The sequence below is a fragment of the uncultured Merdimmobilis sp. genome (assembly GCF_902471145.1).
Classification (GTDB): Bacteria; Bacillota; Clostridia; order Oscillospirales; family Ruminococcaceae; genus Merdimmobilis; species Merdimmobilis hominis.
Window position 1 is genome coordinate 1 of record NZ_CABRJC010000006.1, and the last position, 87,223, is coordinate 87,223.

Annotated in this window: 77 protein-coding genes, 3 tRNA genes, 1 other RNA gene and 1 other annotated feature; of the genes, 24 read left to right on the plus strand and 57 right to left on the minus strand. The window is 55.7% G+C overall.

Going from position 1 to position 87,223, the window contains the following annotated elements; all coding sequences use genetic code 11:
* The 6 genes from RDQ42_RS04555 to RDQ42_RS04580 form a co-directional block, all read right to left on the minus strand.
* Positions 1-762: hypothetical protein (locus tag RDQ42_RS04555; protein ID WP_374044677.1), on the minus strand; the 762-nt coding region annotated here is incomplete at its 3' end.
* A 618-nt stretch (positions 763-1,380) separates the two neighbouring features.
* Positions 1,381-1,618, minus strand: a binding site (T-box leader).
* Positions 1,593-1,883, minus strand: coding sequence for a hypothetical protein (locus tag RDQ42_RS04560; protein ID WP_308588380.1), 291 nt, complete (start codon positions 1,881-1,883; stop codon positions 1,593-1,595). It overlaps the preceding feature by 26 nt.
* The gene (locus RDQ42_RS04565; RefSeq protein ID WP_231358514.1) at positions 1,846-3,210 is read right to left on the minus strand and encodes an amidohydrolase; all 1,365 of its coding nucleotides are present in this window, start codon (positions 3,208-3,210) and stop codon (positions 1,846-1,848) included. The genes RDQ42_RS04560 and RDQ42_RS04565 overlap by 38 nt, the downstream gene beginning before the upstream one ends.
* Positions 3,211-3,477: 267 nt before the next feature.
* Positions 3,478-4,857: an amidohydrolase gene (locus RDQ42_RS04570; RefSeq protein WP_054330966.1), complete on the minus strand. Its 1,380-nt coding sequence runs from the start codon at positions 4,855-4,857 to the stop codon at positions 3,478-3,480.
* A 219-nt stretch (positions 4,858-5,076) separates the two neighbouring features.
* Entirely contained in the window at positions 5,077-6,456 is a 1,380-nt protein-coding gene (locus tag RDQ42_RS04575) for an amidohydrolase (protein WP_071427213.1), read from the minus strand.
* Between the two features lie 1,273 nt (positions 6,457-7,729).
* A tRNA-Val gene (locus RDQ42_RS04580) sits at positions 7,730-7,806 on the minus strand.
* Positions 7,807-7,951: 145 nt separating this feature from the next.
* On the opposite strand from RDQ42_RS04580, the gene RDQ42_RS04585 reads away from it, so the two are divergent.
* The 6 genes from RDQ42_RS04585 to RDQ42_RS04610 all read left to right on the plus strand — a co-directional run bounded on the left by RDQ42_RS04585 (position 7,952) and on the right by RDQ42_RS04610 (position 11,716).
* On the plus strand, positions 7,952-8,623 hold the full coding sequence (locus tag RDQ42_RS04585; RefSeq protein WP_231358516.1) for a stage II sporulation protein M: 672 nt from the start codon (positions 7,952-7,954) through the stop codon (positions 8,621-8,623).
* 183 nt (positions 8,624-8,806) lie between these two features.
* Positions 8,807-9,439, plus strand: a complete 633-nt coding sequence (locus tag RDQ42_RS04590; RefSeq protein ID WP_054330963.1) for a TetR/AcrR family transcriptional regulator — start codon at positions 8,807-8,809, stop codon at positions 9,437-9,439.
* An 80-nt stretch (positions 9,440-9,519) separates the two neighbouring features.
* Positions 9,520-10,005 carry a hypothetical protein gene (locus RDQ42_RS04595; RefSeq protein WP_054330962.1) on the plus strand — a complete coding sequence of 162 codons (486 nt, stop codon included), beginning with the start codon at positions 9,520-9,522 and terminating at the stop codon, positions 10,003-10,005.
* Positions 10,006-10,011: 6 nt separating this feature from the next.
* Positions 10,012-10,197, plus strand: coding sequence for a hypothetical protein (locus RDQ42_RS04600; RefSeq protein WP_071427215.1), 186 nt, complete (start codon positions 10,012-10,014; stop codon positions 10,195-10,197).
* Complete coding sequence (locus tag RDQ42_RS04605) at positions 10,190-11,371, plus strand: DUF1266 domain-containing protein (RefSeq protein WP_231358517.1); 1,182 nt, start codon at positions 10,190-10,192, stop codon at positions 11,369-11,371. Before RDQ42_RS04600 ends, RDQ42_RS04605 begins: the two co-directional genes overlap by 8 nt.
* Before the next feature lie 192 nt (positions 11,372-11,563).
* A complete protein-coding gene (locus tag RDQ42_RS04610) occupies positions 11,564-11,716 on the plus strand; it encodes a hypothetical protein (protein ID WP_153801613.1) in 153 nt (50 codons plus the stop codon).
* A gap of 148 nt (positions 11,717-11,864) precedes the next feature.
* Here the strand turns inward: RDQ42_RS04610 and RDQ42_RS04615 are convergent, their stop codons facing one another.
* The 4 genes from RDQ42_RS04615 to RDQ42_RS04630 form a co-directional block, all read right to left on the minus strand.
* Positions 11,865-13,859 (minus strand): hypothetical protein, encoded by a 1,995-nt coding sequence (locus tag RDQ42_RS04615; protein WP_231358518.1) that lies wholly within the window; start codon positions 13,857-13,859, stop codon positions 11,865-11,867.
* A gap of 363 nt (positions 13,860-14,222) precedes the next feature.
* A complete protein-coding gene (locus tag RDQ42_RS04620; RefSeq protein ID WP_231358519.1) occupies positions 14,223-15,815 on the minus strand; it encodes a glycine betaine ABC transporter substrate-binding protein in 1,593 nt (530 codons plus the stop codon).
* Positions 15,799-16,944: an ABC transporter ATP-binding protein gene (locus tag RDQ42_RS04625; protein ID WP_071427218.1), complete on the minus strand. Its 1,146-nt coding sequence runs from the start codon at positions 16,942-16,944 to the stop codon at positions 15,799-15,801. The genes RDQ42_RS04620 and RDQ42_RS04625 overlap by 17 nt, the downstream gene beginning before the upstream one ends.
* A gap of 462 nt (positions 16,945-17,406) precedes the next feature.
* On the minus strand, positions 17,407-18,156 hold the full coding sequence (locus RDQ42_RS04630) for an EFR1 family ferrodoxin (RefSeq protein WP_231358520.1): 750 nt from the start codon (positions 18,154-18,156) through the stop codon (positions 17,407-17,409).
* A 110-nt stretch (positions 18,157-18,266) separates the two neighbouring features.
* On the opposite strand from RDQ42_RS04630, the gene RDQ42_RS04635 reads away from it, so the two are divergent.
* Positions 18,267-18,794: a TetR/AcrR family transcriptional regulator gene (locus tag RDQ42_RS04635; RefSeq protein WP_054330957.1), complete on the plus strand. Its 528-nt coding sequence runs from the start codon at positions 18,267-18,269 to the stop codon at positions 18,792-18,794.
* Positions 18,795-18,928: 134 nt separating this feature from the next.
* Here the strand turns inward: RDQ42_RS04635 and RDQ42_RS04640 are convergent.
* Positions 18,929-19,004: transfer RNA gene (locus tag RDQ42_RS04640), tRNA-Lys, on the minus strand.
* 302 nt (positions 19,005-19,306) lie between these two features.
* Here RDQ42_RS04640 and recG point away from each other — a divergent pair.
* Entirely contained in the window at positions 19,307-21,352 is a 2,046-nt protein-coding gene (gene recG / locus RDQ42_RS04645) for an ATP-dependent DNA helicase RecG (RefSeq protein WP_231358521.1), read from the plus strand.
* Between the two features lie 77 nt (positions 21,353-21,429).
* Here recG and pyrE read toward each other — a convergent pair whose 3' ends face one another.
* The 8 genes from pyrE to gdhA form a co-directional block, all read right to left on the minus strand.
* Positions 21,430-22,098 (minus strand): orotate phosphoribosyltransferase, encoded by a 669-nt coding sequence (gene pyrE / locus RDQ42_RS04650; protein WP_071428387.1) that lies wholly within the window; start codon positions 22,096-22,098, stop codon positions 21,430-21,432.
* Between the two features lie 261 nt (positions 22,099-22,359).
* Complete coding sequence (locus RDQ42_RS04655) at positions 22,360-24,042, minus strand: DAK2 domain-containing protein (RefSeq protein ID WP_308588408.1); 1,683 nt, start codon at positions 24,040-24,042, stop codon at positions 22,360-22,362.
* A 63-nt stretch (positions 24,043-24,105) separates the two neighbouring features.
* Positions 24,106-24,459 (minus strand): Asp23/Gls24 family envelope stress response protein, encoded by a 354-nt coding sequence (locus RDQ42_RS04660; protein ID WP_054330954.1) that lies wholly within the window; start codon positions 24,457-24,459, stop codon positions 24,106-24,108.
* A gap of 302 nt (positions 24,460-24,761) precedes the next feature.
* Positions 24,762-26,315 (minus strand): ABC transporter substrate-binding protein, encoded by a 1,554-nt coding sequence (locus RDQ42_RS04665; RefSeq protein ID WP_308588382.1) that lies wholly within the window; start codon positions 26,313-26,315, stop codon positions 24,762-24,764.
* Positions 26,316-26,398: 83 nt separating this feature from the next.
* The gene (locus RDQ42_RS04670) at positions 26,399-26,659 is read right to left on the minus strand and encodes a stage V sporulation protein S (protein WP_054330952.1); all 261 of its coding nucleotides are present in this window, start codon (positions 26,657-26,659) and stop codon (positions 26,399-26,401) included.
* A 101-nt stretch (positions 26,660-26,760) separates the two neighbouring features.
* Positions 26,761-27,531 carry a TIGR00282 family metallophosphoesterase gene (locus RDQ42_RS04675; protein WP_207733435.1) on the minus strand — a complete coding sequence of 257 codons (771 nt, stop codon included), beginning with the start codon at positions 27,529-27,531 and terminating at the stop codon, positions 26,761-26,763.
* Between the two features lie 101 nt (positions 27,532-27,632).
* Positions 27,633-28,535, minus strand: a complete 903-nt coding sequence (locus RDQ42_RS04680) for an RluA family pseudouridine synthase (protein ID WP_071427220.1) — start codon at positions 28,533-28,535, stop codon at positions 27,633-27,635.
* A 235-nt stretch (positions 28,536-28,770) separates the two neighbouring features.
* Positions 28,771-30,123 carry an NADP-specific glutamate dehydrogenase gene (gdhA, locus tag RDQ42_RS04685; RefSeq protein WP_308588384.1) on the minus strand — a complete coding sequence of 451 codons (1,353 nt, stop codon included), beginning with the start codon at positions 30,121-30,123 and terminating at the stop codon, positions 28,771-28,773.
* Between the two features lie 595 nt (positions 30,124-30,718).
* Between gdhA and RDQ42_RS04690 the strand changes: the two genes are divergently transcribed.
* On the plus strand, positions 30,719-31,147 hold the full coding sequence (locus RDQ42_RS04690) for a TM2 domain-containing protein (RefSeq protein WP_074026296.1): 429 nt from the start codon (positions 30,719-30,721) through the stop codon (positions 31,145-31,147).
* A 39-nt stretch (positions 31,148-31,186) separates the two neighbouring features.
* An RNA gene (gene rnpB, locus RDQ42_RS04695) (RNase P RNA component class A) lies at positions 31,187-31,534 on the plus strand.
* A gap of 114 nt (positions 31,535-31,648) precedes the next feature.
* On the opposite strand, the gene selD is transcribed toward rnpB, so the two are convergent.
* A complete protein-coding gene (gene selD / locus RDQ42_RS04700) occupies positions 31,649-32,662 on the minus strand; it encodes a selenide, water dikinase SelD (RefSeq protein ID WP_369949014.1) in 1,014 nt (337 codons plus the stop codon).
* 320 nt (positions 32,663-32,982) lie between these two features.
* On the opposite strand from selD, the gene RDQ42_RS04705 reads away from it, so the two are divergent.
* Positions 32,983-33,894: a selenium metabolism-associated LysR family transcriptional regulator gene (locus RDQ42_RS04705; RefSeq protein WP_231358523.1), complete on the plus strand. Its 912-nt coding sequence runs from the start codon at positions 32,983-32,985 to the stop codon at positions 33,892-33,894.
* Between the two features lie 204 nt (positions 33,895-34,098).
* On the opposite strand, the gene RDQ42_RS04710 is transcribed toward RDQ42_RS04705, so the two are convergent.
* The 9 genes from RDQ42_RS04710 to RDQ42_RS04750 are packed head-to-tail and all read right to left on the minus strand — an operon-like array spanning position 34,099 to position 43,784.
* The gene (locus RDQ42_RS04710; RefSeq protein WP_071427222.1) at positions 34,099-34,878 is read right to left on the minus strand and encodes a type III pantothenate kinase; all 780 of its coding nucleotides are present in this window, start codon (positions 34,876-34,878) and stop codon (positions 34,099-34,101) included.
* Positions 34,862-36,016 (minus strand): DegT/DnrJ/EryC1/StrS family aminotransferase, encoded by a 1,155-nt coding sequence (locus RDQ42_RS04715; protein WP_308588386.1) that lies wholly within the window; start codon positions 36,014-36,016, stop codon positions 34,862-34,864. The genes RDQ42_RS04710 and RDQ42_RS04715 overlap by 17 nt, the downstream gene beginning before the upstream one ends.
* Positions 36,016-36,702, minus strand: coding sequence for a sugar transferase (locus tag RDQ42_RS04720; protein ID WP_071427224.1), 687 nt, complete (start codon positions 36,700-36,702; stop codon positions 36,016-36,018). The genes RDQ42_RS04715 and RDQ42_RS04720 overlap by 1 nt, the downstream gene beginning before the upstream one ends.
* A complete protein-coding gene (locus RDQ42_RS04725) occupies positions 36,656-37,822 on the minus strand; it encodes a DegT/DnrJ/EryC1/StrS aminotransferase family protein (protein WP_231358525.1) in 1,167 nt (388 codons plus the stop codon). The genes RDQ42_RS04720 and RDQ42_RS04725 overlap by 47 nt, the downstream gene beginning before the upstream one ends.
* A gap of 43 nt (positions 37,823-37,865) precedes the next feature.
* Positions 37,866-39,089, minus strand: a complete 1,224-nt coding sequence (locus tag RDQ42_RS04730) for a glycosyltransferase family 4 protein (protein ID WP_231358526.1) — start codon at positions 39,087-39,089, stop codon at positions 37,866-37,868.
* Complete coding sequence (locus RDQ42_RS04735) at positions 39,086-40,186, minus strand: glycosyltransferase family 4 protein (RefSeq protein ID WP_054330939.1); 1,101 nt, start codon at positions 40,184-40,186, stop codon at positions 39,086-39,088. Before RDQ42_RS04735 ends, RDQ42_RS04730 begins: the two co-directional genes overlap by 4 nt.
* Complete coding sequence (locus tag RDQ42_RS04740; protein ID WP_195254354.1) at positions 40,183-41,490, minus strand: hypothetical protein; 1,308 nt, start codon at positions 41,488-41,490, stop codon at positions 40,183-40,185. Before RDQ42_RS04740 ends, RDQ42_RS04735 begins: the two co-directional genes overlap by 4 nt.
* A 3-nt stretch (positions 41,491-41,493) precedes the next feature.
* A complete protein-coding gene (locus RDQ42_RS04745; protein ID WP_308588387.1) occupies positions 41,494-42,720 on the minus strand; it encodes an oligosaccharide flippase family protein in 1,227 nt (408 codons plus the stop codon).
* Positions 42,717-43,784, minus strand: a complete 1,068-nt coding sequence (locus tag RDQ42_RS04750; RefSeq protein ID WP_231358530.1) for a Gfo/Idh/MocA family protein — start codon at positions 43,782-43,784, stop codon at positions 42,717-42,719. Before RDQ42_RS04750 ends, RDQ42_RS04745 begins: the two co-directional genes overlap by 4 nt.
* Positions 43,785-44,069: 285 nt before the next feature.
* Between RDQ42_RS04750 and RDQ42_RS04755 the strand changes: the two genes are divergently transcribed.
* Positions 44,070-44,145 (plus strand) — tRNA-Thr (locus RDQ42_RS04755).
* Positions 44,146-44,473: 328 nt separating this feature from the next.
* On the opposite strand, the gene RDQ42_RS04760 is transcribed toward RDQ42_RS04755, so the two are convergent.
* The gene (locus RDQ42_RS04760; protein WP_231358531.1) at positions 44,474-45,364 is read right to left on the minus strand and encodes an AraC family transcriptional regulator; all 891 of its coding nucleotides are present in this window, start codon (positions 45,362-45,364) and stop codon (positions 44,474-44,476) included.
* Between the two features lie 342 nt (positions 45,365-45,706).
* Here RDQ42_RS04760 and RDQ42_RS04765 point away from each other — a divergent pair, with 342 nt between their 5' ends.
* Both RDQ42_RS04765 and RDQ42_RS04770 read left to right on the plus strand, forming a co-directional pair.
* Entirely contained in the window at positions 45,707-45,925 is a 219-nt protein-coding gene (locus RDQ42_RS04765) for a cation transporter (RefSeq protein WP_071427228.1), read from the plus strand.
* Positions 45,926-45,962: 37 nt separating this feature from the next.
* Positions 45,963-47,819, plus strand: coding sequence for a heavy metal translocating P-type ATPase (locus RDQ42_RS04770; RefSeq protein WP_231358532.1), 1,857 nt, complete (start codon positions 45,963-45,965; stop codon positions 47,817-47,819).
* Positions 47,820-47,870: 51 nt separating this feature from the next.
* Here RDQ42_RS04770 and RDQ42_RS04775 read toward each other — a convergent pair whose 3' ends face one another.
* The 3 genes from RDQ42_RS04775 to RDQ42_RS04785 form a co-directional block, all read right to left on the minus strand.
* Positions 47,871-48,227 (minus strand): metalloregulator ArsR/SmtB family transcription factor, encoded by a 357-nt coding sequence (locus RDQ42_RS04775; RefSeq protein ID WP_353532524.1) that lies wholly within the window; start codon positions 48,225-48,227, stop codon positions 47,871-47,873.
* Positions 48,228-48,541: 314 nt separating this feature from the next.
* A complete protein-coding gene (locus RDQ42_RS04780) occupies positions 48,542-50,899 on the minus strand; it encodes a beta-propeller domain-containing protein (RefSeq protein ID WP_231358533.1) in 2,358 nt (785 codons plus the stop codon).
* A gap of 19 nt (positions 50,900-50,918) precedes the next feature.
* Entirely contained in the window at positions 50,919-51,443 is a 525-nt protein-coding gene (locus RDQ42_RS04785; RefSeq protein WP_054330933.1) for an RNA polymerase sigma factor, read from the minus strand.
* Between the two features lie 277 nt (positions 51,444-51,720).
* Between RDQ42_RS04785 and RDQ42_RS04790 the strand changes: the two genes are divergently transcribed.
* Entirely contained in the window at positions 51,721-52,611 is an 891-nt protein-coding gene (locus RDQ42_RS04790) for a LysR family transcriptional regulator (RefSeq protein ID WP_308588390.1), read from the plus strand.
* A 440-nt stretch (positions 52,612-53,051) separates the two neighbouring features.
* Here RDQ42_RS04790 and RDQ42_RS04795 read toward each other — a convergent pair whose 3' ends face one another.
* The 3 genes from RDQ42_RS04795 to RDQ42_RS04805 form a co-directional block, all read right to left on the minus strand.
* Positions 53,052-54,371, minus strand: coding sequence for a cation:proton antiporter (locus RDQ42_RS04795; protein ID WP_054330931.1), 1,320 nt, complete (start codon positions 54,369-54,371; stop codon positions 53,052-53,054).
* A 332-nt stretch (positions 54,372-54,703) separates the two neighbouring features.
* Entirely contained in the window at positions 54,704-55,774 is a 1,071-nt protein-coding gene (locus RDQ42_RS04800) for an AbrB family transcriptional regulator (protein WP_071427233.1), read from the minus strand.
* Positions 55,775-56,094: 320 nt separating this feature from the next.
* Positions 56,095-56,598 (minus strand): hypothetical protein, encoded by a 504-nt coding sequence (locus RDQ42_RS04805; RefSeq protein WP_054330929.1) that lies wholly within the window; start codon positions 56,596-56,598, stop codon positions 56,095-56,097.
* Positions 56,599-56,877: 279 nt separating this feature from the next.
* On the opposite strand from RDQ42_RS04805, the gene RDQ42_RS04810 reads away from it, so the two are divergent.
* On the plus strand, positions 56,878-57,642 hold the full coding sequence (locus RDQ42_RS04810) for a PDZ domain-containing protein (RefSeq protein WP_231358534.1): 765 nt from the start codon (positions 56,878-56,880) through the stop codon (positions 57,640-57,642).
* Between the two features lie 61 nt (positions 57,643-57,703).
* Here RDQ42_RS04810 and RDQ42_RS04815 read toward each other — a convergent pair whose 3' ends face one another.
* The 14 genes from RDQ42_RS04815 to RDQ42_RS04880 all read right to left on the minus strand — a co-directional run bounded on the left by RDQ42_RS04815 (position 57,704) and on the right by RDQ42_RS04880 (position 71,038).
* Complete coding sequence (locus RDQ42_RS04815) at positions 57,704-58,366, minus strand: DUF6320 domain-containing protein (protein ID WP_071427235.1); 663 nt, start codon at positions 58,364-58,366, stop codon at positions 57,704-57,706.
* Positions 58,363-59,646, minus strand: coding sequence for a hypothetical protein (locus tag RDQ42_RS04820; RefSeq protein ID WP_054330926.1), 1,284 nt, complete (start codon positions 59,644-59,646; stop codon positions 58,363-58,365). The genes RDQ42_RS04815 and RDQ42_RS04820 overlap by 4 nt, the downstream gene beginning before the upstream one ends.
* A gap of 222 nt (positions 59,647-59,868) precedes the next feature.
* Positions 59,869-59,994, minus strand: coding sequence for a hypothetical protein (locus tag RDQ42_RS04825; protein WP_267888271.1), 126 nt, complete (start codon positions 59,992-59,994; stop codon positions 59,869-59,871).
* 186 nt (positions 59,995-60,180) lie between these two features.
* Positions 60,181-61,416 (minus strand): MFS transporter, encoded by a 1,236-nt coding sequence (locus tag RDQ42_RS04830; protein WP_071427236.1) that lies wholly within the window; start codon positions 61,414-61,416, stop codon positions 60,181-60,183.
* Between the two features lie 395 nt (positions 61,417-61,811).
* The gene (locus RDQ42_RS04835) at positions 61,812-62,252 is read right to left on the minus strand and encodes an MATE family efflux transporter (protein ID WP_374044680.1); all 441 of its coding nucleotides are present in this window, start codon (positions 62,250-62,252) and stop codon (positions 61,812-61,814) included.
* A 2-nt stretch (positions 62,253-62,254) separates the two neighbouring features.
* Entirely contained in the window at positions 62,255-62,734 is a 480-nt protein-coding gene (locus RDQ42_RS04840; protein ID WP_082398485.1) for an MATE family efflux transporter, read from the minus strand.
* A gap of 179 nt (positions 62,735-62,913) precedes the next feature.
* A complete protein-coding gene (locus RDQ42_RS04845; RefSeq protein ID WP_231358535.1) occupies positions 62,914-65,310 on the minus strand; it encodes an endonuclease MutS2 in 2,397 nt (798 codons plus the stop codon).
* A 42-nt stretch (positions 65,311-65,352) separates the two neighbouring features.
* Complete coding sequence (recO, locus tag RDQ42_RS04850; protein ID WP_071427237.1) at positions 65,353-66,105, minus strand: DNA repair protein RecO; 753 nt, start codon at positions 66,103-66,105, stop codon at positions 65,353-65,355.
* A 255-nt stretch (positions 66,106-66,360) separates the two neighbouring features.
* Entirely contained in the window at positions 66,361-67,257 is an 897-nt protein-coding gene (era, locus tag RDQ42_RS04855) for a GTPase Era (protein ID WP_054330921.1), read from the minus strand.
* Between the two features lie 140 nt (positions 67,258-67,397).
* Positions 67,398-67,862: a diacylglycerol kinase family protein gene (locus tag RDQ42_RS04860; RefSeq protein ID WP_071427238.1), complete on the minus strand. Its 465-nt coding sequence runs from the start codon at positions 67,860-67,862 to the stop codon at positions 67,398-67,400.
* Positions 67,859-68,359, minus strand: a complete 501-nt coding sequence (gene ybeY, locus RDQ42_RS04865) for an rRNA maturation RNase YbeY (RefSeq protein ID WP_054330920.1) — start codon at positions 68,357-68,359, stop codon at positions 67,859-67,861. The genes RDQ42_RS04860 and ybeY overlap by 4 nt, the downstream gene beginning before the upstream one ends.
* Before the next feature lie 30 nt (positions 68,360-68,389).
* Positions 68,390-69,328 (minus strand): PhoH family protein, encoded by a 939-nt coding sequence (locus RDQ42_RS04870; protein ID WP_054330919.1) that lies wholly within the window; start codon positions 69,326-69,328, stop codon positions 68,390-68,392.
* A gap of 207 nt (positions 69,329-69,535) precedes the next feature.
* On the minus strand, positions 69,536-70,720 hold the full coding sequence (locus RDQ42_RS04875) for a sporulation protein YqfD (RefSeq protein WP_231358537.1): 1,185 nt from the start codon (positions 70,718-70,720) through the stop codon (positions 69,536-69,538).
* A gap of 12 nt (positions 70,721-70,732) precedes the next feature.
* Positions 70,733-71,038 (minus strand): YabP/YqfC family sporulation protein, encoded by a 306-nt coding sequence (locus RDQ42_RS04880; RefSeq protein WP_054330917.1) that lies wholly within the window; start codon positions 71,036-71,038, stop codon positions 70,733-70,735.
* A gap of 125 nt (positions 71,039-71,163) precedes the next feature.
* On the opposite strand from RDQ42_RS04880, the gene RDQ42_RS04885 reads away from it, so the two are divergent.
* From RDQ42_RS04885 to trmB, 6 genes are all read left to right on the plus strand, one after another.
* Positions 71,164-72,303, plus strand: coding sequence for a nucleoside recognition domain-containing protein (locus RDQ42_RS04885; protein ID WP_162273100.1), 1,140 nt, complete (start codon positions 71,164-71,166; stop codon positions 72,301-72,303).
* A 186-nt stretch (positions 72,304-72,489) separates the two neighbouring features.
* Positions 72,490-72,708, plus strand: coding sequence for a hypothetical protein (locus RDQ42_RS04890; RefSeq protein ID WP_054330915.1), 219 nt, complete (start codon positions 72,490-72,492; stop codon positions 72,706-72,708).
* Positions 72,709-72,732: 24 nt separating this feature from the next.
* Positions 72,733-75,456: an N-acetylmuramoyl-L-alanine amidase gene (locus RDQ42_RS04895; protein ID WP_308588394.1), complete on the plus strand. Its 2,724-nt coding sequence runs from the start codon at positions 72,733-72,735 to the stop codon at positions 75,454-75,456.
* A 28-nt stretch (positions 75,457-75,484) separates the two neighbouring features.
* On the plus strand, positions 75,485-75,937 hold the full coding sequence (locus tag RDQ42_RS04900) for a PH domain-containing protein (RefSeq protein WP_231358540.1): 453 nt from the start codon (positions 75,485-75,487) through the stop codon (positions 75,935-75,937).
* Between the two features lie 32 nt (positions 75,938-75,969).
* Positions 75,970-76,824 (plus strand): hypothetical protein, encoded by an 855-nt coding sequence (locus RDQ42_RS04905; protein WP_231358541.1) that lies wholly within the window; start codon positions 75,970-75,972, stop codon positions 76,822-76,824.
* Between the two features lie 83 nt (positions 76,825-76,907).
* Positions 76,908-77,585, plus strand: a complete 678-nt coding sequence (gene trmB, locus RDQ42_RS04910) for a tRNA (guanosine(46)-N7)-methyltransferase TrmB (protein WP_074026298.1) — start codon at positions 76,908-76,910, stop codon at positions 77,583-77,585.
* 48 nt (positions 77,586-77,633) lie between these two features.
* Here the strand turns inward: trmB and RDQ42_RS04915 are convergent, their stop codons facing one another.
* Both RDQ42_RS04915 and RDQ42_RS04920 read right to left on the minus strand, forming a co-directional pair.
* Complete coding sequence (locus RDQ42_RS04915; RefSeq protein ID WP_054330910.1) at positions 77,634-79,052, minus strand: amidohydrolase; 1,419 nt, start codon at positions 79,050-79,052, stop codon at positions 77,634-77,636.
* Positions 79,053-79,264: 212 nt separating this feature from the next.
* Entirely contained in the window at positions 79,265-80,689 is a 1,425-nt protein-coding gene (locus tag RDQ42_RS04920) for an amidohydrolase (protein WP_071427241.1), read from the minus strand.
* 315 nt (positions 80,690-81,004) lie between these two features.
* Here RDQ42_RS04920 and RDQ42_RS04925 point away from each other — a divergent pair, with 315 nt between their 5' ends.
* On the plus strand, positions 81,005-81,760 hold the full coding sequence (locus RDQ42_RS04925; protein WP_308588396.1) for a ZIP family metal transporter: 756 nt from the start codon (positions 81,005-81,007) through the stop codon (positions 81,758-81,760).
* A gap of 48 nt (positions 81,761-81,808) precedes the next feature.
* Here the strand turns inward: RDQ42_RS04925 and RDQ42_RS04930 are convergent, their stop codons facing one another.
* The 5 genes from RDQ42_RS04930 to RDQ42_RS04950 form a co-directional block, all read right to left on the minus strand.
* Positions 81,809-83,488, minus strand: coding sequence for a recombinase family protein (locus RDQ42_RS04930; RefSeq protein ID WP_308588399.1), 1,680 nt, complete (start codon positions 83,486-83,488; stop codon positions 81,809-81,811).
* Between the two features lie 116 nt (positions 83,489-83,604).
* Positions 83,605-83,871 carry a DUF6870 family protein gene (locus RDQ42_RS04935; protein WP_271718771.1) on the minus strand — a complete coding sequence of 89 codons (267 nt, stop codon included), beginning with the start codon at positions 83,869-83,871 and terminating at the stop codon, positions 83,605-83,607.
* Between the two features lie 433 nt (positions 83,872-84,304).
* The gene (locus RDQ42_RS04940) at positions 84,305-84,715 is read right to left on the minus strand and encodes a sigma-70 family RNA polymerase sigma factor (RefSeq protein ID WP_308588402.1); all 411 of its coding nucleotides are present in this window, start codon (positions 84,713-84,715) and stop codon (positions 84,305-84,307) included.
* Between the two features lie 492 nt (positions 84,716-85,207).
* Positions 85,208-85,969, minus strand: coding sequence for an EFR1 family ferrodoxin (locus RDQ42_RS04945; protein ID WP_308588405.1), 762 nt, complete (start codon positions 85,967-85,969; stop codon positions 85,208-85,210).
* A gap of 1 nt (position 85,970) precedes the next feature.
* The gene (locus tag RDQ42_RS04950) at positions 85,971-86,579 is read right to left on the minus strand and encodes a TetR/AcrR family transcriptional regulator (RefSeq protein WP_148336279.1); all 609 of its coding nucleotides are present in this window, start codon (positions 86,577-86,579) and stop codon (positions 85,971-85,973) included.
* A 178-nt stretch (positions 86,580-86,757) separates the two neighbouring features.
* Between RDQ42_RS04950 and RDQ42_RS04955 the strand changes: the two genes are divergently transcribed.
* Positions 86,758-87,117, plus strand: coding sequence for a helix-turn-helix transcriptional regulator (locus RDQ42_RS04955; protein ID WP_148336280.1), 360 nt, complete (start codon positions 86,758-86,760; stop codon positions 87,115-87,117).
* Positions 87,118-87,223: the final 106 nt, after the last annotated feature.

An 87,223-nucleotide genomic window follows, 5' to 3' on the forward strand; every position in this document is an offset into this window, starting at 1 on the left:
GATGTTGGGGTTCAGCCAGTAGTTTGCGGGGCCATCGCCGGGAATGCGGGTTGCAAGGCCAACCAAGTTAGCCAAAGCGGCTACAAAAGCTAATTTGAAGAGGTAGGAGTTATCGGATTTGAAGTAGGCAGGAGTCTCGCCGAAGATGCGCATAGAGGGGAGTTTCAAACCACTGGACACGCTGATGTCTCGGTCGAAATCGCCCGCTGCCAGTTTGCGGCTGGCCTCTTTTTTCATACCCAAGGTTGCGATGGGCATACCGAAGAATTTCTGGAAAGAAAGCACCAGTACGGCGAAGGCCCCCAGTTCCGGCCGGCCAGCGTCCGCAGCAGCAGCCTGAACCATGACGCCGGCGATGGTACCGCCGGAGATGGGCGGAGCAGCGGTCAGCGCGTATTCCTGACCAAACATCCAAGTGCCTACGGTGAAGGCCACTAAGGCAATACCGCCCAGGCCGAGAACAGCGATGGCAACGGTCTTCCACTCAGCGAGCAGCTCTTCCAAGCTGATCTTGGCACCCAGGTTGGTGATGAGCAACGCCACTACAAAGTTGCTTGCTAAGGCGGGCAGTCCGGTTTTGGTGGTGACGTCTGGCGGAAGAACGGTCCAGAAACCAATCAGGAAAAAGAAGCTTGCAAACATCAAAGAGGAGATGTTGCCCTTGCTCAAGCGGGAAAGCTGTTCACCGGCTACATAGATCAGGACACAGACCATGAAGCAGGTAACTGGGTTCCAGAAATTTGCTGTTAACTGTTGTAACAATTGAATCACCCTAACTTAAAAATTTCGGTTTAATATCCAAACACCACGGGATGGCTGGGCACCCAAAACCAACGGGTTGCTGCAAGAAAATGCGTAACGTTCGACGGTTTATAAGCGTGCTCTTTGGCTCTTAGGAGATGATCTAGGGTCTTTCGAAAGTGGGTATAGTCGCCTACATCCGATAGATCAGCCTCTCCGCCACGAATGTCTCCGGTAATGAATGCCCTCACCCCCTTCTCCTTAGACTGCATCTGTTTGCAGCAGCCATTTGGAAAGATTCAAAACCAGTGCCCATTCCCAGGTGTGATTGGTGCCAATAAGAATTTAACGTTTTAAACTGTAGCGCTTTTATGTGATAAATTATCATCTATTATGTTGCAAAAAACAGGATTTGTCAATGCTTATACACACTTTTGTCATATTGTCCATAATCTTTTCACACTGCATAGGGCTTTGCCCTAATCTGCACAACATCACCAAGAAGATTGCAAATACTTTAACATGTTATCACTTAGACGCTGTAACAACCAAAAGCAATCCGGTAGCAGTTTAGCCACAGCCCGCAAGCCCACCCCAAGTGAGAGAGATATAAAAAAGGCTTTCGTCTTTCTTGTAATCCAAGAAGACGAAAGCCTAATATACTTCCGCGGTACCACTTCTATTGCATGAACCATGCCGCTTTGCCGTGTCAAAAAACACGTTCCCCTGTAACGATGGGAATTCGTCCCTACCTACTACTAGTTCAGCGGGCCACTCGAAGGTGAGTTCACACAATGCCTGCCAACCGCATTCCAGCTACCTGCGGCTCTCTGTATGGACATTGACACTGGCTACTTATCCTTGTCACTGCGTTTTGCTTTTGTTATGTTGTTTTTCATAATACCAATCTCAAATTGGTTTGTCAATAGTTTTTTCATAATTTCTTCAAAAATTTTGAATTTCCCTGTCCCCATCCCCTCCAGCTCTCTTATCTTTCCGTCTGCCCTGCTGCCAAATCTCATCGAAAAAACAGGCCGCCGACGGCAATCGGCAGCCTGCATCTTCAGTTCATTTGTTACAAGAAAATGCCCTTTTCCCGGGAAATTAAGGTAGCGGGACTTCATCTGGGATGGGGCAGACATATTCTTTGCCGCCCATGGAAGCTTTGAACTCCGCCATGGCCACCTCAGCGATTTTCGGGTTCTCCAGAATCCGAGCGCCGGCCACTGCCATCACCTTGGCCGCGTAGATCATGCCCTTCTCACCGATGGAGCTGCCGGAGCAGGAGGTAAACTGCCAGCTGTGGCCGGGGGAACCGATGGCAAAGCAGGCCGTAGTAAAGCTGACAGTAGGCACAATGTGCCCCACATCACCCACGTCGCTGGAGGCAAAGGTATTCTCATACTGGATGGGCAGCACCCCAGTGTGGAGCTGGGTATCCTCCGGAAGGTTGTGCTTCTGGAGGAACTTTTTCCACTGGGAAGCGCTGCTTTCATTGAGCTTTTTGGCAAAATCCAGTTCTTCCTGGGTCCAGGGCTCCTGGGGGAGCTCCCGCATAATGCCGTCCACCATCTCGGTGAGGACCTTGTTGTTGAGCCGGTTGTAACAGCCTCCCAAAAACTCGATCTCCACCTCAGTCTCGGTCATCATGGCCGCGCCTTTGGCGATCTTCACCAACCGGTCGTAGCAATCCACCACCGCATCCCGGGAGAGGGCGCGGACATAATACCACACGCTGGCTTTATCCGGGACGATGTTGGGGGCAGTGCCGCCCTCCAAGATGGTGTAATGGATCCGGACGTCACTGGTCACATGCTCCCGCAGGTAGTTGGCGCCCACGTCCATCAATTCAACGGCATCCAAAGCGGAACGGCCGTTGTGAGGATCGCCGCCGGCGTGGGCAGTTCTTCCCTTAAAATGGAATTTCGCCGAATTGAGAGCAGTGGAAACCCCCATAGTCGCCGAGTTGTTGGTGTTGGGGTGGAAGGCCATGGCCAAGTCCAGGTCGCGGAACGCACCGCCCCGGGCCATAAAGGGCTTGCCAGTCAGGAGTTCCTCACCGGGGCATCCATAATAGACCACAGTGCCGGGCAGGTGGTTCTTCTCTATCTCCTCTTTGATGCCGATGGCAGCGCCCACATGGGCGACCCCCAACAGGTTATGGCCGCAGCCATGGCCGTAACCCTGGCCCTCCACTGGCTTTTTTTCAGTTCCGCAGCACTCCTGGCTCAAACCCGGTAGAGCGTCATACTCGCCCAGAAGGCCAATCACCGGATGGCCGGAACCAAAAGATGCGCGGATGGCAGTGGGCACCCCGCCCGCGCCGATCTCCACCTCAAAGCCGGCGTCCCGCAGGACTTTAGCCGTTGCGTCACAGGCATAGGTCTCCCGGTACCCGGCCTCGGGATGGGCCCAAATCCCCTTGGAAAGTTGGTCCAGGGTGGAGCGGTATTGGTCGATTGCTTGCATGGCGGTATTTCCTAACACAACATCAACTTCCTTTCCATAATCTGTAAAATAGCGGGGATTTCTCCTGCTCTTTGCTGCTCTTCTCCCGGGAGAAAGAAGGGATGCATCACAGTTTTTCCCTCCCCTTCCCCTCCTGGGAAATCTAGGTTCAGTATAGCATTTTCCCCATCATTTTGCAATAAAGAAACGGGATCTCCCCGACTCAATTTTGTGCAACATAGAAGAAGGGATGGCCAAATGGCCATCCCTTCTGTAAACCTGTTTGGATTACGGAACCAACAGTTCGGGAGTGATGGGGCATTTGTATTTTTTGCCTGCCATCGCCTTGTCAAATTCAGCTTTGGCTTTCTCATAAATCTTAGGATCGGTGAGGACTTTCAAGCCGAACAGAGCCATGACGCGGGAAGCGAGCAGCATACCCTTGATACCGATGCTGGAACCGGCGCTGGCTGTGATCTGCCAGCAGTGGCCAGGGGCGCCAATGTTATAAGTAGCGGTGTTGAACATGATGGCGGGGCAGATGTGCTGGACATCGCCGACGTCGGTGGAACCAAAGCTGTTGACCGCCTTAGGCTCCTCAACACCCTCAAAGAGGATGGTGCCCTCGGGGGCGCCGGATGCTGCCACGTTTTTGGCATAAACTTCCGGCATTGTCTTGTTCAGGGCATCCGCAAACTTCAGCTCTTCCTCGGTCCAGGGCTCAACAGGGACTTCCTTCAGGCAGTCATAAACCACTTTACCCAGAACCTTGTTGGGCAGGGTGTTGTAGCAGCCACCCAGATACTCGATCTCCAGCTCGGTCTCGGTCATCATGGCAGCGCCTTGGGCGATCTTGCAAAGTCTCTCATAGGTGTCTTCCACCACTTCACGGGACTGGGCGCGGATGAAGTAGAAGTTGGAAGCTTTATCGGGGACGATGTTGGGGGCAGTGCCGCCTTCAGTGATGATGTAATGGATGCGGACGTCGCTGGTGACATGTTCCCGCAGGTAGTTGGCACCCACATTCATCAGCTCAACAGCATCCAGAGCGGAACGGCCGTTGTGAGGATCGCCGCCGGCATGGGCAGTTCTGCCCTTAAAGTGGAATTTTGCCGAGTTCAGGGCATTGGAGGTGCCCAGGGACACGGTGTTGGTCTTGCCGGGATGGAAATGGATAGCCAAATCCAGGCAGTCAAAAGCACCGCCGCGGGCCATAAAGGATTTACCAGTCAACTGCTCCTCAGCGGGGCAACCGTAATAAACGATGGTGCCGGGCAGGTTCTTCTCAATCATTTCCTCTTTCAGGCCGATGACAGCGCCCAGATGAGCGACACCCAACAGGTTGTGGCCGCAGCCCTGGCCATAGGTCTGGCCTTCGATGGGTTTCTTTTCGGTGCAAAGTTCCTGGGAAAGGCCGGGCAGAGCATCCAACTCACCCAGGAAGCCGATGACGGGATGACCGGAACCATATGTAGCTTTGATGGCAGTGGGGACGCCGCCTGCGCCGATTTCCACATCAAAGCCAGCTTTTTTCAGGGCTTCTGAAATCCACTCACAGGCTTTAAACTCCCGATATGGGCCCTCGGGATTTGCCCACATGTCTAAGGCGATTTTCTTGAGCATGTCATGGTTGGCTTCGATGGTTTTGTAAGCGGTTTGACCAAGCATGTTAATTTCCTCCTAACAGATGGTTTTTTATCGTTCACCTACATCCACTGCAGGCAAGGCACTTTTCTTACACCCCCATTATATCGCAGTTTTTAAAAATATACAACAAAAATTATCAACTATCTATAATTTTTTTATTGTATATAACAATTGCTCTCAATAGTACAAAAAAGAGGCCGGAATGAATATTCCGGCCTCTTTTGGCAATTTTATTCTCGATTACGGAACGGGAACTTCTGCGGGGATGGGGCAAACGTATTTCTTGTCGCCCATCACCTGTTTGAACTCCTCCTGGGCAGCCGCCAGGATAGAGGGGTCCTCGATGACTTTCAGGCAGAAATGCGCCATGACTTTAGAGGCGTAGATCATGCCCTTCTCGCCGATGGAGGAGCCCACGCAAGCAGTGGTCTGCCAGCTGTGGTTGACAGAACCCAAAGCATTGCAGGTGGTATTGAACATGATGCCGGGCACGATGTACTGGACATCGCCGACGTCATAGGAGCCATAGCTGTTGAAGGGGACGTTAGGCAGCAGGCCCTCATGCAGCTCGGTGCCTTCGGGCAGGTTCCAAGCTTTGCGCTGGGTCTCATACTGCTTGGGGGTAGCGGAGTTGATCTCGTGGGCAAAAGCCTTCTCCTCTTCGGTGAACGCCTCTTTGGGGGTGTTGCCCATGACATCGTACAGAACTTTTGCAAACACCTGGTTGTTCAGGGTGGGGTAGCAGCCGCCCAGGTACTCGATCTCCAGTTCGGTCTCAGTCATCATAGCAGCGCCTTTGGCGACCTTGAGCAGCCTCTCATACACATCGACGACAGCCTCTCTGGTCAGGGCGCGAACCATGTACCAGGTGGAAGCCTTATCGGGGACGATATTGGGGGCGGTGCCGCCTTCCAGGATAATGTAATGGATGCGGACGTCGCTGGTGACATGCTCACGCAGGTACTGAGCACCTACGTTGCACAGCTCAACAGCATCCAGGGCGGAACGGCCGTTGTGGGGATCGCCGCCAGCATGGGCAGTTCTGCCCTTAAAGTGGAATTTCACCGAGTTGATACCCACTGCGCTGCCGCAGAGGACTTGGTTGGCTTTGCCGGGGTGGAAAGCGATGCACATATCAAGGCAATCGAAAGCGCCGCCGCGGGCCATAAAGGGCTTGCCGGTCAGAACTTCCTCTGCGGGGCAGCCGTAGAACACCACAGTGCCGGGCAGATTCTTGGCTTCCATCTCCGCTTTCAGGCCGATGGCTCCGCCCAGGTGGGCAACACCCAGCAGGTTGTGGCCACAGCCCTGGCCATAAGCCTGGCCCTCGATGGGCTCTTTGTGGGTGCTGTGGGTCTGGCTCATGCCGGGCAGAGCGTCGTATTCGCCCAGAAGGCCGATCACCGGGTGGCCAGAGCCCCAGGTGGCTTTGATAGCGGTGGGAATGCCGGCAACACCGATTTCCACATCGAATCCAGCGTCTTTCAGGACGTCGGCAGTCCACTGGCAAGCTTTAAACTCGCGATAGGGGCCCTCGGGATTTTCCCAAATATTTTTTTCAACCTCAACCAATTTGGCACGGTTGTCTTCGATTGCTTTATAAGCAATTTCACCGATCATATTTTTTCCCTCCATATGGTATTTGTTTGTAGGAGCAAGGCCCGGATGCCAAGGCGTGGCCATACTGTGATTCAGAGATGAATCGTTGGGCGTTATTCCCCTACAGGGACAGCCCCGTATTTATGGCGCATCCGCCCTTCGGCAAGGGGACTTGAATACCCGTCCATTATAGCCGATCCTATACAAGATTACAAGGAACAAGGGGTGAAAATTTGTGCCCTTTTTCTATTTTTGTGAAAAGCAGACATTTTCAAACAATATTTTTCGGCTGCCAAAATGGGGAAAATTTTACTGTTTTCTCTTGAAATACACATTTAAAATGCCCCTGCCAAAGCAGGGGCAAAATATTTTTACATTTTGCCTATACAACTATACCCTCAGCTAACATTGAGATTTATTCCTATTTGCTTTATTCTCCCTACATCTGTCCTCCCTCAGGAGACTTGGTGGCTCATCCCCGCCGGGCAAAGTCCAAAGGGTATGGCATCCGGTCCCACGCCTGGGGGCAGATATGTACAGCTTCGTCATTTCGGCGAACAGCTCCCCCATGTATAAAAAACCAAATGGATTTTCCTTCTATCGGCGCCGGGACTTTGGGGTAATCCAGGTTGCAATAGGTCAGCATAGCCTGGGGACACCGGTAGGTCAACCACTGGAAGAGGTGGCGTATTGTCCTCGGGGAATTGATCCCCGCCCCCAGCTCCAAAACACTGCGCGGCAAGTTCTTGTCCTCTTCCACAAATGCTTCGAAGGGCTTTTGCAACCACACAGCTGGCATCCGGACAAATAGGAGGATGTGCCGCGTATGGATCATCCTCCAGGGGGAGGCGAAGCAGTGTCCGGGCATTCCTATAGAGGATAGCGCGTTCAGTTTTGTCCGTTTTCTTGCCATACTGCCACCGTTTGCTTATACTATAAATTGACACTTACCAATATGTAGGGAAAGCCCCGACCAGGTGATAAAGCCGGCCGGGGTTTTCCTTTCCCCTTGGTGGGGGCTTCTTTTCCACATCTAAATACAGCTTGTCCCCGACCTGACTATCCAGGCCGGGGACGTTTTTTCTTCTGCTCACAAAGGACTCCATCCGCGCAGTATGCCCCTAGAGAGCTATGCCCTTTGGATGTAGCGTTCCTCCTATCCCTCAGGATTTGTTCGTGCCCGCCCCTGTCCTCCCCTGATTTTTGCTGATTTTATGGCTTCCCGTCCCGGCCTTCCGCACAACAAAAAAATCCCGCAAGCCCTGTATAAATCAGGATTTGCGGGATCATTCCTTGGTGGAGACGCACGGGCTCGAACCGTGGACCTCCTGCGTGTGAAGCAGGCACTCTGACCAGCTGAGCTACGCCTCCTTAATGGAACGTTTAAAAGTATATCACTTTTTGAATGGATTGTCCATCCCTTTTTTGAAAAATTTTCAAACAAAATTTGCTCGTCAATCCATTCCCCATCCGTTATAATAGAGGGAAAGAACTCCGTTTGAAAGGCGGCATGTGTATGAACGATTCGGATCAGCGGCCCTTTGATAGCTCCCCTTCCACCTGGCGGCAATGGCTATTTTTGCAGTGGAGAGGGGCCGGCGCCTTTTTTTGTGCCCGAGTCAAAAAGATCTTCCTCTTTACCATTTTGGGCATGGTCCTGATCACCGCCCTGACCATGGTGCTGTTGAACAACAACCAGCAGGTTTTAGCCGAGTTATGGCAGCAGGTCTCGGCCATGTTTGCGGAAAAAGAGATTGTCGAGGGCGGGGATATCTCCCTCTTGGCCCTTTTCCTCAACAATGTAAATGCGGGCGCTTTTTCCATTGGGCTGGGCATTATCCCCTTTTTGTTTCTCCCTATCTATTCCCTGTTTGTCAATGGGGTTGTGGTCGGGGTGATGGGGGCGGTGATGTTGGTTTCCGGGTTGGGGCTCCTCCCCTTTTTGGCGGGCATCCTCCCCCATGGGATCTTTGAAATCCCCGCGCTGGCACTTGGCATCTCTTTGGGAATCCGGCTGTGCCTCACCGTCATCCGGCTGATTTTTCGCAAAACCTATCCGGGGGAGTTTTTCGTCACCCTCAAAAGTATCGTCCGCCTCTTCTTTTTCTGGATGGTCCCCTTGTTTGCCGTCGCCGCCGTGATCGAAACCTACATCACTCCGGTGATTCTGCTTGCCTCGATGCCATAATCCTGGGACTTCTTCCCGCAAAATATCTGCTCCCTGCCGCCCAGGCATTGGCCAAAGGGCGCAGGGAGCGTCTTTCCTTAAGGATATAAAATTCCACCCTTGCCAAGTTGCCTTTGGCATGGTAAAATAAATACATAAAAATTATTTTGTATTTATTTGTACAAGAAAAGGAGGTGATCCAACATGCCGAAAGTCGCTTACTCTGAGCAGGAGCGGGAAAAAATCAAAGAGGAACTGATCACTACAGCGCACAACTTATTTGTAGAGCAGGGGATCCAGCATACCACTGTCGAACAGATCTACCGCCAAGTGGGAATCTCCCGAACCTTTTTCTATTCCTTTTTCCCGGCAAAGGAGGATTTGATGATCCAGGTATTCAACCGGCAGCAACCTCTAATCCTCCAACATGCAAAAAGTTTGATGGAAGATCCTCATTTGAGCTGGAGGGATGGGGTCAAGCAGTTCCTGTACGACTGCTGTTATACCAATAAGGGCCGCTTTACCATTATGACGGTGGAGGAACAGCAGACCACATTTAAACGTCTTTCCCCGGAAAAGCATCGGGCGCTGCAAGAAAAACTGCCTAGGTTCTTTTCTGACATTTTGAGGACCTTCGGCATCCATTCAGATGAAGCAACCACAAAGCTTTTGGCAAACTTGGTACTGTCGATGGTGATAGTCCACAAGGCGATCCCGGACAGCCTGCCATTCCTCTTCCCGGAGGCCGCTGACCCGATGGCCGAGTTCCAAATCGACGGGTTGGTCAATTTTATGGAATCGCTGCGGGAGCAGCAAAACGGCGCCCTTGACACATAGTCTTGATTTTCTTTGGATATTTCGCAATCTATTCTTATTACTCTCAAAAACAAATGAATCGACATAGGGGGAAATCTATTATGGGACTGTTCAGCAAACTGTTCAAAGAACCGGAAGTAGATCTGGAAAAAAGTGAGGCCAACCGCCAAAAAATGCGGGCTTTGTTCAACCACGTGGTGGAGAATGGGGATGACTACAATTTGGTGTATGGCTATACCGAGGATGTAAGCCGGTTCAATTACGGTTTTGTCCATGGAAGCAAAACCAAAATCGGCAACCTGATTGTGGGCTGGAACGAGCAGAGTGAAACCATTGTGGTGGTGCCCACCGTCCCCGATCTTTCCGGCTGCGGCGACCCCGCCTATTACCGCCGGTCGGAAATCCACAAAGCCTACCGCAACAAATACCCCACCGACGCCTTTATCATCTACCCGGACCGGAAAGGCTACATCGGCATCAATATCTACGACTGGCTGGATGACGAAAAACTGTATGTCTATGTCTCCCAAGAGGAGGCGGTAAAGGCATTTACCGACTTCTTCCTCAACCGCTTCCAAACAAAGTAAGGCGTCATGCCGTGGGGAGAAATCGGCGCTGTGCTGGCTGTTCTGGTGCTGCTGTCCACCCTCGGCCACATGTGGTTTTCCATTGTAGAGGGGGTGCTGGGCAGCCTAAAACGGCTTCTTGGCAGGCAAAGGCCAATTGTATGGCACACCCTTCCGCCGGAGCAGGAAAAGAAGGAGAATAAGGATGTTTGATATAAACGAGATCAGGAAGCGGGCCCAAGCGGCCAGCGATGCGGCATCCCGGCAGCTCAACGAATCCATGGAAAAGAGCCGGAAGATCACCGAACAGATGCAAGAAGACATGGAAGCGGCCCAAGCGGCTCGGGAGGCCGGCCAACAGCAGGACGCGGAACAGGCAGCTGCCCAGCAGCGCCAGGTGGAAATTCTCGGGCAGATGTTCAGCCCAGACGTCATGGCGCAGATGGCTGCCACCGAGGAGATGATCCAAAAGGCGGTGGATGAAAAGGTCGCGGAAGCGGCAGCCCTGGGAGTGGAGGGCATGATGAACCAGTTCTTCGGCGATGACACAGCCCTGGTGGCAGCCGCCCTGGAGACATTGGCAATGGAAGAGGAGGATGAGGAGGATCCGGAGCTGGACCAAGCCTTAGAGGAGGAACTCTACCGCATCCTAGAGGAAAAACTGGCCCAAATCGACAGGCTGCCGGAACCGGAGCCCATTGTGTATCCAAAGGGCGACCCCCGTTGGGAGCAGTTTGGCATCCTGCTCTCCGGCATCATCTCCCACCTCAACGACCACCGGTTGGACGGTATGGATGTGGAAGAACACATCCCGGTGATGGAACAGCAGATCGCCTCCTTGGTGCGCCGCTCTTGGGGCATCAGCGGAAGAGGAGAACTATTGGACACCATCCGGTATTTGGCGGAGGAGGGGTATGTCCTGCGCTGCCGCCTGTATGGCGAGGCGTCCTCCCCAGAAGCGCTGATGGAGGAGTCCGACGATGAAGAAGAGTGTGCCTCCGTCTGCCGGGGGTGGCGGTTCGCCCAGTGGTACAAACTGCGGTTTGGCCCGGAATTCCTGGTGGGCTGGGATGTGGGCCGGGCGGCCATGCTGGCACGCTGGGGCTGCTTCCTGGGCTGGATCACCGAAGGCGAGGCCCTGGGAATCTTGTGGGAACTCTCCCAAAAAGCGGCAGAAGAACTGCACAGCTGGCGCGAATTCGCAGAATCCTATCTCTTGGGGGGAATGATGTGGAAACTGCTCTGCGGCGACAGTTCCGCAGAGAGCTACCTTGGCTTTTTGGCCGACGCTGCAACCGACCTCCTGACTGGCAAAGGGGATGGCGGCCAGTGGCGGGACTGTCCGTGGCCCGCCCCGCGGAAGATCGGCTTCCAGCCCCGCGGGTGAAATTGGTCCCGGCAACAAACCGCAGGGTACTGGGGCTTCATTCCAGTATTTGTCAAAGGGTCTCTTTTCCCTTGGATGGGCTTGGAAATTTAAAAAACAAACAGCAACATGTACATTTTCTCAAAAACTCCTTGCCTTTAAAACAGAATAATCTCGTCCTGCTGATCCATACTAAGGACGAGGTGATGGAACATGCAGAACATGAATAACCAAAACTCCCAGATGGAGCAATATTTTTGTTCACTGCCGAAATTTGTCCAGGAGTCGATGAAGCAAAGCGGCGTGGAGTTCTGCGACGTGGCGCAGATGAAAGCCTTTGTTGACAATCTCAGCAAAAAGAACTAACCGCAAAAGCGGGGCCAGTTTGGCCCCGCTTTTATCATTTGGTTTTATCTTGTTTTGGAGGGATTCCTTCCCCCGCACGCTGCCAAACCCACCGGGTTGACCTGGCAGCAGCGCCGCACCCTTGGGAAAGGGAAAATCCGTTTTGGGTTTAATGGAAGCTGATGTTCCCCTGGTCGTCTGCGGTGAGGGTCGTGGGGAGCCGTTCCTCCCTCTGGAAGGGCTGGCCCTCCATGCCTTTGATCTTCTCTTTTACCTCCGGCAGGTCGCTGTAAACCACATACCAGCCGGTCTCTTCCCCATTTTTCAGCAGCTGCTCCCCCAGTTCATAGACAGTCCCGTCCTGGAGGGTGATGCAATAAGAGAGGAAAAAACGCCGCGGCCAGTAGTGGTCGCTTTCCGACCACTCCCGCGCCAAAATGATGTGGTCCATCCAGGATAGATCCTCTTTTAACCCAGAAGTCAGGTCAAAAACAGTGAATTCCCGGGGTTTTTCCTCGGTGACCTCCACCGATTCCAGTTCCCCCTTCTCGATGGGGAACGCACCGGAAAAAGAGGACACTTCTTTGGTGAGAAACCCCCGCAGGCCATAGTCCAAAAGGCCGTCTCCGACTTGGTATGCGTTTTCCGCCGTCAAGGGGAGGTAGAGCTGGGCGATGTTTTCCGGGTGGCGGACCGTGCAAGGCTCCCCGTCCATGGATACCCCTTGGGAAGAGAACTCAAACGCCACCTTTTCCCCCTGGTGGGAGAATTCCATGGAGAACGGTTGGGATACTTCCAGCGGCTGAGGCTCCCCCTTCTCCAGCCCCAGGGAGAGGATGAAGTTGACATACTGGCGGTTTTGGCCGCCGGGGATTTGTAACCCGGTATCCTTCCGGGTGAAGAGGACGTCCCCCTCGCCGTTGCCGTACTCAATATCCCAGAAAAAGGCGGGGAAGCCGGTGACCCGGTAAGAAAAATAGTATTCCGCCGAGCCTTTGGGGAACTGAGCCTGCACCCGGACATAGTATTTCCCTTCAGCGTTGGGCAGGGCCAGCCTGCCGTCTGAATACTCCGCTTCCGGAAGGGCTGTCAACGTGCCAAAGTCATCCTCCGTCCGCCACAGGGCGACTGCGACGGTATCCGGGATGAGGGGCTCCCCCTCCGTGCTGGCAAAGGCCAGCGTGCAGACGGCGTCCCCTCCCGGCGGGACTACCGGCTCCCCACCGCCGTAAAAAAGCCACTGGAAACTGTCGGGGAAGGTGGTGGCGCGAAAACTGCCCTCATAGTCCAAGGCGGTTTGGTGGACGGGCAGTTGGATTCCTGCCTGGGAAACGGTCAGTACCGGGCCGCCCTGCACATCGCCGAACAAGGTGCTAAGCTCCCCGTAGCCGGAGGCTTCCCCATAGAGTGTCACATTTCCCTGGGTGTCCACCGACTGGGGAATCGCTGTCTGATACTGCCAATCGGCGCCGTCCTTGAGGTGGAAGGTACAGGTGATAGCAGCGCCGGTCTTGGGATTGGGCGGCGCATCCGGGGAGAGGCGCCAGACCACCATTCCCCCCAAGCTGTCCAGGGCCGTTTGAATGGACGCCTGGTCGGAGAGACGGGTCTGCTCCTCCCCAGATGCAGACTCATAGAGGAATTCCACCGATTCCACATCGGCGGCAGAAAAACCCATGTCCTGCCGGAGATAATAGAGCTCCTCGGTCAAAATGCCCTCATACCCTGCGTCCTCGTAAAGCTCCGTCAGCGCCGCTGGATTCTCTGGATAACAGTCGGCCCCGTTGGCGACGATCTTCTCCTGGGAGAAGGAATAGCGGTACTCCTTCCCCTCAAAGGTGAACGACAAGGTAAAGGGATGGGAGATGTCCAGCGCATCCTCCCCTTCTTGGCAAGGGCGCAGTTCCGCGCCGATCAGCACCCGCAGAATCTCCTGGAATTTATAGGGGGCAATGTCTACCGTCACCCCCAGGTCGTCCCGAGTGACTTTTTTCTCCAGCGATACCAGCAGATCGATGTCTGCCTCCCGGTCGGCCAGAGCCTCCACCTCTTGCGGAACGGGGACCGCTTTTGTTTCAGCGCCGCCAGTGCCGCAGGCCCCCAGCACCCCGACTACAATCAGGGCGAACAGGAGTGCCGCTCCCCGAAGAAACCTTTTTTTCATAGATGTTATCCTCCTCTCCTACTCACAGCAAACCAATTACAGCACTGAGCGGTCCCGGCATCTTATCCGCTAGCGGGTACAGCCCCTGTGGAGGGCAGCCCCGCTGAACCGGCGCCAATCCCCTCTGTTATCCCAATTGTATCATCAACTGCACAGAACAGGAAGGGTTTTAAAAACATTTCTGCGCAACACCAGGGCGGCCCAGCGCGTGCCTCCTATTCTCATTGTGCAAAAAATCTCCCCTATTGTGGCACAGAAATCTGGTCCGGCTGTAATTTTTCTGCGGCGAGCTGCAAAAATCCCCCCGGCCAACCGTTGGCCAGGGGGATTTTCTCAATGGAGTGCTGTATTTTTCGGGAGGAGTTACGCCACCAATCCTTTTTCCACCAGGAACTGATGGGCCACATCTTTGGCATCCATGCCCTCAATATCCACCTTGGCGTTGAGGGCGCGCATGGTCTCCTCATCCAAGAGGCCGTCCATCTTGGCGAGGACCGGCTCCAGTTCCGGGTATTTGTCCAAAGTCTCCTGCCGCACCAGGTTGACCGCATCATAGGGCGGGAAGAATCCCACATCGTCCTCAATCAGGGTCAGACCCTGTTTTTCCAACAGGGCGTCGGTGGCAAAGGCATCGATCACATCGATCTCCCCCGCCGCAATGGCTTGGTAGCGGATGCTGCTGTCCAATCCCTTTTCCGATTGGAAGGAGGTGCCGAACCGCTCCTCTAACAAGGGTAGGCAGTCACCGCGCTGGATAAACTCCACCGTGCAACCCAGCCGAAGCTGGGGCGCCGCCTGCATCAGCTGAGACAATGTCCGAATCTGGTATCTCTGCGCTGTGTCGGGCCGGACGCTCATCACATAGGTGTTGTTGAATCCCAAAGGCTCCGACAAGAGGATGTTGTAGTCCCGTTTGAGGAGCTCCGCCGCTTTCTCATACACCGCCTGGGGGTCGTTGGTGTCGATGGTCTCGTGGAGGTAGTTGGGCAGGATGCTACCGGTGTACTCCACAAACATGTCGATGTCCCCATTTTGGATGGCATTGAAGCAGACTACGCCGCCATTGAGGTTGAACCGCTCCTCCACCTCGATGTCGGTGTTGGATTCGATGAGGTCACTGTACATATAACCGAGGATCATCACCTCAGTGAAGTTGCTGGACCCAACCACAATTTTGTCTTTGCCCTGGCTGTCCACCGCCTCGGCCACCGAGAAACCCACTGGCAGCAGCACCAGAAGGGCGCAGAGGCCAAAGGCCACCACCTGCTCCCGGCGGCGCTTTTCCTTAGAGATGTTCTGGATCAATTCCGGCGGACGCAGACCTTCGGGGGTGATGGCGTGTTCCAGACGGCCCAACAGGAAATCAAGGCCCAAAGCCATCAGCGAGGCGGGGATAGCCCCCAGCAACACCAGGTCGATGTTTTGGGAGTTGAGCCCCAGGTTGATAAACCAACCCAGGCCCCCCGCACCGGCAAAGGCCGCAATGGTCATGGTGCCCACTGCCGCCACAGCGGAGATGCGGATGCCCGACATGATAAAAGGCAGCGCGATGGGGATTTCAATGCGCAGCAGCCGCTTCCACTTGGTCATGCCAATCCCCTTTGCCACCTCGATGGTTTTGGGGTCGATGCTCATGATGCCGGTGTATGTATTTTTGATGATAGGCAAAAGGGCATACACAATGACCATTAGGATCGCGGGTTTGGTGCCGATGCCCACAAAGGGCACCGAAAAAGCCAGCAGCGCAATACAGGGGATGGATTGCATGACGTTGGCAGCGCCGATGACCACCTGGGCCACTGGCTTGCTGCGGGTGATGAGGATGCCCACCGGGACACCGATAGCCAGGGAGATAAAAACCGCCAGCGTGGTCATATTCATGTGCTCGATGAACAGTTCCAACAGCTCAATTTTACGATCTAGGAACAGCTGTACAAACTCAGCCAATGATACCACTCCTCTCTTCTGCCGATCCCTCTGGTGTGAACTGCCTGCTCAGGATGGAGAGCATCCGCCCTTTGGTCAAGAACCCTTTCAAGTTGTTTTCCCGGTCGATAACCGGGATGATTCCGGAGCTGTTGTAGTCAATGGTGGATAAAATCTTCTTGAGGGAGGTGTCGGTAAACACCGAGATGTAGTCGTCGGAAACATAGCCGCTGATCCGGTCGTTCCCATTTTGTATTTTTTTCAGGTCGGTGATCCAGACAATGCCCTTCAGCTTCCCATCCTCTGTCACCAGTAGGCTGTCCACATTGTAATGGCCCATAATGTGAATCGCCTGCACCACCGTCCGGTCAGCAGATGCCTGCACTGGCCGTTTCAGCATGATGTCTTCTGCCTTGACAAATTCCGGGTTGCTCCACAACTTATCTTTGCCGATAAACTCCTCCACATAGTTGTTGACAGGGTGCTTCAAAATCTCCTCCGGCCGGTCGCACTGGACGATATGCCCGCTTTGGATGATGCAGATGCGGTCCGCCAGTTTGATGGCTTCATCCATGTCGTGGGTGACAAACACCACCGTTTTGTTCATCCGCTTCTGCAGTTTAAACACTTCGTCCTGCAATTCTCCCCGGGTGACCGGGTCCAAGGCGGAAAAGGGTTCATCCATCAGGATAATGGGCGGATCGGGGGCAAAAGCCCGGGCCACACCGACCCTCTGCCGCTGTCCGCCAGAGAGCTGGGATGGGTACAAATCCCGGTAGGTGCCTGGGTCCAGGGAGACCATCTCCAGCATTTCATTGACCCGGGGCAAAATCCGCTCCTTGGGAATCCCCGCCAGCTGCATGGTGAGGGCGATGTTGTCCCCAATGGTCATATGGGGGAAAAGCCCTCCTTCCTGGACCACATATCCGATCCGCCGGGGCAGGTCCACCTCTGGTATTCTTTCCACAGAGATGCCGTCGATGAGGACTTCCCCCTGGTCAATGCTATTGAGTTTGTTGATCATCTTCAACAGGGTGGTTTTGCCGCACCCGCTGGACCCAATTAAAACAAAGAATTCATCGTCCTGGATCGTGAGGCTGATGTTGGACAGCACCGGTTTGTTTTTGTATGCTTTATAGACATTTTTGAACTCGATCATTCCCATGCGCCTCCTCGCTTCGTTTTCAAAAGTATATCACACCTGATATTAAAACGATGTAAAAATATTAAAAGATTGAATTAAGTTGCTGCAATAATGTGAAAGACTCCATCAAATAAAGCAGGCCTCACTTCTCAATTGTGATCAAAGCGTCAACAAAGTCTAAATACAATTTTTTAGTATTGGCTGTTGGCAAAACAAAAAACCGCCCCAATTCTTGGAGCGGTTTTCCCTATGCCTTCTTCTTTTGCGGTTATCATACCCTGGCATCGCCATCGGGATACGTGGAATATCCTCCAGGTCTCTGCCATCCAATTTGGGGTGGAAAGTCTTCAACTGAACCCTCCCCCCGAACTTTGGAGCAACGCTTTTGGGGGAGGCCGAACCCGGTGCAGCTGGTCCACTTGTAATGATGTGTTCCTCCATAGATTCTCCCTCGCCCTTCACTGCGGTCTCCCGGCATTAGTCCTCCATAATGTAGTGGCGGTGCTGCCCCTTGGATTTGGATTTGTACTCAATCGCCTGGGTGGGGCATCCTGCAATGCAGGCCATACAGTGGGTACAATTCCCTTTCCAAACTGGTTTTCCGCTTGCTATGCCAATGTTGCCAAGGGGGCATCGCTGTGCGCATTTCCCGCAGGAGATACAGCTGTCCGACACAGTAAACCCCTTATCCGTCACCGCAAATTGATAGAACAAGGTGTTGACTGGCCCGCTTAATAGCTTATCCTTTGCCGAACCTGGAACAGCGGGGAAATTTTCCCCCCGCTGGATTCTCTGGGCGAGAATCTGAATCTCCGGCACGGCCTTTTCCAGAATGGCCTGGCACTCCCCCTCGCTGGGGGTTGCAAACATGGCGAGATAATTCTCCGGCATGACCACCGGGGCGAGCCCGCAAAAACGCAGCCCTTTTTCGGTACAGAGCTTTTGGGCATAGGCCGCTGCATTGCCGCAGCCCACGCCGCAGGTCAGTACGAAATACGCATTGGGATTGCCCTCAAAGTGGGCCTCGCGAATCCATTGCTCCACCGCCCTTGGCATGCGCCAGGCATAGGTCGGGGTGACAAACACCAGCGGCCCATCCGATTGAAAAGAGCCCTTTGCCCCCTCTTTTAGCAGTTGGTTGATGGAAACTACCGGTTCCCCTGTGACTGCGCCAATCTCCTTGGCCGCCAATTGGCTATTGCCGGTGCCGCTGAAATAAAAAATCATAGTATTCCTCCTGTTGACATTTGCAGCCCTTTTTAATATGATACATATTGTATCATATCATTTTCCGCTGTCAACCACCTAACCTGATACAAAAAGGGGCGATTTGTTTCATGGACAAACGAAAACTGGCCAATCAACAGGTAAAAGACCGGCTGTTTACCGCACTAATGGAATTTGCTGGGCAAAAGGATCTCTCCAAGGTGACAATCACTGAGCTGATTGAAAAATCCGGGGTAGCCCGAGCCTCCTTCTATCGGAACTTTAAGTCGGCGGAGGAGATCGTCCACTATGGGATCCAGCAGCTTTCCCAGCAATACCATGATGGGAAGCCGCCTATCCCGGAAGACTTCCACAGCCGGGAGTTGATGCTTTACAAATTCCGGTTTTATCAGCAACATGCCGGCCTAATTTTAGCATTCCACCACGCAAAGGTGACCGCCTCTCTCCTGGAAATCATCACTGACTGTGAAATCGATGCCTGCGGGGATATGCCGGCCAATTCCATCAGCCGGTATGAGCTGTACTACTACGCCGGGGCGTTTTACAATATGATGCTTCATTGGCTGGAGGGTGGAACCAAGGAGAGTCCCGAAGCCATGGCCGATGAATTTTTACGCATTGCGGACGGCCTTCGTTGACTAGAAGTTCCCGCCTTTTCGGGCCTAGGGGGAAAATCCCCGGCGTCCGGCCCGCTAACCCTGGCTGCAATTTACTCCAGGACAGCAAAAAACCTCTGAACCCGCATACATACACGGTTTTCAGAGGTTTTTGTTGGTGAACCATCGGAGGCTCGAACTCCGGACCCTTTGATTAAAAGTCAAATGCTCTGCCAACTGAGCTAATGGTTCATTTATTAGCGCTTGATTATTCTATCACAATTTCACAAGCTTGTCAACAACTTTTTTTCATATTAAAAAACTTGTAAACTGCTGTCAAATTGTGTGGTTGCTTGCTGCAACGTTGATTATTATAGCAGTTCTTGCCTTGTCTGTCAACAGGTTTTGCAAATTATTTTTTCATAATTTTCCGTGACAAACTCTCGCAACCAGGGTACAATAAGGAGAGGCTTGCCTTCGCATCCCAACAGATGGGCTTCTGCTGGGCGGGCCTAGGCAATTGGCGGACGTTCATCGCCCAAGGAGGGAGTCCCATGGCCTTAACCCCCGATACCAGCGTCCAATACCTCAAGGGCGTTGGGGAGCGCCGGGCCGCGCTCTATCAAAAACTGAATATCCGCACGGTGGAAGATCTTTTGTATCACTTCCCCCGGAGCTATCTGGATTTAACCACCCCCTATCCCATCGATCAAGCGCCCCTCAACCAGGCGGCTGCTGTCCGCGGGATGGTGGTGAAGAAATCCCGGGAGCAGCATATCCGCAAAGGGCTCTCGGTGTTTAAAGTGCTGATTTCCGACGACACCGGTCTGATGAATCTTACCTTTTTCAACGCAAAATTCACAGTGGAAGCCCTCCAACTGGAGGAGGAATATCTGTTTTACGGCAAGGTGGGGGGGAATTTTCTCAAGAAGGAGATGTCCGCCCCCATGGTCATCCGCCTGGAGGAAGGAGGCAGGCTTATACCTGTTTACCCGCTGACCGCCGGCCTTTCCTCACGGATGATCGGGGCCAACGTGGCCCAAGCCCTTGCGCAGTTAGGGGAGCATTTCCCCGACCCTATCCCCGGGGAGATCCGCCGGCGCCACGGCCTTTCTGCCATCGGGTACGCCATGGAAAACATCCATCGGCCGCCTGATCCCTTCTGTGCGGAAGTTGCCAAGAGGCGGCTAATCTTTGAAGAATTGTTTTTCCTCTCCCTCGCCCTTGGCTCCTCCCGGGAGGACAAGATCCGCTATGCCGTCCCAAAGATGAAACCAATTTCCCTGGAACCCTTTTACGAATCCCTGCCCTTCACCCCCACCGAAGCCCAAAAACGGGCCATCGGGGACGCCATCCAGGATATGTGCTCCGGCACCCCGATGAACCGCCTCGTCCAAGGGGATGTGGGTTCCGGCAAGACACTGGTGGGTGCAGCAGCCGCTTATTTCGCCGTGCTGAACGGCGGGCAAGCTGCTATGATGGCCCCCACTGAAATTCTGGCAGAACAGCATTTCCGAACCCTCAACGCTATTCTCTCCCCCTTGGGGCTGAATATACAGCTGCTCACCGGCTCGATGACCGCCAAGGCCAAGCGCCTGGTCAAGGCGGGCTTACAGGACGGCTCCATCCACCTCTGCGTGGGGACCCATGCCCTCCTTTCCGACGGGGTGGAGTTTTGCAACCTGGCTCTGGTCATCACCGACGAGCAGCACCGGTTCGGGGTGGCCCAGCGGATCGCCCTATCGGAAAAAGGGCAACATGCCCACACCCTGGTCATGTCGGCCACCCCCATTCCCCGCACCCTGGCGCTGATGATCTACGGCGACCTGGATCTATCGGTCATCGACCAGCTGCCCGCAGGGCGCAAACCCATCAAGACCTATAAAATCGACAGTGAAAAACGCCAGCGGGCCTTCGGCTTTATCCGCTCCCATCTGGACCAGGGATACCAGGCGTATATCGTCTGCCCCCTCATCGAGACCGGGGAGGTGGACCTGGGCCTGAAGCCTGCTGCCGAATACGCAAAGGAACTGGCTGACGGGCCCTTTTCCGGATACCGGGTAGGGCTTCTCCACGGGAAGATGAAGGCCGCTGACAAAGAAAAGACCATGCGGGCCTTCCAATCCGGGGAGATCCAGCTCCTGGTGTCCACCACCGTCGTCGAGGTGGGGGTGGATGTGCCAAATGCGGTGATCATGATGATCGAAAACGCCGAGCGGTTCGGCCTGAGCCAGCTCCACCAGCTGCGGGGACGGGTGGGCCGGGGGCCGGTGCAGTCCCACTGCATCCTCCTCTCCGACGCCAAAAACCCCGATACCATAGAGCGGCTGCGGGTGCTCTGTTCCACCGGGGATGGGTTCCGCATCGCCGAGGAGGATCTGCGGCTGCGGGGCCCCGGCGATTTCTTTGGGTACCGCCAGCACGGCCTACCAGAATTAAAAATTGCCGACATGGCTTCGGATTTGGCCCTTCTAAAAGCCGCCCAGGAGGAGGCCAAGGCGATTCTTGCCACCGATCCCAAACTGGACCAGCCCCAGCACCAGGCCATGAAGGAGCGGGTCACCCGGATTCTGCTCTCCGCTGGGGAGCGGCCCAACTAAGCGGGCCCGGAAATGCCTTTTCTTAGGAGAGACAAAAAGCCCCCCCAGAGGATGGCTCTGGGGGGGCTAAATTTCTATTATTTATCCAGCACGCAATACTCTGCCATGTAGGCTTCCATGGCCTTTACAACGTCCTTGTACTCCTCTTTGGTCATCAGGTACTCGTGGATGTCCTCCACCGAGATGATGGAGTGGACGGTGATGCCGAACTCCTCCTTCACCTGCTGCACCGCGGTTTTGGTGGTGTCCTTGCCGATCTCGCAGCGGTTGACCGAGATAAACATATCGCTGACCGAGACATCGGCGCAGGCTTTGAGCAGAGGCATGGTCTCCCGAACCGCAGTTCCGGCGGTGATGACATCCTCCACGATGATGATGTTGTCCCCATCCTTGGGCTTGTAGCCGATCAGGCCGCCGCCCTCACCGTGGTCTTTGATCTCTTTGCGGTTGAAGAAATAGGGCTTGTCCACACCGTAGTTGCGGTACAGAGCGCCGGCTGCAGCAGTGGCCAGCGGGATTCCTTTGTATGCGGGGCCGAACATGGCGTCGAAGTTCCCACCGCAGGTCTCATGGATGCAGGTGGCATAAAAGTCGCCCAGCTTGGAGATCTGCTCGCCGGTCTTGTAGTTGCCGGTGTTGACAAAATAAGGGGTTTTTCTGCCGCTCTTGGTGATGAACTCGCCAAACCGCAGCACATCCGCACTCATCATAAACTCAATAAATTCCTTTTTTGCCGGTGTCAACATAAAAGAATCCCATCCCTTTTTCCTAGATTGGTTTGAAGCCGGAAGGAGGGCTTTCTGCCCCTCTGTTCCAACCTGGCCGCAAATTGCCGATAGTATACCACATTTTTCTTCAAAAAGCAACTGCTCTTCCCTATTTCCCGCAGGTTTTTGAGGATTTCCGGCAGGTTGGGCAGGATACCCTTGCCTTTTTCCCTATAAATTTTGCCATCCTGACGCAAAAAGCCCCAAGGGGAAAGCTCCCCCCAGGGCTTTTTATTTTCATTATTCCACCGAGATAATGTAGTAATAAACCGGCTGGCCGCCGTTGACCAAAGCGATCTCAATCTCCTCCGGGAGCTTCGCCCGCAGGGCTTCCTCCACCTGGGCAGCCTGCTCCTCGGTGACTTCTTCGCCGTAAATCAGGGTGACAAAGCAGTTTTCCTTGTCCCCATCCTTGCGGACCAAGTTCCGAGTCAGACGGACCACCGCTTTGGAAATGTCCTTCTCCACAAAGGAGACCTTTCCATTCTCCAAGGCGAGGATTTCCCCTTCCTTGATCTTGTGGCCATCGTATTCGCTGTCCCGGGCGGCGAAGGTCACCTGGCCGGTGCCAACCTTCTCAAAGGCCTTGGTCATGCCCAGAAGGTTTTCGTTGACCCCGGCGCCAGCGTCAAACACCAACATAGCAGATAATCCCTGCGGGATGGTCCGGGTGGGGAGCACCGCCACGTTGCGGTCGGCCAATTTGGCCGCCTGTTCCGCTGCCATAATGATGTTTTTGTTGTTGGGCAGCACAAAGACGTTCTTGGCTGGGGTCGCCTGGATGGCCGAAAGGATGTCGTCGGTGGAGGGGTTCATGGTCTGGCCCCCGCTGACAACGTTCTCGGCGCCCAAATCCAGGAAGAGCTGCCGGAGGCCCTCTCCTGCGGCCACAGCCACAAAGCCGTACTCCTGGCTGGGGTCCACCGGCTGGTAGGCAAAGGTGTTCTCCTGTGAAGCTTGGGGGGTGACCGCCGCCCGCTGGTTGGCGTGCTGCTCCCGCATGTTCTCAATCTTCATATTGGTGAGCATGCCGTATTCCAGTGCCTTCTGCAAGGCGTTGCCCGGATTGTCGGTGTGGACATGGCACTTGATGATGTCCTCGTCGTCCACCACCACCACGCTGTCGCCGATGGATTCCAAATAACTGCGCAGGGGCTGGGGGTCGGCCTCTTTGTCCGCCCGCAGCACGATGAACTCGGTACAGTAAGTGAAGGTGATCTCCCCTTCATATTCCCCGGCGGCGTTGCGCTCGTTGGGCATCTCAAACTCCGCCACCGATTTTTTCACAGTCTCCTCACCCAAGGGGATGATCTCCCCGCCGTGGAACACCTGGCCCATCCCTTCAAAAATGACGATGAGGCCCCGGCCGCCGGCATCTACCACCCCGGCTTTTTTCAGCACCGGGAGCTGCTCGGGGGTGTTCTCCAGGGCGATGCGACCCGCAGAGAGGATTTCATCCCAAATTTCCGGGACGGTGGTCTCGTCGGTGACCACTTCTGCGGCGTGTTCTGCCGCCAGCCGGGCCACGGTGAGGATGGTGCCTTCGGTGGGTTTCATCACCGCTTTGTAGGCGGCCTCCACCCCCAGGGAAAGGGCCTCTACCAAATCCTTGGCGCCGGCGGTCTCTTTGCCGGCCAGGCCCTTAGAAAAGCCCCGGAACAACAGCGACAGGATGACGCCGGAGTTCCCCCGGGCACCCCGCAGCAAAGCGGAAGCAGCGGTCTGGGCCACCTCCCCCACCGGGGTGTTGTCGGCCAGGCGGGCGACCTCCCGCTTGGCGGCGCCGATGGTCATGGACATGTTGGTGCCGGTGTCTCCATCCGGCACTGGGAAGACGTTCAGCGCGTCTACCGACTGTTTCAAATTGGCGATATTATTGGCCCCGGAGACAAAGGCATCCCGAAGCATCAAACCATGTATCACGTTCAATCAACTCTCCCTTATCTGGCTGCCCCCAACAAAATCTGGGCGCATTCCACTAGAATACTACTCAGATTTCATTCCGTCAACAAATACATCCACTTTTTCCACCTCAAGGCCGGTGGCCTCCTCTACGGTGTAGCGGACTTTGTTCACGATGCTTTTGACAATGGCGGCAATGTTGACGCCATAGGTCACTACAATGTGAAGCTCAATGGACAGGCGGCCTCCGATGGTTTTCACCTTGACCCCTTTATCGGCCACATCCTGGCGGTTGAGGGCGGAACGGATCCCCTGGGTGGGGTCGCTGAACACCATGCCGGAAACACCGAAGCACTCGGATGCGGCATGGCCCACCAGATTGGCAAAATACTCCTGGGAGATTTCAATGGTTCCCAGGTGGTTTTCCAGTTTTATCATAAATAGCCCCTCCTTATTTGAAATAGAGCAACAAATTTGCGCAGAAGCAAGGGCGCCAAAGCTACCCATACAGTATAGATTTTACCAGGTTTCCATGAAATTAACAATATATTTTCGCGATTGCATCGGAAAATCACAAATTTCCCAGCACTTTTTCCCATCAGCAAGGCGGCCTTGTCAATCCCGCGGGGCTGAGCGCTGCACCTTCGCCTGGTTTCCAAAGGGCATCCCCCGCCTCTCTGCCCGAAGCCGACCTTGGGGAAGCTGTGCCGGTGGGAGCCAAAGGCGCTCACAAGGGCCTTCTACCTTTGCTCCTGGCTGGCGGAAACCTCTTCTCCCCTGGGCTGGATGCGGTAAAAAACATCCTGCTCGGTGGCGGTGACCTCTGCGGGGAAATCCCGGGAGAAGGCAACCATGCCGCTGCGGTAAGCCAAGGGCACAAAGGGGAGCTCCTCTTCAAAAGCCTCCACCAGCCCCTGGGTGGAACCGGTCCCGGTGCGGAACCCCTGGTAAGCGGCCAGCAGCTCCGGGCTGATATCCATGCTGGCGGAGAAACCGCTGCCACTGAAAAAAGGAGTGAGGTCAAAATTGTCCTCCAGCTTCACTTCCCCCACATAGAGGTCGTATTCCCCCCGTAGAATCCGCAGGCGGTAACTCTCATAATCCAGCGTTTCCACCTTCACGTCGATACCTGCCGAGCTCAGGTATTCCTTCATCCGCTGGGCGATGGTAACCCGGGCAGCATTCTCCTCGTTTACCACCAAATTCAAGGTGATGCGGCGGCCGTTACTCATCCGGTAGCCTTCCCCATCCCGGTCCAGATACCCCAGTTCGTCCAGGAGGGCGGCCGCAGCGGCGGTGTCCCGGCGGTTCTCCAACGAGAGATCGGAAAGCTCATGGAACGCGGGGTTGAGCACCGTCTTAGCCTCCTGGGCGTGGCCAGAATAAGCCCGCTGGAGCAGGTCGGAGTAGTCGATGGCCGCCCCGATGGCCCGGCGGAACCGGGCGTCCTGGAAAAAGGTGCGGTTGGCGTTCATCCCCAGGTAGACCAGGTTGTTCATCGCCACTGGCACATTGGCAGAGCCGATGCTGTATTCCTCGGTAGAAGAGAGGTCCAAAAACAGGTAGTCAATCAGCCCAACGTCTACACTATAGGCCAGGGCGGAGTCGTCAGTGATGGAGACCAGGTGGATTTCTTTTACCAACGGGCTGCCGGAAAAGTGGCTTTCGTTGGCGGTGAGGGTATACTCCCCCTCCTCCTGCCGGAGCCGGTACCGGCCAGTTCCCTCCACCCCTTTGGCCACCCCGGAGCCGGTGAGCAGCGAGCCGCTTTTTACAATGGGGAAGGTCAAAAGGTTCTCCGCCAGGCGGTCGGCGGAAGCCAGCTGAAACACCACGGTGCCGTCTTCTGCGGCGGCACAGGAGGTGAATGGGGAAAGCTGGCTTTGGTACAGGCTGCTGGCCCGCGCCTGCTCAAAGGAGTAGACCACATCGGCGGCAGTGAGGCTGGAGCCGTCGCTGAACCGGGCATCTGCCCGCAGGGACACCGTCAAAACAGAGCCGTTGTTCTGCACCGATTGGGCCAGGTAAGGCTGGGCTTCATATTCCGGGGTCAGCTTGATTAGAGGGTCAAACAGCAGGCTGGAGGCCAGCCGGTTGGCCTGAGAAAAGGCCAAGTAAGGGTTTAAACTGTCGTTTTTGTTGAAGGCGATGCGGATGGAGAATTCCTCCCCCGCCTCCTGCCGGGAGTCCGCCTCCCCTTGGGGATTCTGTCCTCTGTCTTCCCCTGGGGCGGCGGAGGCGCATCCCGCTAGGAGAAGCAGGGCCAGCAAGGCGGCAATACAACGCTTTTTCATGGGGCGATTTCCCTCCTTCCATCGATGAAAACAGGCGGAGCCAGCCAAAGCTCCGCCTGCGTGTTTTTCTTACCGGGCGCCCTTTACCGGGGCTCGACAATCAATTTGATCGCAGTCCTTTCCTCCGAATCAATCAGCACATTGGCGAAGGCAGGGACGCACACCAAGTCAATCCCCGACGGCGCCAAATAGCCCCGGGCAATGGCGACCGCCTTGACCGCCTGGTTGGATGCCCCTGCACCCACGGCCTGTACCTCCACCGAACCTTTTTCCCGGATCACTCCGGCAATGGCGCCTGCTACGGAATTTGGAATGGATTTAGCTGAGACTTTTAGTATTTCCATGATACCCCTCCTGCCCAATTGTAGCGATACGATTTAGATGTTACCTTCATCATATAGCATTCCGTGGCAAATTACAAGGGGGAATTGATTGTTTTTGACAGTTATTTTATTTCATGTCGAATGATTTTGTTTGTTTTGCCCGTTTTTTCGTTGATCTCTAACACAACTCCATGAAGGATGCAATTCTCCCTCTCGTTTTCAAACCGCACCGGCAGATGGGTCCGCAGCCGCTTGATGGCCAGGTCGGGACGCACCCCCAGCACCGAGTGCTCGGCCCCGCACATCCCCAAATCGGTGATGTAGCCGGTGCCCTGGGGCAGGACCTTTTCGTCGGCAGTCTGCACATGGGTGTGAGTGCCCACCACCGCAGTGACCCGGCCATCCAGGTAATAGGCCAGGGCCAGCTTTTCCGAGGTGGCCTCGGCGTGAAAATCCACCAGAATGTTGGGGGTTTTTACCTCCTTCAGGATGCGGTCGATGCAGTCGAAGGGGTTTTCCAGCGGCTCCATGTACACCACCCCCTGCAGGTTGACCACGCAGAGCTGGTACCGCAGAAAGTCCAGGGTCAAATACCCTACCCCTGGCGCCTCCCGGTGAAAATTGGCCGGGCGGACCAGGTTTTTGCCCTCGTCAAAATACTCGTAGATCTCCCGGCGGCGCAGGGCATGGTTGCCGGTGGTGATCACGTCCACCCCGCTGTCAAAGAGGTGTTCAGCGCTGTGTGGCAGAATGCCGTTGCCCTCGGCAGAATTCTCCCCGTTGGCGACGACCAGGTCGATCTTCTGGGCCCGCTTAAAGGCTGGGAGCTTGGCCCGGACGGCATCGCATCCCCCCTGGCCCACCACGTCGCCGATCATCAATACCCGTATCATTACACCCGCTCCTTTGCCTGTAAAATCCCTGGCCGCAGCCAGGGGCTACAGGGTTTATTATACTGTTCCCGCCCGGGGTTTGCAAAGATCCAGGCGGTTTTTTACAAAACGTTCATCATTGTTTGGGGATCCGCCCCCGCATGGGGTAAAATAGCCTGCATATCCTCCGGCAGAGGGGCAGAAAACTCCAGCCAGCCCCCGGTCACGGGATGAGGAAACCTCACCCATCCGCAGTGGAGGGCCTGCCGGGGGATGATCGCCAAATCGCCGCCATACAGGTCATCCCCGGCCAGGGGGTGGCCGATGTGAGCCATGTGCACCCGGATCTGATGGGTGCGGCCGGTGGAGAGCCTCAGCCGGAGCAGGGAATACCCCTCCCCGCGGGAGAGGACTTCCCAGTCGGTTTTGGCATACTGCCCATCTGGGGAGACCATCCGCTTGGTGTAGACCTCGTTGATCCGCCGGATAGGGGCCTCCACCGTGCCCTGGTCTTCCTCCATCCGACCGCAGACCACGGCGAAATACGCCTTCTCCGCCGCGCCGTTCAGTTGGGAGGCAGCATGCTGGTTCTTGGCCACCAGCACAATGCCGGAGGTGTCCTTATCCAGCCGGTTCACCGGCCGGAAGCTAATGGCGAGGCCCATCTGCTGGCAGTGCCAGGCAAAGGCGTTGCCCAAGCTGTCGGTCTGGTTGCGCCGGGATTGGTGGGAGGCCATCCCCGCCGGCTTGTTGTAGACCAAAAGGTCCTCGTCCTCAAAGAGGATTGGCACCTCGATGGGGGTGGCCAGGTATTCCTTAGGGTGGTCGTCGATGGTGATGCATAGTTCATCCCCGGCGTGTACCCGGTCGATGACCCGCACATGAACCCCATTGCAGCGGATGCCGTAATCGGTTTTTTTCAAGTCCACCAGCAGGCGGTTGGAGATGCCCGCCACCCCCCGCAGGTAGGAACCCACCCGGCGGCCATCCTCCTGGGGCTCCACAATATATCGAATGGTTCTCATGGCAGATTGCTCCTCTTGCCCGGCGCGGCGGGCCTATTCTTCCATTGGATGGGTTTGAATCTAAGCTTTCCCTATTGTACCAAAAGCCGCATCAAAAGGAAAGAGGGAGGCTTTTACAACTCCCGCCGGGGAATTCTTCCCCTCTCCAGCAAATCTCCAGCTTCTGCACCGCTGCAAGCTATAAACAGAAAAAGGGCCCCGGATCTGCTCCGGAGCCCTTGTGTATCCTGCAAAATTAATAGGCGATTCCCTGGGCCAGCATGGCGTCGGCCACCTTGAGGAATCCGGCGATGTTGGCGCCCACCACCAGGTTGCCCTCGGCACCAAACTCCTTGGCAGCGTCGTAGGCGTTGTGGAAGATGCCCAGCATGATGCCGCGAAGCTTCTCATCCACCTCGTCAAAACTCCAGGAATACCGCAGGGAGTTCTGGCTCATCTCCAAGCCGCTGGTGGCTACGCCCCCTGCATTGGAGGCTTTGGCCGGGGCAAAGAGGATGCCACCCTTCTGGAACAGCTCCACTGCACCGGGGGTGGAGGGCATATTGGCCCCCTCGGCCACCGCAATGACCCCGTTCTGAATCAGCAGTTTGGCCGATTCCTCATCCAGCTCGTTTTGGGTGGCGCAGGGCAGGGCGATGTCGCAGGGGATGGACCAGATGCCCCGGCATCCCTCGGTGTAGGTGGATCCGGCAACCCGCTGGGCATAGAGCTTGATGCGGCCCCGCTCCACCTCCTTAATCTGTTTGACTACGGCGATGTCCACGCCCTTTTCATCGTAGATATAGCCGTTCGAGTCGGAGAGGGCGATCACCTTCGCCCCCAATTCGGTGGCTTTGACCGCGGCGTAGATGGCCACATTGCCGGAGCCGGAGATCACAACTCGTTTACCCCGAATCGAATCCCCCTTCATGCAGGAGAGCATCTCCTCGGTGAAGTAGAGGAGGCCGTAGCCGGTGGCCTGGGTGCGGGCCAGAGAACCGCCATAGGTGAGGCCCTTGCCGGTGAGCACACCGGTGAATTCATTCCGGATCCTCTTGTACTGGCCAAACAGGTAGCCGATCTCCCGGCCGCCCACCCCGATGTCGCCGGCGGGAACGTCGGTGTTGGGCCGGATGTGGCGGTACAGCTCGGTCATAAAGCTCTGGCAGAACCGCATGACCTCCCCATCGGATTTGCCCTTGGGGTCGAAGTCGGAACCGCCTTTGGCACCGCCCATAGGCAGGCCGGTCAAGCTGTTTTTAAAGGTCTGCTCGAACCCGAGGAATTTCATGATGGACAGGTTGACCGAAGGATGGAACCGAAGGCCCCCTTTATAAGGCCCGATGGCGGAGTTGTACTGCACCCGGTAGCCCCGGTTGACCTGCACCTTGCCGCTGTCATCCACCCAGGATACCCGGAAAGTGATGACCCGTTCCGGCTCTACCAAACGCTCTACAATCCCGGCTTTTTCCAGGGCGGGGCGGGCGGCAACCACCGGCTCCAAGGAAGCTAGCACCTCTTCTACTGCCTGCAAAAATTCCGGCTCATGGCCATCACGGGCGCAGACATCCCGATACACTTTTTTCAAGTACTCGCTCTTCCATTCCATTGTTTATTCCACCTTTCTATCTGCGGCCCGGTTTCCCATTAGCCGCGCTGCCTTCGCCATGTTTTCAATTTTTCCATGCAAAGGGTTAAAGCGACGATCGCTGTTTTTTATTATAGTGGGTTCTTCCCATTTTTGCAAGATTTATCTTTTCAGGATTCAAAAAATTGTATTGACGCGTTGGACAAAACTTTCTCCCCTTTCTTCCCGCCTGGCCATGAAACTTTAAGAATTCCTTTTGTTGAGTTTTGAACCTGCCCATGGTACAATGATCGCAGGGCGATCATTGGGGAAGAAATCCTTGTCGGGCTGAGAGCCCTCCTGCGGCAAGGCCGCATTAGGATTTTTCCAGCCTGTGGAGATTTTTGGTATACAGACCACAGCGGGGCTGTGGCATTCGAAGAATTGCTTGCAGGGCAAAGCCCTTTGCGGCAGGGGCCGCACCGCAATTCTTATCGTTTGTGCAGACTTTATGGTAGAATAACCGCAGGGCATCCTTGGGGGATATACCCCCGCACGCTGAAAATTCCGGTCCGGCCTGTTAGCCCCCTAGTCCCCCCTTTACACCCATTTTGACTGCTGAAAGAGTGTGTGAATTATGTTCTGTCGAAATTGTGGCGGCCACCTGGATGAAGGCGACCGTTTTTGTAAGAAATGCGGCGCCCCCTCCACTGCAGCGGGCCGCTGTTGCCCCAACTGCGGCCTTCCCCTCCCTCCGGGATGCACCATCTGTCCCCGGTGCAATTCCCAGGTGGGGGACGGCCAAGGCATGCCCTTCTTCCCCCCGCAGAAATCCCGGCTCATCGCCGGTTTGCTGGCCATCTTTGTAGGGAGCTTGGGCATCCACAACTTTTACCTGGGATATAACGACCGCGGCCTTCTGCAAATCCTGCTGACCACCGTGGGTTCTATCTTCACCTGCGGCTTATCCGCCGGCGCAGTGGCCATCTGGGCCCTGGTAGAAGGGATTATGCTCCTCACCGGAAACATCGCCGTGGATGCAAATGGCATCCCCTTAAAAGACTAGCATTGACATTTACCCCAGTACAAGGTACAATGTGGTATGCGAGTAAGCGATACAACAGCGGGCACAAAGCCGAAAGGCTGTGCGTGAGGAAAGTCCGGGCTTCACAGGGCAGGATAGCTGTTAACGGCAGCCGAAGGCGACTTTAGGGACAGTGCAACAGAAAGATACCGCCACGCAAGTGGTAAGGATGGAAAGGTGAGGTAAGAGCTCACCAGCGGGCAGGCGACTGCCCGGCTATGTAAACCCTATCCGAAGCAACACCGCATAGGAGGGCATGAAGCGGCGGCCCGTCGCGTCCTCGGGAAGGTGGCTGGAGCCGTGCGGCGACGCACGGCCTAGATAGATTGTTGTTTGATACAGAACTCGGCTTATCAGCTTAGTCGCATTTATATGGCCGGGGAGTGTCTAAAAGCGCTCCCCGGCCCTTTTCCATAAAAAAGAAAAGGGAGAAGGCTTCTGCCCCTCTCCCTTTGCCTATGCCGTTTTTTCCCTGCTGGGCAGCTAGCGCACCTCGATGGATTTTCCGCTGTAGGCTTTTACTTCACCTACCACCTTAGCACAGGGGGTTACCCCATCCAGCTGCTTGACCAGCTCCACTGCCTTATCCTCCGGCAGGGCGATGAGCAATCCACCGGCCGTCTGGGGGTCGCACAACAGATCGATCACCACTTCCGGGACATCTGCCCCAAAGGAGACCTTCTCCTCCAGATAATTGCGGTTTTCATAAGCCCCAGCGGGGATAATGCCCATTTTGGCATACTCCACCGCGCTGGGGATCAGCGGCAGGTCTTTGGCGTAAAGTTCCACTGTCATACCGCAGCCGCTGGCCATCTCATAGGTGTGGCCCAGCATGCCAAACCCGGTGACATCGGTGCAGGCGTGGGCTCCGCCTACCCGCAGCATCGCCTCTTGGCCGCCTTTGTTGAGGGTGGTCATCAGCCGGACCATCTCCTGATACTCCTCCGGGCTGGCCAGGTCGGCCTTGTTGGCGGTGGTCATCACTCCAAGGCCCAAGGGCTTAGTGAGCACCAACAGGTCCCCTTCCTTGGCCGTGCTGTTGGCTAAGACGTCTTTGGGATGGAGAAACCCGGTGACGCACAAGCCATATTTGGGCTCCGGGTCCTCGATGGTGTGGCCGCCTACGATGATAGCTCCAGCCTCCCGGACCTTGTCATAGCCGCCCTGCAATATCCCCTCCAGCACATCTAAGGGGAGGCAGTTGGGGAAGCAGATCAAATTCATGGCCAGGTTGGGCGAACCTCCCATGGCGTAGACGTCGCTGAGGGCATTGGTGGCCGCAATCTGGCCGTAAGTGTAGGGGTCGTCCACCACCGGGGGGAAGAAGTCCACCGTCTGGATGATGGCCAAATCCTCCCGCAATTGGTAAACGCAGGCGTCGTCGCTGGTGTCAAACCCCACCAATAGATTGGGGTCAGAAAACTTGGGCAGCCGCTCTAAAATGCTTGAAAGGACACCCGGTCCTATTTTGGATGCTCAGCCTGCGCTTTTTGTCATTTGTGTCAACCGCTGTACTTTTGCCAACACAATGCACCTCCTGTCCCGTTACTTCGGTCTTATTGTACACACTTTTAAGAGGAATTTCAACCTCTTCCCCGGGCTGCCCCTGGGACAAAACAAGACAGTCTTGCCCATTTTACCGACAATGCAACGGGACATTGTGACACGCTAAGCCAGGGACTTTGTTGAAAAAGGGTGACCAAACGGGAAACTTCTGGTATAATATTACTATCTGCGGAAAAATGGGAGAAACGCCCTATTTTTGCCGCCAGATAAAGCGCGGCATCCCAGCAACATCCATTTTGAGGAGGAATCCCATGGATTTTAAACAGCTAGAAGCCTTTGTATACGTCGTAAAACTCAAAAGCTTTTCCAAAACGGCGGAGAAGCTCTACCTGACCCAGCCCACCATCAGCGCCCACATCAGCTCTTTGGAGAAAGAACTGGGGGTTCAGCTCATTGTCCGTTCGGCCAAGGAAGCCCTCCCCTCTGAGGAGGGCAAAGTCCTCTATGAATACGCCCAGGACATGCTCACCTTGCGGGACAACGCCTTGTCCGCCTTCCAAAACATCAGCCGCAATGTCAGCGGCACCCTGTGCATCGCGGCATCTTCTATGCCCAGCCAATACGTGCTACCTCAGATGATGAGCGCTTTTCGCAGCAAGTACCCGGATGTCTCCTTCAATGTCATCAAATGCGACAGCGGCGAGGTGGTTCGCAGCATTGTCAACCGCAAGGCGGAAATCGGGATGACCGGTGCGGTGATCGAATCGGCCAAATGCGTCTTTGAGGAGTTTTTAGACGACCGGCTGGTGGTCATCACCCCCAACACCGAACGATACCGCAAAATTGGGGAGCACGGGTTCACTCTCCAGGATCTGGCCCGGGAGCCCTTCATTATTCGGGAACCCGATTCGGGCACCCGCCGGGAGACCGAGCGCTTTCTGCGAAGCATGCACCTGGACCCTGCCTCCCTCCATGTGGTAGCCCAAATGGATGACCCCGACGCCATCAAAAACTCGGTGAGCCAGGGCCTTGGCATCTCCATCATGTCTAAGACCGCTGCGGCGGACTTTCAGCGCTTCGGACTGATTCAAACCTTTGACTTTGACCATGTGGTCCTCAGCCGCAAGCTCTACTTGGTGCGCAACCAAAACCACACCCTCTCCCCAGCGGCAGCGGCGTTTCTGCGCTTTGCCAAAAAAGAGGCTGCCGGCTCCGCCCAATGACCCCTCTCCTGCAGGGGGGCCCTGTACCGTATCGACCACAAACCCCATCGGATGTCCGCTTAATGCCGCCCCGGGAAACCGAGGCGGTGTTTTTTTGCCCTTTTCGCAAACGAATCCACAGAATTTTATCCCAACAGCCATGGGATGCTTTCCCCAAAAAACGCAAAAAGCCCCGGGAATATCCCGGGGCCAATTCTACGAATTCTATTCTGCCTTCTCTTTACAATGGGCGGCATAAATCATCTGTAGGCCGGTGAGGGTCAAGGTTTTGTCCACCGCGAAGATCTCGCCGGTCTGGGCGGCGATCATCGTGGCCAGCCCACCGGTGGCGATGACCTTGGCGTCCTCCCCCAATTCCTGCTTCATCCGGCGGCAGATGTTCTCCACCGCACCTACATACCCGTATACCGCGCCCACCTGCATGCTTTGGACAGTGTTTTTCCCAATGAGCACCCCTGGGTCGTCGATAGCCACCTGGGGCAGCTTGGATGCCTTTTGCGCCAGGGCGTCCATCGAGAGCTTCACCCCCGGGTAGATGGCCCCGCCCTCATAGGCGCCTTCCCGGCTGACCGCATCAAATGTGGTGGCGGTGCCAAAGTCCACAACGATGAGGGGCGCGCCGTACTTTTTGACCGCCGGCAGCACGTTGACCAGCCGGTCTGCGCCCACCTGGGCCGGGTTGTCATAGTGATTGGTCACGTAATAGGGGACGCTCTCCCCGGCGACCAGGGGGACTTTATTGAGGTATTTGCGGATGGCGTTGTTCATGGAATACATGATCTGGGGCACCACCGAGGCGATGATGACATCCTCAACCTTCTGGTGGTCGATGCCGTGGAGCAGCAGAAACTGCCGGATAAAGATGCCGATTTCATCGCTTGTGGCGTCCCGGTTGGTGCCAAGGCGTGCCGAGCGCAGCAGGGTTTCCCCTTCAAACACACCGAATTCGATATTGGTGTTGCCGATGTCAATTGCTAGCAGCATGGGGGTCTTCTCCTTCGTCTTCCCGCACCAACGCGGAGCGGACCGCGTCCACCACCCGCTGGGCCTCCCCTTTTGTGAGATAGGGGTGCATGGGTAGGGAGAGAACCGTTTGGGCGGCCTGTTCGGCGTTGGGCAGATTTTGGGTCGAGCCGCCGCGGTAAACGGGGAGCTTGTGCAGCGGCGTAGGATAGTATACATGGGCGGGAATCCCCTGGGCGGCCAGCCTGGCCTGAAGGGCATCCCGCTTGTCTGCATCCACTGCTATTGTATACTGGGCGTAGCTGCTCGTCAACCCCTCCTTGACCCGGGGGGTTTTGACCAGCCCTGCAAGCCCCTGGTCATACCAGCTGGCCAGCTGCCGGCGGGCGGCAAGCTCCTCTTCTAAACTGGGTAGCTTGATCCGCAGCACTGCGGCCTGGAGGGCATCCAAACGGGCGTTGAGGCCAAAACGATGGTTGTCGTATTTGTCCCCGCCCTGTCCGTGAACCCGCAGGGACCGCAGCATATCCCAATCTTCTTTCGTATGGCAAAAGACCGCGCCCCCGTCCCCGTAGCATCCCAGCGGCTTGGAGGGGAAAAAGGAGGTGCAGCCGAACCGCCCAAAGGCGCCCGCCTTTTTGCCCCGCAGCTCCGCCCCCATGGATTGGGCCGCATCCTCGATGAGCAATAGGTCGTTCTCCTGGCAGATTTCTTCTATTTTATCGTATTCGGCGCACTGGCCGAACAAATCCACCGCGATGACTGCCTTGGGCACCCGGTTGGTGGTCTTGCGGATCCGTTTGATCAGGTGTTCCAGGCAGTAGGGATCCAAGTTGTAGGTGTCTGGGTTGATGTCGCAGAAGAGGACCTCGCCCCCCAGAAGCCCCACCACCTCGCTGGTGGCAAAAAAGCTGAAGGCGGTGGTCAGCACCAAATCGCCGGGGCCGATTCCCGCGGCCATCAGAGAGAGGAGCAGGGCATCGGTCCCGCTGGCCACCGCCACACAGTAGGGCGCTCCCACATAGGCGGCCAGCTCCTGCTCCAGCTGTTCCACCTCTGGGCCTAAAATGTAATTTCCCCCGCGCAGCACTGCGAGCACCGCCTCCTCCATCTGGGGCTGCAAGCGCTGGTACTGGGCTTTTAAATCCACAAACTCCATCAAAAAACCTCCTTGATTGCCATACGGGCGGTTTGCAGCAGGATTTTGCCGTCCTCCCACAGGGAGTAATCTTGCAGATAGCGGATGTTCTCCTCCATCTTGGCGGGGAGCACCCGTTGGCGGTAGACCTGTTCCCCATCTTCCCCCGCTAAAAGGGCGGCTTCGTCCTTAAACCGCAAGCTGGCCCGGCAGGTGATGCCCACCGGCAGAAGCAAGGTCGCCCGCATCCGGTCGGTGTACAACTGGGCGTAGCGAGGGACCTCCGGCCGGGGCCCCACCAGGGACATCTCCCCTTTCAACACGTTGAACAGTTGGGGCAGCTCATCCAGACGGGTGCGCCGGAGGATGCGCCCGGCCTTGGTGATGCGGGGGTCCTCCCCCCGGGTCAGCTCCCCGCCCAAGTAGGCCCGTTCGGTCATGGTGCGGAACTTATAGATCACAAAGGGCCTGCTGTACCGGCCGATGCGCACCTGCCGGTACAGGATGCTCCCCCCATCGGCTTTCACCAAAGCGGCGCAGAAGGCCATCACCGGGGAGAGAGCCAGGATGAGGATGAGGGACAAGGCGATGTCAATCCCCCGCTTCAGCGCCAGCTGGAACCGTTTGCGGGAGAGCTTGTCGTAGTACAGCCGTGTGGTGTCATTTTGCATCGAGCTGGGAAGCTTCCCGAACGCTCTCAATGACATATTGAACATCCTCCTCGCCCATGGATGGATACAGGGGCAGCGAGATAATGGTTTGGTAAAACGCCTCGGCATGGGGAAGCGGCACTGGATTCTGAGGCAGATGCTCCTCATAATAGGTCATGGTGTGTACCGGCTTAAAGTGGACACTGGTGCCGATCTTCTTCCCGGTGAGGAACCGGATCAGCCCCTCCCGATCCATGCCGAATTCCCGGGGGTCCACCTGGATCACAAACAGGTGCCAGGCATTTTCCCTCTCCGGCAGTTGGCGCAGGGTCTTGATCCCCGGGATGGAGGCAAACCCTTCCTCATACAGGGTGGCATACCTCCTGCGGGTAGCCTGCATCTGGTCCAGCCGTTCCAATTGGGCCAAGCCCAAGGCCGCGGCCAATTCCCCCATGTTGAATTTGTAGCCGGGGTAGACCACGTCGTACAGGTGGCTCCCCCCTTCCTGGTACCGGTTGTAGGCGTTTTTGTCCATTCCATGAAGGGAGAGCACCCGCGCTTTTTCCGCCACTTCTGGGTCGTTGGTGGTCAGCATGCCCCCCTCGCCGGTGGCCAGGTTTTTGGTGGCGTAAAAACTGAAGGCGGCTGCATCCCGGCAGTTTCCGATGGGTTCCCCATGATAGAAGGCCCCCGCCGCATGGGCTGCATCCTCGATGACCACAAGGCCATTTTTATCCGCTATGGCGTAGATTTCCTTTAAATCACAGGGCTGGCCACCGTAGTGAACTGGCAGGATGGCCCTGGTTTTATCGGTGATCAATGGCTCGATGCCCGCCGGGTCTATGAGGCCTGTCTGTGGGTCGATATCGCAGAAGATGGGCCTCGCCCCCAGGTGGAGTGCCACATTAGCAGTGGAGCAAAAGGTCATAGGGGTGGTGATGACCTCATCCCCTGGGCTGACTCCATAGGCACAAAGGGCAACCTCCAAGGCGGCGGTGCAGGAGTTCATTGAGACAGCGTACCTGGCCCCCACCTTTTGGGCGAACTCCTCTTCAAACCGCTGGCACTTCTCCCCCCTGCTCCACCAGAGGGAGCGCACCGCTTCCAGCACTTCTTCCAGTTCCCGGTGGGTCAAGCTTGGCTGGGCATAGGGCAAAAATTCTTCCCGGACGTTCATGGTTTGGCCTCCTTATTCTGTCGCAGGCTGTGGCGAAGACCGCCTACAGCCCTGTGAGATAGTCGATGTATTCCTTCGCCAGCCGGTCATATCGGTGGTGGTCTCGTACATAGTCTTTCCCCCTCTTCCCCAACTCTGCCCGTTCCTCAGGGGAGAGTGCCAAAAGGGCCTTTGCTCCCTCTACAATGGCCCGTGGATCCTCCGGCGGGAGGGTGAGGCCGCAGCCCGACCGCTCCACTAAATTTCCCGCCCCCGCCACGCCGTAAAGGATGGGACGGCCAGAGAGCAGGTAATCAAACAGCTTGTTCATCCCCACCCCGTATTGGTAGAGGGGGGAGCGCTTTGCCCCCAAATAGAGGGCGTCCGCCATGGGCAGAAGGGCGGTTGCCTCCCCTTTGGGCGCCGGGTCCAGGAAATAAAGGTTGTCTAGCCGCAGTTTTTTTGCCCGGCTTCGCAGCTCATTCTTGTAGGGGCCGTCCCCCATCAATACAAAGGCGATGCCGGGCGGGGCGAGGGCGGCAGCGAATACCAAATCCTCCAAGGCGTTGGCAGCGGAGAACCCCCCCAGGTACAAGAGGACAAAATGCCCACGGCTGTGGAGCAGTTCCAGCAGCTCCTGGTGCTTTTTTGGGGGCAGGTTCTCCGGCTCTTCCCGGAAGTCCACTCCGTTGGGGATGTGCTGGTAGTTTTTGGGCGACGCCCCGATGGAAGCCAGGTAGAGGTCGGCTTTCTCCAGGATGGAGACCACCCCATCGCTTTTGCGGGAGAGGCGGCGCACCTCCCGCCGGATCAGGTGGATGAGCGGGTGGCCCGCCTTGTAACCGTAGAGTTCCATGGGGCTTAAGGGCCACAGGTCGTGGACTTCATAGATCAGCTTGGCCTTGGCAATCCGGGCGATCCGAGCTGCCCCCCGCCCGTCAAAAGGGTGGGTGGAAGAGGCGATGACCACATCCGGCCGGTAGGTTTTGGCGAGGCGAGCCGCTCCGCTGTACAGTTTGCGGCAAAATGCGAAGACGTTTTTCACCCGCCCCAGGCCGTTGCCTGCGTAGGCGGGGGTTTTGAGGAAACAATAGCGGACCCCCTCCACCGTTTTTTCCTCAAAATCCCGAATGGCACGGGGGTTCTTCTGCCGCAGGTGGGAGAAATCCCCGGTGACGACCACCGGGTGATGCCCCATCTTCCCCCATTCCTGGGCCAGATAATAGGGGCGGAATTCCATCCCCAATTCTGGGGAGCCGGCGTACTGGTTGACGATGAGAATATTCATGCTTTCTCCCCTTCCAGCAGTTTACGGTATAGGGTTAAAAGCCGCTTTTCCTCGCTTTGCCAGCAGTATTTTTTCAGGGCCAGCTTCCGGCCCGCCTCCCCCATGGCCTTGGCCCGGTCTGGGTTTTCCAGCAGGAAGGTCATCGCCCCGGCGATCTCCTCCACCTTTTGCGGGTCGACGAAGAGGGCGCAGGACTTCCCGGTCAGCTCCCGCCACAGGGGGAAGTCGGAGGCGATCACCGGCAGGCCGCAGAGCATGTATTCAAACAGCTTGATTGGCAGGGATTCTTGGTAGCTCTGGGTGGGGAACAGCACCACCAGCCCCATCCGGGCTTCCCCCATGGCCTTCGCCACCCCATCCCGGGAGAGCTTCCCCCGCTCTTCCACCTGGTCAAACCCCGGCAGCAAAGTGATGTCATGGCGCAGGGCCGGGTTTTCAAACTCCCCGGCCAGAATCAGGGGCACCCCTGCCTGGCCGGCAGCTTTCACCATCTGATGTATGCCCCGCAACTGTGTGATAGAACCGGCATACACAGCCGCCCGCCGCCTTTTTTCATAGGGGGGCAGCCCCTGGGGGAAAAACTCCTGGGGATCGGGGAAATTCCGCACCGCCACACCTCCTGGAAACCGCCCCGCAATGATTTCGGTGGCGCCGATCACCCCATCCAGCCGGCGGGCGACTTTCTGTTCATACCGCTCAAACCGGCGGGCGAGGGGTTTTCGGCTCCATTCCGGGAGCCAGTCCTTCCCCAAAATCTGCCGGGGCACATCCTCATGGGCGTCGTAAATCACCCGTTTGCCCCGCTTTTTCAGCTTGAGGGCGGCAGGCAGAAGCTCCGGGTCATGGACGTGATAGAGGTCGTATTCCTCTGTGAGCGCGGCCTTCAAGGCGGTGGGGGACGCTTTCCACATCCGGCCGAACCGGCCTCCCGGCAGCTCCAGCTTGCAAAAACGGACCCCATATTCGTCTTTGCCCTCATAATCCGGGCAGCAGAGGGTCACCCGGTACCCGGCTTTGGCCAAAGAGAGGGCCTGCCGGTAGTAGATCCGCACGTCGTCGTGGCGGTGGACAGTGGTCAGGATGCAGATGGATTTCACAGGCTTCGCCCCCTTTCTCGGATGAGTGATAGTTCCCGCAGCAGCAGGAAGGAAAAGAAAAAGAACCACTTGTCATACAAAAAGCCGTACCGGCCGCTGACCGCGTTTTGCAGCACTGCCGTCCCCAGAATTACCCCGTAAGGCAGGACCCGCGCCGGGTCCTTTTGCAGGAGGGTCAAGCCGTCCACCAGTAGCGCAAGAAGCAGGGCCAGCCCGGCGGCGGCCTTCAGGTACCCGCCACTGAGCAGATCGGAGAGGAGGAAATTGTGGGCGCTCAGCGCCTCCCGCTGCTCTGCCTGGGGATAGGTGGCGCAAAGCTCCTGGTCCCCCGACTCCCGGTAGAGGACCACATCCCGCCCCAAGCCCTGGCCGGTCAGTTTCTCAAAGGGAGGGTAACCGGAATACTCCTCCCAGGCTATCCGCCACAAAATCCGCCGTTTGGAGAGGAAGGAGCCTTCCGCGATGGTTTCATACCGGTCTTGGAGCCCGGTCTCCCCACCTCCCCCCGGCAAGCCCGGGGCCTGTTCCGGCAGGTTTTGGAGCAGGGAGGAACCGGCGATGGTCAGCGCCGCAACCAAGCTAAAAGCCAAAACAGTCCCCCCGATGGCGCTCAGCAGCTTTCCCGCCTTCCAGCCCCGCACCAAAGCGGTTCCAGTGACCAAAAGGCCGATGGGCAGGAATAGGAGCACCGCCCGCCGGGACCCGGAAAGGAGGACCGGAGGGAGGCACACCCCAGCAATCAGCAATAGTATGCCCCGGTTTTTGGCGGAAACTCCCTGGCGGAGCAGCAAAAAAGCCCCGCCGCTCCACCCCAACAGGATGGTGACGGCAAACATGTTGTAATCCCTGCGCAGGGAAAGGCGCAGGTCGTACTCCGAGGGGAAGGGGCCGGCACCCATCCGGCCCAGCACGCTGAGGAGGGCTGCCGCCACCGCCGCCAAGGCCAAAGTGGCAAATACCCGGTCGATGGCTTCCCGGCTGTCCAGCAGCAGGGCGCCCAGCAGGGTCAGCACCGCCATCAATCCCACCACCCGGTATTTTTCATAAGAGAGGGCCCAGTCCGCTGGCGCCAACGCCCCCAAGGCATCCAAAAATAGGTAGAGGGAGAATCCCCAGAACAGCCAATAATCGGTCAGCGGCCGCAGGAGGCATTTTCGTTCCCACAGGTACTTGGCAGAAAGGGCCGCTGCCCCCAGAAGCAGGAGCAGGGAGAGTTCCATCAAGTGGAAAGACCTCCCCGCTGCCAGTTCAAAAAATGTGAAAAACAGCGCCAGGTGGAAGAGGGCAGGCAGGCGTTTTTCCATCGGTCACATCCCCTTTGCAGATCGTTGGTCCAGTCCGCGGCAGTAGCGGTAGAACCCCAGATATCCCACGCTAAGCAGCCCTGCGTGGTAAAACAAAAACATGGCTGGCCCAATCCCCGGTACCCCTAAGGGCACCGCCGCCAAGAGGAGCATCCCCCCCTGCCACAGGGCGGTGGCCTTCTGCCGGCCCCGGGCGATGGCTGCGGTGGAAGTGGGCACGGTGACAAACCGCACCAAATAAAGAGGCAGCAGAAGGCGCAGGTAGAGGATGGCTGGTTCCCACCCCGGCCCAAACAACAGACGGACCGCCGGGCCAGCCAGCAGGAACAGCGCCCCATATCCCAGCATACCCAAGGGAAGGAGCCCGCGGGTCACCTTGGCAAGGAGCCCCTTTTCCCCCGCCCGGGAGAGGTACGCCTGCCCCACTGGGGAGGACACCAAAGAAATAGGGGCCGAGAGGAGCCGCACCGCCAAGGAATAGCTCCCCAGGGCCCCGGCGGAAAAGAGGCGGGCAAAGCCATACCCCGCCAAACTGTAGGCGAGGTTTCCCAACAGGGAGCCGGGCAGCGTGTATAGGGGGAAGCTCCGGTTGTCCCGCAAAAGGGGGAGAAGGCACTGCCCCTCCCCCTTCTTTCTCAATAAGGAACACGCCCCTTGACACAAAGGGAAACAGGCGGCCCCATAGGCGAGGATATGCCCTAGGCAGAGGCCCTCTGCCCCCCAAGAGGAAAGGATGGGTTGTCCCAAGGCGAGAGCCACCCCCCGGGTGACATTGGCCCGGCAGATGGCGCCGGTGTTTTGCAGCTTTAGGTTCGCCCCCACAAAGGCGGCGTGAACCCCCACAGCAAAGGTCGCCGGGGCGATCAGCCATACCCATTTATAGGAAGACGCGGAAAAATAAGCGGCGATAGGCCGGGCAAACAAGCCCAGGGGCAGAAGCAGCAGCGACACTCCAGCGCACAGGGAGAGGGAGAGGCGCAAAAGGCCGGAGGCTTGTCCCTCCCCTGGGGCCACTATCAGCGCCAGGTCGTATTTTAAACAGGCCAGCTGCCCGGTCAAGTTGAGAGTGGAGACAAAAAGGGCATAGGCTCCCAATTCTCCTGGGGTGTACAGCCTCGCCAAAAGGGGCGACGCCAGCATGGGGAGCAGCTGGGCCAGGGCGGAACCGGTAGTCAAAGCGGCGGCAGCGCGGAAAAAACCGTCGCGGGGGATGGGCTTTCGAAACTTCATCGGTCAAACCGGCCCTTGTAAGCGCCGGACCACCCTTCTTTCAGCGGGAGGGATACCGGCCGGTGTTCCGCCGCCGACTGGTAAACAGCTAGAACCAGCTCCAGGGCCCGCAAGCCATCCTCCCCATTACAGAGGGGTTGCCGACCCGTTTGGATGCACTCCGCCACATCCCGGTAAAGAGCGGTGTGGCCAAATCCATAGATATTGCCAGGGACTTCCTCAAAGGCGGAAAGATCCTCCTCGCCGGATTCGGTGCGGAAGATCTCCAACCGGTTCACCGATTTCCCCCCGATCCGCACCGTCCCTTTTTCCCCATAGATCGAAAGGGTTTCCTCCAAGTTTTCGGGAAAGATATTGCTGGTGCCTTCCAGCAGACCATAAGACCCATTTGCGAACCGCACAACCGCTAGGCCCAGGTCTTCCCCCTCGATGTAAGGATGGTTCAGCCGGTCGGTGTAGGCGAACACCTCGGCAGCCTCCCCGCCCAGGTACCGCAGCAGGTCGATGTTGTGGATGCATTGGTTCATCAAAACCCCGCCGTCCGACTCCCACCGTCCCCTCCAATCCGCCTGGCGGTAATAGGACTCCCCACGGTTCCACAGCACCGAGGCGGACAGGTGGAAAATCCGGCCCAACTCCCCCCTGTCCACTGCCTGCTTCACCCGTTGTACCGCCCGGTTGAACCGGTTCTGATGGCAGACAGCCAGCACCAACCCCTTTTTGCTGGCCAAAGAAAGGAGGTTTTCCGCCTCCGCAATGGAGAGTGCGATCGGTTTTTCCACCAGCGTGGAACAGCCCGCCCAAAGGCAGGCCGCTGCAATGGTACCGTGGGAGCCGCTGTCGGTGGCGACCGCCACAAGATCCAGGTGTTCTTGTTCCAGCATCTTCTCATAATCCCGGTATACCACCGGGTGCAGGGAGAACTTCTCCGCCAAGTCCTCCCCTTTGGATGGTGCAAGATCGCACAGCGCCGCCACTTCTATCCCTTCACAGGCGCAGGCCGCTTTGAGATGGTTGGCGGCAATCCTGCCGCAGCCGACCAGTCCATACCGAATCCTCTTCAAATGGATTCCCCTCCTCCAAAGCCACTTTCCAAGCGGCGTATCTATCCAATAGTATGCGGTGGATTCGGATGGATATACCGTCCAAAGCTCTCTGCCCATCTGGCTGTATCCGGGGGAATTCAGGGAATCCTCCCCCTTCCTGCGGCGGCAGAATCCCCCGTTGTTTCGCCGGACTCCCATGTTTTTCAAAGATTTTTAAGCAAATGAGTTGACAGCCTGCCTCAAGACCGGTATACTAAATGAGCAATTATTGTTTCTCCATCCGCCGATGGGGGAGGGGTTTTTGCTGGTATGGCTCAGTTGGTAGAGCAGCGCATTCGTAATGCGCAGGCCGTCGGTTCGAGTCCGACTACCAGCTCCAGCTCGTCGCAAGCGACGTATCGCTTGCGACGGGCTTTTTCATTTTATTACAAAGCTATCGTGCGCTCACTCTGCCGCTCCTCGCTTCCAAACCGCAACCGCTTTGCCTCCTTACAGATGCGGCGTGCTCCCTGCGGGTGCTGGCGGTGGGTTGCGGTTTGGTTTTGGGCGCGAACCTGAAAGAAGATCGGTTCTGACCGGTTATTGCAAAAAGCGAAGGCATATGCCTTCGCCGCCTCATTTTATCGCTGCCAATATGGAAAAACCTCCGGATAAGCGTCATGCTTACCCGGAGGTTTTTTATTCCTACCCTTGCAGTGGGCCAGTTATCATCCCCTGGGGATTTCTTCCTTGCTTTTGCGCCGATATTCCAGCGGGCTATCGCCCATACTCTCTTTAAAGGCGGCGGCAAATTTGCTCTGGTTCTCGTACCCCACCATATGGGCCGCCTGTGCCACCGTCATTCCCTCCTTCTCCAACAGCAAGGCGGCCCGCCTCATCCGCCAGTCCTTCCGGTAGGCGGCGATGGGCATGCCGTATACCCCTTTGAAACAGCTTTTCAATGCGGTGGCGCTGATGTTAAACTCCTGTGCTAACTGTTCGATGGTGATGGGCTCCCGCAAATCCTGGGTGAGGCGCTGCTGTACCCGTTTGGCAATCTCCACCTGTTCCGGCGGGAAGGCCCTTTGCTTTTTGCCGCCTATCCCCTCCCAAAAGGACAGGTACAGGAGGAATTCCTGGGCCTTCAGCTGTAAATATGCCTGGCGGGCCAAGGGAGGGGCCGAAGACAAGCCGGAAAAAACCCGTTCCACTTCCTCCCCCCGGTGGATGAGGCAGCAGTCGTCCTCGGCGAAAAGCCGCTGGAACAGCTTGGGAAGGGATACCCCCGCTTCTTGGAGGGCAACCGGCAGATGGTCCATCAGCTCCTCCTCATCCACCAGGATAGAAAGCCCCCGGTAATGGCCCAGAGGAAAGTCCATCCGCTGGCTGTGGTTGCGCACCCGGCTGAGGAACACCTCCCCCTCCCCCATGTAAAGGCAGCAGCCGTCCTGCATGCGGCACTCCATCCGGCCCGAGGAACAGTAACTGATCTCCACCCAAGGGCAGTCCACAGGCTTCATGGAAGAACAGGAGTGGGTATCCATCTTGTAATCCAAAAAGAACACCCCCGGCAGAACTGAGAACAGCTCCATTTGGGCGGAACCTTCTTCACAACTCAATTGGCAAAGCATCCCCCCATCGGATTGAAGAACCGCATTTTCGATGGAAACAAATAAAGGCAAAACTTTTGCATATTCCCAATGCATTATTTCAACTCCTCTTCCCCATTCATTTCCCTATTTTAGGCTTCTTTCCCTCATCCTAGCAGATCACAAGAGGAAACGCAATGAAATTTCAGTAGTTTCGCTCCATTTGGACAGCATTTCAATCCCAGTGGACACATTTTTACAGAACCTATTGACGGTTCCCACCTCTCCGATTATAATAAACACATGATCAATCAAACATTTATTTAATAGTTGATCACAACACATCCGAAAGTATGGAAAGGAGCGTTCCTCATGAAAAAAATCGTAAAATTGATCGACCTAGATTGCGCCAACTGCGCTGCCAAAATCGAAAACGCCATTCAAAAGATAGACGGGGTGGAAAAAGCCTCGGTCAGCTTTATGACACAAAAGATGACCATTGAAGCCCCTGAAGGCCGGATGGACGCCATTTTGCAGGAAGCCAAAAAGCTTATTCACAAACTGGAACCGGATGTGACTGTACAGCTGTAACCCATCCGCAGCGACCCACCAGAAAGGAGCCCCTGTTATGACAAGGAAACAAAAAAAGCAACTGACCCGCATTTTTCTCGCAGCCGCCATCTACGCGGCAGCCCTCATCCTGCCTCTCACCGGGGCGGTCCAGGTGGCGCTTTTCCTGGTGGGGTATGTGGTCGCCGGCGGGGACATCGTCCTCAAAGCGGCCAAGAACATCTCCCACGGACAGGTATTCGATGAAAACTTCCTGATGACCGTCGCCACCATCGGCGCCCTGCTTCTGGGGGAGTACAGCGAAGGCATTGCCGTCATGCTGTTCTACCAGGTGGGCGAGTGGTTCCAATCCTACGCGGTGAGCAAATCCCGCCAGTCCATCTCCTCTTTGATGGACATCCGGCCGGATTATGCCAACGTAGAACGGGACGGCCAGCTGGTTCAGGTGGACCCGGAGGAAGTGGCCGTGGGGGATTCCATCGTGGTCAAACCCGGCGAGCGCATCCCCCTGGACGGGGTGGTTCTCACCGGCACCTCCACCATTGACACCTCTGCCCTCACCGGGGAATCGGTACCGCGGGAGGTTCTGGAGGGCGATGAGGTCATCAGCGGCTGCATCAACCAGTCTGGCATGCTGACCATCCGGGTCAGCAAGGAATTTGGGGAATCCACCGTGGCAAAAATCCTGGACTTGGTGGAAAATTCCAGCAGCAAAAAAAGCAAAAGCGAAAACTTTATCACCAAATTTGCCCGCTATTATACCCCGGCTGTGGTTGTAGCTGCTGCTGTGTTGGCAGTGGTGCCCCCTTTGATGATGGGCGGCTCCTTCCTCCCCTGGATTCAGCGGGCGCTGACCTTCCTGGTCATCTCCTGCCCCTGCGCCCTGGTCATCTCCATCCCCCTGAGCTTTTTTGGCGGCATCGGCGGTGCCTCTAAATGCGGCATCCTCATCAAGGGCAGCAACTACCTGGAGGCCCTAGCCCAGGTGACTACTGTGGTCTTTGACAAAACCGGCACCTTGACCCAGGGCAGCTTTGAGGTCACCGCCATCCACCCGGAGCACGCCACGGAACAGGAGCTCCTGGGCTTGGCTGCCCTAGTGGAGAGCTATTCCGACCACCCCATCTCCCTTTCCCTGAAAAAAGCCTGGGGCAAGGAACTGGATTCCAGCGCCCTCTCCCAAGTGGAGGAAATCGCCGGCCACGGGGTAGTGGCCACCGTTGGCGGCAAACGGGTGGCCGCAGGCAACTGCAAACTGATGGCAAAGCTGGGCGTCCAAGGCGCCAGAGATTGTGAGCTGGCTGGAACCGCCGTCCATGTGGCGGTGGATGGGGTGTACCAAGGCCATATCATCATCTCCGATGTTGTGAAGCCGGATGCCAAAGAGGCCATTACGGCCCTCAAGAGAAACGGTGTCCGCAAGACGGTTATGCTGACTGGCGACGCCGAAGCAGTGGGCAAATCCGTGGCCCAGAACTTGGGACTGGATGAGTACCATGCCGAACTGCTCCCCGGCGACAAAGTGGACGAACTGGAGAAGCTCCTCCGCCAGAAGGGCAAAGGGGAGAACCTGGCCTTTGTGGGAGACGGCATCAACGACGCACCGGTGCTGACCCGGGCCGATGTGGGCATCGCCATGGGCGGCCTCGGCTCCGACGCTGCCATTGAGGCGGCAGACATCGTCCTCATGGACGACAAGCCCTCCAAGATCGCCACTGCCATCCGCATCTCCCGCAAAACCCTGGGGATTGTCCGGCAGAACATCGTCTTCGCCCTGGGGGTCAAGGCCATTGTCCTCCTCTTGGGCGCACTGGGATACGCCAGCATGTGGGCGGCAGTCTTCGCCGATGTGGGGGTCTCGGTCATCGCCATCCTCAACGCCATCCGGGCGCTTTCGGTTAAAGAGTACAAATAAAATGCCATCGGCTAAAAAGGACCCCAGCAAAGATGCTGGGGTCCTTTTCCATTATAACGGGCAGTTCATCTCCAGATAATCCTCGATGAGCCGGTGGAGCAGTTTGGCCGGGCCGGTGTCCGCCAAGGTGTAGTGCATCTCCTTCCCTACTCGCCGGCTGGTGATCAGCCCATGCATCCGCAGGGATTTGAGATGGTGGGAAACCGCCGCCGAGGACATGCCCATGGCCGCGGCAATGTCTGAGACACACTCCTCACAGTGGCACAAAAACCAGAAGATGCGAAGGCGGGAGCCGTCGCTCACCTGCTGGAATACCGCAGCAGCTTGGGCAAAGCGGCCGGTATCCGGCATGTTTGCCAACACCGTTTCCACCGGCTGGTGGTGGTCGTGGGGCAGGGTTTTATCCACGGTGAGCACTTCCTTTTCTCATTTGTTTTATTCTTTCATCCATTGACTCTATCATAGCCCCTTTGGGGAAGTATGTCAATTGACCCAGCAAGCGGCTGAAATCCCCAGACGGATAGGTTCCGCCCCCTCCCCCGCCAGCCCAATTCAAACCGCGGGGTGGGCCCGCTCTGCCATTTTCCTGTTTTCTCCAAAAAACCAACGGCTTCCTGCCAAAATCGACAGAAAGCCGTTCGGAAATCTTAAGAATTACAAACCGTGCCAGGGGACATTTTAAGGATGGGGCGGAGAATTAAATTTTGCAATGGCAAAAAAACCTACAAAGCAACCGAACCGGACTGCTCATAGTCTTTCAGAGAATACCGGATCAACTGCTGGCCCGATATGGTGTAAAAGCTTTCGCCGATCCGCACGCCCCGCCGGATCCGATCCCCCAAGGCGGAGACACCGTTGCCTTCCCCTCCGTTGGGGAAATAGGCGGCGATGGAGAATCCATCCTCTTTGGAGAAGTCCAAAAGCAAGTAGCCACTGAAAGTGATCTCATTTTGACTGGATAAGGGATCGGCTTTATCTTTGTCCACCTGGGTGGCGATGGTCGCTGGGAAACCGATCTGGCCCCGCTGCCCATCATAGAAGAATGCCTTGTGGTTTTCCTTGCCCTCGCTGGAGCTGCCCTGGTTGCCCAGGTAGAACACCTGGCTCTCCTTGGGATGCAGTGGGTCACTGACATCGAAGAGGGAGAGTTTCATCCCATTTTCCATCACAGCCCCATTTTCAGCCACTGTGGTGTTGGTCCCAAACCCGATGAGGGTGCTGCTGTCCACTGGGTGGAGGTATTCGGAAAACCCAGGGGTTTTCAGCTGGCCCAGCACTTTTGGCTTGCTGGGTGTGGAAAGGTCAATGGCGAAGAGGGGATCCACCTCCCGGAAGGTGACCACATAGGCGGTATCCCCCAAGTAACGGACCGATTTGATGCTTTCGCCTGGGGCGAGGCCCTCTACGCTGCCCACCTGCTTCAACGATTGATCCAGTACATACAGGTTGTTCACTGTGCCGCTGTCGGAAAAGCTGGTGGATGCCACCCGGAAGTACCCGCCGCTCTCATCCATAGAGAACTGGCCCAGCACCTGCCCCGGCACTTTGCCGGTGGCGGCAAAGTGGATGTCAGAGCCTTCCACTGCCACCCGCACCAGATTGGTGGAAGAACCGTCAGAGGAGCCCGCCAAATACAAATTGTCCTTGCTCATGTAAATCTCATCGGCACTGCCCAGCACCGCTTTGGTGTTGGCTGGCTGTTGGCAGTCGCTGAGGTTCAACGCCGAGACCACTGTGTACACTGGGTCAATTTCCACGTCTGGGCAGTAGACAATGGACTGGGCTTCCAGCAGCTGACTCGCCTGGTTGAGGCTGTCGCCGGTGACCGGCACCAGTTCATCCAGAGGGGTATCCTCGTCGGAGGAGTCCCCCCACACGTATTTCTGGGAAACCAGGTACAGGGTCCCGTCGCTGACCCGGGAGGAGACATAGGAGCCATCCTGTTCAAACCGGCGGATTTCCTTGGGCTGCTCCCTGTCTGAAACATCAAACAGGGTAGCAGAAATCACAAATGCATCCCGATAAGACGTATTCGATTCTGCCATGCCGGAATGGGAAGGAGTCTCCCCTTGCGCGGCTTTCTGATAAGACTTATTATCGGAAGCCGTGGCTTCCGATATCCCCTTCTGGAAGGGGAGCGCGCTGGGAGCCTCGGTCTGCATGACCACCAGGGTTTCATCCCACAGGTAGAGTTCTGAGGCCCCATAGCTGGGCTCCAAGGTGATGGTGGACAGCTTTTCCATGGAAGAGGCATCCACGATCACAACCTCCGGGGTGGAACTTGCTGTATTGGTGTGAATAAAAAGGCTGTCGCCATCGGTTTTTACAATATCGGATTCCTCCACGCCGGCAACCTGCTGGTTGGCCGCGGTAAAACCGGCATCCCCTGTGACAAGGGCGTTGCCGGCCATAGGGGCCGGTGGAGCGGTACTCTTTTCACTGGCACTCCCTGTAGCTGCGTCGCCCTCTGATATAGCAGCACTTTCCTCCTCCATCTGGGGGGTAGGCTCACCCGCCGTCAGAGGGTTGGTAGGCACAGGGGCCTTCAGCATTCCTTCTTCCGGGGAGACACCGTCCATTGTGGCACCGGAGGCTGGCTCCCCCGTTTCCTCTTGGTAATACTCTACCCGCTCCGATTCCTTGGGCGCCAATAAGGTCCGCACCTGACTATAGTCGCTGGCATAGGAGATGCCTGCGGCTCCAGAGAATAAGGCGGTGTTTCCTGGAGCGGATTCGTCCGGTTTCCCAGAATCGGCAGAGGCCGACGCCGCACTTGAGCTGGCAGAAGTGATCAAGTTGCCGTTTGCAACCAGGCTCCCGCCAAATTGGTGGAAAGCTGTGGCAGCCACCAAGGCTATAGCCGCGGCTGCGGCCCAAGGCTTCCAGTTCCCCCACCGGGGGTGGACCACCTTGGCAGGTCCTTGAGGGGGCGGGCTCTCCTCCTCCGGCTCTACATCCTCTAGGAGGTGGAGAAGGGCTTGGGAGGTCAGGGAGGGAGGAAGCTCGATCCGTTCTGTCTCCGCCTGGAATTTTTCTTGCAGCCAGGCCATATTTTCCATCTTTTTGTCACTGTCGGTCATCGCGTTCACTCCTTTCCCCCTATTCTAAGATTTTACGCAGTTTGATGAGGGACCGGTGCAGCTTGGAGCTCACCGTCCCATGGGGGATGTTTAGCATTTCTGACACCTCGCGGGTGGTGTACCCCTGCATCACCGCAAGGGATATAATCAGCCTCTCCTGTTCCGATAGGCTGTCCAGCGCCTGGAGCACGGTGACCCGTTCCGAGGCGCTTCCGGCCAGATCCCCTTCCTCCGCTGGGGCATTGATGCATTCTTCAATGTCAATGTTGCCCTTCTCTTTGACATAGCCGCCGATGCGGCGCTTGCAGCGGATGGATAGGATCCGCATGATCCACGGTTTAAAGCTGGAGTCATCCCGCAAATTTTTGATTCCTTTATACGCTTCGATAAAGGTTTCGCTCACCACGTCTTCCGCGTCGTGGGCGTTGCCTAAGGTATACAGGGCGACTTTATATAAATCCATCGCCACCTGGTCGTACACCTGGGCAAAGCTCTCTTTATCTCCCAGCCTAGCGGAACGGACCAGTTCTGTTTCAATCTTCATCTTTACACCACCATCTCTAAAAGCGGCTCATCTATAAAGTGTGCCGGTCGTGGCCTTTTGTTGCAAACCCAGGCAGGGGATGGGAAAAAATTCCCCCAGCCGGGCTTCTCCTTGTTCTATGCAATCTTTCAATTGTCGGGAATTTATTTTTTTATTATAAACCATCCGGTGCAAAAACACAAATACCGGCAAAACAATTGTGTTTTCCCTTCAATCTGCTATACTGAAGATATTGGTATTCCCCCGGACTTTTCAACCTATAAAAAGGAGTGACGCTGTGAACACCAATTTGGAATACTTCAAAACTTTTTATTATGTGGCCAGGTGCGGCAGCATCTCAGCGGCGGCACAGCAGCTGTTTATCTCCCAGCCAGCGGTGAGCCAGATCATCAAGCACCTGGAAAACGACCTGGGCAGCAGCCTGTTTTTCCGCACCACCAAAGGGGTCCGCCTCACCCCGGAAGGGGAAGTCCTCTTCTCCTATGTGGCCAAGGGGTACGATTGCTTTGTCCAGGCGGAAGCGGTGTTCCAGCAGATGCTGGACTTGGAATCGGGGGAAATCCGCATCGGTGCCAGCGACATGACCCTGCAATTTTACCTCCTTCCTTATTTAGAAGAATTCCACCGCCGCTACCCCAAAATCAAAATCAAGGTGTCCAACGCCCCCACCCCGGAGACGATCGGCCTTTTGAAGGAAGGGGGAATCGATTTTGGGGTGGTCACTGCCCCCTTAGACCCAGACCCAGATTTCACCGTTCGGGAGGTGGCCCAGATTCAGGACTGCTTTGTGGCGGGGGAGGAGTTTTCCCAGCTGCGGGGCCGGGATGTCTCCCTCAAAGAGCTCTCCTCCTATCCGGTGGTCATGCTGGAGAAACGCCCCAGCCCCCGCCGCTTTGTAGACAGCTGCATGGAGAAAGCCGGCATTTCCCTGGACCCGGAATTCGAGCTGGCCACCAGCGAGCTGATTGTTCAATTTGCCCTGCGCTGTATGGGGATTGGCTGTGTGGTGCGCAACTTCGCCCAAGGGCAGCTGGAGGAAAACACCCTTTTCGAGCTCTCCATCCAGCCCCCCTTCCCGCCCCGGAAAATGTGCCTGATCACCCCGGCAAAAGCCCCCATTTCCCCGGCGGGCAAACGGCTGCTTCAATTTTTGGAAATCCCCCTTTAATTACCCCAGATGAAGGGAAACAGCCCTCTTCTGGCTGATATTTTTGGGTAACTTTGGTAACTGGATTTCAAAATCAGATATAATTTCACGCCGTTGTTGAGCAGAGAAGAAACGAGTTAGAATTTAAAAGTTTTAAGCGTTCCCTTAAACTTTCCCCGTTGAAAAATCCTGGGAAATTGAAGAGAGGGGGTGTGCGCTTGGTATAAAAAACAGATGCATTTGCTTGCCGGCGTTTTTGGAGGCGTTATCATTTCTTTTTATGTTGGCGCTATGTTTGGTTTTTTCCCTTTTGCGGCTGACGATTTAGCGATACGGGCAATCGGGTTTTGTACATTAATAATTTGTATGGTAGTTGCCGTCTGCACCTGCATAATCATAAACCAAAAATAAAAAGCAGCCCCTCTGCCTTTTGGCAGAGGGGCTGCTTTTAGATGAAACCCTTATTGTACTTTGGTATCAGCAGGAGAAGTTTCCTCTTTTTCCCTGCCCTGTTCCCGCATCATGTCATGCATATCCAGCAGTGTCTGGGCAGCCAAATCGAAATCCTTAACCTCCTGGTACTGTTCCGCCAATTCGCTGTACTCCAGGTCGCTGTAATCGGTCTTTTTATCCCGATACACCATTTTAAGCAGCACAGGGGTCACCACCGCTGTGAACACCACCATGATGATCACCGGCCCGAAAAAGTCGGGGTGCATCAGCCCAGTGGCAACGCCTTTGCTGGCAACCACCAGGCCGACCTCGCCTCGGGTGACCATACCTACGCCGATGCGCAGTGACTCCTCGTTGGTGTAATGGCACAGCTTGGCGCCGATGCCGCAGCCGATTACCTTGGACAACACTGCCACCACCACTAGCAGCACAGAGAAGATCACTATGGAGGCGGTCAGTTCCGGCAGTTCTACCTTGATGCCGATGTTTGCGAAGAAAATCGGCGAAAGGAGCATGTAGGAAATAATCTCAAACCGGGACGCCACATAAGTGACCCGGGTGGTGTTGGAGATAATCAGCCCGGCGATGAATGCCCCGGTGATGTCTGCCACCCCAAAGACCGTCTCTGCCACAAAGGAATAGATCAGGCAGAAGGCAAATGCAATGATGGCAAACCGCTTTTTATCCCGGTTGTAGCTGCTCATCCACTTTTCAAACCCTTTATGGAGCAATAAACCCAGGGCCAAACTCAAAACAAAGAAAGCAACCACTTTGAAGAGCACCGCCCCCACATTGACACTGGGGTCAGAAAGGCTGGTGATCAAGGTCAGGGCGATGATGCCCAGAATATCGTCGATCAGCGCAGCGCCTAAGATGGCATTGCCCGATCGGGTGGAGAGTTTGCCCATCTCCTTTAAGGTTTCCACCGTAATGCTGACCGATGTCGCCGTCAACACTACGCCCATAAATACATTCTGCAAAAAGGTATCTGGCTCCGGGCTGAAAAATGCCGCTAGGAAGTATCCTCCCAAGAGGGGAACCACAACGCCGAAGCAGGCGATGACAAAAGACGCTTTGCCGGACTTTTTCAGCTCCGCTATATCCGTTTCCAAACCGGCGGTAAACATCAACACGATGACGCCGATTTCCGCCATCTGGTCCAGGAAAACCGTCTCGTGCATAATGCCGAGCATCGTCGGCCCCAGCAATAGGCCAGCCACCAGAGCGCCCACCACCTGGGGCATGTCAATCTTTTTGGTGATAATCCCAAACACTTTTGTGGTCAGCAACACCAAAGCCACGTTAAACAAAAACTCATACGATTCCACAAAAATCCCTCACGTTTCTTTGTATATTTTGCAACCACTCTTTCAGGCCGGTCTCTAGTATAGTCCTCATTGGTTCGGATTTCAAGGTTAGCAATTATCGAAAACAAACAGTTTATATGCAATTATAATGTGCATTTTGACTACCCATTTTTTGGAACACCCAATCTGAGGGCTTGTTTTCCTCCTGATTATTTCCCTCAAAAACGGCTTTTTTCTTCCAGTAGAGCCGCCCAATCCGTTCCTCACACCAGAGAATACATCACAAAATGCATGAAAAGCAAAATGCCCCCGCTCAATTGAGCGGGGGCCGGTTCTAGCCTATGTACAAATGGTTAACCGAAAAATTTCACCACCATGGAAATCATCATGGGGAAAGTTGCAATGACCATCACCAAGCGGAAAATCTGCAGCACAGCCACCTTGGGGGCATCGCCGCCGATGTCTGAGGCAATTAGCGCCATGTCAGAGACGCCTGCTGGAGTGGTGGCAAACAAAGCCGTCGTCAAATCCAAATTGGAAACTTTTCGGATGAAGAATCCCAGGGTGATGTTGGAAATCAAATAGCCGACCACAATGATGATCATGGGGGCGATCATCGTCTGGAGGCGCAGCACGTCGTTCATGGTCATGGTGCAGCCGATCATGGCGCCGGAACAAGTCTGTGCCGCCAGCTTGACCTTCATGGGGATGTAAGCTTTGCTGGTAAAGACATTGAAGGTGGCCACCACCAGCATGGCAAAGGTCAGGGAGCCGGCGGGCATCCCAATTTTATAGCCGATGATGCCGCCGATGGCCGCGAAGCCGAGGGTGACGAGAATCATCTTCAGGGAACGGTCCTTCTCCACCTTTTCTTCCTGCTGTTCCTCCAACAGCTCCTCTTTTTCTTCCGCTGCGTTGGAGTGGTCCGCCTTGTCAAAATGAGCGGACATAAAGGTCATCATCGCGGGGAAAAAGGCGATGACAAAGATCAAACGCGCCGTTTGCAGGAGGGCTACAGTGGAGCTGGAGCCACCCATGTCCATACAGATAATGGACATATCTGTTACGCCGCCAGGGGTGCAGGACAAGAGTGCAGAAACCAGGTCAATGTCCGACACCATGGTGATGCCGAAACCAATCAGCAGGTTGGTGACGGCCAGGCCCACGATCATAATGACCGCCGGCACCGCCACTGAGCGGATTTCCTTCAAATCCTTGCGGTACACCGACATACCCAAAAATGCGCCGGTGACCGTCTGAATGGCCGACTTCACTGTGTTGGGGAAAAACGCCATGCCGGTGAACACGCTGAAGATGGCCACAGCAACCATTGAGCCGATCATGGCGCCCGCGGGGATTTTCAGCTTCAGGGCGATGATGGCGCCCAATGCGCCCACCGCCAGTGTGAGTAGGATATTGCCCATTTGCCACGCCTTCTTTTCCATCTAGATTTGGGGAACAGCGCCTCCCTCCCCGTCTGCCTCCCGGAGAGAAGGGTTGCCATGGAATGATCCGGGCCGCACAAGGGGAATACAAGGGTGCGGCTATCCCCTAACAGAGAGCCGCATACAACGCCTTTCCGTACATTTTATTTCCTTCAGTATACCATTGCTCCCTTTCTAAATACAATAATAGTTTAAAAAACTGTGAAGTTTTTATTGTTCCGGAAACAGTTTTTAGGCAACAAAAGGCCCCTCACCGTTGCTTTGGGCTTTCCGTGAGGGGCAGATTTTTTTCTTTGTGTTTATTTTGCATTCTCCACAGCTTTTTCGAGCGCCTTCAGGTAGGGGGTCAAATCCAAGTCTACCTGGGTGCTGAGGGTTTCATCCTGGGAAGGGTCGGTCATCGCCAAAACAGTAGCGGCGTCCTTCCCCACCGCCCACTCTTCAAAGGCGGCGATCTGCTCATCCCATTCCTTGCCCAGGGAGGAGGACTTTTTCAGCCCATAGTCTGCCCCCATCTCCCGTTTGGAGAGAACGTCCGCCTCCAGGTCGGAGAGGATTTCACCCTGGCCATCGAACTCCACCCGGGTCTGCACCGCATCGATGGTCAGCTTGACGATCTTCCCCTTGCTATCCAAGGTGACTGCCGCCACCGCGACATCGGCCACGGCCTTGCCGTCGCTCTCCTCCGAAGCGGAGGCAGACTTGGTCAAACTGGTGGAAATTCCCACCCCGATCTTGGCGTTTTGTCCGGAACAGCCTGTGAGCATCACAAGGCACGCAAGGGCTGCAAGCATTTTTTTCATCTGGGTTCCTCCTCATCAATTCCGCCAATAGCGGGGAAATCTTGGGCGCGTCCAACCCAATAGTGGCCAGCTGGGGGGATTTTATTGCGGGGGAACAACTTTCCCCCTTGTCATCTTTCCCTATTGTAGGAGATTTTGCCCTAAAAAGCAAGTTTTTTCCATCGCCCCAACCGAGGGAAGCGGTCAAAAATTTGAATTTTTTGGGAAGGTTTGGCCCCGCTATTTGACTTTCTCCACCCCGCTGTGCTACCATAAAAGCAACGGAACGGAGGGATTGTTTTGAAACGTTTTTTGACCATCGCATTGACGGTTTTATTGGCACTGCAGGTTTCGGCCTGCTCCTCCCAGCGGGAACTCCCCTCTCAAGATGGGACTACCCCTGTTTCCAGCGAAGCCATCGGGGAGGCTGCCACCCAATATTTGACCGCCATCGGGGCGGATGATTTGGAGGCCGCCAAAGCCATGCTGGCTGATGAGGTCGCCTTCGGACAGCTGGGCGGGGCGTCCCATACCCTGACCCGCCAGGAGATGGAGGAGGAGATTGACCGCCTCTCCACTTTGCAGCAAGAGTACAACCAGATTACAGTGGTGGAGACTGGGGAAAACTACGCTGTTCTTCAGTGCCTGATGCCCAACTATTTGACTTCTATGGTCTTTGGTATGGACCGGGACGCCTACCCTTGTCAAGTTCGCATTGAGATGGCCGACGGCAAAATCAGCGGCATGTTCACCGGGGAAAACCCAGATGCCGCCGCCGAGATCGCAGCCAAAACCGAGGCCGCAGTGGGAATCGTCTGCGAAAACCAGGAGGACGGCACCGTCCTTATTGGGTCGGTGGAACCGGGATCGCCTGCCGCCTTGGCTGGAATCCAGACCGGAGACGAACTCCTCGCCATTGACGGCCTCTCGGTGCAGCAGATGCGCCTTGCCGCCCACGAACCCCAATACCGCCTCCTAGGCCCCGAAGGTACACAGGTCACAGTGACCGTCTTACAGGCTGACCAGCAGGCTGATTACACCCTCACTTATGTAACCGATAATTAGAAGTTCCAAAAGAACCGCCCTCTCCTGCGACTGGAAGAGGGCGGTTTTTCTATGTTGTCCGCTACAAATGGAACCGTTTTTTCAGCTCCTCCCGGGTACCGGCGCCGGCAAACAACATCAGGCCGGTCAATGTGACAAGGGAGTGAAGCAGGGCGCAGAACGCCGTCCAGCGGACAGTGGCTAAGCCCATTACCCACAGGAGCATGCACAACCCTCCCATTACCAGGAGGGTGAATTGATAAAAGAAATAATCCCGGAACCAGACCGGCCGCAGCAGGATAATGGCAGTGATGGCCGCCCCACTGCCCATGACCAGCAGAGGGATCAAATAATTGGTGGACCAGCGGGAAAATCCGCTGAAATAATCCACGGAAAAGGAAAGGGCTGAGATCAGCAACACTTCTTTGAGGATGACCCCGCCGGGGTTGTTTTTTCGCCGGGCCGCCCAGAGGGCGCTCACCGCAGTATACGCCGAGCCAGCCAACAACACCAGATACCAATAAGAGGTGCTGCGGATAAACCCATCCACAAGGACGGTGATCCCCAAAAACACCTGGGTGAAAATCAAAAGCAGTTTTAACCGGCCAAACCGGCGGCGGGGCAGCTCCAGCTTGGGATAGGCGCTATACCCCTCCCCAGTGGATCGGGCCATGGTCTGGCCACAGAGCGGGCAGAACTCCCGGCTGGAGTTGACCTGTATACGGCAGTTGTTGCATGTTTTCATCGCGGCACCTCGTTGCAGGTGACCACGGCGGCTAGGCCCTCTGCTGTCAGCCTGCGGATAAAATACCGGGGGATGTCCTCCTCCCGGCAGGTGGAGTTGAAAACGACGGTCATCACATCCCCCAAAGAGGAAACCGCCACCTTCAGCGTGTTGTTGCGGGAAGCCCCCAGCATGGTGCCGATCCGCTTCACATGGGGGACAAATTCACGGGGCATTGGAACCCGGCCCATGTTGGTCAAGGTGCAGGTGTAGGTGTGCTCCCCCCGCCGGTAGGTGCGGCGCATGAAAAAGTCCTTGATCACCCGAGGAACCACCCGCAGGAAGGGGATCTCCTCCAAGCGGCGCTGCTGGCGGATGCGGGCCAAAAACTTCTCCCGGGTGATCTCCCCTTTCATCTGTTCCCCCACCTGGGCGAGGATGTTGTCAAAGCCAGGGTTCCCCTGAGAACCATCCACCCCAATCCGCACAAAGATGAAGAAATTCCGCAGGGTTTTGCTGGGGAAAAAGTTGCGCAGGTTGACTGGAAGGCTAATGACAATTTTCTCTTTGGGCGGAACTTCCCTGCACCTCTCCTCCAAAATTGCCTCGATGAGCAAGGCGGCAAAATACTGGGCCACTGTGGCACCGGAAGCTTTGGCCAAGCCGGCAATCTCTTTGGCGGAAAACACCGCCTCGGTGATCTGCTGGGCGCCGATGGGCAGCATCTCCCCGTCCAAGTGGTAAGCGCGGGGGGCAAAGATCATCGGCTGGCCAGCGGCACCCGCCGATTCTTCATCGCTCTTTGCGAAGCCATCTTCCCACATCTCCTGCTCGGAGACATCCTCCAGTTCCGCCGGCTTTTCCCAATGGGATGCCGCCGGGCAGACCTGTTTTAAATAATAAAAAAGGATGTGGTGGAGGAAATACAGCGCCCCATTCCCATCGGTCAGGGCATGGAATACCTCCAGATTCACCCGTCTCTGGTAATAAGTGATTCGGAACAAAAATCCCCGGTTGCGCCGCAGCTCTATGCGGAAGCAAGGGGGACAGAATTCCTCCCGGACCACGGGCTTGGCGGGATTCTGTTCAAAGTAATACCAAAACACCCCGCGGCGCATCTTTACTGCAAAGGCCGGAAGGTCCTTCAAAGCTTGTTCCACCGCTTCCTGAAGCGCCTTGGGGTGGATGTCTTCTTCCAGGTCCGCCCAAAGGCGGAACACATTTGCCGCATGTTCCCCACTGATGGCGGGAAACAGCTTGGCTGTGTTGTCCAGCCGGCTCCAGGAAATCTGCTTTTCCAAGCTCTGTCCCCCCTTTTTTAACAAATAGCCGCGCCAAACAGGCGCCTAGCGTATTTTCTATTATACCCACTTGCCGGAACTCCTGTCAATGTGGGAAAAAATCCTTCCCTTTTACCCTTTGGACTGATTCAGAAAATGAACAACCTCCCTTCATCATTTTGACGAAGGGAGGTATATTTACAGAAAACATCTGCTCGCTGAAACGAAATTTGTAAAAATACTTTATCCAAGCCAATGTTGATAATATGCCACGATTCCCAATAAACCGCCAATGCCAAGTCCTGCTAAAGTTGCAAACAAGATGTTTCGTTTCTGTTTAGAGGATAATTGCTTTTCATTCTGTTCCATACAACCAAACGCTCCTTATTTATCATTCAGTTCAATTTACTTTATCATATTTCTCTGTCCGCATCAATGCTTGGTGAACCTGCCGGAGTTGAAACCAATCAGTCCAAAAGTAAAAAGGGAGAAAAGCTCCCTTCTAAAAAGGGGAAGAGGATACTATCCTCTTCCCCCGCAAATCTTGTCAAAGATTTATCTCCACTCCACAAATTTGCGCTGGTAAATCAATGTCAGCGGAATGATGAACAACGTAAGGACCGCCGCCAATCTGTACATCCAGGGATAGTTCAGGTTGGCGACTACGATCCCCCACACCGAGCCGCCCACAATGGTCCCCAGGTCAAAGGACGCCGAGTAGGTGGCATTGGCTGCGCCGCGGTTTTCCGGGATGGCGTTGCGGATGGACATGGCATTGGTCACCGGATACAATACGCCGTAACCGAAGCCATAGACAATGGCGATGGCAATCAACACCGGCATGGTCTTGGCAAACGAAACCGCAAAGAAGCAGCAAGTGGTCACTAAAACAGCGGCCCACAGCACCTTTTTCTCCCCTAGGCGGTAGGTGACCTTACCTGCGAAAGCACGGGCACAGATGGTTCCAACTGATGTGAAGAGGAAGAAGCTGCTGACCCCCTCCAGGCCGATGGATCGGCCGTACAAGGCGAGGTAAGCGGTCAGGGAAGTCTGGGCCACAGTGGCGGTAAAGATCATGCTGGCAGGCAGCAGGGAGGTTTTCTCAAACAGGCTGATTTTGATCTTCTCTCCAGGTTTGCGGGTTTTCAGTTTTTCCTCATAGGAGATGAAGCGGCTGGCCACAATGCAAATGCTGGCCAACAGGAGGCCGCCGATAAAATCGCCCCGCATGGAGAACATGTTTTTCAGCTCCAAGCCCACTGCCGGGCCCACAGTCATAGAAATAGCCCCCGCCAACGCATAGTAGCCGATACCCTCGGTGATACGGGCCTTGGGGATGATGTCTGATGCCACAGTGCCAATTCCTGTATTAGTCAGGCAGAAACCGATGCCCTGCATAACGCGGACACAGAGAATCATATAAAAGTTGGTGGACATTAAGTACAAAAGGAAGGAGAACGCCACCAAAAGGGAACCGCATAACACCATTTTCCGGCGGCCGATGTAATCCACCAGCTGACCGGCGATGGGACGAAACAACAGCGAGCCAATGGAAAATGCTGTGAGCATGATGCCGGCCATCTGCTCCGGGAAGCCAATTTCAACCGTGTAAAGAGGCAGGGTTGGGTTTAGCATCTGACCTGCCAGGCCGATACACATGGAACACAAGATGGCTAGAACTAAATTCTTACTCCAGATGGGGATGGTAGTGGGATCCGGCTCAAAGTCGTCCACGGCAGCTTCTGCCGCAGCCGGTATCCCAACCTCCTTTTCCAAATCGTTGGATGACATGACTAACACTCCTATTCCGGTTTTTTGTTGGATTGGCAGTCCGATGGAAATCTGGCAAAACAGCCCATTGATTTCACACATTTTACCCTAGTATAACATAATCTTCTCCCCATCCAAATAGAATTTTTACAAAATTGTTAAAATGATGAAAACAATATTCGTTTTTTAGAAAATTCGCCGGTTTAAGTTGGATTCCTCCTGTTTTGGAGGAATCCTTTTTTGGGGGAATCCCCCTCATTTCCCTGTTTCAGCCAAGGGCTGGAAAAAGGCCGTATATGAAAAAATTGGCTTCCATTTTGAGAAAAGCCTTCCGTCCCCCAGTAGTAGGATATATGGGGGGACAGAAGGCAAAATGCTCCTTTTCTTTTGTGAGGGCGCTCTATCCCTGGGGAAAATTACTCATTTTCTACCAACATCTCCCCCGGCACATCGCCTTCCCATTCCTTGTGCTTAGATTTCACCAAGGCAAAGTTCTTCCACTTGCCTTGGCGGTAAGCGAATATCCCCAGCAGCACGGTGGTCAGCCAGCCCACCGGTAAACCCCACCAAATGGCGCTGGCCCCGATGGTAGGCGCCAAGGCGTAGGAGGTGACAATCCGCACCCCCAGGGAGGTAATGCTCATATAGAGCGCCATCCGGGTGTAGCCGGATCCCCGGAAAAAGCCGGAAAATGCATACATAGTGGCCATCAAGAAATAACAGGAGGCCATCACAGTCGGGTATTCTGCGCCCACAGCGATCACCACCTCATTTCCCTCGCCCATAAAGATGCTCAGCAGCTGGTGGGAAAATGCCACCATGATCACTGAAGCCATTACGCAGAAGGCGACGGACATCTTCAAGGTTCCCCGCAGGCCCTTTTGGGACCGTTCAAAGTCCCCTGCACCGACATCATTCCCAAGGATACTATGCTCTGCTGGATGGCGGTGGGGACACTGAAACTGACAATATGGCGGAACATTTCCTTATCAAAGGTGAGCTCCTTGATGATGATCACAAGCCCCACGGCGGTTATGACCGCCGACATCCCCACCAGGAAGATCATCGAGGTGGATACGGCCTTTTTCAATTGCTCCTGATCCCCCGCGCCGTACAGCTGCGAGATAATTACCGAGACGCCCATGGTCATGCCGGTGATCGCCGACATCATAAAGAACATCAGTGGGAAGGCCGCCGCGATGGAGGCAAGTGCATCCGGCCCCTCATACTTCCCCATAATCACCGCGTCCACCGTGTTGTAAAGCTGCTGGAACAAACTGCCGATCATCATCGGCATGGCAAAGTCGAAGATCAGCTTCATCGGCTTGCCTTGTGTCATGTCCCAAACCACTCACTCCTTTGCTGAAAAACGACAATCCCACTGGGGGATTGTCTCCCATTTACGCCTCATTCCCCAAGGGCGCACGGCGACCCGCAGACAAAAAAAGACAGGCAGCCTTATAACGGGCTGCCTATCTGTCATAGCATAGATTCAATTAGTATATAATAGAAACTAATTTATTTTAATTCCGCGATAGTGACGCCGGATTCCCCTTCCCCATACACCCCCAGGCGGAAGGTGCGAACCGCCTTGTGCTTGCGCAAGTGCTGGTGCACCGCAGCCCGCAGGGCGCCGGTCCCCTTGCCGTGGATGATGGTCACAGTGTTCAGCCCGGCGAGGACGGCGCCGTCCAAATACTGGTCCAACTCCAAAAGGGCTTCGTCGGTGGTCATACCCCGCAGATCCACCTCCGTTTTGGCGTCCCGGCCGGCGCTGGCTTTGACGTCCCGGTAGGAGACGCCACTTTTCCCGCCGCCGTTGTAGGTGATCTTCTTCTTCTCCTGATCCTCAATGAGCCGCAGGCCGCCCACTGGAACCCGGGTTTTTAGAATTCCGGCCTGGACCATGACGTTGCCGCTGGAATCCGGGTCGGAGAGGACCGTCCCCTCCTTGTTCAGCTCGTTGATGATCACCAGGTCGCCCCGTTTCAGCTGACGGGGCAGGCGGTAGCTGGACTCCCTTTTGCGCCCGGTGACCGGGTCGGCCATATCCTGCAATTTCTTCATCTGGCTGCGGTACTGGGCCTTGGCCTTGCTGGCCAGCTGGGCGATATCGGCGCTGTTTTTCTGCTTTTTCAGCTCCTCGATTTCCTCCATCACCAGCTCCGCCTGGAACTTGACCTGCTCCACAATAGAACGGGCCTGGGCACGTGCCTTTTCAATCTCCCGCTCCGCGTCCTTTTCCAGCTTCTGCCGGTACTCCTCCATCTCTTTGTGGGTGCGCTCGGCCTGGGCCCGCAGAATACTAGCCTGGCTGCGCTCCTTCTCCAGGCCCTGCCGGGCGGCCTCCAGCTCGGAGACTACATCCTCAAACCGGGTGTTGTCACTGGAGATCAGCTCCTTGGCCCTATCGATGACATCCCCGGTCAGGCCCAAGCGTTCACTGATGGCAAAGGCGTTGGAGCGGCCCGGCACCCCGATGAGCAGCCGGTAGGTGGGCCGCAGGGTTGCTACGTCAAACTCGCAGCTGGCGTTCTCCACTCCCTCAGTTTGGAGGGCGTACATCTTGATCTCCGCATAGTGGGTGGTAGAGACCACCTTGGCCCCCAGGGAGCGCAGCTTCTCGATGATGGAAACCGCCAGGGCGGCGCCTTCCACCGGGTCGGTGCCCGCCCCCAGCTCATCGATGAGGACCAGAGTGGAGGAATCCGCCTTGTCCAGGATGTCGATGATGTTGGTCATGTGGGCGGAGAAGGTGGAGAGGCTCTGCTCAATGCTCTGCTCGTCGCCGATGTCGGCCAGGACTTTGTCAAACACCGAAAGGGCGCTGCCCTCCGCCGCCGGAATCATCAGGCCGCACATGGCCATCAGGGTGAGGAGGCCCAGGGTTTTGAGGGCCACCGTCTTACCGCCGGTGTTGGGGCCGGTGACCACCAAGGTATCAAATTCCAGCCCCAAGTTCAGGTCGATGGGGACGATCTTATCCGGGTCGATGAGGGGATGGCGGGCTTTAATCAGGTTGACCCGTCCTTCGTTGTTGAGGGCGGGGACCGATGCTTTCATCCGGTCGGCCAGCCGGGATTTTGCAAAGAGGAGATCCAGCTCCACCGCCACATCGTAGCTGTGTTTGATGGCGGAAGCCGCCTGGCCCACCTCGGCGGAGAGCTTGGCGATCACCCGGTCGATCTCCTGCTTTTCCTTGCTTTGCAGCACCCGGATCTCGTTGTTGGCTTCCACCACCGCCATAGGCTCCACAAACACGGTGGCCCCGCTGGAGGAGGTGTCGTGGACCAAGCCCCGGATCTCCCCCCGGTGCTCCGATTTGACCGGCACCACAAACCGGCCGTCCCGCATGGTGACGATCTGCTCCTGCAAAAATTTGGCGTAGGTGGGGGATTTGATCATCTTGTCCAGCTGGGTGCGGACCCCCGTCTGGGTGCTGCGGATCTTCCGCCGGATCTGGGCCAGTTCCGGACTGGCGTTGTCGGCGATCTCCTCCTCCGAGAGGATGGCGCTTTCCAGCCGGTCCTCCAGCGGACGGTTGGGGAACAGGTTGGAAAAGAGGTAATCCAGGCTGGTCTCGCTCTCCTGAGACTGGCGTTTCCAGCTGGCCAGGTTGCGGATGGCTTTGAGCACATGGCAGACGTCCAGCAGCTCCCGCAGGGAGAGGGAGGAACCCATCTCCGCCCGGCGCAGGGGGCCGTCGCAGTTTTTCATATCCAGCACCGTAGGGGTGCCGTAGCGGTTGGTCAGGCTGTTGGCGTCGCCGACCATGGCCATCTCCCGCCGGACCTCCTCAAAATCGGTCATCGGCCGCAGGGCCAGGGCCTGTTTGCGGCTGTCCTCGCAGGTGGCGTGGCCGGCCAGCATAGCAAGCACCTTATCCAGTTCCAGTGCTCGGTAGTGTCGTTCCATTGTTTCCATGATTGTTGGTACCCCCTTTGGGTAAATCTGTCTTTAGCGGCCGCGGAACAGAGAGTTGTAAAAATCCAGCGTGGGCAGTCGAAGGTCCAGCTGGGCGATCAGATAACTCTCGCTGACGGCGGCCAGCTGCCGCAGCCCCCCTTCATCCAGGGAGAAGCGGAACAGCTTGTCAAATTCCGAATAAATGATGTGGCGCATGGCGGTCAGCACCCCTGGAGGCACCGGGATGGGAACCCCCTCCCCCGGCTCTGGGGCACACGCCCCACAGAGGAGCTCCCCGGTGCGGGGCAGGAACTTCATCTGGGGGTCCTCAAAGGTGCCGCACTCCCGACAGCCCAGCAGGTCAGGCATAAACCCAGCCAAGGTCAACAGTCGCAGCTCAAAAACCGGCTTTAAAAAAAGGGGGCTCCGCTTCCCGTTTTCCAGGAAGTGGAGGCTGTTAAGGAGGAGGCGCAGGTACTCTTCCGCCGGTTCCTCCCGTGGGATGGCCTGGATGCACAGCTCACAGAAATAGGAGGCCAGGGCCAGCTTTTCAATGTCCTGCCGCACCCCAAAAAAGATGGTGTCCGCCTCGGCGCTGTCCACTGAGTAACGGTCCTTGTTTTTGAACAGCACAAAGCGAGAGTAGCAAAGCTGCTCGGTGCTGGAAACCAATTTCCCCCGCAGCCGCTTGGCCCCTCTCGCATAGGCGAAGATCACGCCGTATTCCTTTGTCAGAATGGTCAGCAGGCGGTCATCCTCAATGGTTTTCTCCCGCAGGACCATTCCATAGGTTGTGATCTGCATTGCCGTCCCCTCCGGCCGGCTGGGCGGACTGCCATCCCCCCTGCTCGGTCTGCTTGTACTGCAGATAGTCCTCTATTTTTCCGGTGGCTTCAAAACGCCGCCATGCGGTATCCGGATTCATCCCTCTCACCTCGCACATTCCTCTTTAATAAGATTGTTTGCCTTTGGTGATAGAATATTACCGGTAGTTCTTGTCGGTTCCCCTGCCAAGGCTTGGCGCGGGGAATTGTAAATATTTGTAACTTTTTTGGGACGTTATTCTTCGGTGAAGCCGAACTGTTTGATCAGCCCCTCTTTGTTGCGCCAATCCTCTTTCACCTTGACCCAAAGCTTCAGGTTGACTTTGGCATCCAAAAACGCCTCGATTTCCTCCCGGGCTTGGGAGCCGATGGTTTTGAGCATCGAACCCTGTTTGCCGATGAGCATTCCCTTGTGGCTGTCCCGTTCGCAGTAGATAACGGCGTCGATGTCGATGATGTCCTTATCCTCCCGTTCCTTCATGGACTCCACCGAAACGGCGGTGCCATGGGGAATCTCCTCCCGCATGTTGTTGAGGATCTTTTCCCGGATGATCTCCCCGGCGATGACCCGCTCGGGCTGGTCGGTGAAATCGTCGTCGTCAAAGAAGTGGGGGCCTTCCTCCGCCAGCTGGGAGAGCTCGGCGAGGAGGATGTCCACCCCATCCCCTGTGAGGGCTGAGAGGGGCACCACCGCTTCAAACTCATATTCCGCAGAGAGGGCCTGCATCTTTTCCAGCATGTCCTCCCGCCGCTTCAAGGTGTCAATTTTGTTGATGACCAAAACAGCTGGAATTCCCATGGCCTTGATGTTGTCCAGCAGTTCCCGCTCGGCTTTGGTGACCTCCTTTTCCGGCTCGGTGACCAGAACCGCGGCGTCCACGTCGGCCACCGAACGGCGCACCTGGCGCACCATAAACTCGCTGAGCTTGGTACGTGGCTTGTGCATGCCGGGGGTGTCGATGAATACCAGCTGGGTCTCCCCTCTGGTCAGGATGCCCACAATCCGGTTGCGGGTGGTCTGGGGCTTGTCCGAGACAATGGCCACCTTCTCCCCCACCATGGCGTTGAGGAGGGAGGATTTGCCCACGTTGGGGCGGCCGACAATGGCAATAAAAGCAGAACGTGTTTCCACAGTTCAGCCTCCTTTCTCCGCGTGAAGCGGTCCGGCCTTAGGCCGGAGTTGATCATAATGTAGAAAGCCAAAACGCAGGGATGCTTCCCTGCGGGGCAAACAGCTTGGAAAACAAGGGACGTCCTTCCCCTTACGGGGACCTACCTCTTCTTCGCCCACCAGGGCGGGCAGAACACATAGAGGAGGCAGAGGGACAACAAAAGGGCGCTTCCCACTGCTCTTGCAGGGGAAGCCACCCACAAAGAGAAAAAGCCGAATAAAGACCCCAGGTCCCCGAAAAGGCAGAACCCCACCCCAACGGAACCCGCCGCCGCCAGAAGCACCGCCCCAGCGGCACAGTCTTTGGCCAGTTTGGCAAGGGGGTGCTCCCCAGGGGAGACAAGGTCCACAGCAGCTTCCACCGCGGTGTTGACCGCCTCACAGCAAAGCACCAAGGCGATGGCCAAAAGGAGCACCGCCCACTGGGTGCCGGAGAGCCGGTAGTAGGCCCCCATGGCAATTGCCATGGCGCCTGCCAGGGTGTGGATGCGGAAGTTCCGTTCCCCCAAGAGACAGGCTACCACCCCTTGGAAAGCGTACCCGAAGCTTCTCAGGAGCCCGATCATTGCATGGTATAGCTCTGGTCTCTGGCCAGGCCCAGCTTACTCATCACTGTCTCCTCTTTTTCCCGCATCCGCAGGGCTTCCAGGCCTCCGGCCTCATGGTCATACCCCAACAGGTGCAGCATGGAGTGGACGGTCAAAAAGCCCATCTCCCGCTGGAGGGAGTGGCCATATTGCTCCGCCTGCTCCATGGCTTTGGGCACCGAGATCACCACATCGCCCAACTGGTAGGCGCCGGTCTCCTCATTGATGTCATACACCCCGTTCTCCCCCAAGGGGAAGGAGAGGACATCGGTGGCGGCGTCCTTGTGGCGAAACTCGTTGTTCAGCTCTCGGATCTGCTCGTTGTTGACAAAGCTGACGCTGACTTCAGCGGGGCCTTCAAACCCTTCGGTCGCCAAAACCGCGTGGCAGCAGCGGCGGATCAGCAGCCGGATACCCGATGGGATTTTTACGTCTTTCTGCCGATTGGTGATTACCACTTTCACACTCTGGGCCATGTTACATCCTCCATTTATCCTAAGCCGGTGCTAATCCCGGCGGCGTCTTTCATCGTAGTATTTCTCATAAGCCTTAATAATGGCCTGTACCAAGCGGTGGCGCACCACGTCCTTCTCGGTGAAGTAGACGATGGAAATATCGTCTACATGTTTGAGCACCTTGGATGCCTCCACTAGGCCGGACCGCTTGGTGTCCGGCAGGTCGATCTGGGTGATGTCCCCGGTGATCACCGCCTTGGAGTTGAACCCCAGCCGGGTCAGGAACATCTTCATCTGTTCAGGGGTGGTGTTCTGGGCCTCATCCAGGATGATAAACGAATCGTCCAGGGTGCGGCCGCGCATATAGGCCAGGGGCGCGACTTCGATGTTCCCCTTCTCTTGGTAGCGCTGGAAATTCTCCGGCCCCAGCATGTCAAAGAGGGCATCGTACAAGGGGCGAAGATAGGGGTCCACCTTATTTTGCAGGTCTCCGGGCAGGAAGCCCAGCTTCTCCCCAGCCTCCACCGCCGGCCGGGTCAGGATGATCCGGTTGACCTCTTTCGCCCGGAAAGCGCGAACCGCCATGGCCACCGCCAAATAGGTCTTGCCGGTGCCAGCGGGTCCGATGCCGAAGGTGATGGTGTTGTTCTTCATAGCGTCCACATATTTTTTCTGGCCCAAGGTCTTAGCCTTCAGGGGCTTTCCCTTGGCGGTGATGCAGACCACGTCGCTGGCTAGGGATGAGAGCTGGTCGGAAGTCCCTTCCCGCACCAGGCCGATGACATAGTGGACCCGCTGGTCGGTGATGGCCTCCCCCTTGTCAATAAGGGTCAAAAGCCCCTCCACCGTTTTGGAGGCGAGGTAGACGTTCTCCGGATCGCCGGAGATCTTTACTTCGGTACCCCGGGCGACGATGGTCACTGAGAACGCATCTTCCACAATTTTTATATTCCCATCAAAGCTGCCGAACAGCGCGAGGGCATGTTCCATCCGTTCGATGTTTACGACCTGTTCGATGCTGGATTCCTCCTTCTAGCCAGCCCCAGGCTGGCTTTGGTTTTGGGGTGTATCGTCGAGCGTCCACCGGGAAAAACCCAGCAGATGGTAAAATGTAGTGTTCCATGGGGCAAATTTTGTAGAAAAGCAGACAAAATCCATGCTTTTATCGTTATTATAACACAGAGGTGTGACAAATTGCTATTCCTTTATCAAAATTTCCTGTAGTTTTTCGATATTTTTTTCGGCTATATATTGTGCATTTAATACAAAATGTTTTCCCTCCACCTGGCCACTCAAGGTGCGGTCAATGATTTTTCCCCCTTCGTATTCCTCCTTCTCCCATTCTTCCAACTGCGACAGGGCTTTTGCCTTGGCCTGCTCGGCGGTGAGGCGGACGTTTTCCTCGTAATAGGGGAAGTGCCGCCGGGTCTCGATGACGAGAGGAAGCTCTCTGCCCAACACAGTGAGCCGGCTGGACTCCACTTTGGTCTCATAGCCGGTTTTCGGCGGCCCGCCAAAGGAGATAGGCAGCTGAAAGGAGCCAAGAGACAAGAATTTCTGCTGTTTCTCCTCCCCGGTGGGCACCCGCAGGGTCTCCTCCAAGGGGATGCGGATCTCCTTCTCCCCCACCACCTGGGCCACCACCTTTGCCCTGGCGTGCTTCAGGGCAGAATTCCCATGTTTATCCTCGGTGATGCCGCTGACAATCAGATCTCCCTGCATCACCGTATCCCCCAAGGCCACCACTGCCTGGCCGTCGTAAACCTCCAGGTAGATGATCTGCCCATCCTCGGCGGCCACCACGTTGGTGGGCACATCGTCCTGGTCGATCAAATCCGGTGGCAAGGTCCGTTCTCGTACCTCCACCCGGGCAGTGGAGCCTTGGATATTGACCCCGATCCAGGAGAGGCCGCCCAGCTTGAGGATCATCCGCTGTTCCAGTTCCCGGGCGTCCACCCCATGTTTGCGGGTGCCCTCCCGGAAGCCCAGCTCGTCAAGGGCAGCTAGGATCTCCTGGGTGGAAATGGCCTCGTTGCCAGTGACTTCAATCTTCCAGACAAACCCGCTCATATAGCCAAGAAGCACCACTGCGGCCAGAAGGCCCGCCAGAAGGCCGGTGCGTTTGCGGTACCGGTGTAGGAGGAAGGGCACCCCCTCCTTTCTTTGGATGCGGATTTTCACCCCGGTCTTTTTGGCGTAAGGACGCATCCTTTTGTAGCCCTTGGCGGTGGTGTGTGCGGAAAAGCCCAGCGGATGGGCAGTAAAATCCCACAGGGGGATTCCCCCGCGGCCGCACAAGTTGATGAACCGCTCAGAAAATCCCCCGGTCAATTTAAATAAAACGGTGCCCCGCAAAAAGCGAAGCAGCTTGACAAAAAACATAGCCCCTCCCCCTTAGGTGAGAAATTCAATGGAGGTGATAAAGCCGGTAACCACTGCACTCTCCTGGGTCATGCAGCGGATTTGCAGGTCCCGGCCGGTGAAGCGGACCACCATCCCCTCGGTGCTGAGCCGAACGGTATCCTCCCCGTATTCCAAGATGCCCTGGCACCCCTCCACCACTGCCTCCCGATTGCCGGAGAGCTGGAGCGACGCCATCCCCGAAAGGGAGGTCGCCGGCATTTCCAGCATGCCGGCCAACCGGAGTTTGCCCGATTCCTTGGGGGACTCCTTGCGGGGGCGCTTGTTCTGCCGTTTCATGTCCATCCCTCCTTTCTAAGTCACTATATGCGGCAAAGCCCGTTTTTATGGCTGAGGGAGCAAACCGGCATTTTCCACAGCCTGGCCGCATACAAACAAGTACGAGGTGATTGTTGATGCAAGCCATGCCGAAGAAAAAACACCGTTTTCTCCTCCGCCGGGCCCCTTCCCTGCTGGGGGCGGGGATTCTCCTATTGCTGGCCGCAGCCCTCCTGGTCCTCTCCAAAGAAGTAGGGGATGGGGTGCGGGAAGGGCTTTCCATCTGCACCAATGTGGTGATTCCATCCCTGTTCCCCTTTATGATCCTCTCCAGCTTTTTGGCCCTCTCTCCCCTGTCGGAGCTGATCTCCCGGCCTCTTTCCCCCATCACCCGCCGCCTGTTCCACCTGCCGCCGGAGCTGGGGGCCACTGTACTGATGAGCTTTGTAGGCGGCTACCCGGTGGGGGCCAAGACCATCGCCTCCCTGGTGAGGGAAAAAAAGCTTTCCCAGGAGACCGCTGCCCGGATGCTCTGCTTCTCGGTCAACGCCGGTCCCTCCTTTTTGATCGGCACCGTGGGGGTGGCGCTGCTGGGCAGCCCCCGGCTGGGGTGGATTCTCCTTTTTGCCCAGATTGTGTCCGCCTTCCTCATTGGGGGGATCGTCTCCCGCCGGGCAAAAATCTCCCGGGGCGAGACCGGTGGGGTGGGTCTTCCCTTCTCCGCCGCCTTTGTGGAGGCGGTCAGCGGGGCCGCTTCCGGGATGTTCGGCCTGTGCGCCTTCATCACCGCCTTTTCTGGGATATTGGCCCTTTTGCGCTCCAGCGGGGTCTTGAGCGGAATCGCCTGCCTGCTGGCCAAAATCGCCCCCTCCTCCCTTGCGGACCCCAACCTTTTTGAAGCCCTGCTGGGCGGCCTGCTGGAAGTGACCAGCGGCTGTGTGGCCGCCGCCGGACTCAAGGGGGATCTCCCCTTTGTGGTGATCAGCCTGCTCATCTCCTTCTCCGGCGTGTCGGTCATCTTCCAGGTGGCCTCCTGCCTGCGGGGCAGCGGGGTTCGCCTTTCCCCCTTTGTCCTCTCCCGGTTTGCCCACGCCTTTTTGACTTCGGCCATCGCCTACCCCCTGTATCTGAAGTGGGGCCGGGAAGTGATGACCGCCTTGGGCACCGCGGCCCGTCTGTCGCTGGAAGTCTCCCCCACGTCAGTGCTGCGGGCGCTGTGTATTTTGGCCATGTGCGCCATTTTGTTGCTCACCGCTTCCACCGCCCCGTTGCAGGCCAAGAAGTGACCCTGTTTTTTAAAAGAGAGACCGCTGGGGCAGATCGCCTAAGCGGTCCTTCTTCTTTTGCGCCATTCAAAAGCCCTGTGGAATTTCCAAGGGGGACCATAGTAATTTCCGGGGCAATCTGGTACAATAAAAAAGTAATTTCTCTTCGATTTTCGCCGCCCCTTGGGGCTGAATGGAGGATTAGCAATGTTTCGCACCAAACTGTTTGGCAACCACATCGAACCCGCCTGCGGGTACTGCGAGCGGGGGACCGCCTCCAAAGACGGGAACATGGTGCTATGTGAATCCAAAGGGGTAGTGGCCCCATTTTACAGCTGCCGTAAATTTGTGTATGCGCCGCTGAAACGGGTGCCCAAACGGGCCAGGCCCCTCCCCAAATACGATCCATCGGAGTTTGAATTGTAAATCTTGGCCTGGGAGGTGTCCCCCTTGAAGCGATTCCTGACCGCGCTCACCCTGCTTCTTGTGCTGTTTTCTTCCCTGCTCCCCAGCCCGGTGGCCTTTGCCGCACCGGAGGAACCGGCGGATTCCATGCGCGGCATGCTGATCCGCACCCGCAACAACCGGGATTTCCCCACGGCGCCGGGCCAATCGCCCCGGGAATTGAAGCGGCAGCTCCAAACCATGGTGGAGTTTTCCGCTCAAAACCGGATCAACACCATCTTTTTTGAAGTGGTGCCCTCGGCGGATGGGCTGTTCCTCTCCAAAAGCTATCCCGCCAGCCGGAGTTGGGTCAAAGCCGGAGGCTCCACCCCCCGCTTCGATCCGTTGCAAACCCTGATCCGCCTCGCGGACAAGCGCTCCATCCGGGTGGTTGCGGTGATCAATCCCTACCTGGTGGGGGATGTGGCGGAACCTCTCCCCACATCGGGGCCCGCCGCCGACCCACAAAACCGGATTACCCTTGGCCGTACCGTCTATCTGGACCCCAACCGGGCAGAGGTGGAAAACGCCGTCTCCGACCTGGCGGCAGAGTTAGCTGCCCGCTACCCACTGGCGGGGATCGCCTACCACCGGGCCGATCACCAACCCCTCCTTTCCCTGACGGGATATGAGGGCCGGTTCACCGCCTTGCTCCAGTCCACCAAAGCCAAACTGCCGTCCACTCCTCTGGGGGTACTGGTAGCGGATGATTCCCCCCTCGCCCCTGCTCTTTTTCAACTGGCCCAGGAGGGGACGGTGGATTTTCTCCTTCCCCAGGTGACCCATGCCACCGGGGCAGACGGCCGGGCTGTGCGGGAATCCCTTCGCCCTTGGGCAGAAGCCGCCCAGGAGGGGGGAATTCCCTTTTACACCCAGACCGATGCGGTGCGCCTTTTCATCCCCTCGGATTCCAGCGGGGAATTCTCCTCCCCTGGGGAATTGGCCGCCCAGTGGGAGATCGGCTGGGAGCTGGGCAGCAGCGGCTTTCTGCTGGACAGTTACACCGCCCTTCGGGAACCCTACCAAAGCACAGCGGAGCTGCTTCTCGCCTACCAAGTAAAAATCCCTGACCTGAATCTCACCCCCATTTCCCAGGAGTTCCAGATCACCCGCCCTCAAGCCCCGCTGCGGACTTCCCTCTCCAACTATTACCTGATGGGGACATCCCGGCCCGGTGAGCCGGTTCTCCTGGATGGGGAAGAAATCCCATCCGACCCCCGCACCGGCCTGTTCGGGATCCTTCTCCCCCTCTCCCCAGGGGAAAACCGGTTCGCCCTGCGCCAAGGGGATGAAACCTGCACTGCGGTTATCACCCAGGCCGAGCCCGCTGCCACCATCGGGGGAATCCTCTCCCCTTACCCCCAGGATTCTGCTCTGGCCTGGTCTGGGGAGCGGCTTACCCTCTTCTGCACCGCCCCGTCCGGCGGTTCGGTCACTGCCTCTGTGGGCGGGACGGCGATCCCCCTTTCCCAGGTGGAACCCAAAGCCGATGGCCTGCCTACTAGGTTTGAGGGGAGTTTCCTCGCCCCAGCGGGTTTCCCCGGGGAAACCCAATCCATCGGGCCGGTGACCTACCAGCTCACCTACCAGGGGAAATCCTCCCGGGTGGACTCCTCCGGGGAGGTGTTCTTGGCCGGAGAGGGCGCCAAACCTTCCCTTCGTCTAACCGACTACCTCACCGCTGTCTACGGCGATCCTCCGGTGGAGGGGGACTTCCGCTTCACCGTCAAGGAAGGGATGACCGCCGAAATCTTGGACGAGACGGAATCCCACTATCAGATCGCCGGCGGAATGGTCAAAAAATCCGCCTGCCAGGTGCTGACCGGCCCGCCTCCCCAAACCCATGGGCGCTTGGGGGGCTACACCCACTATAAGGAGGGGCGCCGGGAGGAAATCTTGCTCTTCTCCACTGTTCCGGTGCCGGTGGAGACCCAGTTTGACGGGACATCCCTCACCCTGACTCTGTATGAGACCGAAGGCCTCCCCGGCCCCACTTTGCCGGAGGATTCCCTCTTTGCCACCGCCAAAGCGGAGCGGGAGGGAAGCGTTTGCCGCCTCATCTTCACCTTACAAGAGGGGCAGCAGCTGTGGGGATACCAGTTCTCTTACCAGGGGAATGACCTCCTTCTCACCTGCCGTAGCCGACCGGAGCCTTCCAGCATCTACGGCAAGCCCTTAACGGGGGTCAAGGTGGTTCTGGACCCAGGCCATGGCGGCCAAGACCCTGGCGCACTGGGTGTCCCAGGGGAAAACGGCCCCATGGAGGCGGAGCTCAATCTGGCGGTGGCCAAGGCCCTCTCCTTCCGGTTGGAACAGCTGGGGGCTTCGGTGATCCTCACCCGGCAAGAGGACGGCCATATCTCCCTAAACGACCGGATGCGTTTGGCGGAAAAGGCGGAGGCGGACTTCTTCCTCTCCCTGCACCACAACAGCACCGCTGAACAGGTGGATTCCGGCAAAGCGTCCGGCGTGGAGGTGTATTACCATGAGCCCCACCCCTCCCAAAAGTTAGCCGAAGAGATCGCACAGCGCCTCTCCGCCGCGGCAGGCCGGCCCATGGGCGGGGCCATGGAGAGCTATTACCGGGTCACCCGGATGACCTATGCCCCCTCGGTGCTGGTGGAATTGGGGTACCTGCCCAACCCGGGGGAATACTCCGATCTTGCCACTGCCTTTTCCATCGGCAAAGAGGCATCTGCCATCGCGGAAGCTCTGGTGGCATGCTTATAGCTATGTTTTAAAAAAGGAGATTTTTTGTATGCATTTTCCCAGCAAAATCGACCCGTCCAGCAACTTTTTTGCCATCCTGTTTTCCGCCTTTACCGCGGTGGTGATTGTGGTTGCGGTTGCCAAGCGCAGCCTGCCCCTCTATCTGCTCAGCGCAGTCATCGCCTTTGTCTGCATCTATTACTTCATCGGGCCCATCTTCGACACCTGTTACCGGCTGGAAAAAGAGGGGTTGCGGGTCAAGAGCGGCTTCTTCTTCAATAAGCTGTTTGACTACGGGGAAATTGTGGCGGTGGATGCCATCCAGAGCCGCAAGTTTGCCCCCGCCCTCTCCAAAGAGCGGCTGCGCATTGAGTTCCTCCGCCCTGACGGCCCCCAGATCCTCCAGATTTCCCCCATACGGGAGGAGGAGTTTTTGAAGGAGCTGAACCTGCACATCCAGTTTGCCAAAGACCACCCAGAGCTCTCCACCGCCAAACGCTAACCCACCTTTCCTTGATGCCGGGAGGCGATTTGATGAAAACCTGGAAGCGTGTTCTTCTGATGGCATTTGCCCTGCTCTGCTGTTCCGCAGTGGCCTTTGGGGACATGGGCCCCAAGGACCGCCTGACCATCCGCCTTACCAACCCGCCGGACGAGCCCTATTATCTAGACCTGCTCACCCAATCCCCAGGGGATTATGACAATCTGGGGGAAAAGAGGTACACCCTGGATCCGGACATCCTCTCCTGCCTCTTCCAGTATGAGGGGGAAGACTGGTTCCCGGCTTTGGCCGGCGGCACCCGCATCCCTCTGTTCGGGAAATTGACCGGGGAGCCCAATGGGGACGCCATGATTCACACCTTTTCCTACTTTGGGCTGCCCAGTACCTACCGGATCATTGTAGCTGCCCAAAACGGCCAAGTCGTTGTTTCAGAGCCGCGCACACGTCAGGTCCTTCAGGGGACGGTGACCTTTGACTACGCCACTGGGGAACTGACCAGCCCACCCCTGTGGATCGCTTATCTTGTCCAATTCCTTTCCACCTGTATCCCCACGCTGGCTGTTGAGGGGGTGATTCTCCTTCTGTTCGGTTTCTCCCTGAAGGAGAACGGGAAGGTCTTTTTCCTGGTCAACCTGGCAACCCAGCTGCTCCTCACCGCCACGTTGGGGGCGACCCTTCTAAAACAAGGTCCGTTGGCCGCCTACTTCACCCAATTCCCGGTGGAGATCGCCATTTTAGCAGCGGAGGCCCTTCTTTACCGCCGGTTCCTAAAAGGCCGCTCACCCGCCAGGCGCACCGCCTATGGGGCAGCGGCAAATCTGGCCAGCTGGGGGTTGGGATTCTTCCTTTTATCCCAGCAATACGGCTTTCTTCTGCACTTTTTATAATCGCAAGAAAAGCCTTTGACATTTTTCGGTTCCCATTGTACAATGGGAACCGATTTCTTTTGATGAAACGAGGCGAAAAACCCATGCGCATGCGCAAAAAGAAAAACCGGGACGCCCGGATGGAGCGGTGCCAGGCCGTTTGGGTGCGGGAGCCTGCCCTACTTCGGGGCCATTGGCGGGAGCGGTTCCGCCCCGGCTGTGAACTGCGGCTGGAAATCGGCTGTGGAAAGGGCGCTTTCACCGTCAAAACTGCCCAAAATGAACCGGATGTGTTTTTGGTGGGGCTGGAGCGGTCCCCCGATGCCGCCCTCATTGCCATGGAGCGGGCGATAGAGGCCGGGCTGACCAACGTCGCCTTTGTCTGCGGGGATGCGGCTTATCTCTCCGACCTGTTTGCCCCCGGCGAAGTGGACCGCATCTACCTCAACTTCAGCGACCCCTGGCCCAGCAAACGCCACGCCAAACGGCGGCTGACCCACAAAAACTTCCTGATGGGTTATCGCAAGGTGCTCAAAGAGGGCGGGCAAATCCACTTTAAAACCGACAACCGCCCCCTGTTCGATTTCTCTCTGGAGGAGTTCCCTGCCGCTGGCTTCACCTTGTCTGAGGTCACCAACGACCTCCACGCCCAAGGGATCTGCGGCATTATGACCGATTATGAGGCCAAATTCCACAGCGAGGGAGTCCCTATCAACCGCTGCGTTGCCACCATGGGCCCGCTTCCAGAGGCTATGCCTTCTACAGAGAAAATACCGGAATAAACACAAAAATGGCTCCCCCAATTGGGGGAGCCATTTTCCAATTCTGTGTTAGATTCTGGGTTTGGCATCTTTGCCAACGGGGCAGATGTACTTGCCGCCGGTGACTTTGACATACTCTTCGTGAGCTTTCTTCAGCATCTCGGGATCTTCCAAGGAATTGATGGTGGCCAGAGCAATAACTTTGGCTACGCACAAAATCGCCTTGTGGGTGATGGAAGAAGCGCTCTGTGCAGTGATCTGCCAGCTGTGGCCGGGAGTGCCGTTGGCATAGCAAGCAGCGTTCAACTGAGCGGTGGGGCAGGCGTAGCTGGCATCGCCAACGTCGGTGGAGCCGAAGCCGTAGGAATCGCTCTTCACGTAAGGAGCAACATCCTCAATCAGGGCAACACCGCGGTATTTGTCAGGATCGGGGTAGTTGGGAGCCAAACGTTTCAGGGCAGCTTCCTTCTCATTGTCGTTCAGGTCTTTATAGAAGCTCTCAGCCAAAGCGCGGTCCGCATCGTCAAACTCGGGGCCGCCCACTGCCAGGAAAGCATCGGACAGAACGCCGGACAGAACGTCGTTGGGGACATAATCGCACATGCCGGCCGGGAAGTCCATCTCGACGGTGGTTCCGGTGATCAGGGCTGCGCCGCGGGCGATGTCTTTGATTCTCTCAGCAATCTCAAGGACTTGTTTAATCTTGGGGGCGCGGATGAAATATTTGGTCTGGGCATGATCCTGCACCACGTTGGGAGCGGGGCCGCCCACATCCTGGTATGCGTAGTGGATTCTAGCCTCAGCAATTACATGCTCACGCAGGTAGTTGACGCCGACGTTCATGATCTCGCAGGCATCCAGGGCGCTTCTGCCCAGGTGAGGAGCAGCAGCGGCATGGGCGGTCTTGCCTTTGAAGGTGAAGTAGGCGCACATATTCGCCAAGCTGCTGGCGGACTGAACGGTATTGCAGTTGCCGGGATGCCAGGTATAGCAGGCGTCCAGATCATCATAGTAACCGTCTCTCGCCAGGAACATTTTGCCCCAACCAGCTTCTTCAGCAGGGCAGCCGTAATATCTTACTGTACCTTTAATGCCATGAGCCTGCATATAGTCTTTTGCCGCAATAGCAGCACCCAGAGCAGCAGCACCCAGTGCGCAGTGGCCGCAGCCATGGCCAGGTCCGCCCGCTTCAATGGGGCTATGTACATTTTTGCATGCTTCCTGGCTCAGGGAAGGCAGGGCATCAAACTCGCCCAAGATACCGATGATGGGATGGCCACTGCCATAAGTGCCGATGAACGCAGTGGAGATGCCGTCAACGTTTTCCTCTACCTCAAAACCCTGCTCTTTCAGAACACGGATCAGCGCCGCAGCGGATTTTTCCTCACGGAAGTACAGTTCAGGGGTAGCCCAAATCTCGTCGTTCAGGTTAACCAGAACGTCCTTTTTGCCTTCGACTATTTTTTTAATTTCTTCAACTCTAGTCATTTGTGCAATTTCCTCCCTTTCATTTAATTCAGATTTGCTTGTATCTTTAGTGTACGGCCTTTTTGTTGAAATGTCAATACAAAATATTTATCGCGTTAATCATTTTTATTTATTCTGTGATAATAGACGAACTTTAGCACTGTTGATTGTATGTCTTACCCGTAGAAAAAATGCCCCCGCATTCCATGCGGAGGCACTTGTTTTTTACAAAATTACAGCAGGGGCACCACGTCATCCGGCACAGGGCAGATGTATTTCCCACCTGCCAGTTTATTGAATTCCGCCCGGGCTGCCTGGAGGGTCTCGGGGTCTTCCATTACATTGACCGAGGCTAGGGCCATGGCCTTTGCCGCAGCCAAGAGGCCTTTGTGGGCGATAGAGGAGCCGCACTGGGCGGTTACCTGCCAAGAGTGGCCAGGGGTCCCATTGGCATAACAGGCCGCGTTGAGCTGGGCGGTAGGGCAGGCATAGCTGACATCTCCCACGTCGGTGGAACCGGGCTGCACATAGTCGGTTTTGACAAAGGGTGCTACCTCTTCCACGAGAGGTGCCGTGCGGTATGTGTCAATCTGCTCGGGGGTGTACTGGGGGCGAAGCCGCTTGAGGGAAGCTTCCACTTCGTCGTCGCTGTAGCCCTTGCGGAACTGGGCAGCCAAAGCCCTGTCGGCGTCGTCAAACTCCGGGGCCCCAGTGGCAAGAAAAGCGTCGGATAGGGCTTTGCTCAGCACCGTGTTGGGCTGGTAATCGCACAGGCCGTCCGAAATCTGGATCTCCAGCTCGGTGCCGGTGATGAGGGCTGCGCCGCGGGCGATGTCCTTCACCCGCTCACAGAGGGCCAGCACCTGGGAGACCCGGGGAGAGCGCATATAGTAGAACACACAGGCGTGGTCCTGCACCACATTGGGGGCGGGACCACCCACATCGGTGTAAGCATAGTGGACCCGCTCTTCAGGGAGCATATGCTCCCGCAGGTAGTTGGTGCCCACGCTCATGATCTCGCAGGCATCCAGGGCGCTGCGGCCCAGGTGGGGAGCTGCTGCCGCGTGGGCGGTCTTCCCTTTGAATTTAAAGAAGATGCACACATTGGCAAGGCTGCTGATGCCCCAAACCGAGTTGGCGTTGCCGGGGTGCCAAGTAAAGGCGGCATCCAAATGGTCAAAGCAACCCTCCCGCGCCATAAACATCTTGCCACTGCCGGTCTCCTCGCCGGGGCAGCCATAGTATTCAATAGTGCCTTTAAGGCCGTTTTTCTCCATGTATTCCTTGACGGCGATGACAGCCCCCAGGGAGCCCGCCCCCAAGGCGTTGTGCCCGCATCCGTGGCCATTGCCCCCGGCGACCAGCTCGTCGTGATGGGTGCATCCAGGCTTCTGGCTCAGGGAGGGCAGGGCGTCATATTCGCCCAGAATGCCCACCGCCGGGTGGCCGCTTCCAAATACCCCTTTAAAAGCAGTGGGGATACCGCCCAACCCGGTGGTCACCTCAAATCCCTCCGCCTTAAGAGCGGCGATGATGGCATCGGCGGATTTTGTCTCTTGGAAGCCCAGTTCCGCGGCCTCCCACACTTTCATGCTGGTGTCGATGATCAAGTCCTTTTTATCTTCGACAAATTGTTTGATCTGTGCGACTTTATCCAACTCTTGTTTCCTCCTATCCCAACCCTGGTTATTGTTGAATTACTATACATTTTAAACGCATAAACTTTCAAAGTCAATAGCTGAAACCCAGAAGTCCATAGGATTTTAGTTGCGGAATCTGTCAGAAACTGCTAGAATGGGAAACAGAAATGATAGCCTAGGCTCACATTTGGGAATATCTGGAGATTAGAAAGGGTGGTTCTGCGGCCTCCCCCTGCTCCTGCTAAGGTGGACACGCCCCCTTTTCTAGGGATTTTCCAGCCTTTTCCCAGGTGAGGCAACGGCGGATTCCATTGGCGGAGGAGATGTTATTCTGTGCTAGAGACCCTTTTGATATCCTGTGCGGCGGGGGTGATTGGAACCGGAACCGGCGGGGTGATCGGCCTCTTATTGGGGGAGAGCTCCAAGCGGTCGATGAGCTATCTGCTGTCCTTTGCTTCAGGTGTGATGGTCAGCATCGTGTGTTTTGACCTGATCCCCGAATCCCTGGAGCTGGCCAGCCTCTCTACTGTGGTGGTCAGCATCATCTTGGGCGCGGTGATCGTCCAGTTCCTCAACGCCCTCATCGACCGGCTCTCCCGCACCCCCGAAACTCATGTGGAATTGGAGGAGCTCCACCACCAGGAGGAGATCCTCAACCCCCAGCGGAAGCAGTCGATGCTGATGTCCGGCCTTGTGATGTTTGCCGCCATCTCGCTGCACAACCTGCCGGAGGGGATGGCCATTGGCTCTGGGGCCAGCCATGACGCCCAGATGGGGCTGACCCTGGCCGTGCTGATTGCGCTGCACAACATCCCTGAGGGGATGAGCATCGGCGTCCCACTGATCGCCGGCGGTATGGCCAAGTGGAAGGCAGTGCTGCTCACCGCCCTCTCCGGCGCGCCGACATTGGTAGGCGGGGCCTTGGGTGCCTACCTGGGCAGCGGTGGAGATGCATTGGTAGCCATCTCCCTAGCCCTGGCCGCTGGGGCGATGCTGTATGTCACCTACTGTGAAATCCTGCCTCAGGTCATCCTGCTCAACCAGGAGCGGGGACCGGCGGTGTTCACCATCATGGGAATCATCCTATGATTAGCTCCTATTAGGAAAACACACTGTCAAAGGGGTATGTAGCGGGGGTTAGCCCGCTACTGCGGGTTTTGTGGTGTTGATTTCAATGTATTCTGCTATGCGTCTAAATTCATCCGCAAACTTAAATCTCACACTAATGTTTCCATTCTCATAAACCTTGATATGGTCGATCAGCTCAACGAGAAGTTCCCGGGAAAGCTGGTCGATATTTTGATGTTTTGTAAAGGCCACCAATGCGGGATGCTCACTCTTTACACCGTTTGCCAGTTCCGCCCGTTCAGTGTTCAGCCGGGCCAACACATCCGTAAGAGCGATGGTCTGTCGCTCATAATCGGCTTTCATATCCCGGTAGTCCTGCTGGGTAATTTCCCCGTCTTTCCAGTCTTGATAAAGGGACTGCTTGTAGCGGCTGATTTTTGCCAGTTCCCGCTCTTTCGCAGCAATCAGTTCTTCCAAACGGATGGACTGGCTCTTTTTGACCGGGGCGGTGTTAATGCGGGCAATCATTTCCGAGTATGAAACAGCCAGATGGACTTGCTGTTGTACCGCAAAGAGGACAGCGGCCTCCAGACGGTTATGCTTGATTGAGTGCATTGTGCAGGCTGTCCGGGAGCGGTTCTTGTAGGTGGAGCAGGCATAGTACACATTATTGTTGTTGCCCACGTTCCGGGTAATTGCCCGCCCGCAGTCAGCACATTTCAGAAAACCGCTGAACAGGTGGACTTCCCGGCCTTTTGGAGAAGTACGGGTATCCCGCTGTAAAAGGGCCTGTACCTTATCAAAGGTTTCATAATCAATGATTGCCTCATGCGTACCAGCTACTTCCACCCATTCTTCACGGGGAACGCTTTCAACCTCGTGTACCTTATAGCTTTTTACCCGACTGCGGCCCTGTGCCAAATCCCCGGTATAGGTGGGGTTCGTCAGAATGGAGTGGATCATGCGGGCTCCCCACATAGGATCGTCATATCCTCTTGTTGAAACGGGTATGCCCTTTTGCAGTTTATAAGCCGAGGGGCTGGGTACGCCGTGTTCATTCAGATACAAAGCGATGGCCCGTTTCGATGTTCCTTTTAGGAACAAAGAGAAAATAAGTTTGACGATTTCAGCGGCATCGGGATCGATGATCAGCCGGTGCTTGTCCTTTGGGTGCTTCACATATCCATAAGGAGCAAATGCGCCGATATACTGACCGTTGCGCCGCTTGTAGTCAAATACCTGGCGAATTTTCTTTGAGGTCTGGTAGCAGTATTGATCGTTCATCACGTTTGTAATCGGGACGATAATACTGGAAACGCTGTCCGGGTTGAGATAGCTGTCCACATTTTCAGCAAGACTGATAAAACGGACACCCATCTGAACAAACAGGTTATCAATCAGACTTCCCGCATCGCTGTAATTTCTTGCAAAACGGGAAAGGTCTTTTACTACCACGCAGTTTATTTTCCCGCTCATTACATCGGAAAGGAGCCGCTGAAAATTCTCCCGGTTGGCGTCCGTTCCTGTGTGTCCATCGTCTACATATTCGGAAACACTTTCAAATTCTCCGATATGCTTCTGGTAAAAGTCATTGAGCAGATCACGCTGGTTGATGACGCTGTTGCTGTCGTCCTTTCCCTTTTTCAAGTCCTCCTTGGAAAGCCGGATATATTCGCCCAGCCGCCAGCGGCGGACGGTATAAGAGGGAGAGAAACTCTGTTGCAATCCTCTGTTTTTTGCTCGTGCCATTGTTCCTCCTTCCCTATCACATTACATCTATATTATACCTCTGCCCGGGCGGGACAACAAGGATGCCTCCGCCTCGGGACACTTTGTCTCGAAGTAGAAACGGGCCATAACCGAAGTTACAGCCCGCTTTTTTGCCGGAGCAGAAAGTCCGTCAGCGTGTCCTGCAAGGACGGCCCGCTTTCCGAAAATTCAATTTTCACACCGATCCCGCCGATGCAAAAGCAGTATGGATTTTCTACCGCCTGCAAAAACAGAGCGATCCGCTCCTCCCGGGGGAGAGAGGTGTCAAAGGCCATACCGCTCACATCCGGCAGGGACTCGGGAGCCACTGCGCCGATGTCAACGCTTTTCATTTGTTCCAGTTCCTTTGCCGTTAATCTCACGGTAAAACCTCCTTATCAAAAATAGGATACGCCTCCCGCATATCGTGGGGAAACGCAAGAGGGCAGCACCCAAACGATGCTGCCCTCTTGCCTCACTCCATGTAAGTATAAAATAGAGAACGCCGCTCCCATTTTCTTGCCCTGTCCAAAGACAACCATGCTCAGAGCGGCGTTCCCTCGCAGATAAGAGGGCGGCCCGGAGGGACAGGCGGCCAGCCTGTCCTATGCCGGATCGTGGCCGTGGGGTGGCCCGGCCCAGTTGCGGCGTTGGTGTTGTTCGCTCGTTCTTCCAAAGAAAAAGTCACAGCGCACCCGCCGCCCGGCTCCCCGGACTATGCCCGGGGCCGCCGCTGTTTATCTGCGGAAAGAAGAATATCTCCTTTCATAAACCGAGACATTTTTTCATCATTTCCAAGTGGGGGAAATGAAAAAATCAAAAAGTTTTTTTCATGCGCTCAAGGCCACGCTTAATCGACTGGCGGACAGACTCCTCATGTACGCCCTCGGCCTCGGCAATTTCCTTGATGCTCTTTCCAAGAATGATGTGGGCATCAATCCTGCGGCCCTGGATTTCCGGCAAAGAGTTGAGTGCGTTCCACAGACGGATGAACAGCTCCATGCGCTCCAGAAGCTCCTGGGGCGTTGGCTCATGCAGGCAGGCGGAATATTCGATCCCATCATCGCAGTCCAGAGAATACTGCGCCTTATGCCGGGAGAGCCGCCGCTGGTAGGCCATTTCGTGCCGGGCATCGGACGCAAACACTTCGGCTACCTCGTCAGAAACCTCGATAAACTGATCCTGTGTGTACCAATAATAAAAATCCTTCAGATTGATTGTAGTCATAAATAAACCTCCGTTTCGGTGTTGGGTGGATGAGTGACCGAAACGGGGCTCGGCGGAGAACGGCATCCTGGGGAGCCGCCCCGCACCTCGGGACAATTTGTCTCGAAGTACAAAAAAGCGCCTGGGCGACACAAAGCCGCACAGACGCATGAAGTTACATATTCATTTATGTACTGCTTAATTTCACTTTCATAACCAGATTGTCCCGGAGGGGGAGCTACGCTTTTTTTAGCTGGTGCAGATCATGGCTATTGTGAAAAAAGGCAAAAATGGACACGACGATACCTCCAAGATACCGCCGTATCCTTAAAAAAGGGCGACTTTAATACACCCTCCGTATTCTTATTTTTCAAAAGAAAACGGCGGTCTGAAATTTGTTATTTCAAAACCGCCGTAAGGCTACTGTATTTTGTTTTGGCGCACGAATATCCAGCCACCGAAACAACGGTTTTTTTTTATTTCCGCTGGGTGGCTATATTCTTATCGTAAAGTTTACAGAAAATCTTCTACGCGATGCTGCTCTATTACTTCTTTTCCAATAAGTGTAATCGCCCTTTGAGGACACTGGTTAATACACCGATAGCACATGGTACATTGATCATGAGCCTGAACTCTATTATCAATTATAGAAATGTTTTTCATCGGACAAAGCCCTGCACACTTTCCGCAACAGATACAAGCGTTAGGATCAATATGTAATTGATCTGTGTATGAGCGTGTTTTGTTGTAAAACCATAGTCTTTGTCCTAATAACCCCGCAATATGGTAAAACACATTTATTCCTTCCTGTGGGGGACGGTTCTCTTTTAATTGATGTGCCGCTTTTATTAACTTATTTGTGGCATCTTTTATAAGCTTTCGATTTTGGGGTATTGACCTTTTTAGCGTCTTAACATCACAAATACAATCCGGCATTTTAATGTGAAGCCCTCCTATGATATGAGCCCCATATTTTTTCATCAGTCTGGAACCAAGTCCAGCTCCATCCCCACTAAATAGTCCCATAGTCGCAATAAAAAAAATCCTTTTCCCATACCATATGGTATGGTTTTTCACAATAAAATCTCGGACAATTTTGGGGAGATTACTATAATAAATCGGATATGCAAAAATAATTTCTTGATGCTGGTTTATAGCCTCTAAAATCGAATTATCTTCTATCGAAATGATAGGAGAACCAGGAGCATATACTGATACAAATTTCTTTATACAATATTCCGTATTTCCTGTACCGCTAAAATATATTCCAATCATTTTAGTCCTCTGTTATTTTCAAAAATGAAAGAGCAAAAATATCCATATAATCAATTACTTTTTGTTTCCAGTTTCCATTATAAGAAACATTATTCATTGTTGCCAATGATGTCAGTCCATGTATGAAAGCCCACAATGCAATAATGACATCAATTTGTTTTTCTGCTGGATAGTTTACACGGTTCAACAGTTTAGAAACAACAGTTTTGTAAATGACAAACGGCCGAAAGTTTTCTGCATCTGAACCCAAAAAAGTTAGGTCTATTTTTGCATTGGATTGAGAATATATGAACGAAAAGTAATGTGGATTGTCTACGAAAAACGAAACATAAGCAACCCCCATATTTTTCAAAAGCTCTGGAGTGTTTTCATAATTGAGGATAACCTGATCCAGCATTTGCGAAAATTGATCCGTAATATGTTGTTGCATAGCATCCAATAATTCTTCTTTACTCTGAAAGTGGCTATATGGAGCGGCATGGCTTACACCACAGGCCGCAGCTACTTTACGGAGAGAAAAGGAATGTAATCCTTCGGAATTAACAATTTCAATTCCTTTTTCAATTAGGGCGTTTCTTAAATCCTTATGATGATATTGCTTTTTAGGCATAACTGTACCTCCAAAAATCTTTACACTGTCTACATTATATCTTTTTATCTTTACACTGTCAAGTTTATGGTGAAATATGTAATCGTTATTTTTATATGAAATTAAATAGTCAGTAGAATGAAATTTATAGTCGTTCAAATACTATAACATGAAATGTAAAATTACATTAGGTGATGTTATGAAGATAGAACGAGATGAACGACGATTTGATTTTCACGATATAGGGCTTGCTATCAAGCGGGCTCGGGAGGCCAGCGGGATGACACAGGAGCAACTTGCCTATATTGTTGACCGGGCTCCTCGTACCATTATGTATCACGAGAATGATGGCCAGCACCCGAGTTTTAATACTTTTTATCAGTTGGTTACAATGTTCGATATATCGGTAGATCAATACTTTTATCCGTCCAAAAACAAAGGGAGCGAGTGCAGAAAGCGGATTGATGCCATGCTGAACGCCTTGGACGAAAAAGAACTGAAAATCGTTGAAGCCACGATCCAAGCGATGAAAGCGGCTAAAGAAACGGAGGATGCGTAAGAAAAGCGTGACCTCCGTTTTTTTGCGCCATGTAGCGGAAGCGCACGAAATGGCAAGCAATTCGGGTGTGGCCACACTCCGAAATTTTTGCTGGCCGCAGGCCCGC

Coding starts and splice junctions, on each gene's coding strand:
- pyrE (WP_071428387.1), bottom strand. CDS start 22,098: ATGTTGACACCGGCAAAAAAGGAATTTATTGAGTTTATGATGAGTGCG.
- RDQ42_RS04565 (WP_231358514.1), bottom strand. CDS start 3,210: ATGCAAGCAATCGACCAATACCGCTCCACCCTGGACCAACTTTCCAAG.
- RDQ42_RS04885 (WP_162273100.1), top strand. CDS start 71,164: ATGCCGAAGAAAAAACACCGTTTTCTCCTCCGCCGGGCCCCTTCCCTG.
- RDQ42_RS04915 (WP_054330910.1), bottom strand. CDS start 79,052: ATGACTAGAGTTGAAGAAATTAAAAAAATAGTCGAAGGCAAAAAGGAC.
- RDQ42_RS04940 (WP_308588402.1), bottom strand. CDS start 84,715: ATGACTACAATCAATCTGAAGGATTTTTATTATTGGTACACACAGGAT.
- RDQ42_RS04675 (WP_207733435.1), bottom strand. CDS start 27,531: ATGATACGGGTATTGATGATCGGCGACGTGGTGGGCCAGGGGGGATGC.
- RDQ42_RS04780 (WP_231358533.1), bottom strand. CDS start 50,899: ATGACCGACAGTGACAAAAAGATGGAAAATATGGCCTGGCTGCAAGAA.
- RDQ42_RS04635 (WP_054330957.1), top strand. CDS start 18,267: ATGGACAAACGAAAACTGGCCAATCAACAGGTAAAAGACCGGCTGTTT.
- trmB (WP_074026298.1), top strand. CDS start 76,908: ATGCGCATGCGCAAAAAGAAAAACCGGGACGCCCGGATGGAGCGGTGC.
- RDQ42_RS04600 (WP_071427215.1), top strand. CDS start 10,012: ATGCCGTGGGGAGAAATCGGCGCTGTGCTGGCTGTTCTGGTGCTGCTG.
- RDQ42_RS04595 (WP_054330962.1), top strand. CDS start 9,520: ATGGGACTGTTCAGCAAACTGTTCAAAGAACCGGAAGTAGATCTGGAA.
- RDQ42_RS04840 (WP_082398485.1), bottom strand. CDS start 62,734: ATGACACAAGGCAAGCCGATGAAGCTGATCTTCGACTTTGCCATGCCG.
- RDQ42_RS04560 (WP_308588380.1), bottom strand. CDS start 1,883: ATGTCTGCCCCATCCCAGATGAAGTCCCGCTACCTTAATTTCCCGGGA.
- RDQ42_RS04590 (WP_054330963.1), top strand. CDS start 8,807: ATGCCGAAAGTCGCTTACTCTGAGCAGGAGCGGGAAAAAATCAAAGAG.
- RDQ42_RS04950 (WP_148336279.1), bottom strand. CDS start 86,579: ATGCCTAAAAAGCAATATCATCATAAGGATTTAAGAAACGCCCTAATT.
- RDQ42_RS04905 (WP_231358541.1), top strand. CDS start 75,970: ATGAAAACCTGGAAGCGTGTTCTTCTGATGGCATTTGCCCTGCTCTGC.
- RDQ42_RS04835 (WP_374044680.1), bottom strand. CDS start 62,252: ATGTCCGTCGCCTTCTGCGTAATGGCTTCAGTGATCATGGTGGCATTT.
- RDQ42_RS04615 (WP_231358518.1), bottom strand. CDS start 13,859: ATGAAAAAAAGGTTTCTTCGGGGAGCGGCACTCCTGTTCGCCCTGATT.
- RDQ42_RS04800 (WP_071427233.1), bottom strand. CDS start 55,774: ATGGGCAATATCCTACTCACACTGGCGGTGGGCGCATTGGGCGCCATC.
- RDQ42_RS04585 (WP_231358516.1), top strand. CDS start 7,952: ATGAACGATTCGGATCAGCGGCCCTTTGATAGCTCCCCTTCCACCTGG.
- RDQ42_RS04845 (WP_231358535.1), bottom strand. CDS start 65,310: ATGGAACGACACTACCGAGCACTGGAACTGGATAAGGTGCTTGCTATG.
- RDQ42_RS04765 (WP_071427228.1), top strand. CDS start 45,707: ATGAAAAAAATCGTAAAATTGATCGACCTAGATTGCGCCAACTGCGCT.
- RDQ42_RS04860 (WP_071427238.1), bottom strand. CDS start 67,862: ATGATCGGGCTCCTGAGAAGCTTCGGGTACGCTTTCCAAGGGGTGGTA.
- RDQ42_RS04955 (WP_148336280.1), top strand. CDS start 86,758: ATGAAGATAGAACGAGATGAACGACGATTTGATTTTCACGATATAGGG.
- RDQ42_RS04900 (WP_231358540.1), top strand. CDS start 75,485: ATGCATTTTCCCAGCAAAATCGACCCGTCCAGCAACTTTTTTGCCATC.
- RDQ42_RS04890 (WP_054330915.1), top strand. CDS start 72,490: ATGTTTCGCACCAAACTGTTTGGCAACCACATCGAACCCGCCTGCGGG.
- RDQ42_RS04705 (WP_231358523.1), top strand. CDS start 32,983: ATGGATTTTAAACAGCTAGAAGCCTTTGTATACGTCGTAAAACTCAAA.
- RDQ42_RS04605 (WP_231358517.1), top strand. CDS start 10,190: ATGTTTGATATAAACGAGATCAGGAAGCGGGCCCAAGCGGCCAGCGAT.
- RDQ42_RS04945 (WP_308588405.1), bottom strand. CDS start 85,969: ATGATTGGAATATATTTTAGCGGTACAGGAAATACGGAATATTGTATA.
- RDQ42_RS04770 (WP_231358532.1), top strand. CDS start 45,963: ATGACAAGGAAACAAAAAAAGCAACTGACCCGCATTTTTCTCGCAGCC.
- RDQ42_RS04715 (WP_308588386.1), bottom strand. CDS start 36,016: ATGGAGTTTGTGGATTTAAAAGCCCAGTACCAGCGCTTGCAGCCCCAG.
- RDQ42_RS04625 (WP_071427218.1), bottom strand. CDS start 16,944: ATGATCGAGTTCAAAAATGTCTATAAAGCATACAAAAACAAACCGGTG.
- RDQ42_RS04740 (WP_195254354.1), bottom strand. CDS start 41,490: ATGGAAAAACGCCTGCCTGCCCTCTTCCACCTGGCGCTGTTTTTCACA.
- RDQ42_RS04870 (WP_054330919.1), bottom strand. CDS start 69,328: ATGGAACATGCCCTCGCGCTGTTCGGCAGCTTTGATGGGAATATAAAA.
- RDQ42_RS04785 (WP_054330933.1), bottom strand. CDS start 51,443: ATGAAGATTGAAACAGAACTGGTCCGTTCCGCTAGGCTGGGAGATAAA.
- RDQ42_RS04825 (WP_267888271.1), bottom strand. CDS start 59,994: ATGGAACAGAATGAAAAGCAATTATCCTCTAAACAGAAACGAAACATC.
- recG (WP_231358521.1), top strand. CDS start 19,307: ATGGCCTTAACCCCCGATACCAGCGTCCAATACCTCAAGGGCGTTGGG.
- recO (WP_071427237.1), bottom strand. CDS start 66,105: ATGCAGATCACAACCTATGGAATGGTCCTGCGGGAGAAAACCATTGAG.
- RDQ42_RS04690 (WP_074026296.1), top strand. CDS start 30,719: ATGTTCTGTCGAAATTGTGGCGGCCACCTGGATGAAGGCGACCGTTTT.
- RDQ42_RS04745 (WP_308588387.1), bottom strand. CDS start 42,720: ATGAAGTTTCGAAAGCCCATCCCCCGCGACGGTTTTTTCCGCGCTGCC.
- RDQ42_RS04930 (WP_308588399.1), bottom strand. CDS start 83,488: ATGGCACGAGCAAAAAACAGAGGATTGCAACAGAGTTTCTCTCCCTCT.
- ybeY (WP_054330920.1), bottom strand. CDS start 68,359: ATGGCCCAGAGTGTGAAAGTGGTAATCACCAATCGGCAGAAAGACGTA.
- RDQ42_RS04680 (WP_071427220.1), bottom strand. CDS start 28,535: ATGAGAACCATTCGATATATTGTGGAGCCCCAGGAGGATGGCCGCCGG.
- RDQ42_RS04725 (WP_231358525.1), bottom strand. CDS start 37,822: ATGAACGTCCGGGAAGAATTTTTGCCCTATGCCCAGCCAAGCTTGACC.
- RDQ42_RS04720 (WP_071427224.1), bottom strand. CDS start 36,702: ATGTCATTGAGAGCGTTCGGGAAGCTTCCCAGCTCGATGCAAAATGAC.
- RDQ42_RS04665 (WP_308588382.1), bottom strand. CDS start 26,315: ATGAAAAAGCGTTGTATTGCCGCCTTGCTGGCCCTGCTTCTCCTAGCG.
- RDQ42_RS04570 (WP_054330966.1), bottom strand. CDS start 4,857: ATGCTTGGTCAAACCGCTTACAAAACCATCGAAGCCAACCATGACATG.
- RDQ42_RS04610 (WP_153801613.1), top strand. CDS start 11,564: ATGCAGAACATGAATAACCAAAACTCCCAGATGGAGCAATATTTTTGT.
- RDQ42_RS04815 (WP_071427235.1), bottom strand. CDS start 58,366: ATGAAAACATGCAACAACTGCCGTATACAGGTCAACTCCAGCCGGGAG.
- gdhA (WP_308588384.1), bottom strand. CDS start 30,123: ATGGAATGGAAGAGCGAGTACTTGAAAAAAGTGTATCGGGATGTCTGC.
- RDQ42_RS04875 (WP_231358537.1), bottom strand. CDS start 70,720: ATGTTTTTTGTCAAGCTGCTTCGCTTTTTGCGGGGCACCGTTTTATTT.
- RDQ42_RS04730 (WP_231358526.1), bottom strand. CDS start 39,089: ATGAATATTCTCATCGTCAACCAGTACGCCGGCTCCCCAGAATTGGGG.
- RDQ42_RS04670 (WP_054330952.1), bottom strand. CDS start 26,659: ATGGAAATACTAAAAGTCTCAGCTAAATCCATTCCAAATTCCGTAGCA.
- RDQ42_RS04805 (WP_054330929.1), bottom strand. CDS start 56,598: ATGAAAAAAATGCTTGCAGCCCTTGCGTGCCTTGTGATGCTCACAGGC.
- RDQ42_RS04830 (WP_071427236.1), bottom strand. CDS start 61,416: ATGTCATCCAACGATTTGGAAAAGGAGGTTGGGATACCGGCTGCGGCA.
- RDQ42_RS04630 (WP_231358520.1), bottom strand. CDS start 18,156: ATGATTTTTTATTTCAGCGGCACCGGCAATAGCCAATTGGCGGCCAAG.
- RDQ42_RS04575 (WP_071427213.1), bottom strand. CDS start 6,456: ATGATCGGTGAAATTGCTTATAAAGCAATCGAAGACAACCGTGCCAAA.
- RDQ42_RS04710 (WP_071427222.1), bottom strand. CDS start 34,878: ATGCTGCTAGCAATTGACATCGGCAACACCAATATCGAATTCGGTGTG.
- RDQ42_RS04660 (WP_054330954.1), bottom strand. CDS start 24,459: ATGATAAAACTGGAAAACCACCTGGGAACCATTGAAATCTCCCAGGAG.
- RDQ42_RS04880 (WP_054330917.1), bottom strand. CDS start 71,038: ATGAAACGGCAGAACAAGCGCCCCCGCAAGGAGTCCCCCAAGGAATCG.